The sequence below is a fragment of the Pseudomonas mercuritolerans genome, assembly GCF_025706525.1.
Taxonomy (GTDB): Bacteria; Pseudomonadota; Gammaproteobacteria; order Pseudomonadales; family Pseudomonadaceae; genus Aquipseudomonas; species Aquipseudomonas mercuritolerans.
Window position 1 is genome coordinate 458,083 of sequence record NZ_JAMSHA010000004.1, and the last position, 114,282, is coordinate 572,364.

Sequence of the window (114,282 nt, forward strand, 5' to 3'; positions counted from 1 at the left end):
TTTCGACATGTTCTACACCGCCGCGCGCGGTGATCGCGGCGGGCAGGGCACGGGGCTGGGGCTGGCGATCTGTCAGGGCATGGTCGGCGCACACGGCGGGCGTATTTCCGTGGCTGACGGCATCGACGGGCGCGGCACCTGCATTACCTTGCACTTGCCGTTGCAGGCGCAGCCGGGGATGGACGGTGAAGCTTGAAGTCGACTGCGCTACTCTCTTGCCACTCATTTCTGTTGATGTGAATTCATGAGCCAGACCGCGACCATTTTGATCATCGACGACGAACCGCAGATCCGCAAATTCCTGCGCATCAGCCTCGCTTCACAAGGCTACAAAGTGCTTGAAGCCGGCACCGGCGCTGAAGGCCTGGCACAAGCCGCGCTGAGCAAACCGGACCTGGTGGTGCTCGACCTCGGGTTGCCGGACATGGACGGTCAGCAGGTCCTGCGCGAGTTGCGCGAGTGGGCGAGCACGCCAGTGCTGGTGCTATCGGTGCGCGCCAGTGAAGGGCAGAAGGTTGAAGCGCTGGATGGCGGCGCCAATGACTACGTGACCAAACCGTTCGGCATTCAGGAATTTCTCGCCCGGGTCCGCGCGTTGTTGCGCCAGGCTCCGGCGGGGGAGGCGCAGCCGGCGGCGCTGAGTTTCGGCCCGTTGACTGTGGATCTGGCCTATCGGCGGGTGCTGCTTGACGGCGCCGAAGTCGCCCTGACCCGCAAGGAATACGCGGTGCTCGCGCAACTGGCGCGGCATCCGGGGCGGGTAATCACCCAGCAGCAATTGCTCAAGGATATCTGGGGGCCGACGCACACCGAGGACAGTCATTACCTGCGCATCGTGGTCGGACATCTGCGGCAGAAACTGGCGGATGACCCGACCCGGCCACGGTTTATCGTGACTGAGGCGGGGGTTGGGTATCGGTTGTTGAGTGAAGCTGGCTGAGCTGACGCTTTCGCGAGCAGGCTCGCTCCCACAGGGGAATGCATTTCAAATGTGGGAGCGAGCCTGCTCGCGAAGAGGCCATCAAATACTCCGAAAAATCCGGATCAGTTCAACCCTGCTCCTGCTCATACCGATCCAGCGTATCACTGGCAATCTGTCTGCCCAGCGCGATCAACTCCGGCGCTTTGTAGAACTCGAAAAACCGGCACACCCGCTTCGGCACGTTGATCAGGATGTCCGGCGGATACCCGGCGATCTTGTACTGCGCCAGTGAGGTCTGCATCACCTCGAAACTCTGGTTGATCAGATCGAGCAACGACGCTGGCCCGACGTTATCGATGATGAACGAACCGGTAGCGGATTTCGGTGCGCCTTCACGTTCCGGAGCGGCGGCCGGTTGCTGGCTTTCCGGTTCGACGCCTTCGAGCCACGGATTGATCTCCGCCGCCTCGGCGCGCAAGGCTTCCTGCTCCAGCTTCAACAATTGCTCGGCCTGTTTACGCCGGAATGGCAACTTCGAACCCATGGATTTGATCAGACTGTCGAAGCGCGAACGGAACGCCGCTGGCCGCTCGATCACCGGCAATTTGTACTGCCGCTGATTGGTGGCGTTGAGGTTGACCGCGATGATCAGGTCGCAGTGGCTCGACACCACCGGAACGATCGGCAACGGATTGAGAATGCCGCCGTCGACCAGCATGCGGTTGCCCTGCATCACTGGGGTAAACAGGCTGGGAATCGCCGCCGAGGCGCGCATGGCCTGGTGCAGGCAGCCCTCCTGAAACCAGATTTCCTGCTGATTGGTCAGGTCGGCGGCGACGGCGGTGTAGGGGATGCGCAGGTCTTCGATGTTGATCTCGCCGACGATCTTGCGGATCTGCCCGAAGACCTTTTCACCGCGAATCGCGCCGAGACGGAAACTCACATCGACCAGGCGCAGCACATCGAGGTAATCAAGGCTTTCGATCCAGCGCCGGTACTCATCCAGTTTGCCGGCGGCATAGATCCCGCCGACCACCGCGCCCATCGAACAACCGGCAATGCAGGCGATGTCGTAGCCGCGTTTTTCAATTTCTTCGATAACGCCGATATGGGCATAGCCCCGGGCGCCACCGGAGCCCAGCACCAGTGCGACACGCTTTTTCATCAAACTTCCTCCCGACAAGCCTGCACAATGCACGCATCGGCCAAGCGGCTCAATCGCCAAGGTCGTTGCGCGAAGCGGTGACGTCGTTTTTCGCTCGCGACGCACGCTTGCGCGCTATGCTCTGCGCCACGTGGTTTGACCTGTCTGCGAGGCACTTTTTCGCCGCTTGGCCGTCTTACCTGCACGACTGTTGACCTACCTTGAGGTGTGAGTGATGAAAGCCTGGATCTGTGTACCGTTGATGGCTCTGGTTCTGGCCGGTTGTGCCGGCAAAACCGCGTACCGCGATAGCTGCGGCAGCCAACTCGACGCGGCCTGGCACGAACTGGACCTGGCCAAGGCTGAAGGCTTCGCCGGCACCGTCAGCTATTCCAAAGCGCTGTCGCTGCTGACTGCCGCCAAGACCCAGCAACAATTCGAAGGCTTCGAAGGCTGCAGCAAGAAAGCCGAAAAAGCCCGCTTCTACATTCGCGAGTCCCGCGCAGGACGCTAACAGCAGCTGCGAGTTTCAAGCTGCAAGCGGCAAGCTCAAAGCGACCCCGTTCAGCTTGCAGCTTGCAACTTGAAGCTTGCAGCTGTCTACGGAGTAGACCCCCATGATCGATCGCTTGGTGGCTCATGTGTTGAGCCTGGATGTGCGGCTGCTGGCATGTCAGGCGCGCTTGACTGCGCGCACTGATCCCGAGGCGTTGCATGATTTGCGCACTACGGTGCGGCGCCTGCGCAGCCTGTTGCGGCCGTTGCGCGGCTTGCCGGGTGTCGAGCAATTGGAGGCGGCGGCCTCGGCAGTTGGCGATCTGACCACACCGTGGCGTGACCGCGAGGTGTTGGCGGCGTATCTGCTTGAGCATGACCAACCTGAGGCTGCGCAGCGGCGTCTGGCGCAAATGGCCGAGGCGTATCCGGCGCTGGCGGCGAGTGCGGAACTGGCTTCGTTGCTGATGATTCTCGACGCCTTTCCACGCTTTTTGCGCGCGTCCCAGCGCCAGGGTCTGCTCAAGGATCTGGATAAACGCATCGAAAAACGCCTAGGCAAACAGTGGCAAAAACTCGACGCGGCGCTGCACGATCCCGCCCATGACCGCCATCGTCTGCGCCTGCTGATCAAGCGCGTGCGCTATGGCATCGAAGCCTATCCCGAGCTGGATCGCTTGCCGAAACCGGCTTACAAACGCCTGAAATCGGCGCAAGGCGCACTGGGCGATTGGCACGATTGCTGGCAATGGCTGGCCCGCGCCGAGCAGGAAGCCGATCTGCAACCGTGCGTGGCGACTTGGCAGGCGGGGTTGATCAAGGCAGAGCTGAAGGCCGATCAAGTGCTGGAGAAGCTCAGCGCTACGTGTTTCAAATCCTGATATCGCCACGTCCTCCTGTAGGAGCTGTCGAGTGAAACGAGGCTGCGATCTTTTGATCTTGTTTTTTTAGATCAAGATCAAAGATCGCAGCCTCGTTTCACTCGACAGCTCCTACAAGGGTTTGTGGCGAAATTGAAACGCGCCAAGGCCTATCTGTCAGCGCATTTGACCGGAATAGACGCTGCGCCGCCGTCCTTGGCTGGTTAAGATCCCTGCATTCCTTTTTTCGCTTTCCGAGGTTGCCATGCGCTTTTGCGATCTGCTCGATGCTGTCCGCCAACGACCTGAAGTGATCATCCCCGCCGAATGGGGGCAGGGCCGGGCCAGTTTTGGCGGGCTGGTGGCCGCGCTGCAATTTGAAGCCATGCGCGCCAGGGTGCCGACGGAGCGCCCGGTGCGTTCGCTGGCGATTACCTTTGTCGGCCCGGTCGAGCCGCAAGTGCCGGTGAGTTTCGAAGTCGATGTGCTGCGTGAAGGCAAAGCGGTCAGCCAGGTGTTGGGCCGCGCCATGCAAAATGGCCAAGTGGTGACGATCATTCAGGGCAGCTTCGGTGCCTCGCGGCCTTCGGAAGTCGCCGTCGAAGCCTATCCGGCGCCCACCATTAAACACTGGGACGAGTGCCAGGAGCTGCCCTACATCAAAGGCGTAACCCCGGAATTCATGCGCCATCTGGCGATGCGCTGGAGCGTCGGCGGTATTCCGTTCTCCAACACGCCATCGCGCTTGATGGGCGGCTGGGTGCGGTTGCGTGGGGATGTCAAAGAGGAGCCGGTCAACGAGGCGCATCTGCTGGCGCTGGTGGATGCCTGGCCGCCGGCGCTGTTGCCGTATCTGAAAAAACCGGCACCGGGTAGCACGCTGACCTGGACCATCGAATTCGTGCAGCCGTTACACGACTTGAGCACGCTGGACTGGTGCCAATACCTCGCCGACATCGAATACGCAGCCGACGGCTACGGCCATGTCGCCGCGAAGCTGTGGAACGCGAAGGGAGAGTTGATTGCCATGAGTCGGCAGACCGTGACGATCTTCGCCTGACTCAATGCCGACGGTGGCGCTCACGCCAGGCGCGCCACCAGCCACCGCTGAGAAAGAACCGCGGAAAGGTCAGAAACTGCTCGACCAGCAAACGTGACACGGCATCTTTGCGATCACTGAACGGCTCGGAGGCTTGCGCCTCCAGGCGGTGGCCGTGGCGCTGCAGACCCAGCGCCGCGACGATACCGATCACGCCGATGGCGACGCTGGCCAGGCTCAGGCTGAACACCCCCGACACGATCAGCAGAAACGCCACGATGAACAGCGGCACGGCAATCAGGTGCAGGACCAGATTGGTCGGATGCTGATGATTGCCCGGGTAAGCGCGCCATTGCCACGCGGGAAGGTTGGGGTGACGTTTGCCCATGTTTGCTACTCCTCGATCCATGTTGAACACATGCTTGAAGAATAGGCCCGGGCGCGGAGGGCGGCGAATCAAGGTTGGCTATTGAAGTGATAGCCGTCATCGCAGGATTCGATGTAGATGCCTCTGACGTCTTCGCGAGCAGGCTCGCTCCCACATTGATTCTATGGCGCATGTGGGAGCAAGCCTGCTCGCGAAAGCGGACTCACAATTTCAACTGACCTATCGCCTTGTTCAACTCTCCGGCCAACGTCGCCAGCTCATTACTGGTCGTCGCCGAATCCACCGTCTGCTGCACGGTATTTTCAGTCACGTCACGAATACTCACCACCGCCCGGTTCATCTCCTCGGCAACCTGACTCTGCTGTTCCGCCGCGACGGCAATCTGCGTGTTGCTTTCGCGCATCTGCGCCACCGCTCCGGTGATTTCCGCCAGCGCCGCGCCAGCCTCCTGGGCCTGCTGCACGCAGTCGTCGGCTTTGTACGAACTCTCCTGCATGAAATCCACCGCATCGCGGGTGCCGGCCTGCAACGCGGCGATCATGCCGGTGATCTCGTCGGTGGACGCCTGCACGCGCTTGGCGAGGTTGCGCACTTCATCGGCAACCACGGCAAAGCCGCGACCCATCTCCCCGGCGCGGGCCGCTTCGATCGCCGCGTTGAGCGCGAGCAGATTGGTCTGTTCGGCAATGCTGTGAATCACGCTGACCACGCCGTTGATCTTCTGGCTGTCCTCGGCCAGGCGTTGAATCATTTCTGCCGTCTGCTGCACGCCGCTGGACAACCCGGCAATCGACTGCTGCACCCGCGCCACCACTTGCTGACCGCTGCCGGCGAGGCCATCGGCGGTTTTCGACAGGTCACGAGTAGCGCCGGCGTGTTGCGCGATGTGATAAACGGTGGCGGTCATTTCGTTGATCGCGGTGGCGGCCTGATCGGTTTCGCTTTGCTGGCCGAGCATGCCGTGGCGCACATCGTTCATGCTCGAGGCCAGCCGCGCAGCGCCGTCATCCAGTTGTCGCGCGGTGCTGGCAACGGTGGTCACGACGCGTTGATAACCGGCCTGCATGGCGTTGAAGGCATTGGCCATCTGGCCGACTTCGTCCTTGCCCACCAGCGGCACACGAGCAGAAAGATCGCCGGTTTTTTCAACGTGCAGCATCACGTCTTTCAACGTGTTCAGCTGGCTGAGCAAAAAGCGGATCAACAATTGCGAGGCACCGAGCATCGCCAGCATCAGGACGAAGACCGCCAGCGCATAGTTGGCGAAACGCTCGCTGAACACCTGACTCAGGCTCGGGGCATAGGCGATGACCGCTACTTGTTCGCCGTCGGCACGGCTGAACACTTCGGCGCCCATCAACGGGCTGTCGCCGAACAGCGGCATTTCATTGATGGCGTTCCAGCCGTTGCTGCCGCTGATTTCCAGCAGCGGTTGATCATTGAGACGCGGCGCTTCACCGCGCTTGAAGGTCAACACTTGCGCGGATTTGGGCAACGGTTGCCCGGGCGGCCAGGCCTTGAGCAACTGCGCCTGCGCCTGCGCGGAAGCCTGCGTGGCTTCGTTGCGGGCCTGTTGTTCAAGATGTACGGCGTACAGCACGAGCAGCAGGGTGGTGACAAAGGCGACCGCGTTGACCGCCCAGAATTTGTATTTCAGCGAGATATTGCTAAGCCAGGCACCCATGGAGGTCTTCTCTGATAGCGGAAACAGTTTTGGCAAGGTGCCATTATTGTGCCGCTATGCAGATTCGGGAGTTTTGATATGAATCAACGGATGCCGAGATCTATTGTGGGAGCGAGCCTGCTCGCGAAAGCGCTGCGTCATTCAGCCCATTTGTAGCTGATCCAACGCCTTCGCGAGCAGGCTCGCTCCCACAGGGGACGTGTGCAGTCAGGGGAGAATGGGGAGATTAAAAAACGCCCGGGCACATGCGGTGCTATGCGCGGCCAGCGCTTCCTCGGTCTCGCCGCGATGCAGCGCCACCTCGCGCAACACTTCGGTCAGATACGCCGGTTCGTTGCGCCCGTTTTTCGGCTTCGGCCGCAACGTGCGTGGCAGCAGATACGGCGCGTCGCTTTCCAGCATCAGCCGTCCCGCTTTGATCTCTTTGACCAGCGGATGCAGGTGCGTGCCCCGGCGTTCGTCGCAGATCCAGCCGGTGATGCCGATGTGCAGATCCAGATCGAGGTAGCTGAACAAGGCCTTTTGCTCGCCAGTGAAGCAGTGCACCACCGCCGCCGGCAGTTGATCGCGGAAGTCCTTGAGGATCTCCAGCAGGCGCTGGCTGGCATCGCGCTCGTGCAGGAACACCGGCAATTGCAACTCGACGGCCAGCGCCAGATGTTCTTCGAGAACCTTTTCCTGTTGCGGGCGCGGGGAGAAATCGCGGTTGAAATCCAGCCCGCATTCGCCCACCGCGACGACACTGGATTCGTTCAACAGACTGCGCAGGCGACGGGCGCTGTCAGCGTTCCAGTCGCTGGCCGAATGCGGGTGAATACCGGCGGTGGCGAACAGCCTTTGGCCGCTTTCATCCAGTTGCCGGCACAGTTCCAGCGCCTGCTCGCTGCCCTCGACGCTGGTGCCCGTCAGCACCAGTTGGCAGACGCCGGCGGCGTAGGCGCGGTCGAGCACGGCCTGATGTTTGTCGGCGAAACTGGGGTTGGTCAGGTTGACGCCGATATCGATGAGTTGCATGGTGCTACCTCGGGCCGAAGGCCGGAAAGCATATCAGAGCTGTAGATTTATAAGAAAAGCCAAGAACTACAAAGACTTATGGCTGTCTGTTGAGGCCGCGAAGGACTCCGGGGTGGCGACAAGGCCATCACTGTGCCAGTCTCTCGCACTTTATCAGCGCTCAAAGCGCTCTGTTTTCGTCGGTGATGTCGTCTCTTTTGCGACGCAATCGCCCCGTATTCTTTTCGGAGAGTGGATGCATCGTCCCTCGGTTCTGCTGCTGTTGTGTGCTGCGTTGCTGCTGCCGATGACGGCGGTCGCACGCCTGCCCGGGCCGCTGCAAACCGTGCCGGCGAGCAAGGTTCGCGACCTCTCGGACATTCGCAGCAGCCGCGTGCTGCGCGTGCTGGTCAATCAGAGCCGCAACAGCTCCGGCGAAGTCCAGGGCCAGGCCATTGGTGTCGAGTACCACCGACTGCGCGCCTTCGAGCAATACCTCAACGGCCATGCCCGTGATGGCCAGGACGTTACCCTCAAAATCATTCCCAAAGCCAAGGATCAATTGCTCGGCGCCTTGCAGCGTGGCGAAGGCGATATGGTCGCGCCCGGTGAATTGCTCGATCTGCCCTCGGGCTACGCGGTCGCCAGCAGCGAACCGATCGCCAGCAACGTGCCGCTGGTGCTCGTCGGCATCAAGGGCCAGCGCCGTTACACCAAGGTCGAGCAACTGTCCGGCAAGACCCTGGCCTTGCCCACCGGCAGTGCGGCGGGGGAGGTGGTCAGCCTGCTCAACCAGAAACTGGCGCTGCACAAACTGGCGCCGATCAATATCGAATGGGTAGATCCGACGCTGGCAGTCGAAGACGTGCTGGAGATGGTCCAGGGCGGGATTTTCCACCTGACCATCGTCGAGCAACCGATTGCCGAGCGTTGGGGCAAGATCCTGCCGAAGCTGCGCCTCGATCGGCAACTGAGCCTCGGCGAGCCGGGCGAGGAGCATTGGTTCGTGCGTCGCGATGCGTCGATGTTGCGCGCGAGCATTGATCGCTTCCTCACCGGTTACAAGAAACCGTCAGACGAAGACGCGGCGTTCCTGCGCATCTATCGACGCCTGTATCAAGTACACAATCCGCTGGCCAAGGCCGATCGCCAGCGTCTGGAAAAACTCCGTCCGACCCTGCAGAAGCATGCCGACGCGCAAAACATGGACTGGCTCAATCTGGCGGCGCTGGCGTTCAAGGAGTCGCGTCTGCAGCCCAACGCTCGCAGCGGCAGCGGCCCGACCGGGCTGATGCAGATCACCCCGTCCGCCGCGCAGCGGGTCGGCGTGAGCAATATCCAGAATCTCGATGCGAATGTGCAGGCCGGCGCCAAGTACCTGGCGATGATCCGCCGCAAGTTCTTCAGCAGCCCGAAACTCAACGAGCGTGAGCGCATGGCGTTCACCCTCGCCGCGTACAACATCGGCCCCGAGCGCGTGCAGGGCATGCGCGCCGAAGCCCGCCGCCGCGGCCTCAATCCCAACCAGTGGTTCTTCCAGGTCGAGCGCATTGCCATGGAGCAGGTGGGGATGGGCGCCGTCAGCTATGTTAATAGCGTGAACAAGTATTACCTGGCATTCGACCGGGAGCGTGAGTCGCTCGAGCCCCGGCAGCAGAAAGTGGTCACACGGAAATAATCTAACAATTCGATTGTTATGGCGAAATTTTTGCGCTTTAAACATGAAATAAACTGATTAATATAGCGACCAACCCAAACACACAAACACTTCTGCACAACAAGGAATGCACCATGAGCTCTCTGATCAACAAGGTTCTGTTCACCCGCGCCGGTTACGGCCTGACTGTCCTGCGCATTGCTGTCGGCGTGATCTTCGCCGCCCACGGTTCGCAGAAACTCTTTGGTCTGTTCGGTGGTTACGGCCTGGCCGGCACTGCGCAATGGATGGAAAGCATCGGCCTGACCCCGGGCTATCTGATGGCCTCGCTGGCCGGCGGTACCGAGTTCTTCGCCGGTCTGGCGCTGATCATCGGCCTGCTGGTACGCCCGGCGGCACTGGGTCTGGCGTTCCTCTCGCTGGTGGCGATCTTCTCGGTGCACATCGGCAACGGTCTGTTCATGGCCAACAACGGTTATGAGTTTGCTCTGGCTCTGCTGGCCGGCAGCATCGCGGTACTGATCGAAGGTGCCGGCAAGCTCTCGGCGGATCGCGCCATCGCCGGTTGAAGGCTCTGGCCCAAGGCAAAGGCCCGCATTGCGCGGGCCTTTTTTTGTTGTGGGGGATTCTTGACACTGGTTGGTCACGTTCTCTAGGATGTTGCCCATGCGCCGATTTAAACAGCTACTTGCGGGGCGCCAGGTGACTTCTACAGTTACCGTCAGAAGCCGGAACAGGGCTTCGAAATACCGCTAAAGCGCTGGTTCGGTGTTGCCTCTCACCTGCCATGCAGACTTTTGAGGCAGAGACACGACACGATGAACGCACTACGCCCTCCAGCACGTCCCGCGCCGATCACGGCACATGTCACCCAGCGCAACCCGAAAATCCTTCTTGGCGGCAAACACCAGCCGACGCTGTTGCGTTATCTCGATGGCTGGCCACGTCGCAGCGGCGGTCCTGCCGCGTTCCTGATCCAGTTTGTCGATGACGGCGAGTCGCTGGCGCGTTTCGCTACGGACAGCTTCGATCTGGCGGTGATTCAAGCGCCGAGCGCAGAAGATGCGGCGGAAATGATCAAGCAACTCACCCGCGTTGCGCGGCAGGGCCTGATCACTCGGCGCTGATTGGTCTTACGGATATTCAATCGCAACGATGTAAACGAACTGCTCGCCGGTCGGCGTCTGCACCCGCACTTCAGCGTCGAGTGCCTTGCCGATCAGCGCGCGGGCCAGCGGCGAGTCGATGCTGATCAAACCCTGTTTAAGGTCCAGTTCATCGGGGCCGACGATGCGGTAGCGCGATTGCTTGCCGTCTTCGTCTTCGATGGTCACCCAGGCGCCGAAATAGACCTTGTTCGGATCGCTGGGTTTTTCGCTGACCACCTTGAGCGCTTCCAGGCGTTTGGTGAGAAAGCGCACGCGGCTGTCGATTTCCCGCAGCATCTTTTTCCCGTAGGTGTACTCGGCGTTTTCCGAACGATCACCTTGCGCTGCCGCTTCACTCACCGCCTGGGTGACCTGCGGGCGACGAACATGCCACAACTCATGGAATTCGGCGCGCATCCGCGCTTCACCCTCGGGGGTGATCAGCGCGGTGCCGGCGGTGCGGGGAGGGCGATAACGGCTCATGGCGACTTCTTGTGATTAAGACGGCTTGAGTCTATCAACCCTCGCGCAACACTGTCAGTGGGCTGGCATTCAGAGCGCGACGCGTGCCGAACACACCGGCGCCACCAATCAGCGCGGCGCCAATCAACGGCAGCACCAGCAGCCATGGATGCGGATGCCATGGCAGATCGAAGGCGAAGCGGTACAGCACCAGACTGACAACCTCCGAACCGATCGCCGCGAGCAAGCCGCTTACCGCGCCCAACAAGCCGAATTCGATACGCCGCGCCTTGATCAGCAACTGCCGCTCGGCACCCAGCGCGCGTAACAGCGCCCCTTGGCGAATGCGTTCATCCAGCGTCGCTTGCAGGCCGGAGAACAGCACCGCCATCCCCGCAGCCAGAACAAACAACAATACGTATTCCACCGCCAGGGTGACCTGAGCGAGGATGCTGCGCAGCTGTTCGAGCAACGCTTCGACCTGCAGGATGGTCACCGCCGGGAAGGTCCGCGACAGCTCGACAATCTGCTGATCATGCCCAGGGGCCAAATAGAAACTGGTCAGGTAGGTCGCCGGCAGATCCTTCAAGGTGCCAGGCTGGAAGATCATGAAGAAGTTCGGCTGGAAGTTGTCCCAGTTGATCTCGCGCAAGCTGGTGACCTTTGCTTCCCGATTGACCCCGCCAACGCTGAACACCATGTGATCGCCGAGTTTGAGTTTCAGGCTTTCGGCCACCTTGCCTTCCACCGAAACCCCCGGCACATCATCAGACGGCTGGCCGCTCCACCACGAGCCGGCGGTGAGCTTGTTGCCGGCCGGCAGATCCGCCGCCCAGGTCAGGCTCAAGTCACGCTGGATGGCGCGATCACCGGCCGAGTCCTTGCTGACGATTTGCTGTACCGCCTCGCCATTGATGCTGATCAGTCGCCCTGGCACCACCGGATACAGCGGCGCCGCTTGCGCGGACACCTTGATCAGGTGATCGGCGAAAGCCTGTTTGTCCGCCGGGAGAATATTCAGCGCGAAATAGTTCGGCGCGTTTTTCGGTAGCTGGTTTTGCCAGGTGTCGAGCAGTTCGCCGCGCAGCAGTGCGATCAGCGCCATCGACAACAGGATCAGACCGAACGCCAGCGACTGCCCGGCTGCCGCCAATGGATGCCGCAACAACTGGCCAAGACCCAGGCGCCACGGCAACGAGGCGCGGGCGAGCATGCGGCGCAGGCTTTGCAGCAACAACAGCAGCAGGCCGCCCAGCACCAGCGCGGCGACCACGCCGCCGCCAAGCAGGGCGAAGGTCAGCAGCAGGTCGAGGCTCAGACGCCACATGATCAGGCCCAGCGCACCCAGCGCCGCGCCGTAGACCATCCATGTGCTCGAGGGGATCGGCAGCATGTCGCGGCGCAATACCCGCAGCGGCGGCACGCGACCCAGTGCCGCGAGTGGCGGCAAGGCAAAACCGGCCAGCGCCACCAGCCCGGTGCCAATCCCGGCAATCGCCGGAAACAGGCCACCCGGCGGCACATCGCTCGGCAGTAAATCATGCAACAGTGCGAACAGCCCCAGTTGCGCCAGCCAGCCGAGCAGCGCGCCACTGATGGCGGCAATCAGGCCGAGCACGGTCAGTTGCAGGCTGAACAGCACCATGGTTTCCCGGCGCGACAAGCCGAGGCAGCGCAGCAAGGCACTGGCATCGAAACGCCGACTGGCGAAACGGTTGGCCGACAACGCCACGGCCACCCCGGCCAGCAACACCGCGACCAGACTGGCCATGTTCAGATAGCGCTCGGCCTTGCCCAGCGCACCGCCAATCTGTCGGTTACCGTCACGGGCATCCTGGATTCGCTGGTTTGCAGCGAGGCCCGGTTTGATCAATTCACGATAGGTTTCCAGCGTCTGCGGTTCGCCGCGCCAGAGCTCGCGGTAACTCACCCGGCTGCCGGGTTGCACCACGCCGGTGGCGGTGAGGTCGTCAAGATTGATCAGCACCCGTGGCGTCAGGCTGTAGAAGTTGCCAGCGCGATCCGGCTCGTAGGTCAGCACGCGGGTCAGCTTCAAGGTCTTCATGCCGACGTCGATGCTGTCGCCGATCTTCAGATCCAGCGCGGTCAACAGGCGCGCCTCGACCCAGGCTTCACCGGGTTGCGGTTCGCCGCCGACTTCTTCCAGGGCAAAGGGTGCGGGCGCGCTCTTCAGCTCGCCGCGCAGTGGATAGGCGCGGTCGACGGCTTTGATGCTCGACAGCTGAATGCCGTTATCGGTGGCAATGACGCTGGAAAACTCCACCACTTGCGCATGATTCAGGCGCAGTTCGGTGCCGCTGCGGATTTGCTCCTCGCGGGCCGGCGAGCTGCCTTCCAGCACCAGATCGGCACCGAGAAACTCGGTCGCGCGCAGCATCATCGCGCCGTTGAGGCGGGCGCCGAAGTAGCCGATCGCGGTGCTCGCCGCGACGGCCACCACCAGCGCAAAGAACAACACGCGCAACTCACCGGCGCGGGCATCGCGCATGAGCTGGCGCAGGGCAAGACTGAACAGACGCAACAGCGGCAGACGTGCCATCAAGGCTCCAGAGGGGCGACCAGCAGCCCGGCTTCAAGACGGATCAGGCGCCGGCAGCGATGGGCCAGGCGTTCGTCGTGGGTCACCAGCACCAGGGTGGTGCCGCGTTCCTTGTTCAATTCGAACAGCAAGTCGCTGATGCGCTCGCCGGTGTGGCTGTCGAGGTTGCCGGTCGGCTCGTCGGCGAACAGCACGTCCGGTTCGGCAGCGAAGGCGCGGGCGATGGCCACGCGCTGCTGTTCACCACCGGAGAGCTGGCGCGGCGAGTGGGTCAGGCGCTGGCCGAGGCCGACGCGCTGGAGCAACTGTGTGGCGCGCTCGCGGGCATCTTTGCGGCCATCGAGTTCGAGCGGCAGCATGACGTTTTCCAGCGCATTGAGACTGTCGAGCAACTGAAATGACTGGAAGACAAACCCGACGTGCTCGGCGCGGATTCGTGCGCGCTGGTCTTCGTCGAGATTGCTCAGGCCCTGGCCGGCGAGGGTGACTTCGCCGCTGCTCGGCAGGTCGAGGCCGGCGAGCAGGCCGAGGAGGGTGGATTTGCCGGAACCGGACGCGCCGACGATGGCCAGGCTGTCGCCCTTGTTCAGTTCCAGGCTGAGTTCGTGCAGGATAGTCAGTTCACCTTCCGCGCTAGGGACCACTTTGCTGAGGTTCTTCGCGGTGAGAATGCTTGCGCCCATGGAGAATCCGATGCGTGTATGGTTTTTGAGTGCTGGCCTGGCCTTGATGTGCATGGCCCAGAACGCAGCGGCGGGTACTGTCCTGATCGTTGGCGATAGTATCAGCGCCGGTTTCGGCCTGGATACCCGTCTGGGGTGGGTCTCGCTGCTCGAGCAGCGGCTCAAACAGGAGGGTTTCGACGATAAAGTGGTCAACGCCTCGATCAGTGGCGACACCAGTGCCGGAGGCCAGGCGCGGCTGCCGGCGCTGCTTGCAGAGCATAAGCCGGAGTTGGTGATCCTCGAGCTGGGTGGCAATGACGGCCTGCGCGGGATGCCGCCAACACAATTGCAACAAAATCTTGCCTCGATGATCGACAGCTCGCGGCAGAGCGGCGCGAAAGTGCTGCTGCTCGGCATGCAGTTGCCACCCAATTATGGCAAGCGCTACACCGATTCGTTCGCCGAGGTTTACGGCAAGCTCGCCGAAGAGAAAAACATCCCGTTGGTGCCGTTTTTTCTCGAAGGTGTCGGTGGGCACTCGGACCTGATGCAAGCCGACGGTCTACACCCGGCCGCCGGGGCTCAGGGCAAGTTGCTGGAAAATGTCTGGCCGACGCTAAAACCGCTGTTATGAGGCTTTTCTAGTGGCAGGCTTTCGGCTAATGTGGCGCCCCCTAATTTGGAGCCCCCGATGCCGCGTCCTGCCTGGTCCCTGTTTGCCTACCAACTGATCGAGCCTGACGAGCAGCTGGATCTGTTCGCCTGCCAGGAAGTGCGGGTGCATCTGGTGACGCGGCAGCTGGAACTCGGTGGCTCGGCCGATCGCACGCTGTGCGGCACTCTGCTGCCGGCGCAACCGCGCTGGTCGAATGTTGATCGGCGGGTGTTCCAGGATCAGCGTCTGTGCTCGCTGTGCCGGGCGATTCTTGAATCGCAGAAACGCGGTACGTCGCCGATCTGGCCCGAGCTTCGATTCGAACTTTAAGATCAAAAGATTGCAGCCTCGTTGCACTCGTCAGCTCCTACAGGGGAATGCGTTGCAAATGCAGGAGCTGACGAGTGCAACGAGGCTGCGATCTTTCAGGGCGCGACACGGTCTATCGGCGTGTCTCCCGAATCCCCAGGCCGCGGTGTACAATCGCGCCCTTATACCCTTGATGATCATGCGAAGGATTTTCCGGATGTTGCCGCGCTTTCCTGCCGTCACCCGCTGCCTGTCACTTGCCGCCCTGTGTGTGGCCGGTCCCGTTGCTGCATTGGAGCTTCCCCTGCCACCACCCGGCGAGGACATCGTCGGCCAGGTGCAGGTGATCAAAGCCAAGTACGAAGACACCTTCGCCGACCTGGGCACCACCTACGATCTGGGCTATTCGGAAATGGTTGCGGCCAACCCGGGCATCGATGCCTGGCTGCCGGGCGCCGGTACCGAGATCGTCCTGCCGACGCGCTTCATCCTGCCGCCGGGCCCGCGTGAAGGCATCGTCATCAACCTTGCCGAATACCGTCTTTATTACTACCCGAAAGGCCGCGACGTGGTGTACACCTTCCCGCTGGGCATCGGCCGTGAAGGCTGGGGCTCGCCGATCGCGCACACTTCGATCATCGCCAAGACGCCGAACCCGACGTGGACGCCTCCTGCTTCGATCAAGGCCGAACACGCTGCTGACGGTGATCCGCTGCCGAATGTGGTGCCGGCCGGTCCTGATAACCCGCTGGGGCCGTTCAAGTTCACCCTCGGCACACCGGGCTACCTGATCCACGGTTCGAACAAGAAGTTCGGCATCGGCATGCGCACCAGCCACGGCTGCTTCCGCATGTTCAACAACAACGTGCTGGAAATGGCCGGCATGGTCCCGGTTGGTACCTCGGTGCGCATCATCAACGACCCGTACAAATTCGGTCGCAGTGGCGGCAAGGTCTATCTGGAAGCGCACACGCCGCTCGACGACAAGGGCAACCCGTCGGTGGTCGACAAGCACACAGCGGTGATCAACGCGATGCTCAAGCGTGAAGACATCACCAGCAACCTGCGCATGAACTGGGATGTGGTGCGTGATGTGGTTGCGGCCGAAGACGGCCTGCCGGTTGAGATCGCCGTGCCGAATACCTCGGCGCCAATGGTCAGCAGTGCACCGATCGATCTGCAGCAATAAGCATTGATCGGAAACCCGCCGAGGCGTGCAGCGTCGACGGGTTTTTTATTGCCCGGAGAAAAGCACCGGGCACAAAAAAGCCGACCCGGAAAACCGGATCGGCTCGATAACAATCCCGAGGGATTATTACTTGCGGCTAGCTTTTTCCAGCATGCGCAGAGCACGCTCGTTAGCTTCGTCAGCAGTCTGTTGTGCTTTTTGAGCAGCAGCCAGAGCTTCATCAGCTTTACGGTAAGCTTCGTCTGCACGAGCCTGGGAGCGAGCAGCTGCGTCTTCAGTAGCGGTCAGACGTGCTTCGGTTTCTTTCGATGCGCTGCTGCAACCGGTAGCCAGAACTGCGGCCAGAGCCAGAGCAGAGAATTTCAGAACGTTGTTCATCGTGTTCCCCTTCAAGGACTTTCAAATTAAGTGGCTGTCTCCTCACGATTGAGGAAATAGCCGGCGTACATACTACCCATTACTTGTAGTAAGTAAACTGACGTAGCGCAAGAAGCAAAAAAAATTGTAGGCGTTGATTCTTTTTCGAGCAACTTTTAACTGCGCTGTATAAAAAATATCCAGCTGCAAGCCCCGGCGTGAGCGACTCAAACGGAAAAAGTTCCCACCGTCGCATGCTGTTTTTGCGACTTCGGCTAAAGTCTTTCTAAATGAATTCGTCCACACTTTTGTTCAGGTTCTGCGAAGCGCTTCGCGTATCTTTGTTGATGTTCAGGTGACTTTAAAAAAGCTTGCACGTCTTAAGTCTCAACATCCCGGCAATGTTCAGGCAAGCGGCGCGCAAAGAGGGTCTGCGACCGAACCTGCGAGCATCGAAGCCTTTGCCCCCAAACCGTCCGATGACGAGCGTACCTTGAGCATTATTGCCAATGGTGCCTACTATTCAGCAGGTGTCAGGTTGCGCGAGATCGGTGTGGCTCTTCTCGGTGTCCATCAGGCACGGGGTGGCGTAGATGTTCCTTCGCCGGGAAAACATCGGTAAGGTAGGGGTCACAATTCAAGACCCGCGAGGAGTAGTGATGAGCGAGGCGTTGTCCATCCACCATGACCAGGCTGGTCATCAATTCGAGACCACTGTGGACGGTCATCGTGCTTACCTGACCTACATGGATCTGGGCAAGCAGACCCTGGATATCTATCGCACCTTCGTGCCCAATGCCCTGCGCGGCCGTGGCATTGCCGCAGCGCTGACCGAACGCGCGCTGCAATACGCCGAAGAAATGGGCTACACGGTGATCCCGTCTTGCTCCTACGTCGAGCGCTACATGGAACGCCATCAGCGTCGCGCCGCGAAGATCTGAACCCCACACACAAAAACGCCGGACAATGTCCGGCGTTTTTTTATGCCCGTAAAACGCAGCTTACATGCGCTGGCGCTTCGGCAATACGTCCTTGAGCTTGGCGTGCATGCTGCGCAAGGTGTTTTCGGTGGCAGACCAATCGATGCAGGCATCGGTGATCGACACGCCGTATTGCAGGTCGGCGAGGTCTTTCGGGATTGCCTGGCAACCCCAGTTCAAATGGCTCTCAACCATCAGGCCGATGATCGACTGGTTACCCTCGAGGATCTGGTTAGCGACGTTTTCCATCACCAGCGGTTGCAGGGCCGGGTCCTTGTTGGAGTTGGCGTGGCTGCAATCGACCATGATGTTCGGCTTGATCTTCGCCTTGTTCAGCGCCTGCTCGCATAGCGCAACGCTGACCGAATCATAGTTCGGCTTGCCATTGCCGCCGCGCAGCACCACGTGCCCGTAGGCGTTGCCTTTGGTAGTGACGATCGACACGCCACCTTCCTGGTTGATGCCCAGGAAACGGTGCGGGCTGGACACCGACTGCAAGGCGTTGATCGCCACGGTCAGGCCGCCGTCGGTGCCGTTCTTGAAGCCGACCGCCGAGGACAGGCCGGAAGCCATTTCGCGGTGAGTCTGCGATTCGGTGGTACGCGCGCCGATGGCCGACCAGCTGATCAGATCCTGCAGATACTGCGGGGAGATCGGGTCGAGGGCTTCGGTCGCGGTCGGCAGGCCTTTCTCGGCCAGGTCGAGCAGCAACTGACGACCGATGTGCAGACCGTCCTGGATCTTGAACGAGTCGTCCAGATACGGATCGTTGATCAGACCTTTCCAGCCGACGGTGGTGCGCGGCTTCTCGAAATACACACGCATGACCAGATACAGGGTGTCGGAGACTTCCTCGGCGAGCACCTTGAGGCGATCGGCGTATTCGTGGGCCGCCTTGATGTCGTGAATCGAGCACGGGCCGATCACGACGAACAGACGGTGGTCGGTGCCATCGAGAATGTTGCGAATGACTTCGCGGCCCTTGGTGACGGTGCGCAGGGCGGCGTCGCTCAGGGGGATATCACGCTTGAGCTGATCGGGAGTGATCAGGGTCTCGTTAGAGGCGACGTTTAGGTCGTTGATCGGTAAATCAGCCATCGTTTACTCGTCAGGTCACGGGTGCCGGCCGCCAGCGATCCCCGCGCGGCGGAGCACAGCAGATTTAGCGCGTCGGGGGAGCCGAACCTTAGCGCGTCAGAGGCGGCTCGACAATGGGCAAACCGTGCTTTAGTCCAGCGCTGGCTGCGCAAAAGCCTTGCGCAGGTTGTCGTGGGAGAACTCTTCGGCGTGCTCCTCGACCCACTGCAGGGCCAGCGCCTGACTATCCTGCAGATCGTCGTGGCTGTCCTGCATGCGTGAATAGCGTTCGATCTGACACACCTGCTCACCCATTCGCGCGCTGAACAGGGTCTGTTCGTCAGTGAAGGCAATGCCCACCAGATAGCCTTTTTTACGCCGCAGACACCAGGCCACATAGCCCGGATAACAGAAGTCGGCATTCAGCGTCGGCATGCGCACTTGCAGCGCAGTGCCGTGGCGCCAGGCGCGGTGGTAATTGCAAGCGATGCCGCCGAGGCTGATAGTGTGCAGCTGTTGTCTGGAAATGCATTCAGGCTTGAGTAACGTCAATTCAACCGGCACTTCGTCCGGATGAGGAATGAAACGTCCCATGAGCACAGACTCCCTGTGTCGGCCATCTGACATTGTTTCCCCCAGTATAGTGGTCGAATCCGAGCTGACCGACTTCGACGCCGACCAGCGGCTGCTGGCGATGCGCGGGGTTTCTCTGGTGATCTTCACCAGCGTCGGCTGCGCCAGTTGTCGTTATGCCCGCGAGGTGTTGCCGGAATTGCCGCTGATGATCGACCAGCTGTGCTGGATCGACGCCGGCGACAATGGCGGCCTGGTCGAGCGTTATCAGGTGTTTCATTTGCCGGCGCTGTTCGTGGTGCGCGACGGCGAGTTCTTTGGCGCAGTGCACAGCCGCCTGACGGTTGCCGAGCTCAACCAGGCGGTGGCGCAGGCGCTGGGTCGAATTGCAGAGGAGTTGCCATGAGCGAGACAGTCAGCAAACCGGTGGTGGGGATTATCGGCACCGGTGCGATCGGCGGGTTTTACGGGGTGATGCTGGCGCGTGCCGGTTTCGACGTGCATTTCTTGTTGCGCAGCGAATTCTCGGCAGTGGCTGAGCGCGGTTTGCAGATCAACAGTGCGGTGCACGGCCCGATGACGCTGCATCCGGCCAATGCCTATTCCGCTGCCGAAGACATGCCACCCTGTGACTGGCTGCTGGTCGGCACCAAGACCACCAGCAACGCCGGTCTGGCCCCGGCGATCATTCAGGCCGCCAAACCTGACGCAAAAGTGCTGTTGCTGCAGAACGGTCTGGATGTCGAAGACAGCCTGCGGCCACTGTTGCCGGATTCGCTGCATCTGCTCGGTGGTCTGTGCCTGATTTGCGTGCACCGCGAGGGTCCGGGGCAGATTACCCATCAGGCCCTTGGCGCGGTGAATGTCGGTTATCACAGCGGCTCGGCCATCGATGAAGTAGCGCGCATGGCGATCGTCGAGGAGGGCGCCGGGCTGTTCCGTGTCGCCGGCATCGACTCGCAGGCGATGGCCAATCTGCATCAGGCACGCTGGCAGAAACTGGTGTGGAATATCCCCTACAACGGCCTTTCGGTGTTGCTCGGCGCGGGAACGCAAGCGCTGATGGCCGATGCCGACAGCCGCCTGTCGATTCAGGCGTTGATGGCGGAAGTGGTGCTGGGCGCCAAGGCCTGTGGATACGAGATCCCACCCGGTTACGCCGAGTACCTGTTCACCATGACGGAAAAAATGCCCGATTACTGGCCGAGCATGTACCACGATTTTGCACACAAGCGTCCGCTGGAGCTGGAGGCGATCTACGCCCGGCCATTGGCGGCGGCGAAAGCGGCGGGCTGCGAGTTGCCGCCCATCGAGGCGTTGTATCGCCATTTGGGTTTTATCGACCGACGCAATACCTGAGTCGGTTGTTCTGGGGGAAGGCATGGCCAATAACATCGATGACAAACTGGTGCTGGCGATTTCCTCGCGCGCCTTGTTCGACCTGAGCGAAAGCCACAAGGTCTACCTGTCGAGCGGCGTCGAAGCCTATCGGCAATATCAGATCGAGCACGAAGACGAAATCCTCGCGCCGGGCGATGCGTTCCCGCTGGTGGAAAAACTCCTGAGCCTGAACAGTCGCCTCGGCCGCGCGCGGGTCGAGGTGATTCTGGTTTCCCGCAACAGCGCCGACACCGGTCTGCGCGTGTTCAATTCGATTCATCATTACGGTCTGGCGATTTCTCGTGCGGCGTTCGTTGGCGGGCGCAGTCCTTATCCGTATCTGAAAGCGTTTGGCTGCGACCTGTTTCTCTCGACCCACGCCGAAGACGTGCGTGCGGCGCTGGACGCCGGGTTCGCTGCGGCAACGATTCTCTCCGGCGGCGCCAGCCGCGCGGCCAGCGATGAATTGCGCATTGCCTTCGACGGTGACGCGGTGATTTTTTCCGACGAGTCCGAGCGCGTCTATCAGTCCGGCGGCCTTGAAGCGTTTCAGGCCAAGGAACGCGAATCAGCGCGCGAGCCTTTGCGCGGTGGGCCGTTCAAGGGCTTTCTGGCAGCGCTCAATCTGTTGCAGCGCGAGTTTCCAGATGACGATTGCCCGATCCGCACGGCGCTGGTTACCGCCCGTTCGGCGCCGGCCCATGAGCGGGTGATCCGCACCTTGCGGGAATGGGATATTCGTCTCGATGAGTCGCTGTTTCTCGGTGGCCTGACCAAATCGGCGTTCCTCGAAGCCTTCGCCGCCGACGTGTTCTTCGATGACCAGACCGGTCATTGCGAGCTGGCTCGCGAAGTGGTCGCCACCGGCCACGTGCCCCATGGCATCAGCAACGAACAGCCGATCTAGAGCCTTTTCATTCAGGACGTTGCGTCGCACGTCGTACTCGCCAAGGCACTGCTAAGCTGAATCAATCTCCGCCATCGTTGGCTCGCGAGGAGGTCCCATGATTCGCTCAATGCTGTATGCCACCGACCTCGGTCTGTACGCACCGTTCGTGATGCAGCATGCCCTGGCCTTGGCGCGCACCTTCAACGCCGATCTGTATGTAGTACATGCGGTGGAACCCATGGGCCTGTTTGCCGAGTCGGTGCTGCAAAGCTATCTAGACGAACAGGCATTGAACGAATTCCATAGTCAGGGTCTGAAAACAGTCATCGCCAATATCGAACAACGGGTGCTCGACAGCTTTCGTGAAGAACTGGGGGACGACGGTGAGCAGGATCTGCAGCGCATTCGCGCGGTGCGCGTGCTGCAGGGCGATCCGTCGCAGGTGATTCTCGACCAGGTGCACAAGCTCTCGGTCGATCTGCTGATCGTCGGCAGTCACAGCCATGGCGTCGGCGCCGAAACGCCGTTGGGGCGCACGGCGGCGCGGGTCCTGCAATTGGCCAAGGTCCCGGTCTATCTGGTGCCGTTGATGGAACGCCGGCGGCGTGAGGATCGCTGAAGCAGGAATAATGGCGTTTTGATAAAAAAGTTCTAGATTTATTCTTCGAACCATTAATATAGTTATATACCGTCGCTGATGCCCGTGGCGTCTACCTGCTTTGAGGGATTGATATGAAGCTTCAACAACTGCGCTACATCTGGGAAGTGGCGCACCACGACCTCAACGTTTCCGCTACCGCTCAAAGCCTGTACACCTCGCAACCGGGCATCAGTAAGCAGATCCGCCTGCTGGAAGACGAGCTGGGCGTCGAAGTCTTCGCCCGCAGCGGCAAGCACCTGACCCGCGTCACCCCGGCCGGCGAGCGCATCATCACCACCGCTGGCGAGATCCTGCGCAAAGTCGAAAGCATCAAGCAGATTGCCCAGGAATTCTCCAACGAGAAAAAGGGCACCCTGTCGATCGCCACCACCCACACCCAGGCGCGTTATGCGCTGCCGCCGGTGATCAGCAATTTCATCAAGCAATACCCGGACGTGGCCCTGCACATGCATCAGGGCTCGCCGATGCAGATCGCCGAAATGGCCGCTGACGGCACCGTCGATTTCGCCATTGCCACTGAAGCGCTGGAGCTGTTCGGCGATCTGGTGATGATGCCGTGCTACCGCTGGAACCGCTGCGTGGTCGTACCCCACGGCCACCCGTTGACCAAGTTGCCGAAGCTGACCCTCGAAGCGCTGGCCGAATATCCGATCGTCACTTACGTGTTCGGTTTCACCGGCCGTTCCAAGCTCGACGAAGCCTTCAGCCATCGTGGCCTGACGCCGAAAGTGGTGTTCACCGCTGCTGACGCCGACGTGATCAAAACCTACGTGCGTCTGGGGCTGGGCGTGGGCATCGTGGCTAAAATGGCGGTCGACACCAAACTCGATAACGACCTGGTGGTGCTGGATGCCAGCGAGCTGTTCGAGTCGAGCATCACCAAGATCGGTTTCCGTCGTGGCACTTTCCTGCGTGGCTTCATGTGCGACTTCATCGAGAAATTCGCCCCGCACCTGACCCGCGAAGTCATGGCCAAGGCCATTCAGTGCCACAACAAGCAAGAGCTCGAAGAGCTGTTCGACGGCGTCGAACTGCCCGTTCACTAAGCACCCGCTTCAGAGCACCTCGGTGACAGCAAATTGTTGCCGGGTGCCCGCCACCAGAATCTCCACCTCATCGCCCTCGAACTTGCCCAGCAGGCTTTTGCCCAGCGGCGAGCGCGGGGTGATGACGGTGATCGGTTGACCCACTACATCGACTTTGAGACCCGCCGCATCCGGCGCGAGAAACAGCCATTGCTCGCGACCCTTTTCGTCCTCCAGACCGAGCAGGGCGCCGACTTCGATGCCGCGTTTTTCGTCGTAGGCACGCAACGTCAGGTTCTGACACAGCGCCAGTGACTGACGGATTTCCTCAACCCGCTTCGCCTGACCCGCCGCCAGATACGACGCCTCCAGCCCCAGCGTGTCGTACTTGTTTTCGGCGATGTTTTCTTCGTGGGTCGCGGTTTCGTAAGCGGTTTGCGCGGCGCGTTCGGCAATGTCGAGGTCGATGCGCAGCTTGTCGAGAATCAACTGGTGGACGCTGTGTTTGTTCATGATCAATCGCAGAATTGCAAAACGTTGGCGCGGCTCTTTTCGGTCGGCGCGGTCTGGTCCTGCTGCAGCCAGAACTGGCATTTCGGGTTCGACGCATTACGCGAATTGGCGCGCGCCTGATCCAGTCGGGCCTGCTGTTCATTCTTGCGCAGGTTTTCTTCGTACTGTTGGAACAGCGGACTTTGCGGCGGAATGTCCGGCTGTACCTGTACGGGCGCCACAGCCGGCGGACTGACGCGCTGCTGCACCGCTTGCGCGACAGGGGCCAGTTGCTCGGGAAAGATAAAGCGCGAAAGCAGCCAGCAGGTCAGCGCAATCGCCAGGAACCCCAGCCACAGGCCCAGCGCAATGCTGCCGGTCAGATGCAGCGCGCTAAGCTGAACAGGCAACGGACGACGCGGATTGGGACGGTAGGGCATGGCGGCCTCCTGGCGGATGGTTGCGGGCAAGCGGCGATTGTCGCACGAAGATTAATCGCCGTCGGCTCTTCTGCGCGAGCGCATTTATGCGGACAATCGAGGTTTTTTGCCAACGGGAGAAAGGCATGCCTGAAGTGAAACCCCGCTGGGACATTTTCTGCACCGTGGTCGATAACTATGGCGACATCGGCGTGACCTGGCGCCTGGCCCGGCAGCTGGTGGCCGAGCATGCCTTGCCGGTGCGCCTGTGGGTGGATGATCTGCGCGCGTTCGAGCGCATCTGCCCGCAGATCGATATTGATCTTGCGCAGCAATGGCAGCAGGGCGTCGACGTGCGGCAGTGGTCGAGCGAATGGCTGCACGCCGACGCGGCGGACGTCATCATTGCCGCCTTCGCCTGCCAACTGCCCACTGATTACATGGACAGCATGGCCGCACGGGAAACGCCACCGCTGTGGCTCAACCTCGATTATCTCAGCGCCGAAGACTGGGTCACCGGCTGCCACGGCTTGCCGTCGGTAAAATACAAATCGGTGCAGAAGTTTTTCTTCTTTCCGGGCTTCAAACCGGGCACCGGTGGCCTGCTGCGCGAACGCGGACTGCTCGAACAGCGTCGGCAGTTTCAGCAGGATCGGCCGGCCCAGCGACATTTCCTGCAAGCCTTGGGTATCGATCCTGCTCCGGACGCGCAACTGATCTCGCTGTTTGCTTATGAAAACCCCGGGTTGGCCAGTTGGCTGGATGTGCTGGCGGCCGATGCACGGCCGACTCACCTGCTGGTTCCGGAAGGGCGGATTCTCGGCGATGTGGCGCGCTGGCTGGAGGTGGAAACCCTGACGGTCGGCGCGATTCACGTGCGCGATTCGCTCACCGTGCAGGTACTGCCGTTCGTCCGGCAGGACCAATATGACCATCTGCTGTGGTGCTGCGATTTCAACGCGGTACGCGGTGAAGATTCATTCGTTCGTGCGCAATGGGCGGGGCGGCCGATGCTCTGGCACATCTATCAGCAGGACGATGACATCCATCTGGACAAGCTCGACGCTTTCCTCGCGCTCTACACTCACGGCCTTTCACCCGCTGCGGCGCAGGCGATGAACGGTCTGTGGCGAGCATGGAGCGCCGGGCAACCGATCGGCGAGCACTGGCTGGCGGTGCGAAATCATTGGCCGGAACTCGAGGAGAACGCCGAAGCATGGTGTCTGGAACAGGCCTTGCAGGCGGATCTTGCCACGGCGCTGGTACAGTTTTATGTAAATTGGATATGATACGCGGCCTAGATTTTTGTAAATCCCATCCAAATTCGGATATTCGCAATGAAAACTGGTAAAGAACTCAAACCCGGTACCGTGATCCGTATCGACAACGATCCTTGGCTGGTTCAGAAAGCTGAATTCACCAAGTCGGGCCGTAACAGCGCGATCATGAAGACCAAGCTGAAGAACCTGCTGACCGGTTACAAGACCGAAACCGTTTACGGTGCGGACGACAAACTGGACGACGTGATCCTGGATCGTAAAGAAGCCACCCTGTCGTTCATCAGCGGTGACACCTACACGTTCATGGACACCACTGACTACACCATGTACGAGCTGAACGCCGAAGACATCGAAAGCGTTCTGCCTTTCGTTGAAGAAGGCATGACCGACGTTTGCGAAGCCGTGTTCTTCGAAGAGCGTCTGGTTTCCGTAGAACTGCCGACCACCATCGTGCGTCAGGTTGACTACACCGAAGGCTCCGCTCGCGGTGACACTTCCGGCAAGGTGATGAAGCCTGCCAAACTGAAGAACGGTACCGAGCTGTCGGTTGCCGACTTCATCGAAATCGGCGACATGATCGAGATCGATACCCGCGAAGGCGGTTCCTACAAAGGCCGTGCGAAATAAGCACTGCTTTTTGCGGAAAGAAAAAACCCGACCATTGAGTCGGGTTTTTTTGTGCCTGTAAGAAACACTCGGAACCCTGTGGGAGCGAGCCTGCTCGCGAACGCGGTGTGTCATTCAATGAAGCTATGTCTGACAGGACGCCTTCGCGAGCAGGCTCGCTCCCACAATGGGACGGTGGTTACTTCAAGTGTTGCTTCAGTTCTTCAGACGCCTGCAACATCGCCGAACGCACCGCCGGTACCTGGCTGACCACGTTGAGCAAACCGTAATCGTGAATCATGCCGTTGTAGCGCACCGACGTTACCGGAACCCCGGCCTCATCGAGTTTGCGCGCATAGGCTTCGCCTTCGTCACGCAACACGTCGGCGCTGGCAGTCTGCACCAGTGCAGGTGGCAGACCTTTGAGTTGCGCGGTAGTAGCGCGCAGCGGTGAAGCGTAGATCTCGTTGCGCTGCTTGGCGTCGGTGGTGTAGTTGTCCCAGAACCACTTCATCATGTTGCGGGTGAGGAAGTGCCCTTCGGCGTACTGGTTGTACGAACCGGTGTCGAAGTTGGCATCGGTCACCGGCCACAGCAGTACCTGGAATTTGATCGCCGGGGTGCCCTTGTCCTTGGCCATCAGCGCAACCACTGCGGCCATGTTGCCACCGACGCTGTTGCCGGCCACGGCCAGGCGCTTGCCGTCGACATTGATCTCTTTACCGTGTTCCGCCACCCATTTGGTCGCAGCGTAGGCCTGATTGATCGCCACCGGGTAATGCGCTTCCGGCGAAGGGGTGTAATTGACGAACACCGCCGCCGCCCCCGAACCGACCACGAGATCGCGCACCAGACGTTCGTGCGTCGGGAAGTCCCCCAGCACCCAGCCGCCGCCGTGGAAGAACATGAACACCGGCAGCTCACCCTTGACCCCGGCCGGCCGGACGATGGTCAGGCTCAACGGTTGACCATCGACCTGGATGGACTTCTCGCTGACATCGGCTTTGGGCAACGTCAACTTGACCCCGGACTGCGCGCCGACCAGCACGGCGCGGGCATCCTTGGGCGACAGCTGCTCGATCGGCTTGCCGCTGCCTGAATTCAGCGCATCGAGGAATGCCTGGGTGTTGTGTTCGACATCACCGGCGAAAGCGCTGTGTACCGACAGGGCGAGAAGGGTACCGGTCAAGACTTTGCTGAAGGTGTTCATGTTCATTTTTCCTTGTTCGGGCCGGGGGCTTGAGTGATTACACAGTCACGTGCAGACGGACATCGACGTTGCCACGGGTGGCGTTGGAGTACGGGCAGACCTGGTGAGCGGCGTCGACCAGCGACTGCGCATCGGCTTGCTCCAGGCCTGGCAGGCTGATGTGCAAATCGATGTCCAGACCGAAACCGCCAGGGATCTGGCCGATGCCGACATGGGCGGTGATCGACGCGTCGTCAGGAATCTTGCGCTTGGTCTGGCTGGCGACGAATTTCAGTGCGCCGATGAAGCAGGCCGAGTAACCGGCAGCGAACAGTTGCTCAGGGTTGGTCGCCGCACCGCCAGCACCGCCGAGTTCTTTCGGGGTGGCCAGTTTGACGTCGAGAACGTTGTCGCTGGAGATCGCACGACCGTCACGGCCGCCAGTGGAAGTTGCGATTGCGGTGTAGAGAGTTTGCATGGTGTGAGCCTCATTGGTTGTGGTTTTGTGCGCTAATTGTTTGCGCGCTAAGTAGGTGTGAAGAGAATGTATAGCGCTAATGTTTAGCACGCAAGATAAAATTTTGAAAAAAAGGGCGTTTTGCTCAAGGGCATAGCGTGGAAGGGGCGGGTAAGGCTTGATTTAGAGCGCTTGACGAGGGGATTCAGGCGGGAAAAATATTTTTGTTGGCGTTGAAAATCAGTGTGGGAGCGAGCCTGCTCGCGAAGGCGGTGGAACATTCAACGACTCGCTGTCTGATCGGACGCTTTCGCGAGCAGGCTCGCTCCCACAGGGGAATGTAGCGGGGCTTAATTCAGGCTGTCTTGCAGATGTCCGCGCAGCGCTTGCAGCTCGGCCTGCAACTTCTGCAGACGTTCAAGGGTGAAGCCACTGGCGCCAAGAATGCACTGCGGCACGGTCTGCGCCTTGTCGCGCAAGGCGCGGCCCGCTGCGGTCAGTTCGACAATCACCACCCGCTCATCTTCGCGACTGCGGGTGCGGCTGAGCAGGCCTTCGGCTTCCAGGCGTTTGAGCAATGGCGTCAGCGATCCCGGATCGGTCAGCAGGCGTGCGCTGATTTCTCCGACAGTCAAGCCGTCCTTCTCCCACAACACCATCATCGCCAGATATTGCGGATAGGTCAGGCCCAGCGCCTGCAACAGCGGCTTGTAGACCTTGGTCATCATCAGCGAGGTCGAGTGCAGGGCGAAGCACGCCTGATTGTCGAGCAGCAGGTCGTCGCAGTTGTCGCGTTCGCAAGTCATTGTCAAAGCCTTGATCGTTGATCGTTTTTTAATCTAGCGCTCGAATCTTTAAGGCGCCAGATAAATATGTCCGGCGTCAGTGCCGGGCGAATTGCCGTTGCAACGCCAGATCCCACGGCGGCACCGGGCTGAAGCGGGTTTTCAGGTATTCCAGCAACAACCGACTGCGCGAATGGACCTGCTGTTCCATGCGCAGCGCGTAAATACCGGTGGACTCCGGCGGCGGCAGGCCGTTTTCGCAGAACAGTGGCACCAGTTCGCCACGCAGCAAGTATTCGCTGGCCAGCCAGGTCGGCAAGTGTGCGACGCCCAGACCTGCCGCCGCGCCACACACCAGGGCCTCGGCATTGTTGGCACTCAGCCGCACCCGCGATGGCCGGTGCAATTGCATTTGCCCGTCCACTTCGAATTTCCAGGCAAACGGCGGCGCAAGGCCCTCCCAGTCGAGCCCGTCGTGTTCACTCAACTGCGCCGGGTGCTCGGGCACGCCACGCTGCTTGAGATAGTCAGGGCTGGCGCAGGCGACGCGGACCATGCTCGCCAATGGCGTGGCGACCAGGCGCGAGTCAGCCAATTGGCCGGTACGCAGGACCAGATCGACCTTGCCCAGGCTGCTGCCGGCCATGTCGCTGAAGCTGTCGATCAGGTGCATCTGCACATCCAGTCCCGGATACAGCAGGAGAAAATCGGCAATCACCGGCGCCAGATGCCGCCGCCCGAAGGCTGCTGGCGCATCGATGCGGATCAGGCCTTCCGGTGCACTGCTCAATGACACCGCTTCGGCACGCGCCAGTTGCAACTCGGCGATGATCCGTCGCGCCCGTTCGGCAAAGGCCAGGCCGGCCGAAGTCGGCAGCACGGCATGGGTGCTGCGCACGAACAGCTGACTGCCGACGGCACTTTCCAAGCTGTCGATGCGCCGGGCTACAGCGGAAGGCGTCAGCGGATGGCGGCGCGAAGCGGCAGAAAAGCTGCCACTCTCCAGCACATCGAGAAACAGGCCGAGCTGATCGGTCAATTGGTTGGGATTCATGGAAACCACGCTTGTGCAAAATCGGCATAGCCATTGTGCGTTGCTATGCGTTTCCCCGCTAGGCGCGAGTGCGTAGCATTGGCCGCCTGTCGTTAGAGGATTACCGTTGTGATGGATTTTCTGTTGTACCTGCTGTTCGGCGCCGCCCTAGGCACATTGGGCGGGATCTTTGGCATTGGCGGTGGCTTGATTGCGATTCCGTTGCTTGGCGTGTGGTTTGGGCTTGATCAGCAAATCGCCCAAGGCACGGCGCTGGTGATGGTGGTACCGAACGTGATGCTGGCGCTGTGGCGTTATCACCAGCGCAATCGCATCGAATTGCGCCATGCGCTGCCGCTGGCAGTGATGGGTTTCTGCTTTGCCTGGCTCGGCTCGATCTGGGCGGTGGGCATTGATGCGCAGACCATGCGTATCGGCTTTGTCGCCTTTCTGGTGGCGCTGTCGGCCTACAACTTGTTGAAGATGTTCGGTCCGCGACCAGCGCCGACTGCCGAGATGCGTCATTCCTGGCCGTGGCTGGGCGTGCTCGGCGCTGCTTCCGGGACCATGGGCGGTTTGTTCGGCGTCGGCGGAGCAGTGGTGGCCACACCGGTACTAACCAGCCTGTTCGGCACCAGCCAAGTGGTTGCTCAAGGATTGTCGCTGGCGCTGGCCCTGCCGAGCACTGGCGTAACCCTGGTGACCTATGCGGTGCACCACGAAGTCGACTGGATGATCGGCCTGCCTCTGGCCGTCGGTGGTCTGCTCAGCATCAGTTGGGGCGTGAAAGTTGCCCACGCCATGCCGGAAAAACTCCTGCGTGGGCTGTTCTGCGGCTTTCTGGTGCTGTGTGCGGTGATGCTCGCGTTTAAAGTTTGAAGCCCTCGACGATGTGCTCGGCCAGGCACTCGGTGATCGGCGACGGGTTGTTCAGGTTGCGGATCAGCATGATGCTCGCCTCGGGCAGCAGCGGCAGGTCTTCGGCGGCGCCGAGGATGCGCATGTCCGGGGTGATCAGGCTCTCCAGCTGCGCGGTGATCGCCAGCCCGGCGCTGACTACCGCCATCAGCGCCGACAGGCTGCTGCTGTTGTAGGCGATGCGGTAATCGCGGCCCATCGCGTCGAGCGCATTGCACGCCCACAGGCGGCAGAAACAATCACTGTTGAACATTGCCAGGGGCAGCGGCGTCTGTTCGTGGGCGCTGAAGTTCTGCGCCTCGGCCCAGACAAAGCGCTCCTTGCGCAGCAACTGGCCGATCTCGTTGCCCGGCTCACGGGTAACGATCGACAAGTCCAGATCGGTGCGTTGCAACAGTTGTTTGGTCGATTCGCAATGCACTTCGATCTGGATCAGCGGATAGAACTGCGCGAACCGCGAGAGGATTCCCGGCAGAAAACGCATCACATAATCATCCGGCGTACCGATGCGCACGGTGCCGACCATGTGCGGCTCGCGCAGGGTGTTGAACACCTCACTGTGCAGTTTGAGGATGCGCCGCGCATAACCGAGCAGCACCTGCCCTTCAGCCGTCAAGCGCACCTGACGGCCATCGCGCTCGAACAGCTGGCGCTGCAACACGTCTTCTTCCAGACGTTTCATCTGCATGCTCACCGCCGACTGGGTGCGGTTGACCATCTCGCCGGCACGGGTGAAACCGCCCTGATCGGCAATCGCGACAAAGGTGCGCAGGACATCGGTATCGATACTGGGGTAGGCGGACAATTGATGAATCTCCGTGATGCATGCCATCAGAAACATTCGTTGGATTGATCTTAGCGCTGGCGCGAGACTTGAGCCATCCACAAAAGGAGGCAAGACGATGAAAGGTCAAAGAGAGTATGCAAGCGAAGAACAGCTGTCCGGCCACGGCCATATCGTGTCCGATCTGCTGCACAAATTCAGCCGTTGGTATGAGCTGCATCGTGAGCGGGAAATGCTAGCCGGCCTGAGCGATGAGGCGTTGAAGGACATCGGCATCAGCCGCGCCGATGTCGAACACGAAACCGTGCGGCCGTTCTGGGACGACCCGATGCATAAATGATGAGGCGATCGCTACACAAACCCCTTTCAGGTGAGGTAGGTTGCGAGCAGACATGGAGGAATAAATGCCCGCGACAGTGTCCTTTTCCCTCAAACAGGCGCGACGTCTGGCGCTGGCTGCCCAAGGGTTCAACGGGCGCCAGCCGCCGAACGTCAATGCCAGTCATCTCAACCGGCTGATCGAACGGCTGGGCCTGCTGCAAATCGATTCCGTCAATGCCGTGGTGCGCTCGCACTACCTGCCGCTGTTTTCCCGTCTCGGTTCCTATCCATCTGACTTGCTCGACCAGGCTGCCTGGAGTGCCGGCCGGCGGCGCACGCTGTTCGAATACTGGGGCCATGAAGCGTCGCTGTTGCCGCTGTCGATGTACCCATTGCTGGGTTGGCGCATGCAACGGGCCAAGCGTGGCGAAGACATCTATCAGCAATTGGCGAGGTTTGGTCGCGAACAACAGGAAACCATTCGCCGCGTGCTGACTGCGGTTGAGGAGCGGGGCGCGCTCGGCGCCGGCAGTCTGTCGACCCGCGAAGACAAGGCCGGGCCATGGTGGGACTGGAGTGCCGAGAAACACGCGCTGGAATGGTTGTTCGCCGCCGGTGAGGTGACGGTGGCGGGGCGACGCGGTTTCGAGCGCTTGTACGATTTGCCCGAGCGGGTGATTCCTGCTGCGATCCTGCAACAGCCCGAGCCGGATGAGGCCGAGGCGCAACGCGGTTTGCTGTTGCATGCGGCGCAAGCATTGGGCGTTGGTACGGAAAAAGACCTGCGTGATTACTTTCGCCTGAGCCCTGCGGATGCGCGGCCGCGTCTGGCTGAACTGGTCGAGGCGGGACAGTTGCAGATGTGCGAAGTCGGCGATTGGCGGCAGATCGCCTATTGCCTGCCGGAGCCCAAAGTGCCCCGCAAAGTCATCGCCAGTGCGCTGCTGTCGCCGTTCGACTCGCTGATCTGGGAGCGCAGCCGCACCGAGCGCTTGTTCGATTTCCGCTATCGCCTGGAAATCTACACTCCGCAGCCCAAGCGCGTTTACGGCTATTACGTGCTGCCGTTTTTGCACAACGAGCGGATCGCCGCGCGGGTTGATCTGCGCGCCGAACGGGCGGCGGGGCAGTTGGCGGTGCATGCGGTGCACGAGGAAGAACCGGGGCTGGACGAGGAGGGGATGCTGGCGCTGGCGCTGAATTTGCGGCGGATGGCGGGTTGGCTGGGGCTTGAGCGGGTGCAGTTGAATTGTCAGCGCGAGAGTGCGGGGCGGTTGCGGGGGGCATTGGCGCGGATTGAGGTTGCCTGAGCCGGCCCTTTCGCGAGCAGGCTCGCTCCCACAGGGAAACGCATTGCAAATGTGGGAGCGAGCCTGCTCGCGAAGGGAGGCGACGCGGTCTAACGGCGGACTTGCTTCAGAGTTTCGGCAATCAGAAACGCCAATTCCAGCGACTGATCAGCGTTCATTCGCGGATCGCAGTGGGTGTGATAACGGTCGGACAAGCCATCCTCGGTAATCGGTCGCGCGCCGCCGATGCACTCGGTGACGTTCTGTCCGGTCATCTCGATGTGAATGCCGCCGGCATAGCTGCCTTCCGCTTCGTGCACCTGGAAGAACTGCTTCACCTCGCCAAGGATCTGCGCGAAGTCGCGGGTCTTGTAGCCGCTGCTGGCCTTGATGGTGTTGCCGTGCATCGGGTCGGAGCTCCACAGCACTTGCTTGCCTTCGCGCTGGACCGCGCGGATCAGTGCCGGCAGATGATCGCCGACCTTGTTCGCACCCATCCGAGCGATCAGGTTCAAGCGGCCCGGATCGTTGTCCGGGTTGAGCACGTCGATCAGGCGGATCAGGTCATCATGGTTCATGCTCGGGCCGACCTTGACGCCGATCGGGTTGTTCACCCCGCGCAGGAATTCAACGTGCGCGCCGTCGAGCTGACGTGTGCGGTCGCCGATCCACAGCATGTGCGCCGAGCAATCGTAGTAATCGTTGGTCAGGCTGTCGCGGCGGACGAAGGCTTCTTCGTAATTCAGCAGCAACGCTTCGTGGGCAGTGAAGAAACTGGTTTCGCGCAGTTGCGGCGAGCTGTCCATGCCGCAGGCGCGCATGAACGCGAGGGTTTCATCGATGCGGTCGGCGAGGTGGCTGTACTTCTCGGCCAGCGCCGAGTTGGCGATGAAATCCAGGTTCCACTTGTGCACCTGATGCAGGTCGGCAAAACCGCCCTGGGCGAAAGCGCGCAACAGGTTCAAGGTCGCTGTGGATTGATGATAGGACTGCAGCAATCGCTCCGGATCTGGCACGCGGCTCTTTTCGTCGAAGCCGATGCCATTGACGATGTCGCCACGGTAGGCCGGAAGGGTCACGCCGCCGATGGTTTCGTCGTTGGCCGAACGCGGTTTGGCGAACTGACCGGCCATGCGCCCGACCTTGACCACTGGGCAGCCGGCAGCGAAGGTCATGACGATCGCCATTTGCAGCAACACTTTAAAAGTGTCGCGGATCTTCGCGGCGGAGAATTCGGCGAAGCTTTCCGCGCAATCGCCGCCCTGCAACAGAAACGCGCGGCCCTGAGTGACTTCGGCAAACTGCCGGCGCAGCTCGCGCGCTTCGCCGGCGAACACCAGCGGCGGATAGCTGGCCAGGGTTTGCTCGACCTGGCGCAGATGCGCGGCGTCGGGGTAGTGCGGTTGTTGCTGGATCGGCAGGGCGCGCCAGCTGTCAGGGCTCCACGGTTGGCTCATCACGGTCTCGAAGTTCGTACGCAGGGAAGCGCCATGTTAGCAGCAATTAGTGCGTGACCTGTTCCTGCCCCATCGCCGACAATCGCCGCTTTGCCACGGCGCCACAGCGGTGCCATCGCGTCACCGCGCCCGGTGACCATCAGGAGACGAAATGACTGAGGAGCGCGTCGAGCATCTGCTCGCCGAGGTACAGGATGAGTTCGGCGTGATTCGCGTGCTGGAAGTGGCCGATTACCGCTTTCTCGAGTTCGGCGATGCGATCGAGCAGAGCTGCGTGTTCACCGCCGACCCGAGCTGGCTGGAGTACGACTACACCCGCGCCATGCTGATCGGCGCGCTGTGCCACGAGCAGCCGGAGAGTGCGCTGTTTCTCGGTTTGGGCGCGGGCACGCTGACCCAGGCTTGCCTGAAGTTTCTGCCGCTCGAAGACGTCGAAGCCATCGAACTGCGCCCGGACGTGCCGCGCCTGGCCATCGAATATCTCGGTCTGGATGATGATCCGCGTTTGTACATCCGCGTCGGCGATGCGCTGGAATTGCTGCCGACTGCCGAGCCGGCGGATCTGATTTTCGTCGACCTCTATACCGATGTCGGTCCCGGTGTCGGGCATCTGGCCTGGAGTTTTCTCGGTGATTGTCAGAAGCGCCTGAATCCGGGCGGCTGGCTGGTGATCAACCAGTGGGCCACCGACGATGGCAAGCCGCTCGGCGCGGCGTTGTTGCGCGGGCTCTATCACCGGCACTACTGGGAATTGCCGGTGAAGGAGGGCAATGTGATTCTGATCGTTCCGGCGGATCTCGATCAGGCGCTGGACATGCAGGCGCTGACCCAACGGGCCGAAGCGCTGGCGCCGCGGTTGGGGTATTCGTTGCAGTCGTTGATCAACGCGATTCGCCCGGCGACCTGAGCCGGCAGTACCGCCCCCTTCGCGAGCAGGCTCGCTCCCACATTTGAAATGCGTTCGACCTGTGGGAGCGAGCCTGCTCGCGAAGAGGCCCTGACAGGCAGCAGATTCTTCACACCCCTTTGAAGATCCCTGACCGCCGCTCCACCAACGATCGCACCCCCTCCCGGGCATCCTCAGTGGCGAGCAACTTCTTCACCAGCGCCGGTAACGCCTGCGCCGCCGCTGTCTCACCCTCATAACGCGCCTGTCTCGCTGACATCAAGGTCGCTTGCACGCCCAGTGGTGCCTGCCGGGCAATCCGTTCGGCCAGCTCGATCGCGCGGGGCAGCAAATCTTCGCTGGCCATCACTTCCTGGACCAAGCCCAGATGCAACGCATCGTGGGCATCGAATTCATCGCCAGTGAGCAGCCAGCGCATCGCGTTGCCCCAGCCAGCGATCTGCTGGAAACGCAAAGTCGCGCCGCCAAACGGAAAGATCCCACGCTGCACTTCCATCTGCGCGAAGCGGGTATTGCTCGCGCACAGGTTGATGTCCGCCGCCAGCATCAGCTCGATGCCGATGGTCAGGCAGTAACCCTGCGCGGCGACGATGACCGGTTTGCTCACCCGTGGGCCGACGAAAACGCCCCAGGGATCGCAGCCGCCGCTCGGAACCTGCCAGCCTTCGGCCAGGGCTGCGCTGGCATTGACCAGATCAAGCCCGGCGGTAAAGTGCTCGCCATGGCCGAACACCACGGCGACCCGCGCTTCGCGGTCGGCTTCGAACTCGCCGTAGGCCAGGCTAAGGTCGTTGAGCAGGTCGATATCGAAAGCGTTGCGCTTGGCCGCCCGATCGAGGCCGATCAAGTGCACATGACCACGACGTTCTCGGCTGACGCGGCCGGCGCAGGGCTGATTCATGGCTAAATCCTCAAGCGGGAAGGGCGGGTGCGCGGCGCTTTGCCGCAGGTCGGTGAACCGTTTAAGCGTCATCGCCCGCAGGGCCGGGCCTTTGCAAAATAGACCGTTGCGCGATTATCCGCAAAACCCCGTTACACGGCGGTGACACCCGGATAAGGGCCACAAAAAAAGCTCCCTTTTCGGGCGAAATCCGGTATAGTGCGCGCCGGCCTTTAACCGGGCCGCGTTTAGGTAGCGCATTTCCCGAAGTCAGCTTCGGCTGCATGTCCGCATTGCGGGCTCTTCCTTGACGATTCATCTTCATTCATTCGTTTTCGCAAATCCCCGCCGACAAAGCTGCCAGGGCGACTCTTGAGTCTCAACACGGCATGCGCAGCTTTGGAGCATGGGTCTTTGCGGATGCACTTAGAGGCAGACCCATGACCCAGGAAACCGGCGGATTCGCCGCTTTTAATCTCAACCCGAATATTCTTGCAGCCGTCGCAGCGACTGGCTACGAAGAGCCTTCGGCGATTCAGCAGCAATCGATCCCGATCATCATGGCCGGCCAGGACATGATTGGCCAGGCGCAAACCGGTACCGGTAAAACCGCCGCGTTCGCACTGCCTATTCTGCACCGCATCGATCCTGCCAAGCGCGAACCGCAAGCCCTGATCCTGGCGCCGACCCGAGAGTTGGCGCTGCAAGTAGCAACCGCTTTTGAAACCTACGCCAAGCAAATGCCAGGCGTCACCGTCGTGGCTGTCTACGGCGGCGCGCCGATGGGCCCGCAACTCAAGGCAATCCGTAATGGCGCACAGATTGTTGTCGCTACCCCGGGTCGTCTGTGCGATCACCTGCGTCGCGACGAGAAAGTCCTGTCGACTGTGAACCATCTGGTTCTCGACGAAGCTGACGAAATGTTGAAGCTGGGCTTCATGGATGACCTGGAGGTCATCTTCAAGGCTCTGCCATCGACCCGCCAGACCGTGCTGTTCTCGGCGACCCTGCCGCAGTCGATCCGCGCCATTGCCGAACGCCACCTGCGCGATCCGCAACACGTCAAGATCCAGACCAAGACCCAGACCGTTACCGCGATCGAACAGGCTCACCTGTTGGTTCACGCTGACCAGAAAACCTCTGCCGTGCTCAGCCTGCTGGAAGTCGAAGACTTCGACGCGCTGATCATGTTCGTGCGCACCAAGCAAGCGACCCTGGACCTGGCCAGCGCCCTCGACGCCAAAGGCTACAAAGCCGCCGCGTTGAACGGTGACATTGCCCAGAACCAGCGTGAGCGCGTGATCGACTCGCTCAAGGATGGCCGTCTGGACATCGTTGTCGCGACCGACGTTGCTGCCCGTGGTCTGGACGTTCCGCGCATCACTCACGTATTCAACGTTGACATGCCGTACGACCCGGAATCCTACGTGCACCGTATCGGCCGTACTGGCCGTGCCGGTCGCGAAGGTCGTGCACTGCTGCTGGTGACTCCACGTGAGCGCCGCATGCTGCAAGTGATCGAGCGAGTAACCGGGCAGAAAGTTGCCGAAGTACGCCTGCCAGACGCTCAAGCCGTTCTCGATGCACGCATCAAGAAACTGACCAACAGCCTGTCGCCGCTGGTTGCTGATGCCGAATCGACTCACGGCGAACTGCTTGATCGCCTGACCGCCGACATCGGTTGCACCCCGCGTGCACTGGCTGCTGCGCTGCTGCGCAAGGCCACCAATGGTCAAGCGCTGAACCTGGCCGCAATCGAGAAGGAACGTCCACTGGTGCCGAACAACGCACCGCGTGGCGACCGTCCTGAGCGTACCGGTGATCGTCCTGATCGTGGTGACCGCGAGCGTCGCGCGCCAATGCCTTTGGGCGAAGGCCGTGCTCGTTGCCGTACCGCGCTGGGCGCGCGTGACGGTATCGCTGCGAAAAACCTGCTGGGCGCCATCCTCAACGAAGGCGGTCTGGCCCGTGAAGCGATCGGTCGCATCCAGGTGCGTGACAGCTTCAGCCTCGTCGAGCTGCCGGAAGAAGGTCTGGAAAAACTCCTGACCAAGCTGAAGGACACTCGCGTTGCCGGTAAGCAGCTCAAGCTGCGTCGCTACCGCGAAGATTGATCCGCCCTTGGGCTGATTGATCGCACATAAAAAATCCCCGACTGGTTCGGGGATTTTTTTTGCCTGTTCATCGGGCGACACAACCCCTGTGGGAGCTGGCTTGCCAGCGATGACGTCAGCCGAAGCGATAAATATCCATACCCAGCGCCCCCATCGTGAAACCCTGATGCGCCACGCTGAAAACCCCGCCAGCACCGCGAGCAAAATACAACGGCAACAGATGCTCATCACTGGGGTGACTGCGCACGGCATTCGGCGCCTGCTGGCGATAATCATGCAGCGCCGTTTCATCGTCGGCCGCCAGCTTGTCGATCATCCAGTCACGAAAATCCCGCGCCCACGGTTCAATGCTTTCCGGGCCGGCATGCCAGTCCAGCTCGCGGAGGTTGTGGGTGATGCTGCCGGAGCCGATCAACAGAATGCCGTGTTCGCGCAGGCCCGCAAGCGCACGGCCAACCCGCGTCTGCAACGCCGGCCCACCACGACTCGGCAGCGAGACTTGCACCACCGGAATGTCGGCCTGCGGATACATCAAAGACAGTGGCACCCAGACACCATGATCAAACGGTCGTTGCGGATCGAGCCGCGCCGGCAAGTCATGGGCGTTCAGCAGTTCAGCCACTTCGGCGGCCAGCTGCGGATTACCCGGGGCCGGGTACTGCACTTCAAACAGCGCACGGGGGAAACCGCCGAAGTCGTGCCAGGTTTCCGGATGCGGGTGGCTGCTGACCAGCAGTTCCTGGCTTTCCCAGTGCGCCGAGACGATGACGATGGCTTTGGGGCGCGGCAGTTCAGCGGCCAGTCGCGCCAGTGCCGGGCCGCTGGCACCGGGCTCCAGCGCGAGCATCGGTGAACCGTGGGAGATAAACAGGCTGGGCAACATGGACGGGCTCCTGAGCGCTAAGATGAGCCATCTTCAGTCAGATCATCGATCTGAATCCAATATAAGTTTCTGCGGTTTTTCATCGGTTTTTCGGGAGTGATCCATGCAGCCTGAGTTTTGGTACAAGAAATGGGATTCGAACCAGATCGGCTTTCATCAGGCCGAGGCCAACCCGTATTTGCAGCGCTACTGGACGGAGCTGGCGATTGCACCGTCGGCGCGTGTGCTGGTGCCGCTGTGCGGGAAGAGTCTGGATCTGCTCTGGCTTGCCGGGCAGGGACACCAGGTGATTGGAGTGGAGCTAGCGGAAAAGGCTGTCGAGGAGTTTTTCAGCGAACATCAGTTGCAGCCGCAGATCAGCGAGAAGGGCGCATTCAAGGTTTATCGCAGTGATGCCATCGAACTGTGGTGCGGGGATTTTTTCGCGCTGACGGCGGGGGATGTTGTCGGTTGCACGGCGCTGTATGACCGCGCCGCGCTGATTGCCTTGCCGGACGTGATGCGTCAGCGCTATGCAGCGCATCTGCAGCACTTGCTGGCGCCGGAGGTGAAAGGGCTGGTGATTACTCTGGATTACGATCAGACGCAGATTCCGGGGCCGCCGTTTGCGGTGACTGATGATGAAGTGCAGCGGTTGCTGGGTGAGGGCTGGCAGGTGGACGAACTGGAGCAGCAGGATGTTCTGGCTGAGAGTCCGAAGTTTCTGCAGGCTGGGGCTGAGTGGTTGGTGGAGCGGGTTTATCGGGTTTCTTCCAGATAGTTTTCTGTCAGCAGCTCCGGCGTCTTCGCGAGCAGGCTCGCTCCCACAGTGGGATGCATTCCAAAGGTGGGAGCGAGCCTGCTCGCGAAAGGGACTTTGCTGACAATGCATGATCTGAAGAAACAAAAAAAGGCCCGCATCGCTGCGGGCCTTCTTTTTCACTTCGGTCAAATCAACCGCGACGACGCAGTGCGTCAATACGCTCTTCCAGCGGCGGGTGGCTCATGAACATGCGGGCGAAGCCCTGTTTGATGCCACCGTTGATGCCGAAGGCGTTCAGGGTGTCGGGCATGTGCACCGGCAGGCCCTGTTCGGCACGCAGACGTTGCAGAGCGCCAATCATCGCGCTGGTACCGGCCAGGCGGGCGCCGGCTTCGTCGGCACGGAATTCGCGCTTGCGCGAGAACCACATGACGATTGCGCTGGCGAGGATGCCCAGCACCAGTTCGGCGAAGATGGTCGCCACGTAGTAAGCGATGCCCTGGCCTTCTTCGTTCTTGAAGATGACCTTGTCGACGAAGTTGCCGATGATCCGCGCGAAGAACATCACGAAGGTGTTCACCACGCCCTGGATCAACGCCAGCGTGACCATGTCGCCGTTGGCGACGTGACCGATTTCGTGGGCCAGTACGGCTTTCACTTCATCGGGCGAGAATCGCTCGAGCAGGCCCTGGCTGACCGCGACCAGCGCGTCGTTCTTGTTCCAGCCGGTAGCGAAAGCATTCGCTTCGTAAGCCGGGAAAATCCCGACTTCAGGCATCTTGATCCCGGCTTCGCGGGACAATTGCTCGACCGTTTGCAGCAGCCATTGCTCATGACGAGTGCGTGGCTGGCTGATGATTTGCGTACCGGTGCTCATCTTCGCCATCCACTTGGAGATGAACAGCGAGAACAGCGAGCCGGCGAAACCAAAGACCGCACAGAAAACCAGCAGCTGACTGAGGTCGAGGTCGACCCCGTTGGCCGCCATGAACCCGTTGAAGCCGAACAGGCTCAGGGTGATGCTGGCTATCAGCACGACCGCCAGGTTAGTGGCCAAAAACAGCAGGATGCGCATCATGGTTGTAGAACTCTCCTCAAGCTAAAGATGTAGCGTACTGCGGGGTATATAAGGTGCGGCACCGGGCTATTCAACCGAGTGACTATTTCAAACTGTGTCCTACAGCGGTTTCCTGAGCAAAAAGAAAATTCCCACCCTCGATTCCGACACGGATGACACAGCCTTTCGCCCCGCCGCCATTAGGTCAGACACGTCTGTACAGCTCGCATCGCAAGTGTAGAAGGGCTGCAAAGGCGCGGATTAAAGATGTGTTGCTGAATCAGACAGTGCGCAACAGCCAATCCGTTGCGCACTGCTGGCCCATTACTGGCGGTAGGACTTGAGGAAGTTGCCGATGCGGCCGATGGCCATCTCCAGGTCATCGACGCGGGGCAGGGTGACCACGCGGAAGTGGTCCGGCCACGGCCAGTTGAATGCCGTGCCCTGCACCACCAGCAGCTTCTCGGAAAGCAGCAGATCAAGCACGAATTTCTCGTCGTTATGGATCGGGCAGACCTTCGGGTCGATTTTCGGGAATGCGTACAGCGCGCCCATCGGCTTCACGCAGCTGACGCCGGGAATGTCGTTGAGCAGTTCCCAGGTGCGGTTGCGCTGTTCCAGCAAGCGACCCTGCGGCAGCACCAGATCGTTGATGCTCTGATAGCCGCCCAGCGCGGTCTGGATTGCGTGCTGGCTCGGCACGTTGGCGCACAGGCGCATGTTGGCCAGCATGTCGATGCCTTCGATGTAACTCTGCGCGTTGTGTTTCGGCCCGGAAATGGCAATCCAGCCGGAGCGGAAACCGGCCACGCGGTAGGATTTCGACAGGCCGTTGAAGGTCAGGCAGAGCAGGTCCGGGGCCAGCGAAGCGGTGCAGATGTGCACGGCGTCGTCATAAAGAATCTTGTCGTAGATCTCATCGGAGAACACCACCAGATTATGCGCCCGGGCGATTTCCAGCATGCCCAGCAACACTTCCTTCGAGTACACCGCACCGGTCGGGTTGTTCGGGTTGATGATCACCATGGCCTTGGTGTTCGGGGTGATCTTGGCCTTGATGTCGGCCAGATCCGGGAACCAGTCGGCGCCTTCGTCGCACAGGTAGTGCACAGCGTTACCGCCGGCGAGGCTCACCGCAGCGGTCCACAGCGGATAGTCCGGAGCCGGCACCAGCACTTCGTCGCCGTTGTTGAGCAGCGCCTGCAGCGACATCACGATCAGCTCGGACACACCGTTGCCCAGGTAGATGTCTTCGATGCCGACACCTTCGACCTGCTTTTGCTGGTAGTACTGCATCACCGCCTTGCGCGCGCTGAACAGGCCTTTGGAATCGCTGTAGCCCTGCGCGGTCGGCAGGTTGCGGATCACGTCCTGGAGGATTTCGTCCGGCGCTTCGAAACCAAACGGCGCCGGGTTGCCGATGTTCAGCTTGAGGATGCGCTGGCCTTCCTCTTCCAGTCGTTTGGCGTGCTTGAGCACCGGGCCGCGAATGTCGTAGCAGACGTTGGCGAGCTTGTTCGATTTGCTGAACTGCATGGCGATGTGATCCCGAAAATGAACGATCCAGGCGGCAAATGGACAACCGTACTGGGATTGCTGCGTCTTCGCACAGGCGGAGGTCTGGCGCTTTTGCGCTCAGAATCCGTTTGAATGCGCCCGGTCTGGCTGCCAGACTGGCGCGTGACGAGGCGCAATCATACGTGCCGCCCGATCCGTGGAAAAGGTACAGATCGGGCTTTTTCAGCCGCTGAGGTGTGATGATGGAAAAGTTGCAGAAAACCCTGGAAGAGTGGAAGGCCATGCTCGACCCCGAGCAGTACAACGTCTGCCGTCTGAGTGCCACCGAGCGCCCGTTCTCGGGCAAATACAACGACACCAAAACCGACGGTGTCTACCACTGTGTCTGCTGCAACGAGCCGCTGTTCGACTCCAAGACCAAATTCGACTCCGGCTGCGGCTGGCCGAGTTTCTATCAGCCGATCGGCGAAAGCGCGATGACCGAAATCCGCGACACCAGCCACGGCATGATCCGCACTGAAGTGAAGTGCGCGCGCTGCGATGCGCATCTGGGGCACGTGTTCCCGGATGGCCCGCCACCGACCGGCCTGCGTTATTGCATCAACTCGGTGTGCCTGAACCTCGAGCCCCGCGAATAACCGAAACAGGCGACATTGCGTCGCCTTTTTTATCGAGCAATTAGATTGCGCACGATTCAATTGCTCGTTATGTTTGCGCCTTCCTCACCATTGCGGAGCCGACCGATGAGCGACAACCTGCTGAATATCCCGTGCACTACCATCAAGGGTGAGCAAAAGACCCTGGCCGATTTCGCCGGCAAAGCGGTGCTGGTGGTCAATACCGCGAGCAAGTGTGGCTTCACTCCGCAATACAAGGGCCTCGAAGAACTCTGGCAGACCTACAAGGATCAAGGGCTGGTGGTACTGGGTTTCCCTTGCAACCAGTTCGGCAAACAGGAGCCGGGCAATGAGGGCGCCATCAGCGAGTTCTGCGAACTGAATTTCGGCGTCAGCTTCCCGCTGTTCAAGAAGATCGACGTCAACGGCGCCGATGCTCACCCGCTGTTCGTGCAGTTGAAGAAGCGCGCCCCGGGCCTGCTCGGCTCGCAGGGCATCAAGTGGAATTTCACCAAGTTCCTGATCGGCAAGGATGGCCAGTTGGTCAAGCGTTTCGCCCCGACGACCAAACCGCAGGACCTGAGCGGCGAGATCGAAGCTTTGCTGAAATGAGTCAGCCGGGTGATTCGCTGAAGCTCGACAACCAGTTGTGCTTCAAGCTGTACGCGGCCTCGCGGGCGGTGATTCGTGCCTACAAACCGATGCTCGATCAGTTGCGCCTGACCTACCCGCAGTATCTGGCGATGCTGGTGCTGTGGGAATGGCAGGACGCGGCGCCGGAGCAACCGACGGTCAAGGCCTTGGGCGAACGTCTGGCGCTGGATTCGGGCACGTTGACGCCCTTGCTCAAGCGCTTGGAGCAGATCGATCTGGTCCAGCGTCGGCGCTCGGCGCGGGATGAACGCGAAGTGCATTTGAGCCTGACGCCAGCAGGGCAAGCATTGCGCGAGCAGGTTGGGCCACTGAAAGGGCGCCTGCTCTGCGACAGTGGCGTTGATCTTGACCGGCTCAACGACTTGCGCGCCGGCCTCGATCATTTGCTCGGGCAAATCAAAGCGCTGACGTAGTCGGCATCCACTGGTCGAGCAGCGCGGCGAGTTCTTCGCGGCGAAACGGTTTGGCCAGATAGTCGCTCATGCCGGCCGCGCGGCAACGTTCGCGTTCCTCGGACATGGCATTGGCGGTCAGCGCAACAATCGGCAGATTCGGCCAGCGCCCGCTCTGGCGAATTTGCCGACTGGCTTCATAGCCGTCCATCACCGGCATGTTGCAGTCCATCAGCACCAGATCGAAGTCGGCAAACTCCAGCTGATCCAATGCTTCGGCGCCATGGCCCGCCACCACCACATCGCAGCCAAGCTTGCCGAGCATGCCTTTGGCGACCAGTTGGTTGACCGGGTTGTCCTCGACCAGCAGCACCTTGCCCCGACGCGCGGACGGCGAGGCGTCCGCTTGCGCTTCGGTGAGGGCGGCGACCTCCGGTTGCAGAATCCGTCGCAGATGCTGGTACAGCGCGTTGCGCGCCAGCGGCCGGGCTTGCTGCTGCAAGGGGGCGAGGGCGGCGGCTTCTTCGCTGGGCAGAAAACTGCCGTAGGCAGTCACCAGCAGAATCGGCGCGGTGAGGCTCGGGCGCAAACCGAACAGACACTCGGGGCAATCAGTGATCAGGACGTCAGGATTCAGGCCCAGCAGGGAATCATCGATGGTGCGCTGCGTGTATTCCAGGCCCCACACCGGCAACAGGCTTTTCAGCAATTCCGCCAGGCCACTGCTGGCTGCAGTAATGGCGAGGACCTTGCCACGTAACGGCTGCGGAGGGAGGGCGCGAGTGTGGCAGGGCAGTGGCAGCTCTGCACAGAACTGGCTGCCGAAACCGCTTTCGGAGCTGATGGTCAGCCGACCCTGCATTGCCTCGCAGAGGTTATACGTCAGCGCCAGTCCCAGCCCGGTGCCGCCGTACTGACGGGTGATACCGGCGCCGGCCTGGGTGAACGGCTGGAAGATTTTCACCTGCGCTTCCTGGGCGATGCCGATGCCGGTGTCGCAGACTTCGATGCGCACACCATTCTTGTGCGCCGACAGACGCACATCGACGCGACCGAAGCGGGTGAATTTCAGCGCGTTGGACAGCAGGTTGCTGACGATCTGCCGCACCCGCGTCGGGTCGCCCAGCACCAGCGCCGGGAAGTGCGGCTCGATCAGACAGGTCAGCTCGACGCTCGGAGCGGCATTCTGCGAAAGCAGGTTGGCGGTGTCTTCGATCAGCGAGCCGAGGTCGAAGGGGATGTTTTCCAGCTCCAGTTGCCCGGCGTCGAATTTCGACAGGTCGAGAATATCGTTGAGCAGTTCCACCAGCACCTTGCCCGAGTCGTGGGCGATCGACAGTTGTTGCTGCTGTTCGGCGTTGAGCGGGCCGTCCAGCGACAGCGCGATCATCCCCAGCAGACCGTTGAGTGGCGTGCGGATTTCATGGCTCATGTTGGCCAGAAACGCCGAACGCGCTTCGGCCATGTCCAGCGCCGTGCGGCGTGCCACTTCAAGTTCTTCGTTGGACTGACTGAGGCGGGCATTGATCGCCTTGAGTTCGGCGGTGCGCGCCGAGACGATGTCTTCCAGTTGCGCGAGGTATTCGGTCAGGCGGTTTTCCGCAGTGCGCCGTTGCTGGATTTCGGTGGCGATGTTTTCGAACTGCTGATTGGCGACTTTGACCAGCACGCCGATTTCATCGTTGCCGTGGCCGGCGGGGCACTCGAGCGTGGTCGGCTCGGCACTGCGCGGGTCGCGGCCGCTGAGTTCACGGATGACCCGCACCAGTGGTTTGGTCAGCATCACGTAGAACAGCGCCAGGAGGATCCCGGTAAGCAGCAGGCTGCGGGCAAAACCGTTGAGCAGAGTGACTTCCGCGCGGCGCAGGAAGCGGCTGCCGAAGGCATAAGTGTCGACTTCAAGCTTGAGCACGCCGAGGGATTCGTTGGGCAAGTGGTCGAGGTACAGGCGATCTTCGAAATGACGCTTGGCGCCGAACAGGAAGTCGCTGATCAGCCGATAGCTGCTCTGCAGTTCCGGGCGTTTGACGTTGGCCAGCACGGTATCGTTGTTGTCGATCAGTTGCGCGGCGATGATCGCCGGCGAGCGCAGCAGGCCCAGGGTGAGTTCCTGCGCCAGTTCGGCGTCGATGTTATAGGCGATGCGCGAGGCCGGATTGTGGCTGATTTCCAGCAGCGCGAGGATTTCCCGGTTGATGGAAGCGTCTTCGCTGGCATAATCGATGCCGATCTGCAGCAGACTGAGCAGGGTGCCCAGAATGAACCCGACCAGCACGGTAAGCCTGGCTTGCTTGTAAGACAGCCGGTGGGTGAATTTGATATCCATGGGTTGTTGAACCACTTCCGTTTCCCTTCGCTGCTCAAGCATAGTCGATCATGCAGGGATACCGAGGTTCCCGAATCGCCTTGTAACAAGGCTTGCTGAGGCGATTTTATCTGTGTGTCGTCGCTGGATCGTCATCATCACTGTGAAAGTGCCCGAGGAGAAGACGTGGATTCCCGATTGAATGCTTTTCTTGAGCGCGCCGAGTCGGTTCTGGCGCGAATCGAACCACTGTTGCCGGCACCGCGCCCTGTCATTGACTGGACCACTTGCCTGGCGGCGCGCTGGCAGCGTGACGGGCGCAGCGGCTACCTGTTGCCGCTGGAAGTCAGCCTCGACATGCGTCTGTCCGACCTGATCGGCGTGGACCGGCAGTTGGAGCAGTTGGGGCGCAACACGCAACAATTTCTTGATGGCATGCCGGCCAACCACGCCTTGCTCTGGGGCTCGCGCGGCACCGGCAAGTCTTCGCTGGTGCGTGCGTTGCTGGCCGAGCATGCCGGTGCCGGCCTGCGTCTGATCGAAATCGAACGCGATCACCTGGCAGACCTGCCACGCGTGGTCGAGCAAATTGCCAAATTGCCGCAACGTTTCGTGCTGTTCTGCGATGACCTGTCGTTCGAATCCGGCGAAGGCGACTACCGCGTGCTGAAAAGCGTGCTCGACGGTTCGCTCGAGCAGGCCCCCGACAACGTCTTGCTGTACGCGACCTCCAATCGCCGCCACCTGGTGCCGGAAAAGGAAAGCGACAACGAAAACTGGAAGCGCGTCGACGGCGAACTGCACCCGAGCGAAGCGGTGGAAGACAAGATCGCCCTGTCGGACCGTTTCGGCCTTTGGCTGTCGTTCTACCCGTTTACCCAGGAACATTTTCTCAATGTCGTCGAGCACTGGATCGGCCAGTTGGCCGCCAAGGCCGGCCTGAGCTGGCAGCGCGACGAAGCACTGGACATCCTCGCCGTGCGCTGGGCCACCGGCCGCGGTAATCGCAACGGACGTTGCGCGTATCAATTCGCCCGCTACTGGGTGGGACTGAAATTGCTGGAGCACAAGGCATGATTGATTTGCAACAAAGCGGCCAGGGCCTCGAAGGCTACGGTATGTTGGCTGCGCAACTGGAATCGCTACTGGCGGACGAGCGCGATTTCATCGCCAATGCCGCGCAGTTTTCCGCGTTCCTGTTCAACCAGCTCGATGATCTGAACTGGGCCGGTTTCTACCTCAATCGCAACGAAGAGCTGGTGCTCGGCCCGTTCCAGGGTCAGATCGCTTGCGTGCGCATCCCGTTCGGGCGCGGTGTTTGCGGCGCGGCTGCTGCCAGCCTGCAAACCCAGCGCGTCGAGGATGTGCATGCTTTCCCGGGTCACATCGCTTGCGACAGCGCCTCGAACAGCGAACTGGTTGTGCCGTTGGTCAAGGACGGTCGACTGATCGGCGTGCTCGACCTCGACAGCCCGAAGCTGGCGCGTTTCGGCGCCGAAGATCAGGCCGGCATCGAGCAACTGGCGGCGATTTTCCTGCGCCTGACCGACTGCTGATCAACCGCTGAGGCCAGCCTTGTGCAACAGGCTGGCCGTATCCACGCTGTCGATTTGCGCGGGATCGAGAAACCGCGTCGCGTACTGCATGTACACCCCCTCGTTGATAAACAGGCCAAACAACGGAGCATCGATGTGCGCTTCACGGCACATGGTCGCCATGATTCCCAGCGCCTCGCTCAACGACTTGGCTTTCTTGTAAGGGCGGTCGGCGGCGGTCAGCGCTTCGAAAATATCGGCAATCGCCATCATCCTCGCCGGCAGGCTCATCTCCTCGCGTTTCAGCCGTTTCGGATACCCGGTGCCGTCCATTTTTTCATGATGACCGCCGGCGATCTCGGCAATGCTGTCCAGGTGGCCGGGGAAGGGCAGGTGGCTGAGCATCATGATGGTCTGCACCATGTGGTGATTGATGATGTAGCGCTCTTCGCGGGTCAGCGTGCCACGGGCGATCTTCAGGTTGTACAGCTCGCCGCGATTGTATTTGTACGTGGGCACATCGAGTTTGAAGCCCCAGGGATTGTCCTCCGGGATCAGTTCGTTCTTGTTGCGTTCGATCAGATGCTCGGGCTTGTCGGCCAGCAGTCTTTCGCTGACGGGCAGCCTAGGTGCAGGCGTTTTTGCCTGGCGGCGATTTTCTTCCCATGACACACCAAGGCGATCGTCGAGAGTGCGCAACCAGGTGCGTTGCGCCAGTTGGTCGAGGCGTTGCAGATCAGCCTCGGCCATGGCCTCGCCACCGAGATTGCAGCGGGCGACAAAGGCGAAGTCGTCGTCGAGCATCAGCAGTTCACTATCACGTGCGCGGGCCAGCGCAGCCTCATCAGCACCACTCGCCAACGTCTGCCAGTAGTTGATCCACACGTCACGCTTGAGCACTTCGAAGCGGGTGCGGATTTCATGGATGCGGTCGTTGATGGTTTCGAGTTTGGTGGCTTTGTCGACCACATATTCCGGCGTCGTCACCTTGCCGCAATCGTGCAGCCACGCGGCGATATGCAGGGCTTCCCATTCATCTTCACTGGGCTGATAGGCGCTGAACGCCGGCGCCTCGCTGGCGGCGGCAGCCTGGGCGAGCATCAGCGTCAGTTCCGGCACCCGCTGGCAATGCCCGCCGGTATACGGGCTCTTGGCGTCGATCGCGCTGGCGAGTAGTTGAATGAACGCGTCGAGCAGCTGTTTTTGCCGGGCCTGCAGGCGCTGGCTTTCGATGCTTACCGCCGCCGCACCGGACACCGCCTGCAAGAAGGCGATACGGTCGGGCCGCAGCTTTTCCAGATCGCTCGGCGCGCCGCTGTCATTGACCAGCAGAATCAGCAGGCCGATGGTTTCGTCGTGCTGGTTGTGCAGGCGGATACCGATCAGGTGAATGCGCGGTGAGTCCATCGCCAAGAGGATTTGTTGCAAGTCGCCGGCCTGATCGAAACCCAGATGGCTGACAGTATTGTTGGCGCTGGCCAGTTGCTCGAACCAGGCCGGGCCGGTGTTTTTATGCAGCTCACGGCCCTGAATGTCGAACGCCTCCAGCGCCTGCGGCACGCCATTGATCACCAGCCCGTAAGGTTCCATGCGCGCGCCGTCGGCTTCGCGCAGGTAGATCAGACCGGCCTGCGCCTGAGCGATCTGCACGGTTTCGAACAGCACGCGTTCGAGCAGCGGGGCAAAACGGGTTTCGGCGCAAAGGCTGTCGGTGATGCGGAAGAAACTGCCCAGGGTTTCTTTCATCCGCGCCATCGACAGGCTCAATTGATCGACTTCCAGTACGGGAGAGCGGCGCGCCAGCGGAGAACTGAAGTCGAAGCTGCGGATCGCGTCGGCTTCCTTGACCAGGGCATGCAGCGGCTTGACCAGAATCCGCGAAATCACCCAGCCCAATGGCAGGCACAGCAACAGGATGGCCAAGGTGATCAGCGCCCCTTGCCAGCGCATGCGCAAAGCATCTACCAGCAATTCGTCTTCCGGCACCAGCAGCGCCAGTTGCAGACCTTTCGGCCCGCCTTCCTCGATGCTGGTGCGCGCGACGATCCATTGCCGGTCGTTTACTAGCAGACGCTTGCCGATATTGTCGGAGCTGAGCAGCGCGTTCAGCTCAGGGCTGAGATCGGCCGCTCTGGCCAGACGCGCAGTGCGGTCATCGACGATCAGGCGATGGCTGTCGGGGTAGGCCACGGCGTTGCCGTCGGTGTCGTACAGCGCGATCTCTGTCGAGGGCGTGACCCGGTGCTTGCCCAGGGCGGTCGACAGCGAAGCGAGGGTCAGGTCGGCGCCGATCACGGCATTCTCGCCGCTGCGCCGGGCCAGCGTGGTGCCGACATTGTGGGTTGAGAAAAATACATACGGCTCGGTGGTGATCTGCCCCGCCTGTTGCAGGGCGTCGCTGAACCATGGCCGACTGCGCGGATCGTATGGCTCTTCGGAATGTTCGCGGCGGCTGAGCGGCGTCAGCGCCTGATCGAAGAACAATGATTGCGAGCGCACGGTGCCTTGCGGGTCGTGCTCGATGCTCCAGACCTGATAGGCCGCCGCTTCCGGCGCCTGAAGCTGTGCCTTCAGAGCCGGCGTGCGCAGCGCGCGCACCATGAAGAAATCACCATTGGCGTAACCCAGATACAGCGACGCCAGCGCCGGGTTATCGGTGAGCGACTGGCTGAAGGGTTTGAGTAACGGCAGGCGTTGTTGCAGATCGCTGGCCTGGGCCGCCGGGGTGTCCGCCAGCAGGCTCAGCAGGTTGCGGATCGGCTGATAGGTTGCCTGCAGATCGAGGCGTACATCCTGTTCGATGCGGTCAAACAGCTTTTCGCTGCTCGACAGGATGATCTGCGTGGTCTGGTGGTAATTGAACAGGCCCAGCACCACGCCCGTAAGCAACAGGAGAAAGGTGAACATGACGCTGATGTGCACGTGCAGCGGCAACCGGCGTTGCTCGGGGCGCAGTGGGCTGTGCATTGCAGGCTCTCCATGAATGTTTAACTCACTGCTCAGCGCCCAAGCATAGTTAAGACTCGCTCACTGTGCCTTGATCGGCCAAGGTCAATTGATCCTGCAAGGCTTGCTCCAGTTCGAGCATGGACTGGCTGGTTGCCGCCCAGCGACGGGCAATCTCCTTTGACGCGAGCGCTTGCTGACAAGCTTCCTCAAGGGCATCGCAACATTCGATCAATCGTGATGCCTGCGCGATGCGTGCGGCGCCCTTGATCTTGTGCGCGACCACTGCCAGCGCTTCGCGATCATCCTCGGGCGAGAGCCTGAGCAGTTCCTCGCGGTCGAGGCGGCTGCTTTTGAGCAATTCAACCAGCATGCGGCGGGTCTGCGCCGGGTGGTTGCCGGTCAGCAGGCTCAGACTTTGCAGGTCGAACACTAACGCGGATGAGGCCGGCGTGATGCCGTCGATCCACTGCCCGAGCAACGTCAGACTCAACGGTTTGAACAGGCAGTCGTTCATGCCGGCAAGCTTGCAGCGCTGGATTTCTTCGGGCTGGGCATTGGCGGTGAAACCCAGCACGGTGCACGGCCGGCGGCGATTTTGCAGTTCAAGCTGGCGGATGGCGCGGGTCATCTCGTAGCCGTTCATCAAGGGCATGTTGCAGTCGACGATCACCAGATCGAAATGATCGGCCTTCCATCGTTCCAGACCGCTGCAGCCGTCCTCGGCAATGCTGAACCGATGGCCGAGAAACTCCAGTTGCTGACACATGAGCAAACGGTTGGCCGGATGGTCGTCGACCACCAGTACATGCAGCGGCGTTGCCGATGGCTTGATCAACGGTTCGCTTTTCGGCGGATTGGCTTTCACCGGCACGCTGTCCAGCGGCAACGAGACGCAGACCTGAGTGCCGATACCGGGCTGGCTGCTCAACTGCAGTTGCCCGCCCATCATTTCGCACAGATTGCGACTGATGACCAGGCCCAGGCCGGCACCGTTTTTTGCCTGTTGACTGCCGTTACTCGCCTGCGAGAAGGGCTCGAACAAGCGCTGTTGATCTTCGGCGCTGATGCCTGAGCCACTGTCCTGCACGGTCAGTTGCATCAATGCTCGACCAGCAGCGTCTGACGAGATCAGGTCGAGGCTGATCCGCACGTGGCCAGACTCAGTGAACTTGATCGCGTTGCTGACCAGATTGGACAGCACCTGCTTGAAGCGCAGCGGATCCAGATACACATCCACGGCCGGGTGCGGCGGGTTGAAGACGACTTGCAAGGCGAGGTTTTTCTGTCGGGCCAGGCCGTCGAAAATGCGTGCAACGGACGTCACCGTATCGACCAGATTGATCCATTCCGGGCACAGGCTCAGGCGCCCGGACTCGATACGCGCAATGTCCAGAATATCGCCGATCAGCCCCAGCAGATCCTTGGCCGAATGGTAGGCGGTGTCGATCGAAGCGCGATCGGGGTGCTGCGGTTCAATGCGGCGCAGGGTCAGTTCGAGCATGCCGATCACGGCGTTCATCGGCGTCCGGATTTCGTGGCTCATGGTCGCCAGAAAGGTACTCTTGGCTCGGTTCGCCTCGTCCGCCTGCTCCTTGGCCGCGCGCAACTCTTCGAACAATTGGCGGCGCTCACTGATGTCTATCCAGCCGCCGATAATGCCTTGAACGTCGCCGCTGGAGTCGCGATAGGGAAGAATCCAGTGGTAAATCGTCAAACGGCGGTTGCCGATGTGCAGGGGGCGGTCGAGTATCAAGGGATTACCTTCGGCGATGACTCTCTGGTAATCGGCCTGGAACGCCTGCGCTTCGAAGGCATTGCCGAGTGTGCCTTGCATGACATCTTTGCCAATGATGTCCTCGCGTCTGGCGTTGAACGCCTCGAGATAGCTGTCGTTGCAACTTTGCAGCAGGCCCTGTCGATCCCGGACATAGATCGGGTGCGGCGTACCGTTGACCAGCGACCGCATGAACTCCAGCTGATCGTTCAGCGCACGCTCGGCGGCCTGGCGCTGTTTGATCTGGTGGCGCATGTAGGCGTTCCAGGTCAACAACAGCAGCAGGATCAGGCCGGCGGCGGCAATCACCTGATAGAACAGGCGCTGATAGTTCTGCCAGATGTTCTGGGACGCGGTGGAGTAACCGCGCCAGCGGCCGTTGATCACGCCGAGCTCCTCGGGAGCGATGCTCAGCAGCGCCTTGTTGATGATCGAGGCCAGCTCGGTGTTGTCACGGGCGGTTGCCAGGGAGAAGGCGGCCTGGCTGGTGCCGATCGTGGTGGTGATTTGCAGTGGCCGGTCAAAGATGCGCGAGGAGATGAAATAGTTGGCGATCACCAGCGAGTTGACGGCGCCGTCGACGTGGTTGTCGGCGAGCATCGACACGGCGCTGAAGGTGTCGGGGGTTTCGATCAGTTCGATGCCCGGAAAATTCTCGTGGAGGTAAGCGACCAGCGGATTGCCCTGAGCGATCGCCAGTCGCTTGCCTTTGAGTTGGGCCAGGTTGGTGGGGCTGTCGGCGCTTTTGCGGGTCAGCAGCACATAGGAGTTTTCCAGATACGGGCGACTGAAACTCAGGTTTTTTTCACGTTCTGCGCTGGGCAGCAGGGCGGCGATCAGATCAGCCTTGTGGTTGTCGATCTGCCTGATCATTTCCGCATCGTTGCGACTGCGCTGAACCTCGAAACGCAGGCCGGTACGCAAGCGGATCAGCTCGAGCAGGTCGGCGCTGATGCCGCGAAAATTGCCGGCGCTGTCGAAGAAGGTCAACGGTGCGTAAGCTTCATTGACCACCACGCTGACGATGGGGTGAAGCTTGAGCCAGGCCTGTTCGCGTTGGGTCAGTTGCAGTTTTTTGTCAGTCAGCAACATGTCGCTGCCAGCGCTCCAGCGCTTGGCGATGTCGTCGCGCTGGGCGCTTGGCACCGCGGTGAGCACGGCGTCGATGATGCCCAGCAGCTGGGGATTGCTGCGCCTTACGGCAAAGCTGAAGCCTTGCGCTTCCTGTTTGCCGAAATTGGCCATGCGGACGTTGTTGAGATAGCCCTTGTTGATCATGTAATGGGTGGAGAGGGTATCGCCGAGAAACACATCGGCCTGATCGAAGGCGACGGCGTTGATTGCGTTCTGATAAGAGGGGTAGCAAGTAATCAGCGCCTTGGGATACAGCGCCTTGATCTCGGGCAGCGGCAGGTAGTGATAGACCATGCTCAGGCGCAGGCCTGCCAGGCCTTCGGTTAACGAGCGGGCGTCATCCTCGCGCGTCACCAGCACCGGCTGATCGACCGCATAAGGTCTGGAGAGGGCGAGATTGGCATTGCCTGCTTCGTAGCCGTTGGCTGTGCCAAGAAGGTCGATCTGGCCATCGATCAAGGCGCGAATTGCAGCCTCGCGCGAGGGAAAGCGTTGCACGCGAATCGGCAAACCGGTGGCCTGACCAAGAATCCCTGCGTAATCGGCGGTCAGTCCCTCGTAGTCCTGGCCACTGACGGTCATGTCGAATGGCGGGTAATCAGGTGCGGAGGTACCCAGTTTCAGTTCGCTGCGAGTCTGCAGCCATTGCCGTTGTGACGGCAGCAAGACAGTTTGAACGGCCTCGCTGGCCGAGCGGCTGAGCAATGCGTAATCCGGTGAAGCGCTTGGCGTGGCGAAGGCATTGGCGCTCAGATAGAAAACAGCGCTCAAGGCGATCAGGTAGTCCTTTACACGGCTGGGCATGCGGAGTCTCACACGAGTGCGTTGCGTTTGGCCATCTCGATAAGTTCTACAAGGGATCTGGCTTTGAGTTTTTGCATCAGACGCTTTTTATAAGTGCTGACGGTCTTGTTGCTCAGAAACATGCCTTTGGCGATTTCCTTGTTGGTACGTCCTTGGGCAAATAACTGCAATACCATCAATTCGCGGTCATTGACGGATTTGAATAATTCAAGTTCAGCATATCGAGTGTCGTCGCTGCGCACCGGATTAAGCGCTTGGCTGGGGAAATAGTTGTAACCGGAAAGTACCGCTTTGATTGCGCTGACCAGTTCGCTCAAGTCTTCCTGCTTGCAGACATATCCTGATGCGCCGGATTGCATGCACCGGATACCGAACAGCGTAGGACACTGCGCCGTCAGTATGAGAATCTTGAAATTCGAACCCATGGTGTTGAAGCGGGCCAGTACTTCGAGGCCGTCCAGCTTGGGGATGCTGATATCGAGGATGACCAGGTCGGGCATGCATTCTCGGACCATCTGCATGGCGTCGACACCGTTATCGGTCTCACCGACGACCTTGTAGCCTTCATGTTCCAGAAGCATTCGCACGGCGAGGCGGATTACCGGATGATCGTCCACAATAAAAACGGAGTTCATAAAAAGAGTCCCATGCAAGCATGAATAAAGCGCGCACCTTAGCTCAGATGCATGAGCACTCGCATTGACTGGTAGTGTCGCGACTACGTTATCGGATTAATCCTACGCGTAATGAGGAAAGGGACTACGTTGAAATTAGGTTTGACGTAAGGAAGTACGAGTATGCAATTGGCCAAAGATGGAAATTATCCAAGAGCTATTATTGATCTCCGATTATTTGCTGGTGTTTAAGGTCGTGTTTAATTAGTGCAGTTTGTTTTATTGGTCGCCTGGGTCAGCGCAGCTGAATCTGACCAGAATCAAAAGCGCGTTATTGCGATGCGTGGCGAGGAAACTCGGCGGGAATTCAGCCGGCCAGATCAACGGTCGGCTGAATGCGGCATGCTCAATGACTGGAACGCCCGGTCATTTCCAGTGCCATGTCACTGGCGTAGCTGTCGGTCATGCCGGCGATGAAATCGATCATGCGCAGAAACGAAGTGTGCAACGAACCCTGCGGATCCGGCGCATTATTGCCGAGCAAATCGAGGATGCGCCGGCTCTTGAACGACGGCGTGCGGCCGTTGTGCTGCTCCAGCGCGGCGCCACAGAACGAATTGAGCAGGATCTCCAGCGTCGTGTACGCGCCGATTTCATGCAATGTCTTGCGCTTGTCCTGGAAGATCTTCTTGCGCGCGATGTCCTTGGCGTTCAACACGCAGCGCTTTGCCGGCCCGTGCATGTGTTCGACCAGATCGCCGTGCAGCGTGCCGGCGAGCAGAGCATCCTGCTGTTCGACAAACGCCCGCGCTGCCGCGTTGGTCAGGTGCTCGATGGCTTTGCCGCGCAGGATCGCCAGTTTACGCCGGCGGGAATCCTGCGGGCCGAGCTGGCGATAGGTCTCCGGCAAGTCGTCACCGACCAGGCCGAGCAGCAGTGACTCGACCTCGGCATATTCGAGCAGATCCATTTCCAGACCGTCTTCGAGATCGATCAGCGCATAGCAGATGTCATCGGCGGCTTCCATCAGGTAGACCAATGGATGGCGTGCCCAGCGCTGGTCTTCGATTTGCGGCAGACCGAGCTTGTGCGCGATCTGTTCGAGCAATGGCAGCTCGCTCTGATAGCAGCCGAACTTGTGTTTCTTGTAGCCGAGGGAGTCGGCATGGCGCGCGGTCCAGGGGTACTTCAGGTAAGTGCCCAGCGTCGCGTAGGTCAGGCGCGTGCCGCCGTCGAACTGGTGATATTCCAGCTGCGTCAGCACGCGAAAGCCCTGGGCGTTGCCTTCGAAATTGAGAAAGTCACCGCGCTCGGCGTCGCTCATGCCGTCCAGCCAGCCCCGCCCGGCAGCTTGTTGGAACCAGTGGCGAATCGCGTCTTCGCCGGAATGGCCGAACGGCGGGTTGCCGATGTCATGCGCCAGGCAAGCCGATTGCACGACCATGCCGAGGTCGGCCGGGTCGCACCATTCCGGCAGCGCACTGCGCAAGGTTTCGCCGACACGCATGCCCAGCGAGCGGCCGACGCAGCTGACTTCCAGCGAGTGGGTCAGGCGGGTGTGGATGTGATCGTTGCTGGTGACCGGGTGCACTTGAGTCTTGCGCCCGAGGCGGCGGAAGGCACCGGAGAAAATGATGCGGTCATGGTCTTTGTGAAAAGGGCTGCGGCCGAGTTCTTGAGGGCTGTGCAGCGGCTTGCCGAGGCGTTCGCGGTTGAGCAGGGTAGGCCAATCCAAGGCTGATTCTCTCCGTCAGGTGACTGATTGCACTAGCTTCCCGGTTCGGCCCTGCGCCTGCAAGCGGAACTATAGGCCTGCGGCATCGATATCGATCAACAACAACCGTTCACCGTTATCGAAAAACTGTCCGGCAGTCAGGCAATACTGGTTGCTGGTGGCATCGCGATACGTGCTCGACAGGGTCAGGCGGCGTTCTTCCCAGCCTTCGGCCAGCAGATGATAGAAGTATGGTCGCCACGACCAGTTGTGCCCCAGATAGCGATCATCGGCGAACCAGCCGTCATGACGCCATTCGAGGTTGGGAGTCAGTTGCGTGCCGTGGCGGTCGCACTGGTAAAAGCGCAGCAGCCAGGGAAACGCCTGCAATTGCGGCAAGGCACTGAGCGGGGCGCGGGCCTGCGCCCATTGCTGCAGAATCGCCATCAGCTCGCTGAGCTGCTGACGCATTTGCATTAACCGCCCGCGCTCGCTGAGTTTCTGCTTCACGTAGCGTTGCCTGAGTTGGGCGAAATGCGCGACGAATGCGTCTGTAGCGAAGAATTCTTCCTGCGCCCGGGCGAAGAGAAATCCCTGCACGTAGCGCGAGCCGCATTCCAGGGCGAAATTCAGCTGCGCTTCGGTTTCGACGCCTTCAGCGATGATCCAGCAGCCGGTTTTTTCGGCCATCTGCGCAAGTGCTTTGACCACGTCACTGCTCGGTCCGCCGAGAGCCGCAGCCTGAAACAGGCGCATGTCGAGCTTGAGAATGTCCGGTTGCAGGGCCAGCACCCGATCCAGCTGCGAATAGCCGGCGCCGAAATCATCAATGGCGATTCTTGCCCCTGCGTCACGGTAGCGCCCGACCACGTGGGCCAGGCGTTCGCTGTTACCACCCAGTTCGGTGATCTCGAAAACGATGCGCTGCGGATCAACCTGGTGTCGCGCCAATTGCTTGAGACTTGGCAGCGCTTGATCGGCGCGTAGCCGGCTGATCCAGCGTGGCGACATGTTCAGGCTGAGAAACCACTCCGCCGGTGCTTCATGCAGGCGGCTGAGGGCGTGGTCACGGATCTGCCGATCGAGACGGCGCAAGGCAGTGGCCGGAGTGCGCGGATCGGCGAACAATGGTCCGACCGAGGTCAGTTGACCATCGCTCTGACGCAGGCGACCCAATGCTTCGACGCCTGCGATGCGGCCGGTCGCGGTATCGATGAAAGGCTGAAAACAGGCGAGCGGTTGCCCGTCGATCACGGCAAGTCCTTAATCTTGTTTTTGGTTTGGCCGCGTCTGCCGGATAGGCGCGCGGGACTGAATTCCCCGATAGGGAGATTCATCCCGGCGCTATTGCAAGAATGTAGCCAGAGGGGCGCGTCAGCGTTTGCCCGAGCTGTGCATGACCAGTCTGATCAGCGGCCCAAGCGTCGTGCCCAGACGCAGCAGTCGGGTCAAACCGCCCCCGCCGCTGCGTTTCGAGCCTTTGCCCGTGAGGAAGCCCAGCAGCGTCACCGCCGCCACGCCCCACAACGGCGCGTGCTTGATGCCGAAACCGTCCTGCACGTTCTGCTTCATTCCACGCATGCGCTGCAACGGCTGCAGCACTTGCGCGGTTTCGTGGCGGATTTCCTGTCGGTGCATTTCCATGCGCAGGCGGATCAGTGCCTTGCGCATTTCCCGACGTGAGCTGTTGTGCGGAAGTTCAGGCAGGCTCATGGCAGCAGGCGCTCCCGGTCGTTGGCCAGCTCTTCGAGCGTGCCGTGGAAAGGCGAGGACTCATCGAAAATCGCCGCTTTGAGGCGCAGACCGCAGAAGATCGACGCCAGCGTGTAAAACACGCACAGGCCGATGATCGCTGCCAGGCGGTAGGTGTCCCAGAAGATGATCATCACCAGCGTCGACAGACCCACCAGCAACAGCAGGGCAAACACCAGCGCCAGGCCGGCGAACAGCAGCAGGCTGACGGTGCGTGATTTCTGCTCCTGCAATTCGATGCCGAACAACTCGACATGACTGTGCAGCAGGCCCAGAACGGCAGCGCCGAGGCGACGCGTGGAGGAGGCGGTGCCCGCAGTCGGGCCGGATTCACCGATCGACATGATCAGCGCCGAGTTGCCAGCAGGCCGATCAGAAAGCCGACGCCGGCAGCGATGCCCACCGACTGCCATGGGTTGGCGGATACGTAATCTTCAGTAGCGGTGACCGCCGCCTGACCGCGTTCGCGCAAGGTGTCTTCAGTCACTTTCAGGGTTTCCCGGGCACGCAGCAGGCTGTCGTGAATCTGGGCACGCAGCTCATCGGCCTGATCGCCAGCGAGGGTCTTGGTGTGCTCGAGCAGGCGTTCGGTGTCGGCAACCAGAGTCTGGAAGTCGTTCATCAGGATTTCTTGAGCAGTCTTTGCCTTGATGCTGGCCATTGGTGGATCTCCGTAGGTGGCTTTGAAGCGTTCGAGTATGAGCCTTGCGTGAAGGTTCAGTGCAAATGCCTGGTACAACTTTTGCTGTGTCGTGGTGCGTCGCTCGGTGCGCGTGCGCTGTTGCCGGGCGTCCGCGCAGAAAAAACTCTAATTCATTTGCTCGCGGTTCGTGATCGGACATCGATCTGTGCGCCAAATCAGCTCATCGACCCTGCGGTTGCATGAATGGTGAGTCTTGATTTGGTGCATGAAATGCCCGCATGAACCGCTTTGGTGCCTTTTAGCCTTGGGTCTGCCTCCTCATGGAAAATCTGCAAAGCGCTGTGGACACGCTGGTTCACAGCTCCAATACATTGTTCATCCTGATCGGTGCGGTGATGGTACTGGCGATGCACGCCGGTTTCGCCTTTCTGGAGGTCGGCACGGTCCGGCAGAAGAACCAGGTCAATGCACTGGCGAAAATCCTCAGCGACTTCGCCGTCTCGACACTGGCCTACTTCTTTATAGGCTATTGGATCTCCTATGGCGTCACCTTCATGCAACCGGCAGCGGTGCTCACGGCTGACCACGGCTATGGCCTGGTGAAGTTTTTCTTCCTGCTGACCTTTGCTGCCGCGATCCCGGCGATCATTTCCGGCGGCATTGCCGAGCGCGCGCGGTTTGTTCCGCAGTTGTGCGCGACGGCGCTGATCGTGGCGTTTATCTATCCATTCTTCGAGGGCCTGATCTGGAATGGCAACTTCGGCTTGCAAGGCTGGCTGGCGGCGCAGTTTGGCGCGGCATTTCATGATTTCGCCGGCTCGGTGGTGGTGCATGCCGTGGGCGGTTGGCTGGCGTTGGCCGCTGTTCTGCTGCTCGGCCCGCGCAATGGTCGCTACCGCGATGGGCGCCTGGTCGCGTTCGCGCCGTCGAGCATTCCGTTTCTGGCGCTGGGCTCGTGGATCCTGATTGTCGGCTGGTTCGGCTTCAACGTGATGAGCGCGCAAACCCTGCAAGGTGTCAGTGGCCTGGTCGCGGTCAACTCGCTGATGGCCATGGTCGGTGGCACCGTCGCGGCGTTGATCGTCGGGCGCAATGACCCGGGCTTTCTGCACAACGGCCCGTTGGCCGGATTGGTGGCGATTTGCGCCGGGTCCGACCTGATGCATCCGGTCGGTGCGCTGGTAACCGGCGCGATCGCCGGAGCCTTGTTTGTCTGGTGCTTTACCGCCGCTCAAGTCAAATGGCGCATCGACGACGTGCTGGGCGTCTGGCCTTTGCACGGTTTGTGTGGTGTTTGGGGCGGGATTGCCTGCGGCGTCTTCGGCCAGACTGCGCTGGGGGGGCTGGGTGGCGTCAGCCTGATCAGCCAATTGATCGGCACCGGGCTCGGCGTTGTGGTGGCGCTGGTTGGCGGCTTCGTCGTCTACGGCGCGATCAAGGCATTGCATGGGCTGCGCCTGAGTCAGGAACAAGAGTATTACGGCGCCGACCTGTCGCTGCACAAGATCGGCGCGGTGAGTCAGGACTAGATTTCCTCATCATTGGCTCCGGGATAGAAACCGTGGAGCAGGCGATAGCGATCGATGCGCACTTGATCGACCTTCTCCTGCACTTTGTGCGCGGGCAGGCCGAGCATGATCAGCGCATGTGAAGCGAGCATCAGGCTCGACTCCAAAAGCTCCGGCACCACCTCGGTGGCGCCGGCGGCTCTGAGCTCCGCCGATTGGCTGTCGTCACGGGTGCGTACCAGAATCGGCACCTGTCGGTTGAGTCGCCGGGCTTCGCGCAGAATGCGCAACGCCACGTCACTTTGATCCACGGCAATCACCAGCAGCCTGGCGCGCAACAGGCCAACCGCAGTAAGCAGATCGCCACGCGCCGAGTCGCCGTAGTGTACGTCGCTTTCCGCAGATGCGGCTTCCTGCACCCGCACCGGATCGTTGTCCAGCGCAACATAGGCTTGCCCGGCGTTGCCCATGAAGCGGCCGATGGATTGGCCGACGCGTCCGTAGCCGCAGATCACCACGTGCTGGTCGAGGTCGGCGTTGAGCGCGCTGATCTGTTCGATCTGCGCTTCCTGATTGGGCTTGCGGTGCAGCACGGCGGCGATGCGCGGCGCCGCGCGCAACAGCAGTGGCGTGAGCAGCATCGAACAGAAGGTCGCCGCGAGCAGCAGGGCGCCCGGTTCGGCCGGCAACAGGCTGTTCTGCTGCATCTGCGCCATCAAGGCAAAACAGAATTCGCCACCCTGGGCCAGGGCCAGGCCGCTGCGCCATGCGGTTTCGCTGTCACTGCCGCGCCCCTTCACCAGCAGCGCGACCACGATGCCCTTGATCAGCATCAGGCCCAGCGTCAGGCCGATGATCAACAGGCTGTGACTGACGAACAATTGCAGGTCGATCAGCATGCCGATGCTGACGAAGAACACGCCGAGCAGAATGTCGCGAAAAGGTCGGATGTCAGCTTCGATCTGGTGCCGGTAATGGCTTTCCCCGAGCAGCATACCGGCCAGAAACGCGCCGAGGGCTGGCGACAGCCCCAGCAAATGCGTCAGCCAAGCGGTGAGCAGCACGATCACCAGTGCCAGCAGGACGAAAAGCTCTGCCGAGCGTGAGGCCGCCACTTCATGAAACAGCCGTGGCAGCAACCAGCGACTGGCCAGCAGCAGGCCGAAGAACAGCACCACGGTTTTCCCCAGGGTCAACGGCAAGGCCCAATACCAGGCCTGCTCGCTGGTGCCGGCGAAGACCGGAACCAGTGTCAGCAGCAATACCGCGACAACGTCCTGAAACAGCAATACCCCGACCGCGTTCTGGCCGTGGCTGCTGAATACTTCACCAAGACTGCCCAGCTCCTTGGTCACGATCGCCGTGGATGACAGCGATAACCCTGCACCGAGCAACAGCGCTGGCATCAGCGGCATGCCCAGGCCCATCAACAGTGTGCCGAGCAGCGCTGTGCTGATCAGCACTTGCTGACTGCCAAGGCGAAACACCACCTGACGCAGCGCAATCATCTTCGACAGGGAGAACTCCAGACCGAGCGAGAACAGCAGGAACACCACGCCCAACTCGGCGACATCCGGCAGGTGTTCGCTCTCGTTGACCCAGTCGAACGCGTTCGGCCCGACCAGCAATCCCACGCACAGGTAACCCAGCACCGGCGGCAGTCGCAGGCGCCGGAACAGGGCAATCACCACCAGGGATGAGGCGAGGATGATCAACAGGTTTGCAAACACGGGACACTCCGCTGTCAGGGCGTTGGCCTCTGAAGCGTAGAGGCAAAAAGTCCGCGAGGATGACGCAATTGCACTTTGCGCTGAATGATTTGCGTCAGGATTTTGCGCCGGGAGCGTCGCGGCCTTTGGGCGGCGCTGGGTCGACGAGGGTTCGGCGGCGTCCTAGAATGGCCTCACCTGTTTTCCGGTAACGCCGTCATGCCTCCAGAATGTCAGCTGTTCGGCACCCTTGGGTGTCATCTGTGTGAAGTCGCCGAAGCCGAGCTGATGCCCTTCGTCGAGCATGGTCTGCTGGTTGAACTGGTGGACATCGCCGAAGACGAATCGTGGTTCGAAAAATACAGCTTGCGTATCCCGGTGCTGCGGCGGATCGACACTGGCGCCGAGCTGGATTGGCCTTTCAGCGCAGACCAGGTCGTGGCGTTTTTACGCTGACGCAGATTGATCTCCTTCATTCCGCTGGTCGCAGCAACCCATCCTTGCGTTGGCACTCGCCGGCTTCTTCGGTTACTGTATGTCCATACAGCAATCGAGTCAGAGGGATGAACCGTGGTCAATGTCGAACAGTTGAAGAGCAGCGTTAACCGGATGTCGGTCGACGTGGTGCGCGAGGCCGTCCTCGAATTGCGCCTGGACGGGCTGGTCACGGAAGGCAAGACGCCGTTCAACAAGCTGCATTTCAATACCTGCTTTGCCGAAATCGAAGCGTTGTTTCAGCGCGCCGGTTATCACAAGCAACTGGATGTGGTCGGTTATCAGGGGCTGTTGTACGCCTTGTACGATCCGGGACGCTGGGAAGCGGTCGATGTGTTGCGCTGGCTGAAGGAGTTCACCGAAGCGGCGGCGCTCAAGTCGATTCCGGCCTGATCAAACTGCGCTAGGTGGCTTTGCCTCGGTGTTGGATAATGCCGGCCCGCATTGAGGATTTCCGTTTCGTATGTCCAGCCCCGTATTTTCCGCTGCGCACAATCAGGCCAGCACCTTGTACTTGCCGCCCGGGCACTGGCTGACGGTATTCGATTGCCTCTGCGAGCACTTCAGTGCCATCGGCCGCGAACAATGGCTCGACCGCATTGCTCGGGGACGGGTGCTGGATGCGCAGGGCCAGCCAATTGCGCTGGACTTGCCGTACAAGGAAGGGCTGCGCATTCATTACTTTCGTGAGGTGAAGGACGAAAAGCCGATCCCGGTTCTCGAGTCGATTCTCTATGCCGATGAGCATCTGGTGGTGGCCGACAAACCTCACTTTCTGCCAGTCACCCCGGCCGGAGAATATGTCGAACAAACCCTGCTGCGCCGGCTGATCCGTCGGCTGGACAATCCGCATCTGGTGCCGCTGCACCGTATTGACCGGCACACCGCAGGGCTGGTGATCTTCTCGGCCAATCCGCAGACCCGCTCGGCCTATCAGTCATTGTTTCCGACCCGGCAGATCGACAAGCGCTACGAAGCGATTGCCCCGGCGTTGCCCGAGCTGAATTTCCCTCTGGTGCACAAGAGCCGCCTGGTGGATGGCGAGCCGTTTTTCCGCATGCAAGAAGGGCCTGGCACCAGCAATACCGAAACGGCGGTGGAGGTGCGTGAGAAAAATGGCGATCTGTGGCGCTATGGCCTCTATCCCGTGACGGGCAAGAAGCATCAGTTGCGGGTGCACATGACGTCGCTGGGAGCGAGTATTTGCAACGATCCGTTTTATCCGACTGTGTTGAAAGATGTCGAGGACGATTACGCCAACCCGTTGAAGCTGCTTGCGCAAGGCCTGCGCTTCATTGACCCGGTGACCGGGGAATTACGGGAGTTCGAGAGTCGAATCACCTTGCAGTGGTAATGCTGAAGCTGCTTTCCGAGCGCCCATGAAAAAGCCCGCATGACAATGCGGGCTTTTCTGTATCCGGTAACGACGCGGAGCCTTACAGCTCTTTAACGGTACGAACCTGATCCTTGTTGATGCGGGTCTCTTTGCCGTCCAGCTGCTGGAACTCGTAGAAGCCCGAATCATCATCGTATTTCGGGGTGTCGACGGCCTGGATTTCGCGACCGTCATTCAAGGTGATCACTGTCGGCGATGAGCAACCGGCGAGGGTTGCCAGGCCCAGTGCGAGCATGAAAGTGGCGAGGGTCCGTTGGGTCATGAGTGTGTCTCCGAATGGGAATCTTCTGGTTACTGAGCTTGAGACGTAAACAAGGCGTGAGAGTTCCTTGCATGGTGTCAGTCTGACACAGTGTTGTGCAGATGTAACAATTGCGGGGTGTTGAGGTTGGCCAGCCGCGGATCGTTTTCGGGGCACTGCAACGCGACGGCGCCGAGGCTGCGCATTACCCGCCCCGGGCTACGTTCGCCAGCATTCCATGCCGCTTCGAACTCTGGCAACAGCGCCACCGGAATCACGCACAGCAGCGGTTCCCAATGTTCGCCATGGCGCAGCATTAAAGGTTTTTCACGTTGCTGATCGGCAGTAACCAGCATGTCCTTCAGCAGCGCCTCGTCGATTCGCGGCACATCGCAGGGCAACACCAGCAAATGCGAATGCCGTGCAGCCTTCAGCCCTGCCCGAATCCCGGCCAACGGCCCGGGGAAATCGCCTTCATCATCCATCACCAACTGATCGGCAAATCCGGCATAACGCTCGCGATTGCGGTTGCACGAGATGATCAGATCGTCGGTCAACGAACGCACCTTGCGCTGCAAATGCCCGATCAAAGGCTCGCCCAGCCACTCGATAAGCCCCTTGTCCTGACCGCCCATGCGCTGGCCGCGTCCACCGGCCAGAAGCAGGACTGAGCAGGATGGCAATTGGCTGTTCCAGGGCATGACGACTCTCCAGAGGGGCGGCGGAAAAATGAGCCGCTGTGATATAACACCGGGCTGTTTCCCCTACAACTGGAAGAGCCTATGAAAGCCAAGGCTGATGTACCTTTCGTGCCGCTCAATATTGCGGTGCTGACTGTCAGCGACACCCGAACCCTGGAAACCGATACCTCCGGCCAGGTCTTCGTTGATCGCTTGATCGCGGCCGGCCACGCGCTGGCCGAGCGGGTTTTGCTTAAAGATGATCTCTACAAAATTCGCGCGCAAGTCGCCAACTGGATTGCCGACGATGTGGTTCAGGTTGTGTTGATCACCGGCGGCACCGGCTTCACCGGGCGTGACAGCACGCCGGAAGCGGTGGCATGCCTGCTCGACAAACAGGTCGACGGATTTGGCGAACTGTTCCGCCAGATCTCCTTGGCCGATATCGGCACTTCGACCGTGCAGTCCCGGGCCTTGGCGGGTCTGGCCAACGGCACGCTGGTGTGCTGCCTGCCGGGTTCGACCAATGCGGTTCGCACCGGCTGGGATGGCATCCTCGCTGAACAACTGGATGCCCGTCATCGTCCGTGCAACTTCGTCACCCATCTGAAGCAGGCGGCGCCTTGTGAATCCCGTGGGTAAGCCGGGCAAGACTGGCAGTTTGCTGCCCGTCGAAACGGCGCTCGAGCGTTTGCTGGCAATGGCCGATGCGTCGCGCATTGTCGAGCGCGAATATTTACCGCTGTCTCAACTCGAAGGGCGGGTGCTGGCGGAAGATCTGATCTCGACGCTGGATCTGCCGCCTTGGCCGAACAGCGCCATGGACGGCTACGCCTTGAACCTGGCGGATTGGCAGGGCGAGCCGCTGCCGGTCAGTCAAAAGGTCTTTGCCGGGCAATCTCCGCAGCCGTTGGAACCAGGCACATGCGCACGCATCTTTACCGGTGCACCGCTGCCGCCCGGCGCCGACTGTGTCGAGATGCAGGAAAACGCTGAAGTTCAGGCCGACGGCCGAGTGCGCTTCCTCGAGCCTTTGAAAGCCGGGCAGAACATTCGTCCGCAGGGCCAGGAAACTACGGTCGGTGAATTGGTGCTGCAAGCTGGAACCCGACTGGGGCCGATTGAGCAAGGGCTGGCTGCTTCGCTTGGCTGTGCCGGCCTCCATGTCGTGCGCAAACCTCGCGTCGCGGTTTTGTCCACCGGGGATGAGCTGGTTGAACCCGGTCAGGCATTGGGTCCGGGCCAGATCTATAACAGCAACCGCGTGCTTTTGTGCAGCTGGCTGCAGCGTCTGGGTTGTGAAGTGATTGATGGCGGAATTCTCCCGGACGATCTGGCCACCACGCGGGCGCGGTTGGGCGAGCTACAAAATGTCGATCTGATTCTGTCTACCGGCGGTGTCTCGGTCGGTGAGGCGGATTTCCTCGGCATTGCCCTGCGTGAAGAAGGCGAGTTGGCCCTGTGGAAGCTGGCCATCAAGCCCGGGAAGCCGTTGACCTTCGGTCATTTCCGCAACGTGCCGGTGATTGGCCTGCCCGGCAATCCCGCCTCTACGCTGGTGACGTTCGCCGTGCTGACGCGCCCTTATCTATTGCGACGCCTCGGGACGCAGGACGTCGAGCCGCTGAAGTTTGCAGTGCCCGCAGGCTTTGTCTGGCCGGTGGCCGGCAATCGTCGCGAATACCTGCGCGGGCGTCTGGAGCAGGGGCGCGCAATCATTTACCGCAACCAGAGCTCGGGTGTGCTGCGTAGCGCCGCGTGGGCCGACGGGTTGGTGGAAGTCCGAGAGGGCCGCACGCTGCACGAGGGTGATGAAGTGAGCTTCATTCCGCTCAGTGACCTGCTGGGCTGACCGTTCTTGCCCAAGCACGCGTCGGCTGATGTGCGCGGCGCGTGCGACAAGTGATTCGGTCAGTTGCTGATCAGGGTCACCAACTGGTCGAATCGGCTGTTGGCCACCCATCCCAGCAGTCCCAGGATGACAGCGGTCGCACCCGCCGAATACGCCAGACGGTGTTTGATCGTGCGGACGTCATTGAGCACTTCGTCCATGTCGCGGCGCATGTATTTGAAGTGGGTTTCCAGCTCGCTGACACGGGGTTCCATATCAAACTCTCCAGTGGGCTTGGTGCTGTTACAGAAGTCTGGTTTCTTGCTGGCACGGCTTTCGGCGAGAGCGGCGACCGGGCTCACCGGTGCCTTGGTTTCATGGTTGTGCATGGAAGTACTCGCTGATCGTAACGATTGCACGCCTGCTGGTTTTTCCGTTGCGCGATTCATGAAAATAAATCGGGGGGTATCCGTACATTACCGGCACATCCTTGTGTTATTGGGTTGAAGGTTAAAGGTTGATGCTGCCAGCACACGGTGACCCATGGGGTGGGCGGGGTCAATTGAGCCGATTCCTCTTGTTTCGTAAGAAAAAATACCGCCGTGTAGGACGCCAGCTGCTGGATGAGCAATTAATTGCCAGCTCCGTGGCTTTTTTAAGGCGCACAGTGGTCAAGATGTTTCAATCGATTCAATTCTTGGAGTGACGTTATGAGTGAACGCCGGGCACTGCTGATCTTGCATGGCAAACAGGCACTCAACGAGGATGTCCGCGCTGCCGTCGAAGCCAAGCGCGAGCAAGGCTGGGAGCTGGCCGTGCGAGTGACCTGGGAGGCCGGCGACGCCCAGCGTCTGGTAGAAGAAGCGCTGGCAGCGGGCTACACGAAAATCATCGCTGGCGGCGGCGATGGCACCTTGCGCGATATCGCCGAAGCGCTGGCTCAACACCCGAAGAAAGCCAGCCTCGTTTTGCTCCCGCTGGGGACCGCCAACGATTTTTCCCGCGCCGCCGGTATTTCCCTGGAGCCTGCTGAAGCCCTTGAGCTACTGGATGTTCACCCCTCGGATATCGATTTGGGCGAGGTGGGCGGGCAGATTTTCCTGAACATGGCGACCGGCGGATTCGGCAGTCAGGTTACCGCCAATACTTCAGAAGACCTGAAAAAGGTCTTGGGCGGCGCCGCGTATCTGTTCACCGGCCTGACCCGGTTCAGCGAGCTGCATGCCGCTTATGGCGAGTTGCAGGGGCCGGACTTTCATTGGCAGGGCGAGCTGCTGGCGCTGGGCATCGGTAATGGGCGGCAGGCGGGTGGCGGCCATGTGCTTTGCCCCGAGGCGCGAGTCGACGATGGTTTGCTGGATATCAGCATCCTCCCGGCACCGCAGGAGCTGGTCGGCACGCTGAAGAATCTGCTGAGCGAGGGCTTCGGCCTCGACAATATGTTTGTGCGGGCGCGATTGCCGTGGGTCGAGATCAAGGTCGCCGAAGGGCTGAGCATCAATCTCGATGGCGAGCCGCTGGAGGGCGACAGTCTGCGATTTGTTGCGAAACCTGCAGCGTTGCAGGTGCACCTGCCAAAGGACTCGCCATTACTGGGCCAACAACCGTCGATCAGTCATCCAGGCTGATGATCTGCTCGCGCACGGCGAACAGCACCAGACCCGCCACGTCGTAGATTTGCAGGCGCTTCATGATCTGCGCACGGTGGGTTTCGACGGTCTTGACGCTCAAGCCCAGACCGTTGGCGATTTCCCGGGTCGATTTGCCGCGCACGATCAGCCGCAGGATTTCCAGCTGGCGCGCGGTCAGATTGTGTGAATCGGCGATGTCGGGCTGGCTTTTCTGGTTTCGGGTCAGTGCCTGATTGATCACCGTATGAGCGATGGCCGGGCTGAGGTAGCGTTCGTTGTTGCGCAGTGCTTCCAGCGCGTGTTCAAGCTCGGTGGCGGTGGTGTCCTTGAGCAGATAGCCGTGGGCGCCGGACTCCAGCGCCTGCATGATCAGCGCCGGATCGGTATGCATCGACAGGATCAGCACTTTGCTCTGCGGGCGCACGCGCTTGAGGCGTTGCAGCGCTTCCAGGCCACCGGTTTCCCTCATCGAGATGTCCAGCAATACGATGTCCGGGCTCAATTGCTCGACCATTTCGAGCAATTGCGAACCATCACTGGCTTCGCCGATTACCGCGTAACCGGGAATATCCAGTACCAGAGCGCGCACGCCGGCTCTGATCAGCGAGTGGTCATCCACCAGAAGTAAGTTACAAGTCAACGCATAACCTTATTCGTACTGGCCCTTTCGAGCGCTCGCGGCGCCCAGGGGAAAAGTGCTTCGATTCTTGTGCCTTTGCCCGGCTCGCTGGTAACGCTCAATGTGCCGCCCAACTGTTCGACGCGCTCGGCCATCCCGGCCATGCCGCGCTGGCCTTCTCTGGCCGGATCGGTAGCAGGGGCAAAACCGAGACCGTCATCGCTGATCAACAAAGTCAGACCTTGCGGCAGACGCTGTACCCGAATCAACAGGTTTTTCGCCTGTGCGTGGCGTAAGATGTTGGTCACGGCTTCCTGAGCAATACGAAACGCCGCGACGGCCATTTCCTCGGGAATCCCGTTGAGCCGCTGCTGGCAATCGAGACTCCAGTTAACCGGCGTGTTGGCCAACGTCTTGAGCAAGTGCGCACGCAGGCTGGCTTCGAGGCCCAGGCTGGTCAATTGCCGTGGATTGAGAATCGCCGAGACATCACGCACCTTGGTCAGGGTTTCATCCAGGGTGTCGCAGAGCACCGCGCATTGCTCCTGGAGTTCTGCCGGCAGGCGGCGCTTGAGCCAGTCACTTTGCAGTTTGGCGGCGGTAAGCAACTGGCCGATATCGTCATGCAATTCCCGGCTGAGGCGATGGCGCTCGTTTTCCTGGACTTGCAACAGTCGATCAGCCAGCTCTTGTGGTTGAAACTTGATCGATTTGCGCGACAAGCGATATTGCACCCAGACGCACGCGGTGGCGGCGATGTCGAGTGCCAGCAACCCCAAGGGAATGCGCGCGGAAACAACATACGCCAGCAGACTGCCCAGGGTCGCCAGAACACACAGAACCAGTGTGAAGCGCCGGGCGTTTTCCCGCGAGGGTGGCCATGTGATGAGTGACTTGAGACTGGCGTACATAACGGATGGAGCCAATGGATGTTCGCTGCGGGCAGACCGGCCGGTGGATGGCGGATCTCTGTCTGGAAATACTGTCAATTATGTTATGGATTCAAACCGTATTCGTTAAGCAATCATTGACTGGCAATAACATCGCTAATGAAACGCTGGAGTCAGTGTGCCATTAAGTGGCAAGCAATTAACCGGCGGCATAATACCACTTAACATACCGTTGGTCGCGGTTGCTATATATGTCCATTCAGTCAGGAAATAGCGGATCGTGGACGCAAGTTCCATATTGGAAAAGTCTGAATTCTTGTTTTTTGAATGACTTCCATACGTTTGGAAGTATCGCTTGCGGCACACAGGAAAACCCTGAGGGCGGTGCCTGGAAATCAGCCGTTGGTCGGGTTGATTATTTGGCCCGGACTGTCGCTGACAGGTACGAACTATTCATTTACGACAATATTGCTGCAGACAGGCTCAAGCCTGGCGAGCGGTAACGGACGCAGAGAGCAAACGTTTGCTCATCATCTTCGGCTCAAACGAGGTCTGGCCCATTTGTGCCGCAAAGGCTTCGAGCAGATCAGCCTGCTCGCGTTCATCCAGGCTTAGCTGCCCGGTCTTATGGTCGACCAGCTCAAGCTGCCAAGCCATCAGGGTGAAGCAGTCACGTAGCGCATCAAGGGCCTGTTCGTGCAGATCTACCCGGTCCTGAGTCAGATTCAGCAGGCTATAGATGTGCAGGGAGAATTCGGAGATCGCTTCCAGCGCCAACGCTTCGGCACGGCCAGCCAATTTCAGCAGAGTGCCGAGCATGCAGTCGATGGCATCCTTGTCATTGCTGATCAGTTGCAGATGGCTCAGGCATTCTTCGGACTTGGCGAGAAGCATTTCGGCCTCGACCAGAAATTCGGGGAAGCGTTGCGCCCAGTCTTTACGGTCGATTGGCATGTTCATCTCCACCACGTCGTGTTGGTTGACGGATGGCCGTGTGTGGCGACGATCGTGAATCGTCGGCAGATCGCGCCCGGCGGTGCAGGTGCACGGACCGAGGGGTTCCAGAGGGTGGGTTGCCACTGAATTGCGATCGCACACAATAGCCTGACTCCGTTCATGCAATGAGAATGGCGTCACAGTAATGGCTATTGGAAATGGCGAATATCAGGTTGGGCCTGATTGATCCTAGGGGAATCCCTTAGGCGCGGGAACCTAACGTGCAAACCGAGGTCGCGCCGCAATGAATCTAGCAGATGAAATCACGACTGCCAGTAAAGCATGATGTCAGTGTGACATCAATGGCCGTTTATGGCATTTTTAGCGGCGCGCTTTACAGCAATCAAGATTAGCTGAATGCAGCCGATAAACCCCCATAGTGAATTCATCAGAACAAGCCCAGGAGTCATTGATGGCCGGCATTCTCGACACGGTAGACCAACGCACGCAACTGGTGGGTGAGAATCGCCTGGAAATCCTCATGTTTCGCCTGGCCGGACGTCAATTGTTCGCGATCAACGTGTTCAAGGTTCAGGAAGTTCTGCAACTGCCAAAGCTGACCCTGATGCCGCAGCGTCATCCTTTCGTCTGCGGCGTGGTCAACCTGCGCGGCCAGACATTGCCGGTGATCGACCTGTCCCAGGCAATCGGCATGCGCCCGTTGGTGCCGGGCCCGAACAGCACGATCATCGTCACCGAATACAACCGTTCGGTGCAGGCCTTCCTCGTCGGCGGTGTCGACCGCATCGTCAACATGAACTGGGAAGCCATTCTGCCGCCGCCGACCAGTGCCGGCCGCCAGCATTATCTGACCGCAATCAGCAAGGTCGACGAGCAACTGGTAGAGATCATCGACGTCGAAAAAGTCCTCGCCGAGATCGTCCCGTACAACGCCAAGGTCTCGCGCGAAAAACTCGACGACCCGGTACTGGAGCGCGCCCGTGGCCGCGAAGTCTTGCTGGTGGACGACTCCAACGTAGCGCTTTCGCAATTGCGCGATACCCTCGGCCAGCTCGGGGTGAAAATGCACATTGCCAGCGACGGTCTGAAAGCCTTGAACATGCTCAAGGCCTGGGCCGATACCGGCGTGCACATGACCGACAAACTGCTGATGATCTTCACCGATGCGGAAATGCCGGAAATGGACGGCTATCGCCTGACCACGGAGATCCGCAACGACCCTCGTCTGCGTGGCCTGTACGTCGTGCTGCACACCTCGCTGTCCGGCAGTTTCAACGACTCGATGGTGAAGAAGGTCGGCTGCGACAACTTCCTCTCCAAATTCCAGCCGGACAAACTGGTCGACGTGGTGCGCCAGCGTCTGATGCTCGACGTTGTGCCGGCCTGAAACACGCACATCTTGCTTCCTGTGGGAGCGAGCCTGCTCGCGAAAGCGCAGGGTCGGACACATTGATGGCGAATGTGCCGGCCTGTTCGCGAGCAGGCTCGCTCCCACGGGGATTGTGTTTAAACCCCAGACGGCTTTGATTCGGTATTGAAGCTCGTATAGGGTGGCGTTTTTCCTCCAAGGAAGCTGGTCATGCTGCGTCTGAGCGCGCTTTATCGTTACCCGTTGAAATCCGGCAAGGGCGAAATCCTGCAAAGCATCGAGCTGGACAAGCTCGGGCTGGCGGGTGACCGACGCTGGATGTTGGTGGACGAGGCCAGCGGGCGCTTTCTGACCCAGCGTGCCGAAGCGAAGATGAGTCAGTTGTCGGCGCTGTGGAATGCCAGTGGTGGCTTGACCTTGAGCACGCCCGAGCAGGGTTCGATTGAAGTCCCATTGCCTGCTGCCGACGCCGAGCTGCGCGGTGTGACGATCTGGCGTGACACCCTGCGGGTGCCGGACGCCGGTGATCAAGCCGCGCGTTTTGTCAGCGAATTCCTCGGCAAGCCGACACGTCTGGTGCAAATGCCACTCGAGCGGGCGCGCACCACGCAGTCGGGTTTCGGCAAGGATGACGATCAAGTGGCGTTCGCCGATGGTTATCCATTGCTGCTGATCGGCGAAGCCTCGCGGCTGGCGCTCTCGGAGACGGTAGGGCGAGAGCTGGAGATGCTGCGCTTCCGCCCGAATCTGGTGATCGAAGGCAGCGCGCCTTACGCCGAGGACCAATGGAAACGCATTCGCATCGGCGATATCGAATTCCGCGTGGTCAAGCCATGTGCGCGTTGCATCATGACCACCGTCGACCCGCAAACCGGTGAGCGCAGTGCTGATCGTGAGCCGTTCGCGACGTTACAGAAACACCGCAGCACCGCCGATGGCGCGATGTTCGGGCAGAATCTGGTCAACGACGGTAACGGTCGCCTGGAAGTCGGCATGCCGGTGGAAATTCTCGAATAGTTTTTCCCTGAAACGAAAAATGCCCGGGTCTTTTGGACTCGGGCATTTTTTTGCGCAGTGAAACCGGCGGGATCAGCCGCGGTATTCGCACAGGTAAGCGGTATCGACCGCGACCTTCAGCTGGAACTTGCTGTTGGCCGGAACGTTGAACTGGCTGCCAGCGGCGAAGGTTTCCCAGTCGCTGCTGTCTGGCAGTTTTACGCTCAGCGCGCCGGACACCACGTGCATGATCTCGCGCTGGCTGGTGCCGAATTCGTATTCGCCCGGGGCCATGACGCCAATGGTCGCCGGACCTTCAGCGGTGCCAAAGGCGATCGACTTGACGGTGCCGTCGAAGTACTCGTTGACTTTAAACATGGGCGGATTCCTCGAAAAGGGCTTAAAAGGGGGCGGCCAGTATGCACAAGGCTTTTCGCGCCGTCACGCGTCTAAAGCGGCAGGACCAGCGGCAATAACCGTGCGGTATTGCGGGCATCTTCCAGCGCGCGATGTTGTTGGCCGCTGAACTGCATGCCCGCCAGTTGCAGCGCGCCGTTGAGCCCGAGTGGTCGTTCCAGGCGGCGGGCCTTGGCGAAGCGCTGTTTGAGGTTCATGTGCGGGACTTTGCTCAGGCCGCTGTCGATGTGCAGACGCTGCCACTCCTGCAGCAATTGCTGGCGATCGTAACCGCCCCAACTGGCCCAGCCTTCCAGACGGGTTTGATGCTGCGCGAGCCAACGCTCAAAGGCCGGCCAGACCTCGCTCAGCGGTTGCGCCGAATCGATGTTGGCCTGGGTGATGTGTGTCAGCTCCCGACAGAACGGCGTCAGCAATGGCCGGCGGGTCGGTTTGACGAAGCGCTGGAAGTGATCCTGCTCGCGCCCGGCGCGGTCGACCAGGGTCGCACCGATCTCGATAATTTCCATTTCCGTGACCGGCCAGCCACCCTCGTCTGTGGTGGCTTCCAGATCTATGACCAGCCAATGGGGCATCGCAGGGTTCCTGATTTCCGCGTTCTGATTTATCAGAGCGTAGTCAAACCCCGCGCTTGTGCCCGGGCGACTACTCGACCTGCAACAGAACCTGACGATTTTTTACCTGATCGCCGACCTTCACTTGCACCCGTTTGAGCACGCCATCGATGCCGGCCTTCAACGGATGCTCCATTTTCATTGCCTCCAGTACCACCAGCAATTGACCCTTGCTGACCATACTGCCTTCGCTGACCAGCACATCGACAATGGCACCGTCCATCGGGGCTTTCAGGATGCCGGAGGCGACGCTGGTCTGACTGTCGATCGGCGCATGAGTTCGATCCTCCAGGCGCAGGCTGCCCGGATGGGTGAACAGCCACAGCTGTTGGTCGTGCAGACGATAGGCGTGACGTTGGCGCAAGCCGTCGACTTCGATGGTGATCGATTGCGCGGCGTGCTCGATGATTTTCATCGCCAGAGTGCTTTCGCCAGCCTGCACGACCAACTCGCCGGGTTTGCGCGCCAGCACCGACAGCGTCCAGTCCTGCTCGTCACTGCCGAGCCGATAGTGCAACGGCACACTGGCGTTGTTGCGCCAGCCGTTCAACGGCGGGCGATGGGGCAGGGCGCTGGCCTGATAGAACAACGCCACGGCAATCGCCAGTTGCGCCGTCGTCGGCACATAAGTGTTGAGGCAGGCATGGCTGGAAAAATGTTGCTGGATGAAAGCGGTGCTGAAATCGCCGCTGATGAACTGCGGATGTTGCAGCAGGCCTTCGAGCAAGCGCTGGTTGCTTTGCACGCCGAGCAGCACGGTGTCCTGCACCGCACGCAACAATTTGCGTCGCGCCTCTTCGCGGGTTGCGCCGTGGGCGATCAGTTTGCCCAGCATCGGGTCGTAGAACGGGCTGACCGACTGGCCTTCAAGCAGACCGTGATCGATGCGCGCACCGCGATCCGAAGCCGGTTGCCATGCCGCAATTCGGCCGGTTTGCGGGAGAAAATCCGCAGCGGGATCTTCAGCGTAGAGGCGCACTTCCATGGCGTGACCGTCGAGACGAATCTGTGCCTGCGTCAGCGGTAGCGGCTGGCCCTCGGCAACCAGCAACTGCCACGCGACCAGATCCAGCCCGGTGATCAATTCCGTTACCGGATGCTCGACCTGCAGACGGGTGTTCATCTCCAGAAAGTAGAACTGCCCGCGCGCGTCGAGGAGGAACTCCACGGTGCCGGCGCCGACGTAATCCACCGCGCGCCCGGCCTTGAGCGCCGCTTCGCCCATGGCCTGGCGCAGCTCGGCGGTCATCACCGGGCACGGCGCTTCTTCGATGACTTTCTGATGGCGGCGCTGGATCGAGCAATCGCGTTCGCCGAGGTAGACCAGGTTGCCGTGCTGGTCGCCGAACAGCTGCACTTCGACGTGGCGCGGCTCGATCAACGCCTGTTCGAGAATCAGTTCGTCACTGCCGAAACCGTTCAGCGCTTCGGAGCGCGCGGTGCGCAGTTGCGCCAGCAGATCGCTGGCCTCGTGCACCAGGCGCATGCCGCGCCCACCACCACCGGCGCTGGCCTTGATCATCAGCGGATAACCGATGCGCTCGGCTTCGGCCAGCAGCGTCGCGTCGTCCTGCGCTGCGCCTTGATAGCCGGCAATGCATGGCACGCCGGCGTCGAGCATGGCGATTTTCGACAGGCGTTTGCTGCCCATCAGCTCGATCGCTTCGACGCTGGGGCCGATGAAAACCAGCCCGGCTTCGGCGCAGGCGCGGGCGAAATCAGCGTTTTCCGAGAGGAAGCCGTAGCCCGGGTGAATCGCGTCGGCGCCGCTGCGGCGGGCGGCGTCGAGGATCGCCGCAATGTTGAGGTACGACTGCTGCACCGGCGCCGGGCCGATGTGCACGGCCTGATCGGCCATTTGCACGTGTAGCGCATCGGCGTCGGCGTCGCTGAACACGGCGACGGTGCGATAGCCCAGCGCCTGGGCCGTGCGCTGGATGCGGCAGGCGATTTCACCGCGGTTGGCGATCAGGATTTTGTGGAGGGTGGGCATGGGCTATTTCCTCAGAAGTTGCGTCGCAGGTGCTGGCCTCTTCGCGAGCAAGCTCGCTCCCACAGAGATTTGTAAGTGATCCAGATCCAATGTGGGAGCGAGCTTGCTCGCGAAGCTTTCAGATAGCCCACCGCGGTTTACGCTTTTGCATAAAGGCCAAGGTGCCTTCGATCCCTTCCTCTCCAGTCACTGCCGCGCTGAACCACTGCGCCGCCTCATCAAGCAACTCACTCGACGGCTGTCCGGCACTCGCCAGCAACAATGCTTTGGTCGCGGCATTCGCTTCGGGTGCGCAGCGCAGTACCTGTTGCAAGACCTCATCCAGTCGCTCGGCCAGCGCCTGGGCATCCTGTTCAACGAAATGCACCAGCCCCAATCGCTGCGCCTCGGCGCCATCGAAACGCGCCGCCGTCAGCGCGAGCCGGCGGGTTTCGGTCAAGCCAATCCGCTGTACCACAAACGGTGCGATTTGCGCCGGGATCAGGCCAAGGCCGGTTTCCGGCAAGCCGAACTGCGCCTTGTGATCACTAATCGCAACATCGCTGACGCAGGCCAGGCCGAAGCCACCGCCGAGCACGGCGCCTTGCAACACGCAGATCAGCACTTGCGGCGTGTGTTGGGCTTGTTCCAGTAACGCACCGAACACCCGGTTCAACTCGCGGTAAGCATCCGCCCCCTGAGCCCGTGCGTTGGCCATGTCCTTGATGTCGCCGCCGGCGCAAAAATGCCCGCCGGCACCGCTGAGCACCAAGGCCCGCACTGTGCGGTCATCGCGTATCGCCGCCAGCACCGCGCGCAGTTCGGCGACCATTTGCAGGCTCATCGCGTTGCGGCTGTCCGGGCGGTTGAGGGTGATGTGCAGCACGCCGCCATGCAGTTCCAGCAACAGCGTCTGGCAATCGGGCAGGGGGCTCATTTCTTTTTCCCCGGCAGGATGCCCATCAGTTTGCAGATGATCCCCAGCATGATCTCGTCGGCGCCGCCGCCAATCGATACCAGACGCACATCGCGATAGGCGCGGGCCACCGGGTTGTCCCACATGAAGCCCATGCCGCCCCAATATTGCAGGCAGCTGTCGCTGACTTCACGGCCGAGGCGTCCGGCCTTGAGCTTGGCCATCGACGCCAGGCGCGTGACGTCCTGACCTTTGATGTACTGCTCGGTGGCCTGATAGACCAGTGCGCGCAGGCATTCGATTTCGGTCTGCAATTCGGCGAGGCGGAAGTGGATCACCTGGTTGTCGATCAGCGCGTTGCCGAAGGTCTTGCGTTCCTTGCAGTACTCGATGGTGCTGTCGATGCAATATTCCAGGCCCTTGATCATGTTCGCCGCGCCGAACAGGCGTTCTTCCTGGAACTGCAGCATCTGCATCATGAACCCGGCGCCTTCATGGCCGATGCGGTTGCGCTGCGGCACGCGCACGTTGTCGAAGAACACCTGCGCGGTTTCCGAACTGCGCATGCCGAGCTTGTCCAGGTGCGAGCTGAGGCTGATCCCCGGGGTGTTCATCGGCACCATGATCAGCGACTTGTTGATGTGCGGCTTGTCGTCCGAAGTGTTGGCGAGCAGGCAGATGAAATCAGCGCTCGGCGAGTTGGTGATCCACATCTTGCTGCCGTTGATCACGTAGTCATCGCCGTCCTTGCGCGCGGTGGTTTTCAGCCCGGCGACATCGGAGCCGGCGCCGACTTCGGAAACGCCGATGCAACCGACCTGTTCGCCAGTGATGGCCGGACGCAGGAATTCTTCGCGCAGTTCGTCGGAGCCGAAGCGGGCGAGGGCGGGTGTGCACATGTCGGTCTGTACGCCGATCGACATCGGAATGCCGCCGCAATGGATGGTGCCGAACTCTTCGGCGGCGACGATCGAATAGCTGTAGTCGAGGCCCATGCCGCCGAATTTTTCCGGCTTGGAAATGCCCAGCAGACCCAGGCCGCCGGCCTTGCGGAAAATCTCATGGATCGGAAAGCGCCCGGCCTTTTCCCATTCTTCGACGTGCGGGTTGATCTCGTGCGTGACGAACTGGCGGACGGTGCGGCGCAGGGCTTCGTGTTCCGGGGTGAAGATCATTGTTGTTGTTCTCCGTAGGATCCGTGGCGGTCAGAAGCGGCTGACGCCGAAGCTGTTGGGTTGCAGCGTGCGCATGTCGGCTTCGTGGCAGATATCCAGCAAGTAACCGAGCAGGGTGCGGGTGTCGCGCGGGTCGACCAGGCCGTCGTCCCACAGGTTGGCGCTGCCGTACAGCGCGGTGGATTGGCTGTCGAGTTTCTGCGCGGTCATCTGTTCGAGCATGTCGAGCATTTTCGGATCCGGCTCGATGCCGTCCTTGAGCTGTTTGGCTTCGGTAACGATGCGCAAGACCTTGCCGGCCTGTGCGCCGCCCATTACTGCCGTGCGGCTGTTGGGCCAGGCGAAGATGAAGCGCGGATCGAGGCCGCGCCCGCACATGGCGTAGTTGCCGGCGCCGTAGGAACCGCCGACGACAATGGTCAGTTTAGGCACCCGTGCGTTGGCCACCGCTTGAATCAGTTTCGAGCCGTGCTTGATCACCCCTTGCTGTTCCGATTCGGTGCCGACCATGAAACCCGTGGTGTTGTGGAAAAACAGCAGCGGCGTCTGGCTCTGGTCGCACAACTGGATGAACTGCGCCGCCTTGCTCGCACCTTGCGGGGTGATCGGGCCGTTGTTGCCAATGAAGCCGCAGGCGCGGCCCTGGATTTTCAATTGGCCGCAAAGGGTTTGCTGATCGAACTCGCCTTTGAACTCGAGAAAGTCCGATTCATCGGCAATCCGCGCGATGATTTCGCGCACATCGTAGGGCTTTTTTGCATCGTCCGGGATCAGCCCGAGCAGTTCGTCGATGGGGTAGAGCGGTTCTTTGAATCGCGGCTGCGGCAGCCACGGCAGCTGCTCGTTCCAGGGCAACATGCGCATGATGTCGCGGACCTGGCGTATGCCGTCAGCGTCGTTTTCGGCGAGATATTCGGCAGTGCCGGCGACCTGCGCGTGCATCTCGGCGCCACCGAGTTCTTCATCGGTGGCCACTTCGCCGGTCGCCGCTTTGAGCAATGGCGGGCCGGCGAGGAACAGCTTGGCCTTGCCGCGCACCACCACCACGTAATCCGACAATCCCGGTTGATAGGCGCCGCCCGCCGTGGCCGAGCCGTGCACCACGGTGATCTGCGGCAAACCCATCGCTGACATGCGCGCCTGATTGGCGAAACTGCGCGCGCCTTCGACAAAGATCTCTGCCGCGTAGTTGAGATTGGCGCCGCCGCTTTCGGCGAGGGTGATCATCGGCAGTTTGTTTTCCCGCGCGATCTGTTGCAGGCGCAGGGATTTTTTCAGGCCGCTCGGCGAGATCGTGCCGCCCTTGATTGCGCTGTTGTTGGCGACCACCATCGCGCGGATGCCGCAGACGTAACCGATCCCGGCAATCAGCCCGCCACCGGCCGAACTGCCGTCCTTGTCGTCGTGCAATTTGTAGCCGGCGAGGCTGGCCAGTTCGAGGAACGGCGCGCCGGGGTCGAGCAACAGGTTCAGGCGCTCGCGGGGCAACAGTTGCCCGCGTTTGCTGAATTTGTCTTTGGCTTGGGCGGCCTTGTTCAGCAGGTTCTGTTCGAGCTGCTGCACCTGCTCGATGGCGGCGAGCATGGCGGCGCGGTTTCGTGCGAAGGCTTCGCTGTGCGGATCGAGTTGCGACTGAATCTGCGCCATGGCTTATTCCTTGTCCTTGAGCACGTCGGGACGCAACACTTCTGGTAAATACGCGCGGTGAAAACCGTTGAACGATTCGCTGTGGCTGGCCTTGTGCAGCGGCCAGGCGCGACTGCCGAGGCTGGCGGCGCCGTCGATTTTCACTGTGGTGCCGCTGATGAATGCCGCCGCCGGGCTGAGCAGAAACACGATTGCCGCGCTGACTTCCGATTCGGTGCCGATACGCTTGAGCGGCACATGCTCGCGCAGGGTCGGAATCACCGCTTTGAATGCGCCCTCGTAAGTGTCCATGCCGCTGGAGGCGATCCAGCCCGGCGCCACCGCGTTGACCCGGACCCCGGCGTAACCCCACTCGAACGCAGCAGTCTTGGTGAAGTTGTCCATGCCCGAACGCGCCGCGCCAGAGTGGCCCATGCCGGGCATGCCGCCCCACATGTCGGCGAGCATGTTGACGATGCTGCCGCCGTGTTTGCTCATCGACTGGTTGAACACTTCGCGGGCCATCAGAAAGCCGCCGACCAGGTTGGTGCGCAGCACGGTTTCGAAGCCCTTCTGATTGATCGAGGCCAAGGGCGATGGGTACTGGCCGCCGGCATTGTTGACCAGACCATGGATCGGCCCGTGTTCGGCGATCAGCTCTTTGACCAGTTGCTTGACCGCTTCTTCATCGCGGATATCGCAGGCCTTCCAGTGCGCGCGGCCGCCGTCCTCGGCGATTTCGGCGGCGACCTTTTCGAGTTTTTCCGGCTTGCGCCCGACCAGCAGCACATTGGCGCCGAGGGCCGCCAGTTCGTGGGCGGTGCAGCGACCGATGCCGCTGCCGCCGCCGGTGACAATCAGGTTCTGGCCGCTGAACAGATCGGCGCGAAAAATCGTCGCGTAAGCCATGCACACCATCCTCTAGTCGAGCTGTTCGGCGATGCTCTGCGGCACCGGGATCTGGATTTCCAATAGTTGCTGGGCGAAGGCTTTGCCTTGCGGATCGATGCGCAGGCTGGCGACACCGCCACCGCCAAGGGCGTTTTCCAAAAGAAAATTAAGGCTGTGGGTGCCGGGCAGATACCAGCGTTCGACGCGCCCGAGAAGCGGATCGAGGACGTGCCGCATCCAGTCGACTACCACCGAGGGGGTCAGCGCTTCGGCGATCCACGGCAGGTAATCGGGATGGCGCGGCATCACGCCGATATTGCTGTGGTTGCCCTTGTCGCCGGAGCGCGCCACCGCCAGTTTCACCAACGGCACACTGGCATCGGCGCGGCCCTGGGGTCTGGGCGGCTGATGGGCGATCGGCAAATCTGCGCTGTCGAGGGCCACTGGGTCGGGGAGGGTGCACGGATGGCGCTCACCGGCCATGTCGATTTGCAGCGTGCAGGCATTTTTATCTATGAGAAATGAGAACAGGCGGATGACCGGGTACACGGTCGGACGTCCGCCGACAATGCCGGTCAGACCGGGCGCCATACCGGTCGCGGCCTGGGCGATCTCTTTGGAAAACAGCACCAGCGCGCGTTTGTCGGGATGGCGCACAGCGATTTTGATCACCACTTCACGGCTGTCGCGGCGCTGGCCGTGGGGGCCGTAGGTGGCTTCGCTGCCGAGCAGTTCGACATGGGTTTCGCTGTACGGCGCCCAGCCGCGCAGGCTGAACATCTCGGCGGTCTTGTCGATGATCGCCTGACTGACCCGCCGCGCCTTGTCCACCGCGTCGATGCCGGCCATCAGGCAACTGGCGGTGCAGCGAAAACCGTCCGGGTACGTGGCGCTGACCTTGTATTTGTCGCTGGGCGGCAGGCCTTTGGCACCGTGCACCTGCACGACGTTTTTGCCTTGTTGCTGGAGTTTGACCTGAGTGAAATCGCAGATCACGTCGGGTAACAGATAGGCCTGCGGATCGCCGATTTCGTAGAGCATCTGCTCGCCGACGGTCAGCGGCGTAACCAGGCCGCCGGAGCCTTCGGGTTTGCTGACGAGGAACTGGCCATCGGCGCTGACCTCGACGATCGGAAAACCGATGTGCTCGTAATCCGTTACCTCGCGCCAGTCGGTGAAATTACCGCCGGTGCACTGCGCGCCGCATTCGATGATGTGCCCGGCCAGCGCGGCCTGGGCAAGTTTGTCGTAGTCATGCCACGACCAGTCGAATTCGTGGACCAGCGCCGCGCTGACCACGGCGCTGTCGACCACCCGGCCGGTAATGACGATGTCGGCACCCAGGCGCAACGCTTCGACAATCCCTGGCGCGCCGAGGTAGGCGTTGGTCGACACGCACATGCGCGGAAGCGGCGCGCCGCTGAACATTTCGCGGATGTCGGCGGGGTGTTTGAGCTGTCCTTGCAGGTCATCGCCGAGCAACACGGAAATCTTCAGCTGGACCCCGGCCTGATCGCAGGCCGCTTGCAGGGCCGCCGCGCAAGCCTGCGGATTGACCCCGCCGGCATTGCTGATCACGCGGATGTTCTGTTCGGCCAGTTGCGTCAGCAGCGGCGCCAGCACTTCAACGAAGTCGCCGGCGAACCCGGCCTGCGGGTCTTTCAGGCGCGCGCCGGCCATCAGCGACATGGTGATCTCGGCCAGATAATCGAACACCAGATAATCCAGGTTTCCGCCGGAGACAAGCTGGGCGGCAGCAGTGGAAGTGTCGCCCCAAAAAGCACTGGCGCAGCCGATTCGCACGGTGGTTGGCATTTTTATCTCCGACTCAGGGACCTGCGACAGAAGTGTCTGGAGGCTACCAAGCAAGCGCTTGGTTTGTAAACAGGCGAAACATTCTTCTGCCCAAGCGCTTGCTTGGTGCCCGCGCGCGGCTTAAATTGCGCGCAACCCTGCGGTTACAGGGGGCAACACACTGATCGACTGTAGGAGAGAACGGGTGGACGAGCAAAAAGCCCTGCGGGTCATGCGCGAACTGGTCGACCAGGGCCAGTTGACCGACCCGGACAGCGCCCGCGGCAAATTGCTGCAAGTGGCGGCTCACCTGTTTCGCAACAAAGGCTACGAGCGCACCACGGTGCGTGATCTGGCCAGCGCTGTGGGCATTCAGTCGGGCAGTATTTTTCATCACTTCAAAAGCAAGGATGAAATTCTTCGCGCGGTGATGGAGGAAACCATCCGCTACAACACCGCGCTGATGCGCGCAGCCCTGGCCGAAGCCGGCGAAGTGCGCGAGAAAGTGCTGGCGCTGATTCGCTGCGAATTGCAGTCGATCATGGGCGGCAGTGGCGAGGCGATGGCGGTGCTGGTGTACGAATGGCGCTCATTGTCCGAAGACGGCCAGGCTAAAGTCCTTGCTTTGCGTGACGTTTATGAAGACATCTGGCTGCAGGTTCTGGGCGAGGCCAAGGACGCCGGCTATATTCGCGGCGACGTTTTTATTACCCGACGTTTCCTTACCGGCGCACTGTCCTGGACCACCACCTGGTTCCGTGCCGGCGGCAGTTTGAGCCTCGATCAGCTCGCCGATGAAGCGCTGATTCTGGTCCTCGAAGCGCGTTGAACGGTTGTCGGACCGGCCGACAAACTGGCTAAGTCGGCGAAACCGCCTAGCTTGAATGCATTGATCGCTATTTTTTTCGGGGAGTGGGGTGTTTTGAAGTCTTCGCCAATTCGGACAGCCGCCGGGCTGATGCTCGCTGCGCTGGCTGCGTTATGGGTATTGCCCGCTCAGTCAGCGCAATTGGTCCGGGTCGGCGCCGCGCATTTCCCGCCTTATACGATTCGCCCGGAAAACGGCGCCGACACCGGCCTGTTGCCGCAATTGATCGAGGCGCTGAACCGCTCGCAAAGCGACTATCAGTTCGTCCTGGTGCCAACCTCGATCCCGCGCCGTTTCGGTGATTTCAAGCAGGGCCGCATCGATATGGCGATCTTCGAGAACCCCGAGTGGGGCTGGAAGGACATTCCCCACGACGATGTCGACATGGGCCTGGAAGACGCCGAAATCTTCGTTGCACAACGCGAAGACGGCCGCCAGCAGAACTACTTCTCGAGCCTGTCGGGCAAACGTCTGGCGCTGTTCAGCGGTTATCACTACGAATTCGCCGACTTCAACGCCGACCCGAAATACCTCGCGCACAACTACAACGCCACGCTGACCTATTCCCACGACAGCAACCTGTTGATGGTCCTGCGCGGACGCGCCGACATTGCCTTGGTCACCCGTTCCTATCTGTTCGATTACCTGCTGCGCAACGAGAAGGTCCGCGATGAGCTGTTGGCGTCGCAGCGTACCGATCAGATCTATCACCATTACGCGATTCTGCGGCCAAGCGCTCCGATCACCGGCGACGCCTTCGGCAATCTGTTGCAGCGTCTGCGTGACAATGGCGAATTGCTGAAGATTTTCAAGCCTTACAGGATTGCCGTGGTGCCCGTGCCGCATCACTGAAGTGCTGTTTGCATCTCGCGCTTAAATTTCCCCTCCCGGCTCACGTCACTTCGTTGAACTGTCGACGATTACGTGAGCCCGACCCATGTCCAATCTGAATGACCTGACTGCCCTGGCGTTGCCCTCGGGCAGTCAATTGATCGCTGATGCCACCGAGAGCCGGCTGAGCCTGAGCCTGGACGGGCAACCGTTGATTCGGCTGCGCCTGGACCGCGAGGCCAATGGCCCGATTCAGCTTGATGAACGTTTTGCCCTGCCGCCCGGGCAAGCCTTGTGGGCCGCCTGTTATTGGCTGTTCGCCCGTGATCCGGCGTGCCAGCAATTGACCTGGCAACTCGATCAGCAGCCGACCGAAGCCTTACTCAGTGGTCTGCTGATCAATACCGAAGTCGCCGGTGAGTATCGCTGCGAGCGCACGCTGTTCTGGCAATTGCCGCAGCCGTGGCTGGGCACTTCACTGACCGCCAGCTATCCGCAGCAAATGGTCATCAGCCAGGGCAAGCGCCATCCGCTGCGACCGGTGAAGCCGCGCGGTGAAGTCTATCGGCGTTTCGATGCGCGGCTCGGCGCGTGGATTTCCTTGCGAACGCTGGAAATCGAGGAAGATCTGTCGCGCTTCAATCGCTGGCAGAACAGCCCGCGCGTGGCGAGTTTCTGGCAGGAGGAGGGCAGCCTTGAGCAGCATCGCGAATATCTCAGCAAGCTCGATGGCGATCCGCACACATTGACGCTGATTGGCTGTTTCGATGATCAGCCGTTCGCTTATTTCGAAGCCTACTGGGCCAAGGAAGATCGCATCGCGCCGTTCTACGATGCCGACGATTACGACCGTGGCATTCACATGCTGGTCGGCGAAGAAAGTCATCGCGGCCCGCACAAAGTGGCGAGCTGGTTATCGGCGCTGGTGCATTACCTGTTTCTCGATGATCCACGGACCCAGCGCGTGGTCGCCGAGCCACGTGCCGACAACGCGAAGATGATCGGACATATGCACAACCAGTGCTTTCACTGCGAGAAGGAATTCGATTTTCCGCACAAGCGCGCGGCATTGATGATTCTGGGGCGGGAGCGGTTTTTTGATCGGTGCCGGTTGGCCTGATGCGTTCGGCCTCGGTATTGCGTTGAGTCTGAGGCCGCTTTCGCGAGCAGGCTCGCTCCCACACTGGATTTGTGTCGTTCATCAAACCCTGTGGGAGCGAGCCTGCTCGCGAATGGCTTGACGCAGAATCCGGATCCTAACGACGACCCGCAATCACCGCATCCCGCCGACTGCCCGAGACCTTGCGGCAGTGCACCAGCGCATCACGAATCATGAAGTTAACCAGAGTGGGCGATACGCCCAGTTCCTTGGCGATATCCTTTTGCGGCACGCCGTGCAGACGGTACATCTCGAAGGCATAGCGGGTGCGGCTGGGCAGTTCGGTCAGCGCATCGGCGATGTGTTCGAGGGTCGAGAAGTTGATGTGCGAAGTTTCCGGCGAAGCGCCCTGAATCACCACGTTCAAGCCTTCCTCTTCCGGGCCTGAGTATTTTTGTTCGAGCGCCTGCTTGCGGTAGTGATCGATGGCGAGGTTGCGCACGATCTGGAACAGGTAGCTCAGCTGAGCCTTGATCGACGACGTGATCGGCGGCGCCGATTGCAGTCGGAAAAACGCATCCTGAACCACGTCTTCGGCACGAGACCTGCAACCGGTAATGCGGGCTGCAATCTTGACCAGAATCAGTCGATTGTCGACGAATGCCTGAAGTAGCGGTGAATCGCACCTGCTTGTGGATACTTGTTCCGTCATGGAAATCACCTTGCTGCCAATAGGTTAGTGGGAGGGCCTCGGGGGACGGCGCCGTCCTACACATCGAGCGACAAATTATGTTGAATGATAATGATTGTCAAATGAGAAAGAGAGGTATTGCTGTAAGGCGATGTGTTTTGCCAACTGCGACACGCCGCCGCACCCCAGCCCCGCTGGACGTCGCGCCTGCCGACTAATTATTTCCCCACTCCATCCGTTCTCATTGGTGAATGGCCCGGGTGCAGATCCCCGGCCTCAGCGCATTCCGATGCCTTGCGCGGTCGGCACAGACCGCGCCCCGCACGCCTCTCGACAGGTGTGACGCAGCCACCCGATTCCACTTGCAAGCCGAATTCAGGCAGGAAACCTCATGACCGACGCGTTCGAACTTCCCAGCACCCTGGTCCATGCCCTCAAGCGTCGCGCGGCCCTGACGCCGGACCGACTGGCCTTGCGTTTTCTCGCCGAAAACCCGGAGCAGGCTGTGGTGCTCAGCTATCGCGAACTCGATCAACGCGCGCGCACCATCGCCGCTGCGTTGCAGGCTCAGGCTGGATTCGGTGAGCGTGCGGTGCTGCTGTTTCCCAGTGGCGCGGATTACGTCGCGGCGTTTTTCGGTTGCCTGTATGCCGGTGTGATTGCGGTGCCGGCCTATCCGCCGGAATCCGCGCGTCGTCATCATCAGGAGCGTTTGCTGTCGATCATCGCCGACGCCGAGCCCACGCTGTTGCTGACCAGCGCCGACCTGCGCGATGCCTTGCAACAAATCGACGGCGCGCCGCCGCTGTTGTGTGTCGACACCCTCGACAGCGCACTGGCCGAACAGTGGGTTGAACCGAGCCTGCCGGCCGAGCACATCGCCTTTCTGCAATACACCTCTGGCTCCACCGCGCTGCCCAAGGGTGTGCAGGTCAGCCATGGCAATCTGGTCGCCAACGAACTGCTGATCCGTCGCGGTTTCGGGATCGACGTCAATCCGGACGACGTCATCGTCAGTTGGTTGCCGCTGTACCACGACATGGGTTTGATCGGTGGTCTGCTGCAACCGATTTTCAGCGGCGTGCCGTGCATTCTGATGTCGCCGGCGTACTTCCTCGGCCGGCCGTTGCGCTGGCTGGAAGCGATTGCCGAGTACGGCGGCACCATCAGCGGCGGGCCGGATTTTGCCTATCGCTTGTGCAGTGAGCGGGTCAGCGAATCGGCCCTTGAGCGCCTCGATCTGAGTCGATGGCGCGTGGCCTATTCCGGCTCCGAGCCGATCCGCCTCGACACCCTCGAGCGCTTCGCGGAAAAATTCGCCGCCTGCGGTTTCAGCGAAAACAGTTTCATGGCCTCGTACGGTCTGGCCGAGGCCACCCTGTTTGTCGCCGGCACGCCGCGCGGCAGCGGCATACCGGCGCTGCGCGTGGACGATCAGGCGCTGGCGCAAAACCGCGCCGAGCCGGGCGACGGCAGCGCGATCATGAGCTGCGGCATCAGCCAGCCTGAGCACGCGGTGCTGATTGTCGAACCGAATACCCTCGAAGAACTCGCCGACAACGCTGTCGGTGAAGTCTGGGCTGCCGGCCCGAGCATCGCCCACGGTTACTGGCGCAATCCCGAAGCCAGCGCCAAGACTTTTGTTCAGCACGCCGGCCGCACCTGGTTGCGCACCGGCGACCTGGGTTTTATCCGTGCGGGCGAGTTGTTCGTCACCGGGCGCCTGAAAGACATGCTCATCGTCCGGGGCCATAACCTCTACCCGCAGGACATCGAGCAGACCGTCGAGCGCGAAGTCGAAGTGGTGCGCAAGGGCCGCGTGGCGGCGTTCGCGGTCACTCACAACGGCGAAGAGGGCATCGGCATCGCTGCGGAAATCAGCCGCAGCGTGCAGAAAATCCTTGCGCCAGATGCGCTGATCAAAGCCATTCGCCAAGCCGTGGCCGAGGCGTATCAGGAGGCGCCAAGCGTGGTGGTGCTGCTCAATCCGGGCGCGTTGCCGAAAACCTCCAGCGGCAAACTGCAGCGCTCGGCGTGCCGCAATCGTCTGGCTGATGGCAGCCTCGACAGTTACGCGCTGTTCCCTTCGATCACAGCCGCAACGGAAACCGCGACCAGCAGCACTTCGGACCTTGAAGCGTTGATCGGGCAAATCTGGGCCGAGCAACTCAACGTCAAGCAGGTCAGTGGCGATGACCATTTCTTTCTGCTCGGCGGCAACTCGATCGCTGCCACGCAAGTGGTGGCGCGGGTTCGCGAAGCACTCGGTGTCGAGCTGAGCCTGCGCCTGCTGTTCGAAGCGCCAACCCTCTCCGCTTTCGCCGCCGCTGTGGCGCAGCTAAAACAGGACGGCGGCAGCGCTCAAGGTCCGATCAGCACCTTGTCGCGCAGCGAGCCGATGCCGCAGTCGCTGGCACAAAACCGTCTGTGGATCACTTGGCAACTCGACCCGCACAGTAGCGCCTACAACATTCCCGGCGGCCTGCGCCTGCGGGGCGAGCTGGACGTAAACGCCGTGCGCGACAGCTTCCAGCAACTGATCGAACGCCATGAATCACTGCGCACACGTTTCTTCGAACGTGACGGCGTGGCATTGCAGCAAGTGCTCGCTGATGCCGAATTCAACCTGCAACTGATCGACATCAGCGACCTGCCAATGGCCGAGCGTGAAGCCCGTGCCGAGCAGATTCGCGAAGACGAGGCGCGCACTCGGTTCGATCTGGAAAAAGGCCCGCTGCTGTCGGTGACACTGGTGCGTTTCGATGACGAAGAACATCAACTGCTGGTGACCCTGCACCACATCATCGCTGACGGCTGGTCGCTGAATATCCTCCTCGATGAATTCTCGCGTCTCTACGCGGCGGCTACCCAAGGTGCGCCGGCGACACTGGCAGCGCTGCCCACGCATTACGCCGATTACGGCAACTGGCAGCGGCAATGGTTGGCGCAAGGCGAGGGCGAGCGGCAACTGGCGTACTGGAAAGCGCAGTTGGGCGAAGAACATCCGCCATTGGAACTGGCCACCGATCACCCGCGCTCGGCCAGACACAACCACAGCGCCGCACGCTACAACGTGCGCTTGAGTAGCAAACTCAGCGAGGCGATCCGCCAGACCGCGCAGGCTCACGAAGCCACGCCGTTCATGCTTCTGCTCGCTGCGTTGCAAAGTTTGCTGCACCGCTACAGTGGTCAGCGCGACATTCGCATCGGCGTGCCCAACGCCAACCGTCCGCGCCTGGAAACCCAAAGCCTGATCGGCTTCTTCATCAATACCCAGGTGTTGCGTGCGCAAATCGATTCGCGCCTGACATTTGCCGAGTTGCTGAACCAGACCCGCCAAGCCGCACTCGGCGCCCAGGCCAATCAGGATCTACCGTTCGAACAACTGCTCGAAGCTTTCCCGCAGGCCCGCGAACAGGGACTGTTCCAGGTCATGTTCAACCATCAGCAGCGCGACCTCAGTGCGCTCAAGCGCCTGCCGGGTCTGCTCGCCGAAGAACTGCCGTGGCACAGCCGCGAGGCCAAGTTCGATCTGCAATTGCACAGCGAAGAGGATCGCAACGGTCGCCTGAGCTTGTCCTTCGACTACGCCAGCGAACTGTTCGACGCCACGACCATCGAGCGCCTGGCCGAGCATTTCCATAATCTGCTCAGCGAGGTCTGCGAACAGCCAAAGCAGGCCATCGGCGATCTGCGCTTGCTGACGGCCAGCGAGCAGAATCAGCAGAAGGACTGGAGCGTCGCTCCGTGCACCCCGGCGCAACAATGGCTGCCGGAACTGCTCGAGCAACAATTGCGCAACACCCCGCAACGCACCGCGCTGGTGTGGGACGGCGGTAGTCTGGATTTTGCCGAGCTGCACGCGCAAGCCAACCGGCTCGCCCATTACCTGCGCGACAAAGGCGTTGGCCCGGACGTGTGCGTGGCCATCGCCGCCGAGCGTTCGCCGCAACTGCTGATCGGTCTGCTGGCGATCATCAAGGCCGGCGGCGCCTATGTGCCGCTTGATCCGGATTATCCGGCCGAACGTCTCGCGTACATGCTCCGCGACAGTGGCGTCGAATTGCTCCTGACCCAGACGCAATTGCTCGAGCGTCTGCCGGCCAGCGATGGCGTCAGCGTGATCGCCATGGATGCGCTGCACCTGGATAAATGGCCGAGCCAGGCACCGGGACTGCGACTGCACGGCGACAACCTCGCCTACGTGATTTACACCTCGGGTTCCACCGGGCAACCGAAAGGCGTCGGCAACACCCACGCCGCGCTGGCCGAGCGCCTGCAATGGATGCAGGACACTTACCGTCTCGACGAAACCGACGTGCTGATGCAAAAAGCGCCGATCAGTTTCGATGTCTCGGTGTGGGAATGCTTCTGGCCGCTGATCAGCGGCGCGCGGCTGCTGCTTGCCGCCCCCGGCGAGCACCGCGACCCGCATCGCATCGCGCAACGGGTCCAGCAATACGGCGTGACCACGCTGCACTTCGTCCCGCCGCTGCTGGCGCTGTTCATCGACGAGCCGCTGAGTGCCGAATGCACCAGCCTGCGCCGGCTGTTTTCCGGCGGTGAAGCCTTGCCCGCCGAGTTGCGCAACCGTGTGCTGACGCAACTGCCGGCGGTGCAATTGCACAACCGCTACGGCCCGACTGAAACCGCGATCAACGTCACTCATTGGCACTGCACAACTGCCGATGGCGAGCGCTCGCCGATTGGCCGGCCGCTGGGCAATGTGATCTGCCGCATCCTGGATGCCGGTCTCAATCCAGTGCCGGCGGGTGTGGCGGGTGAGCTGTGCATCAGCGGTATTGGTCTGGCTCGCGGTTACCTGGGTCGTCCGGCGTTGACCGCCGAGCGTTTTGTTGTCGATCCACTGGGCGAGCAGGGTGCCCGTTTGTACCGCACCGGCGACCGTGCGCGCTGGACCGCTGATGGCGTGATCGAATACCTCGGCCGTCTCGATCAGCAGGTCAAACTGCGCGGCTTTCGCGTCGAACCGGAAGAAATCCAGGCGCGACTGCTGGCGCAAAATGGCGTCGCCCAAGCCGTGGTGCTGGTGCGCGAAACCGCTGCCGGTGGGCAACTGATCGGCTACTTCACGGCGAGCGATCCGCATGAAAATGCCGAGCAACAAATCGCTCGACTGAACAACGCTTTGGTCGCTGAGCTGCCGGAATACATGGTCCCGGCGCAACTGCTGCGCCTCGACGCGATGCCGCTGAGCCCCAGCGGCAAACTCGACCGCCGCGCCTTGCCCGAACCGCAATGGCAGGTGCGTGAACACGTCGAACCGGTCAGCGAACTGGAGCAACAAATCGCCGCGATCTGGCGCGAAGTGCTGGGTCTGAAGCAGATCGGCCTGCGCGACGATTTCTTTGCTCTCGGCGGTCACTCGCTGCTGGCCACGCAAATCATTTCGCGCACACGTCAGGCCTGTGACGTCGAACTGCCGCTGCGCACCTTGTTCGAGCACAGCGAACTGGGCGATTACGCCGAACAGATCCGCCTGATCCAGGCCAGCGGCCGCACCAACCAACAGCTGCCGATCGGCACAGTCGACCGCAGCCAAGCGGTGCCTCTGTCCTATTCGCAGCAGCGCATGTGGTTCCTCTGGCAGATGGAACCGGACAGCCCGGCCTACAACGTCGGCGGCATGGCGCGCTTGCGCGGCGCGCTGCATGTCGAGCATTTCGAGGCGGCGTTGCAGGCACTGATCCTGCGCCACGAAACCCTGCGCACTACGTTCCCCAGCGTTGACGGCGTCGCCCGCCAACAGGTGCATGCCGAGACCGGCGTGCGCATGGGCTGGAAGGATTTCTCCAGCCTGCCGGCAGAAGTCCGGGAGCGACAAGTCCAGCAACTGGCCGATGCAGAAGCGCACCAGGCGTTCAATCTGGAAACCGGACCGCTGCTGCGCGCCTGCCTGGTCAAGACTGCCGAGCACGAGCATTACTTCGTCCTGACCTTGCACCACATCGTCACCGAAGGCTGGGCGATGGACATCTTTGCCCGTGAACTCAGTGCGCTATACGAAGCTTTCGTCGATGAACGCGAATCACCGCTCGCGCCGCTGCCGGTGCAATACCTCGACTACAGCGTCTGGCAGCGTCAGTGGCTGGAGTCCGGCGAGCGCCAGCGCCAGCTCGACTACTGGACCGCGCAACTCGGTCGCGAACACCCGCTGTTGGAACTGCCCGGCGACCGTCCGCGTCCACCGGTGCAGAGCCATCAGGGCGAGCTGTTCCGTTTCGATCTGAGCGACGATCTCGCTGCGCGGGTGCGGGCGTTCAATGCGCAAAACGCTCTGACCCTGTTCATGACCATGACCGCCGCGCTCGCCACATTGCTCTACCGCTACAGCGGCCAGACCGACCTGCGCATCGGCGCACCGGTGGCCAACCGCATCCGCCCGGAGAGTGAAGGGCTGATCGGGGCGTTTCTCAACACCCAGGTGCTGCGTTGCCAGCTCGACGGGCAGATGTCGGTCGGCGAACTGTTCGAGCAGGTGCGCCACACCGTGATCGAAGGCCAGTCCCATCAGGATCTGCCGTTCGATCATTTGGTCGAAGCCTTGCAGCCGCCACGCAGCGCGGCCTACAACCCGCTGTTCCAGGTGATGTGCAACGTGCAGCGCTGGGAATTCCAGCAGAGCCGCACCCTCGCTGGGATGACTGTCGAGTATCTGGCCAACGATGCGCGGGCGACCAAGTTCGACCTCAATCTGGAAGTCACCGACCTCGACCATCGCCTCGGCTGCTGCCTGACTTACAGCACCGATCTGTTCGACGAACCGACCATCGAACGCATGGCCAGGCATTGGCGCAACCTGCTTGAAGCGTTGATCGCTGATCCGCAGCAACGCCTCAGCGAACTGCCGTTGCTCGACAACACCGAGCAACAGCACCTGCTCGACAGCCTTGGCGTCGAGCGGGGCGAACATCGTCTCGACCAGTGCATCCATCATCTGTTTGCCGAACAGGCGCTGGCGCGCAAAGACGCGCCAGCGCTGACCTTCGCCGGGCAGAAACTGAGCTACGCCGAACTCGATGCCCGTGCCAATCGCTTGGCCTGGGCGCTGCGTGAACGTGGGGTTGGCCCGCAAGTGCGGGTGGGGTTGGCGCTGGAGCGTTCGCTGGAAATGGTCATCGGCCTGCTGGCGATTCTCAAGGCTGGCGGCGCCTATGTGCCGCTGGATCCGGAGTACCCGCTGGATCGTCTGCATTACATGATCGAAGACAGCCGCATCGGTTTGCTGCTCAGCGATCGGGCGATGTTCCAGGCCCTGGGTGACTTGCCGTCAGACGTGGCGCGCTGGTGCCTGGAAGATGACAGCCCTGGATTGGTTGACTATCCGGCCAGCGAGTTGCCGTTTATCAGCCTGCCGCAACATCAGGCCTACCTGATTTACACCTCGGGCTCGACCGGCAAACCGAAAGGCGTGGTGGTCTCCCACGGCGAAATTGCCATGCACTGTCAGGCCGTGATCGAACGCTTCGGCATGCGCCCGGACGATTGTGAACTGCATTTCTATTCGATCAACTTCGACGCCGCCACCGAACGTCTGCTGGTGCCGCTGCTCAGCGGTGCGCAGGTGGTGCTGCGGGCGCAAGGGCAGTGGGACGCGGAAGAAATCTGCGGCTTGATTCGTGCGCATCGGATCAACGTCCTCGGCTTCACGCCGAGCTACGGCAGCCAGTTGGCGCAGTTCCTTGCCACGCAGAATAAAGTCCTGCCGGTGCGGATGATCATCACCGGCGGTGAAGCGCTGACCGGCGAGCATCTGCAGCGCATCCGCGCGGCGTTCCAGCCAGCGCAGTTCTTCAACGCCTACGGCCCGACCGAAACCGTGGTCATGCCGCTGGCCAGTCTGGCGCCGCAGGTGCTGGAAGAGGGCGCCGGCAGTGTGCCGATCGGCAGCGTGATCGGTGCGCGAGTCGCCTACATTCTCGATGCCGATCTGGCCTTGGTGCCGCAAGGCGCGACCGGTGAATTGTTTGTCGGCGGCGCCGGTCTGGCTCAGGCCTATCACGACCGTCCGGGCATCAGCGCCGAGCGTTTTGTCGCTGACCCGTTTGCCGCTGATGGCGGGCGCATGTACCGCACCGGCGACCTCGTGCGCCAGCGTGCCGATGGTCTGGTCGAGTATCTGGGCCGGATCGACCATCAAGTGAAAATCCGTGGCTTCCGCATCGAACTGGGCGAAATCGAAACGCGCCTGCTCGATCATTCTTCGATCCGCGAAGCGGTGGTGCTGGCGCTGGATGCGCCGAGTGGCAAGCAGTTGGTGGGTTACCTCGTTACCGATGTCGCCGGACACGGCGAAGCGCAACAGGCTGAACTGCGCGAAGCGCTCAAGTCGCACCTCAAGGCGCAACTGCCGGACTACATGGTGCCGACCCACCTGATGCTGCTGACAAGCATGCCGCTGACCGCCAACGGCAAACTCGACCGCCGCGCCTTGCTGGCGCCAGACCCTGAACTTAATCGTCAGGACTATGTGCCACCGGGCAACGAGCTGGAACAGACCCTGGCGCAGATTTGGTGCGATGTGCTTAACGTCAGGCAGGTCGGCCTCAACGATAACTTCTTCGAACTCGGCGGCGACTCGATTCTGTCGATTCAGGTGGTCAGCCGCGCGCGTCAGCAGGGCATTCACTTCAGCCCGCGCGACCTGTTCCAGCATCAGACCGTACAGACGCTCGCCGCCGTTGCCAGTCGCACCCAGCAAGTGACTGCCGAGCAAGGTTTGGTGGTCGGCGAGTCGCGTCTGACGCCGATTCAGCACTGGTTCTTCGATACGGACATTCCCCAGCGCCAGCACTGGAATCAGGCGCTGCTGCTGGAACCGACTGCGCGCCTCGAGCCGCAACGATTGCAGCAAGCCTTGCTGGCAGTGATCGAGCAGCACGATGCGCTGCGTCTGCGTTTCACTGAAACCGATGATGCATGGCAAGCAACGCATCAAGCGCTGACGAATGAGGATGTGCTCAGGCAAGTCAGCGTCGAGTCGCTGGACCGGTGCGAAGCCCTGTTCGCCGACGCGCAACGCAGTCTGCATCTGCACAACGGCCCGTTACTGCGCGCGGTGCTGGTCGATGTTGCGGATGTTCAGCAACGCCTGTTTATCGCCATCCACCACTTGGTGGTCGACGGTGTTTCCTGGCGCGTGCTGCTCGACGATCTGCAAACCGCCTATCGCCAGCTCGACGCTGCGCAGCCGCTGAAACTGCCGGCGAAAACCAGCGCCTTCAAGGACTGGGCCGCGCGTTTGCAGGCCTACGCCGGCAGCGAATCCCTGCGCGAAGAACTCGGTTGGTGGCAAGCACAACTGGCCGGGCCGAGCGCTGATCTGCCTTGCGAAAATCCGCAGGGCGGCAGGCACAATCGTCATGCGCAAACCGTCAGCGTACGCCTCGATACCGAGCGCACCCGGCAGTTGCTGCAACAGGCACCGAGCGCTTATCGCACTCAGGTCAACGACCTGCTGTTGACCGCGCTGGCTCGTGTGCTGTGCCGCTGGAGTGGCCAGCCCTCGGCACTGATTCAACTGGAAGGCCACGGTCGCGAAACCCTGTTCGACGAGATCGATCTGACCCGCACCGTCGGTTGGTTCACCAGCGCTTATCCGCTGCGCCTGACTCCGCACAATGTCGAAGAGGCCGCCGGGCAGGGTGCTTCGATCAAGGCGATCAAAGAACAATTGCGCGCCGTTCCGCATAAAGGTCTCGGTTATGGCGTGTTGCGTTATCTGGCCGATGACGGCTGCCGCCAGCGCATGGCGGCGCTGCCACAGGCGCCGGTCACCTTCAATTACCTCGGCCAGTTCGACCAGAGCTTCGGCAGCGATGCGCTGTTCCGTCCTCTCGATGAAGCAGTCGGGGCCGCTCATGATCCGCAGGCGCCGTTGCCCAACGAGCTGAGTGTCGACGGTCAGGTTTACGGTGGTGAACTGCTGCTGCGCTGGACTTTCAGTGCCGAGCGTTACGGGGCGCAAACCATTAACGATCTGGCCGACGCCTACCTCGGTGAGTTGCAAAGCCTGATCGCCCATTGTCTGCAAGACGAAGCCGGCGGCCTGACGCCATCGGACTTCCCGCTGGCCAGACTGACTCAGGCGCAACTCGATGCGCTGCCGGTGCCGGCCGCGCACATCGAAGATGTCTACCCGCTGACGCCGATGCAGGAAGGTATGTTGCTGCACACCTTGCTCGAGCCGGGCACCGGTCTGTACTACATGCAGGATCGTTATCGCATCAACAGCGAACTCGACCCCGAGCGTTTCGCCCAGGCCTGGCAAGCGGTGGTCGCTCGTCATGAAGCATTGCGCGCTTCGTTCTGCTGGAACGTTGGCGAAGACATGCTGCAAGTGATTCACACGCCGGGGCGCACGCCGATCGAGTATCTGGACTGGAGCGCCGTCGCCGAAACCGAGCAGGAACCACAGCTGCAAGCGCTGCTGAAAAGCGAGCGCGAAGCCGGGTTCGATCTGCTCAATCAGGCGCCATTCCACCTGCGTCTGATCAAGGTCGGCGCAGCGCGTTACTGGTTCATGATGAGCAACCACCACATCCTCATCGACGCCTGGTGCCGTTCGTTGTTGATGAACGACTTCTTCGAAATCTACACCGCGCTCGGTGAAGGACGCGAAGCGCAGTTGAGTGTGCCGCCGCGTTATCGCGACTACATTGCCTGGCTGCAACGCCAGAGCCTGGCCGAGGCGCGGCAGTGGTGGCGGCAGAATCTGCAAGGTTTCGAGCGCACCACGCCGATCCCGAGCGACCGCCCGTTCCTGCGCGAACATGCCGGTGAAAGCGGCGGCATGATCGTCGGCGACCGTTACACCCGCCTCAATGTCGAGGACGGCGCACGGCTGCGGGAACTGGCGCAGGCACATCAACTGACCGTCAACACTTTCGCCCAGGCTGCGTGGGCTCTGGTTTTACGGCGCCTGAGCGGCGATCGCGACGTGCTCTTCGGCGTCACCGTCGCCGGGCGGCCGGTGGACATGCCGGAAATGCAACGCACCGTCGGCCTGTTCATCAACAGCATCGCCCTGCGCGTGAAGATGCCTGAGGACGATCAGCGCAGCAGTGTGCGTCAGTGGCTCAGCGCTTTGCTCGACAGCAACATGCAACTGCGCGAGTACGAATATCTGCCGCTGGTGAACATTCAGGAACAGAGCGAATTGCCGAAAGGCCAGCCACTGTTCGACAGCCTCTTCGTCTTCGAAAACGCTCCGGTGGAAGTCTCGGTGCTCGACCGTGCGCAGAGCCTGAATGCGACTTCGGATTCCGGTCGGACTCACACCAACTTCCCGCTGACTGCAGTGTGCTACCCGGGCGATGACCTTGGCTTGCACCTGTCCTATGACCAGCGTTACTTTGACGAGGCGACGGTCGAGCGCATGCTCGCTGAGTTCAAGCGCTTGCTGCTGGCGCTGGTCGACGGCTTCCATGGCGACATGGCCGATTTGCCGCTGCTGGGCGACGAAGAACGCGACTTCCTGCTGCACGGTTGCAACCAGAGCGGCCACGACTATCCGCTGGAGCAAAGCTACGTGGCGTTGTTTGAAGCGCAGGTCGCGGCGCATCCGCAGCGCATCGCCGCCAGTTGCCTCGATCAGCAATTGAGCTATGCCGAGCTGAACTGCAACGCCAACCGCCTCGGCCATGCCCTGGTCGCCGCAGGGGTGCGAATGGACCAACCGGTGGCGCTGCTGGCCGAGCGTAATCTCGACCTGCTCGGCATGATCATCGGCAGCTTCAAGGCCGGTGCCGGTTACCTGCCGCTCGACCCGGGCCTGCCGAGCCAGCGTCTGAGTCGCATCATTGAGCTCAGCCGCACGCCGTTGCTGGTGTGCAGCGCAGCCTGCCTTGAGCAGGCGCAGACCTTGCTCGAAGAGTTTGGCTGTTCGAATCGTCCGCGCCTGCTGGTGTGGGAAGAAATACAAGCCTCGGTGTTGGCGACTGAGAATCTCGGTATTCACAGCGGCCCGGACAATCTCGCCTATGTGATCTACACCTCGGGTTCGACCGGCCTGCCAAAAGGCGTGATGGTCGAGCAGCGCGGCATGCTCAACAACCAGTTGAGCAAACGCCCGTACCTCGACTTGAGCGCGGCCGATGTGATCGCGCAGACCGCCTCGCAAAGCTTCGACATTTCCGTCTGGCAGTTCCTTGCCGCGCCGTTGTTTGGTGCACGGGTCGACATCGTACCGAATACGATTGCCCACGATCCGCAAGGTCTGCTGGCGCATGTACAGGCGCAGGGCATCACCGTGCTGGAAAGTGTGCCATCGCTGATTCAGGGCATGCTCGGCTCCGAGCGTCTGAGCCTCGACGGCTTGCGCTGGATGTTGCCGACCGGTGAAGCGATGCCGCCGGAACTGGCCCATCAATGGCTGCTGCGTTACCCGGATATTGGTCTGGTCAATGCTTACGGCCCGGCGGAATGCTCGGATGACGTGGCGTTCTTCCGTGTCGACATGGCGTCGACGCGCGGCAGCTATTTGCCGATCGGCACGCCGACCGATAACAACTTGCTGTACCTGGTCGATGGCGCGCTGGATCTGGTGCCGTTGGGCGCGGTGGGTGAGTTATGTGTTGCCGGGACCGGCGTCGGTCGCGGTTACGTCAGCGATCCGCTGCGCACCGCGCCGGTGTTTGTGCCGAATCCGTTCGGCGCGCCGGGCGAACGCCTGTACCGCACCGGTGACCTGGCACGGCGCCGCACCGACGGCGTGCTGGAATACGTCGGCCGCGTCGATCATCAAGTGAAGATTCGCGGTTACCGTATCGAGCTCGGTGAAATCGAAGCGCGCCTGCATGAACAACCGGAAGTGCGCGACGCGGCGGTGGGTGTGCAGGAAGGCGTCAACGGCAAGCATCTGGTGGGCTACCTGGTCGCGGCCGATGCAGCGCTCAATCCGGGAGAGCGTCTGGAACGGATCAAGCAACGCCTGCGCACCGAACTGCCGGAATACATGGTGCCGCTGCACTGGCTATGGCTGGAGCAGATGCCCCTGAATGCCAACGGCAAACTCGACCGCAAAGCCTTGCCAACGCTGGAGATCGGTCAGTTGCAGAGTGCGGATTATGTAGCGCCGCGCAACGAGCTGGAACAGACCCTGGCTGATATCTGGGCTGAGGTGCTGAAAGTGGAAAAGGTCGGCGTGCGCGACAATTTCTTCGAACTGGGCGGGCATTCGCTGCTGGCTACGCAAATTGCATCGCGGGTACAAAAAGCCCTGCAACGCAACGTGCCGCTGCGCGCGATGTTCGAGTGCAGCACGGTGGAGGAACTGGCCGAATACATCGATGGGCTGGCGGCCAGTGATATGACTGAGGAGAAGGTCGATCGGTTGAACGACCTGATGGCGGAGCTGGAAGGGCTGTAGTTCTTCGGCGCCTGGGCTGGCCTCTTCGCGAGCAGGCTCGCTCCCACACGGGATCTGTGGTGAACACAAATCCCCTGTGGGAGCGAGCCTGCTCGCGAATGGCGTCTGTACATTTCCATCCTTGACGATCAACAACCGGCAGCTCAGTCTGCCGGTTCTGTTTTTTCTCGCGGAGGTGGTCGATGCCCTTTTTCACGGTTGACGGACAAGCACTGCACTATATTGATCAAGGCGCCGGCCCCGCCGTGTTGCTGGCCGGCAGTTACCTTTGGGACCAGGCGATGTGGGCGCCGCAGATCGCCGCGCTGACCCCGCACTATCGCGTCATTGCCGTGGATCTTTGGGGGCATGGCGAGTCCGGCAAGTTACCCGAAGGCACCACATCGCTGGACGACATCGCCCGACAGTCGCAGGCCTTGCTTGATCATCTGGACATCGACCGCGTCACCCTCGTCGGACTATCCGTCGGCGGCATGTGGGGCGCGCGTTTGGCACTGTCCGCGCCGCAACGTCTCAACGGTCTGGTGCTGATGGACACCTACGTCGGCGTCGAGCCGGAACCGACCCGGCAGTATTACTTCTCGTTGTTCAAGCAGATCGAAGACAGCGGCACCATCTCCGAACAATTGCTCGACATCGTCGTACCGATCTTCTTCCGCCCGGGCATCGACCCGCAGTCCGCGCTGTATCAGGACTTCCGCGCGAAATTGAAGAGCTATTCGCCCGAGCGTCTGCGCGAAAGCATCGTGCCGATGGGGCGCATCACGTTTGGTCGCGACGACCTGTTGCCACGCCTGGGCGAGCTGAACCAGGCGACGACGCTGGTATTGTGCGGCGATCAGGACAAACCACGGCCACCCTCGGAAGCCGGGGAAATGGCTGAATTGATCGGTTGCCCGTGCGTGCTGGTACCGGAGGCGGGGCATATCTCCAATCTGGAGAATCCCGAGTTTGTCACTGAGGCACTGCTGGCGTTTCTGGCCGAGCGCAACCGCGAGACCGAGTGAGCTTCATTCGCGAGCAGGCTCGCTCCCACAGTTAACCGCATTCCTTCAGCATGAATGCAATTCCTGTGGGAGCGAGCCTGCTCGCGAAGGGGCCTCTCAGGTCACCATGCAATCACGAGTGTGAAACTCATCTATAAAAGCATTTGATAAGGGAATGACGTGCAACAGTTCTGGTGGCGTGACCTCAGGGATCTTGAGGACAAGTGGGTTGGGTTGAGTATTGAGGTCAACCGACCGAAATCAAGCAAACCGCTGCTTCATCTGCAAAGTGGCAACAACGGGCGGATGAAGTTTATGCTCAATGGAAGCCCACTCTTCTGGGCGACCATTGCCACCTCATATTACGGTGCTTGGCTGGTTCGCAATCCGAGGCCCGTTCAACTGGAATCGTCACCCGTGCCACCCATCGATTCGGCCGACGTACAGGAGCACTTTGAATTACCCGTCGAAGAGCGCTTCCCGCGCTGGTGTCGCTATTTCATCAACCAGTTGATGAACAATCAGGCGGACTTTCTCTATCCCGGCCACTGGGTGGCGCGCCCCTTATTGCCAGCAGTTAGCCGATACAAACCCGTTGCCGGTCCGGATGGCTGGTATTTTTCCACCCCGGCCGAGGCGTCCAGCCATCTGCCCAACTGGTACGCGCGCGGCGAGGGCATTCTCGACAACGTGCAACCGCACACCGTGCATTGGCTTGATTGGGGTTTGGGGCACTTGATCGGGCTGCACACGGTGGACCCTTTCGCAGGTCGCCTCAAATGGTGGCGCAAAAAAGCCAGGGAGGGCAGCTTGCCGCCGATCCTGCTCTGGTATGTGGGCGGACTGTGTTCTTACGTGGTCATCGATGGACATTACCGATTGCAGGCCGCGCTCGATGAAGGTGTCAAACCTGATTTCATTGTCCTGAGCTCGACCAAAGCCCAGCAAATCAAACCATGCGAAGCAACGCAACAACGCGTGTTCAGTTCGTTGATGTTGCAAAACGCGAGAAACTCCAAGTTCAACGTTCACACATTCAATCAGGCGCTGATCAATACGTTTGACGACCGTCCCTGGCATTGGGCGGGGACGCACGCTTGGGCCGGTATTCCTTCAGACCAAGCGTGGTGCGCTGAGGTGACAAGCTTTCTCACGGAACAGGGAAATACCGAGCACTTGCAGGACATTATCGAGCGGTGTGAGTACTGACAGACCCGCATCGGTCAGTGCTTGTGAAGGCTACTTAGGCCCGAGAATCTTCACCAGCTTGTCCGGCGATGGCGCGCCTTGCTGTTGTTGCAGTTCGCCTTTGTCATCCATATAGAAAATCGCCGGGGTGGCCTGGAGTTCGAGGTCTTCCATCAACTGCATGTTGGCCGCGAGTTTGCTTTGCACGGCGACCGGAATGTCTTTCAAGGCCTTGAGCGCGCTGCCCTTGCCGGCCTTTTCGTGATCTTCCAGGGCCTTGGCCGGGTCTTTCGCCGCCAGCAGCGCGGCTGATTTGCCCGGGCTGTCTTCGCGGATGATGCCGACCATGATGTGGCGCAACTGCACCTTGCCGGCCTTGACCCATGGCCGTGCCTGTTCCCAGAACATGTTGCAGTACGGGCAGTTCGGATCGCTGAACAGGTACACCGTGCGCGGTGCATCCTTGTTGCCGTCCTGAATCCAGTTGCTCGCCTCGAACTTGGCCCAGACTTCCTTGGACATCGGTGCGTAGACCAGTTTCTGCAACGGTTCGCTGCTCAGGTCCTTGCCGTCGGCGTCGTACAGGTTACCCACCACGACGTGTTTGCCGTCCGGGGTCAGGTACAGCGCCATGCCGCGGTTCTGGTATTGCGCCGCGTACCCGCGCAGGCCATCGGGGGCGTCGAACTGGCCGACGATTTTCGCGCCCTTGGCTTCGATCTTTTTGATTGCGGCGGGCAGTTCTTCAGCAGCCTGCACCGACGGCAAGTGCAGCAGGGCAGTGCCCAGGGTCAGCGTCAGCAGGTGGCGGAGGCGGGGCATGGCAGTTTCCTTGCAGAGTTGGCCGGGGCAACGGCCTGATTCGGGCTTGAAGGCGAAGTGTCGAAGGTTTCCAGGGCGCGGGCGAGGCTGGCGTTCGACAGTTCACCGAGGTGACTGGTCAGCAAGCGACCGTCCGGGCTATAGAACAGCGTAGTCGGTAACGCCATGGAACCCACGGCCTGACCGAGACGGCCGCGGCGGTCGAACAGCACGTTGTTCAGGCTCAGGCCCTGGGTTTCCAGGAACGTCGCCACGCTTTGCATGCTCTCGGCCTGATTGACGAACAAGAACGTCAGATCCGGGCGTTGTTGCTGGGCGTTTTCCAGCACCGGCATTTCCCGCCGACAAGGTGGGCACCAGGTTGCCCAAAGGTTGATCACCAGCGGGCCGCCCTGATAGTCGCTGAGCTTGATCTTTTCCCCGGCGGCGTTACGCAGGGAGATATCCGGCAAGCGTGTGCCTTGTTCATAGAGATTCAGCGACAGGGTGGCAAGCAGCCAGAACGCCACGCCGCTGACCACACCGAAACCCAACGGTCGACGCAAAGCGGGCCGGCGCCAGCCGCGATACAACGCCGCCAGCAGCAGCACGATCACTCCGGGCCAGGCGAGGAAACCACCGTCGCGCAGATCGATGATCTGCCACGGGTCATTGCGATAGTGCGGCCAGTAAAGCGCGACAAACGCAATGCGCGCCGCGAGCATGCCCAGCAAGAACAGGCTGAACAGCGCCGACTCGGGGTTATCCCCGCCGCGCTTGACCACCCGCCAGCCGACAAATGTCGCCAGCGCCAGAGCACTGATCAGCAGCAGGTGGTTGAGCGCGATGGCGAAAGTGCCGAGGGTGAACGTCAGCATCAGTTGGCGTCTCGGGTGGCGGACCAGCGTTGCAGGAAGGTGTCGGCATCGACCTCGCCGGTGATGCGCTGGCTGCGGCGTTCTTCACCGTCAGCGCCGATCCAGATGAACGTCGGTGGCCCCGGCACTTTGTAGCGACTGAGCAGCTCGCGACTGGCAGGGTTGTCGGCGGTCACATCCAGGCGCAGCAGGCGCACATCGCTCAGGGCCTGCATGACCTTGGCTTCACCGAAGACCTTCTTTTCCATGACTTTGCACGACACGCACCAGTCGGCGTAGTAATCGAGCAGCACCCACTGACCCTGGGCCTTGGCCGCGTCGAGTTCACGTTGCAGGGCGGCCGGTTCCTTGATTGTGCTGAAGGCATCGTGACCCGTCGGCGCCGCGCTGGCGACAGGGCCGGCGCTGTAGACCTGCAAAGGCTGATACGGATCCTCGCTGCCACCCGCCGCACCGATCACCAACAAGCTGCCCCACAAACCGAGCAACAGGGACAGGGCGCCAAACATCTGCGCGACGCGGCCAAACCCTGCGGATTGTTTCCAGGCGCTGTAAGCGGCGATCAACAGCAAGGCGCCACACAGCCCCAGCCACAACGACGGATCCAGTACCGGGCGCAGCATCAACAATGCAGTGGCAAGAAAGAGGAAGCCGAATATGCCCTTGAGCAGATTCATCCACGCGCCGGGTTTCGGCAGGAAGCGGTTGCCCACTGTGACCAGCAGCAACAGCGGCACACCGATGCCGATGCCCAGTGCAAACAGAATCAGACCGCCGTGCAACGCGTTACCGCTCTGGGCGATGTACAGCAGCGCGCCGGCCAGCGGCGCGGTCATGCACGGCCCGACCAACAGACCGGACAACGCGCCCAGCACCCCGGCGCCGATCAGGCTGCCGCCGCTGCGGCTGCGCGACGCATGTTCAAGACGATCACGCAGGGCCACCGGCAGTTGCAGCTCGAAGAAGCCGAACATCGGCAATGCCAGCACCACGAAAATGGCGGCAAATGCGCCGAGCAACCAAGGATTTTGCAACCACGCCTGCAGGTTCGCACCGAGCAGCGCAGCAATCACACCCATCGCCGCATAGACCAGCGCCATGCAGATCACGTAGCTGCTGGCCAAGGCAAAGCCGCGCCGCGGTGTGGCGCCACTGCCGACAATCATCCCGGCCAGAATCGGCAGCATCGGCAGTGAGCACGGGGTAAACGCCAACAGCAGGCCAAGTCCGAAGAACACCAGCAGGCTCCAGCCCAGCGCTCGTTGTTGCAGGCTGCTGGCCAACGCCTGATCCGGCGCTTCACCGCCCGTTGTTGCTGCGGCTTTGCCACCCAGGTCGATCACCCGGGTCTGCGGTGGATAGCACAGGCCGGCATCGGCACAGCCCTGATAACTGACCTTGATCTGCCCGCTGACCGCCGCCGGGATTTTCACTTCCAGGCCTTGGCGATACACCGGCTGCTCGCCGAAGAACTCATCGCTGTGGGATTCGCCTTCAGGCAGCACCGGCTGCTGCTCGGCGGCCAATCCATCGAATTTCAAGCGTTTCTGATACAGGTAGTAGCCGTCGGTGATCTGCCAGAACAGCTGGGTTTCGCCCGAGTCCAGACGCTCGGAGGTGAGTACGAATGCCTTGTCGACGGGTAAAAAGTCCGGCTTGGACTCGAACGGATTGTTTCCGGCCTGAGCCAGACCGGAAATCAGTAAAGCCAACAGAAGAAAAAAATGACGCATGGAGGAGCCTTGTCCCTGTGCAAGTGAGGTGCAGGATGGGCGGCGGCGATTAACCGATAATTAACCCTATCCTACTAGGCTCGCCGGGATTGACCAATCAGCCGCGCAGCAGGCCGGGCCAGTTATCGTCATTGATGGTTCGGGGGCCGGACACCAGTCGGTCGGACTGAATGTTGTAGGTCAAATACTCATTGTTGGTAAGGAAGATGTACCAGTAACTGTCTGCGAGTGTTCGGTCATTCTGTGCAGCGGTAATAATTCGGTCTTTATAGGGTTTCAGCGCGCCCAGTTGATATTCGCCGAAACGGTTGCGTGTCACGGTCTTGGCCTTGAAGTTGAACGATAGATAGTGCCCGTCATTGAGAATGAATCGGAACAGAAAGGGGTGGCCGGTAAGTTGAAACCAGGTGCCAGCGATGATCTTGTCAAAGTATGGAAGAATCGGCTTCCACGCTGAGTCGGCTACTTTGTAGAAGGCGGCAACTTTATCCTTGTCCTGATCATACTTGCACACCATCGGGGTTGTTCCCTGATAGAAGAACAACCATGCAATATCCTCGTCACTTCCGGCATTCCAGCCGAACGAAGTGGTGGTCAAACCGAAGCGCAGATCCTTTGTATAGGGATCGAAAGTATCCCAGCTGCCTGCAGTGGAGGCTGGGTAATTTGCCGATACGCTATTGCTTCCCAGATCAAAGCGCGAATAAGTGTCGGTGTCCTTGAAGAAAAAATAAATTCGATCAGGACCCGAGCGCCAATCTATCGCGACGAAGTGATTCAAGTTGCTCATGTTTCAAGTTCCTTTTGAATGTGGTTTTGAAGTTGCAGTGCGAAACTAAATGAACTCATGTTTTCGATAAAGTCTGGATGTGTTTCTGGATCGGTAGCCCGAATTGGTAATAGTTTGACTGTATGCTTGGCATCCGCTGCTGAACACGACAATTCGCGATGTTCTCGTGCAGCTTCCCGAACTCGACATGTACCGCCATAATTGCGCCTTAATCCTCGCCTGCTTCACTCGCGTTTTTATTCATGGAGCCTCCATGCACGTACTGGTATGCGAAGACGATGAGCTGATCGCCAGCGGCATCGTTGCCGGGCTTACGGCTCAGGGCCTGACCGTCGAGCACGTCAACACCGCGTCGAAAGCGCGGGCGATGCTCAAGGTTGCTGAATTCGACGTGATGGTGCTCGATCTCGGCCTGCCCGACGAAGACGGCCTCAAGTTGCTGCAACAGCTGCGGCAGAGCGGCCTGGAGATCCCCGTGCTGATCCTCACCGCCCGTGATTCGGTGACTGATCGAGTCGACGGCTTGCAGGCCGGCGCCGACGACTACCTGCTCAAGCCTTTCGACCTGCGCGAACTGTTCGCTCGCCTGCAAACCCTGTTGCGCCGGGTGGCCGGGCGCAGCGTCAATCTGATCGAACACGGCGCGCTCACCTACGACCCGAGCAGCCGCGAAACCCGACTCGCCGGGCAGCCGGTGGACCTGTCGCGCCGCGAGCAGTCTCTGTTGCAGGCATTGCTGCACAATCGCGGCCGGGTGCTGTCAACCGAGCAACTGAAGGACAGCGTCTACGGCTTCAACGACGAACTGGAAAGCAACGCACTGAACGTGCATATCCATCATCTACGCAGCAAGCTTGGCAAAGGCATTGTCGAAACCGTGCGTGGTCTGGGCTATCGCCTCGGGCCTGCCGATGGCGGAGAGCAAGGCAAGTGATGAGTCTGCGCCTGCGCCTGAGCCTGACGCTCGGCGCCGCCTTCGCGTTGATCTGGGCGCTGGCGGCGGCATGGATGCTCAGCGATCTGCGCAATCAGATGATGTTTTCTCTCGACCAGCGTCTGGTTGCCTCCGCGCGTATGGTCGCCGGCTTGCTCGAGCAATTGCCGACCCTGCCGAGCAAGGGCGAGGGTACCCACTTCAGCGCCGAACAGCTGAACATTCCCGGTGGCATGGCCTGTCAGGTCAGCTCATTGCGCGGCGAAATCCTTGCCCGTAGCCACAACAATCCCGAGCAAGCGCTGGAAGCGGAAAAAATGGGCTTCCACGATCAGATGATCGACGGCGCGCCGTGGCGCAGTTTCACCCTGGCCCGGGGCGATGTGCGCATCACTACGGCGGATCGGCAGATCGAACGCGAAGCCTTGAACATGTCGATTCTGCTCGCCGCTTCGGTGCCGGTCGGTGTGGCCTTGCTGGGTTGCCTGTGCCTGCTGTGGCTGGGCATCGGCCAGGGTCTTGCACCACTCAATCGCCTGCGTGAGGCGCTGATGCGGCGCAATGCCGATTCCCTTGAGCCATTGCAGTTGCAGGCCTTTCCCAGCGAATTGAAGCCGTTGCTGGAAACCCAGAATCAATTGTTCCAGCGCATCGGCAAGACCATCGAGCGTGAACGTCGCCTGACCGGTGACGCCGCGCATGAACTGCGCAGCCCGCTGACGGCGATCAAGACCCACCTGCAAGTGGCGCGCATGACCGACGGCAGTGCCCGCGATCAATCGCTGGCCCGCGCCGAGGAGGGCGCCGATCGCCTGCACCGCACCCTTGAACAGTTGCTGCTGCTGGCGCGGGTCGAAGGCAGCCTGTCGTTCGATGACGGCTCGCAATGCAGCGCCGAGCAAGTGGCCAGGCTGGCGATTCAGGACGCCACCGGCGGTGAACGGCTGCGGATCAGACTGCACGTGCCGGACGACCTCTCCGCCGCGCCGCTGCAAATGCCTGCCGTGCTGGCGATTGCTGCATTGCGCAACCTGCTCGACAACGCCCTGCGCCATACGCCTGAAGATTGTGCGGTCGAGGTCAATCTCGAAAGCATCGGCAACCGCGTGCGTTTTGTCGTGCGTGACCATGGCCCGGGGATTGCGCCGGATGACTTGCAGCATCTGACCCAGCGCTTCTGGCGCAACGGCCAGAGCACCGGTTGCGGCTTGGGGCTGGCGATTGTCCAGGCGATCGTCCAGCGCTGTGACTGCGCCCTGCATTTCGACAGCCGCGCGGATGGCTTGCGGGTCGAGCTGACCATGCCGTTGCAACCCCTCTGATCGCACCTCAGATCCCCTGTGGAAGCGAGCCTGCTCGCGAATGCGGTAAGTCATTCAACATCGACGTTGACTGGCCTGACGCTTTCGCGAGCAGGCTCGCTCCCACAAAAGAACATGTTCTGGCACATCAAATGTAACTTCTCGGCGTTGGCTATCCGTGAGGGTTGGGGCTAAGGTCAACGCAGCTTTGACTCAATGGATTGAGGGAACTGCGCCATGGAAGCACCCGTCTGCATACGTTCGGCCACCTTGGCCGACTCCGGCATCATCAATCGTATCGTCGAGCGTTCGATCCGCGTCGGATGCGCACTCGATCACCGCAATGATCCGCTGCTCGTCAGTCACTGGCTCGGTCGCTCCTGCGTCGACCTCATCAGTAGCCATCTCGCCGACCCGCACTTCTATCTTTGTACCGCTTCGTTCGAAGACAAACCGGTTGGTGTGGGCATGGCCCGGGCCAATGGCGAAATCCTGCTGTGTTACGTCCAGCCTGAATCCTTCCGCCGAGGCGTAGGTCGGGCGCTGATGCACAATCTCGAGGGTTGGTTGCGGGTTCGCGGTGCGCGCAATGTTCATCTCAACAGCACCCGCACCGCCGAGGCATTCTATCGGCATCTGGGTTACCGACAAACCGCGCCACCCGGCCTCTCCAACGGCTTGCAGACCGTGCCGCTGCACAAACCTTTGTCCTTATCGGCCTGACAACTCGATCAGGGGTGTAAATCCGCACCGCGCTGAAGCGTTTCCAGAACAGGAAACCTGCAAGTGCGCCCCGCGACCGGAACGCGCATCTGTCGGTGTGCTGTTTTGGTCAATATTCATAGCGAATTGAGGGGTCGAGAGATGTCAGTCGCCACCAGTCTTATCGAAGCGTCATCGGCCCGGGTCGCCTCGGCGCCGGCAGAAACCTTGTACGAATTCAACGAATCCCCGTTGCTGGCGCGGCAGAGCCGGCAGGAGTCCAATGCGCGCAGCTATCCTCGGCGTATTCCGCTGGCGCTCAAGCGTGCCAAGGGCCTGTATGTCGAGGATGTTGAAGGACGTACATTCATCGACTGCCTGGCCGGAGCCGGCACGCTGGCGCTGGGGCATAACCACCCGGTGGTGATCGAGGCGATCCAGCAGGTGCTGGCCGATGAGTTGCCGCTGCACACCCTCGACCTGACTACACCGGTCAAGGATCAATTCGTCCAGGACCTGTTCGGGCTGCTGCCGACGGAGTTGGCGGCGCAAGCGAAAATTCAGTTCTGCGGCCCGACCGGCACCGACGCCGTGGAAGCAGCGCTGAAACTGGTGCGCACCGCAACCGGGCGCAGCACCGTGCTGTCATTTTCCGGCGGTTATCACGGCATGAGTCAGGGGGCGTTGAGCCTGATGGGCAGCCTGGGGCCGAAAAAACCACTGGGTGCGTTGCTCAGCAGCGGCGTGCAATTCATGCCCTTTCCCTACGATTACCGCTGCCCGTTTGGCCTCGGTGGCGTGGCGGGCGTCAATGCCAATCTGAGTTATCTGGAAAACCTGCTCAACGATCCCGAGGCTGGTGTGCAATTGCCGGCGGCGGTGATTGTCGAGGCGGTGCAGGGCGAGGGCGGCGTGATACCGGCGGACATCGAGTGGTTGCGCGGCTTGCGCCGGATCACCGAGAAGGCCGGTGTGGCGTTGATCGTTGATGAGATCCAGAGCGGTTTCGCCCGTACCGGCAAGATGTTTGCCTTTGAACACGCGGGCATCGTTCCGGATGTGGTTGTACTGTCCAAAGCCATCGGTGGCAGCCTGCCGTTGGCGGTGGTGGTTTACCGCGACTGGCTCGACACCTGGCAACCCGGCGCCCATGCCGGCACGTTCCGTGGCAATCAGATGGCCATGGCCGCCGGTTCAGCGGTGATGCGCTATCTGGTGGAGCACAAGGTTTGCGAGCACGCCGCTGCCATGGGTGATCGACTCAGCGAACATCTGCACATCCTGCAACGCGACTTCCCGCAGCTGGGCGATATTCGTGGTCGTGGCCTGATGCTCGGCGTCGAACTGGTCGACCCGAACGGCGCGCCCGACGCGCTCGGTCATCCGCCAGCGTTTGCGCGTCTGGCGCCGCTGGTGCAGCGAGAATGCCTCAAGCGTGGCCTGATTCTGGAGCTGGGCGGTCGCCATGGCGCGGTCGTGCGCTTCCTGCCGCCGCTGGTGATCACTGCCGCGGAAATCGATCGGGTGGCCGAGATCTTCGGTCGCGCATTGGCCGCTGCCACCGCCGCACTGTAAATTTTTCCGCTCGGCGAACGTTCTTTCTACATACCCGGCTGCGTTATTCGTGCAGCCGACCTTACAACGATGGAGAATTAGCATGACGTCAGTATTCGACCGCGAGGACATCCTCTTTCAGGTCGTGGTCAACCACGAAGAGCAATACTCGATCTGGCCCGATTACAAAGCCGTGCCGCAAGGCTGGCGCACCGTGGGCAAGAGCGGCCTGAAAAAGGAATGCCTGGCCTATATCGAAGAAGTCTGGACCGACATGCGCCCATTGAGCCTGCGCCAGAAGATGGATGCGCAAGTCGCGGCGCAATAAGCGCCCGGGCATAAAAACCCGCTGGACCAGTGATGGTCAGCGGGTTTTTTCATGTCTGGAGAGTGACGTTGTGGGTGCGGGCCTCTTCGCGAGCAGGCTCGCTCCCACAGGGGATCGCATTTCAACTGTGGGAGCGAGCCTGCTCGCGAAGAACGATAACGCGGATTTACTGAAACTACGCTCCGCTCAACCCCTTGAGCAACAAATCCACATTCCCCTCCAGCTCCGCCAGCGGATCTGCCGCATCGGTACTCAACACCACCAGGCGGCTGCCGGATTCGGCAATCGCCGCTTTCACTGGTTCTGCTGGCTGGCGATGGTGCAGCACCACCGCCACGTCATTGTCCTTGAGCGTTGCCGTCAGCTTCTTCAGTTCTTCAGGCGTCCAATCGGCATCGGGACGCGCGTCCTGTCCGGCCAGTTCAAGGTTGAGGCTGCCAATCAGATAGCCGAAGTGATCGCTCAGGCTCATCACACTCAGGTTGTCCGCCTCGGCCAGACGCGCTTCGGTGTCCGCGCTGAGTTTCAGCAAACGCTGTTTCAACGCCGCCAGGTTGGCTTCGATTGCAGACTTGGCGCTCGGCGCCAGGCGCACCAGGTCTGCGGCCATCACATCGGCCATGCGTCCCATGTTGTTGCTCGCCAGCCATGGCTGACTGTTCAGGCCATCAACCTGCAGGCCCGGCTGCACGGCGATGCCGGGCAGGGCGCCGTCGACCGGGCGCGCAGCGTCGACTTCGACGATACGGATGTTGCTGCGCCGCGCGATCGGGTACAGCGGATCATCGGCCCACAGCGAACGCAGACCGATTACCGCGTCCGCATCGGTGGCCAGTTTGCTCAGCGCCGGAGCACCACGGCCGGTGAAATACGCAGTCTGACGGCTACCCGGAAGGTTGGCCGGCGCCGCGCGTTCGAGGTTGACGTTCGTGCCCTTGAGCAATACTTCGCCCAATCCATAGGTGATCGGTAACGAGGCCAGAACGCGCAAGGGTTTCGCGCTTTCAGCCGCCATCAACGGAGTGCAGACCACGCCACACAGGGCCATGGCCAGAGTCAGGTTACGCAATGAAAAAGCCATTTATCCAAGGTTCCCTTTCAGGCTGGGGACGACGCCGCGCGCAATGGCGGCGAGGGCGAAAGCGATGCCGGCGACCAGAATGATCGCGGCGCCGGACGGGATCGGCAGATCGAATACGATCGGCGCAAGAATCCCGCACAGGGTGCTGACGGTAGCGATCAGCACCGAGCACCAGAAAAACCCTTTCAGCGACTGACTGAGCAAGCGCGCCGCCGCCGCCGGAATCACCAGCAAGGCACCGACCAGAATCGCGCCGATCACTTTCACTGCCGCGACGGTGATCAAGGTCACCAGAATCACGAACAGGTAATCCAGGGTCTTCACCGCTACGCCACGCACCGCCGCCAGTTGCGGATTGAAACTGGCGAGCATGATGCGGTTGTACAGCGGCAGGGCGAGGGCCATGACCAGCGAACCGACGATGGCCAGCACCGCCAGATCATTGCCGTTGACGGTCAACACCGAACCGAACAGCACGTTTTCCAGAATGTGCACGTTGATCTTGCCGGCGAGAATCAGCAGCAGGCTCGCGCCCAGTGCCAGTGACACCGAGAGAAACACGCCGATCAGCGTATCCGGTGCCAGTCCGGTGCGGTTGCGCAAGTAATTGAGCAGGATGCCGAACAGCAGGCAGTAGCCGAACAGGCTGCCGTACGGGCCGGTGTAGGGTTCGCCGAGCAGAATGCCGATGGCGACACCGGTCAACGCGGCATGGCCGACTGCTTCGGAAAAGAACGCGAAGCGCTTGACCACCACCAGCGTGCCGAGCCCGCCCAGCACCGGGCCGATCAGCAGGCCGGCAAGCAGCGCATTGACCACAAAACCGTAGGCCAGCGCTTCCGGCAGATAACCGGAAGACGCCCAACCCTGGACCATCAAACGAAAGGCTTCGTAGCTCATCAGACCGCGCTCCGTGGATGGGTGGAAAACAGCGTCAGCAGACGTTCCGGAGTCAGCGCCTGTTGCGGTGTGGCATCGAACAGCACGCGGCGGTTGAGACCGGTAACCCGATCGGCCAGCCGACCCACCGCTTCCAGGTCATGTTCGATCCACAACACCGTGATACCCGCCGCGCGCCAGTCAGTCAGCAGACGTTCGAACACCTGGATCCCGGCCTCATCGAGGGCCGACATCGGCTCGTCGAGCACCAGCAGTTGCGGCGCCGGAATCAAGCCCTGCGCGAGCAGTACCCGCTGCCGCTCACCACCGGACAGCGCGCCCATGCGCCGCTTGCGCTTGTCCTGCATGCCGACCCGCTCCAGCGCTTCGCCGATGGCGCCGGCGTAGTGTTTGCTCAAACCGAGAAAGGCCGGACGGCGCTGACACATCGCCGCCATGAAATCGTCGACGGTCATCGGTAAGCCGCGATCGAACTCCAGCGCCTGCGGGACGTAACCAATGGTGCCGGGCTCGCCGGGCCAGTGCAGGCTGAGCTGGCCCTGATGCGGCATCTGCCCGAGCAGGGTCTTGATCAGCGAACTCTTGCCACCACCATTGGGGCCGACCAGCGCATGCACGCTGCCGGGCTGCACCTGGAAGCTGACCTTGTCGAGAATCGTCGTGCGCCCCAGCGTCAGGCTCACTTCCGTAAACTCCAGCGATGGTCCGGTTGTCCCCTGTGGGAGCGAGCCTGCTCGCGAATGCGGTGTGTCATTCAGCGAAGATGTTGCCTGATCCGGCGCCTTCGCGAGCAGGCTCGCTCCCACCGGGTTATTGGTGTTGTCAGGGATCAGGGTTTCTTTCGAAGTCATGCCCCCGACTCCTGAATCGCACGAACCACGGTGTTGAGGTTGCCGGTCATTTCCTTTTCGTACTTGTCGGCGGTGTATTCGCCGTAGGAAATGTGTGACAGCGGGTACAGCTTCACCCCGGATTCACGCTGGATGGTGTCGACGTAGCTGGACGGGAAATCCATCTCCGAGAAGATCACTTTGACGTCGAGTTCACGCAACTGGTCGATGGTCTTTTTCAGCTGACTCGGGCTTGGCTCGATGCCGTGGGCCGGCTCGACCACGGCCGTCACTTCCAGACCGAATTCACGCAACAGATAGTCGTAAGCTGCGTGCACTGTGGCTACGCGCAGTTCGGCGTTGGGTGCCTGGGTCAGTTTGGCCAACGCGTCGGCGCGCATCTGCCGCAGGCGTTTACCGTAAGCGCGGGCGTTTTGCGTGTAGGTCTTGGCGTTTTCCGGGTCGATCTTGCCCAGCTCGCGGGCGATATTGTTGACCTGGGCGATGGAGGCGCTGATCGACAGGAACGTGTGCGGATTG

105 protein-coding genes (2 of these 105 cut by a window edge) are annotated in these 114,282 nt (G+C 60.9%); 50 read left to right on the forward strand and 55 right to left on the reverse strand.

What is annotated here, in order from left to right:
• Window positions 1-196 carry the 3' end of a sensor histidine kinase KdpD gene (locus ND528_RS14210; protein ID WP_263470551.1) on the forward strand. 2,456 nt of this gene lie to the left of the window's left edge, so only the last 196 of its 2,652 coding nucleotides appear in the window; its start codon lies off the left edge, out of view; it ends in the stop codon at window positions 194-196.
• A gap of 48 nt (window positions 197-244) precedes the next feature.
• The gene (locus ND528_RS14215) at window positions 245-940 is read left to right on the forward strand and encodes a response regulator (RefSeq protein ID WP_263470552.1); all 696 of its coding nucleotides are present in this window, start codon (window positions 245-247) and stop codon (window positions 938-940) included.
• 109 nt (window positions 941-1,049) lie between these two features.
• On the opposite strand, the gene ND528_RS14220 is transcribed toward ND528_RS14215, so the two are convergent.
• Window positions 1,050-2,087: a patatin-like phospholipase family protein gene (locus ND528_RS14220; RefSeq protein WP_071173138.1), complete on the reverse strand. Its 1,038-nt coding sequence runs from the start codon at window positions 2,085-2,087 to the stop codon at window positions 1,050-1,052.
• 214 nt (window positions 2,088-2,301) lie between these two features.
• On the opposite strand from ND528_RS14220, the gene ND528_RS14225 reads away from it, so the two are divergent.
• The 3 genes from ND528_RS14225 to ND528_RS14235 all read left to right on the forward strand — a co-directional run bounded on the left by ND528_RS14225 (window position 2,302) and on the right by ND528_RS14235 (window position 4,481).
• Window positions 2,302-2,580, forward strand: a complete 279-nt coding sequence (locus tag ND528_RS14225) for a hypothetical protein (protein WP_016770894.1) — start codon at window positions 2,302-2,304, stop codon at window positions 2,578-2,580.
• Between the two features lie 103 nt (window positions 2,581-2,683).
• Window positions 2,684-3,442: a CHAD domain-containing protein gene (locus tag ND528_RS14230; RefSeq protein ID WP_122700144.1), complete on the forward strand. Its 759-nt coding sequence runs from the start codon at window positions 2,684-2,686 to the stop codon at window positions 3,440-3,442.
• A gap of 244 nt (window positions 3,443-3,686) precedes the next feature.
• Entirely contained in the window at window positions 3,687-4,481 is a 795-nt protein-coding gene (locus ND528_RS14235) for an acyl-CoA thioesterase (RefSeq protein WP_263470553.1), read from the forward strand.
• Window position 4,482: 1 nt separating this feature from the next.
• On the opposite strand, the gene ND528_RS14240 is transcribed toward ND528_RS14235, so the two are convergent.
• The 3 genes from ND528_RS14240 to ND528_RS14250 all read right to left on the reverse strand — a co-directional run bounded on the left by ND528_RS14240 (window position 4,483) and on the right by ND528_RS14250 (window position 7,546).
• Window positions 4,483-4,848: a DUF962 domain-containing protein gene (locus ND528_RS14240; RefSeq protein WP_064391411.1), complete on the reverse strand. Its 366-nt coding sequence runs from the start codon at window positions 4,846-4,848 to the stop codon at window positions 4,483-4,485.
• Window positions 4,849-5,050: 202 nt separating this feature from the next.
• Window positions 5,051-6,532: a methyl-accepting chemotaxis protein gene (locus ND528_RS14245; RefSeq protein WP_263470554.1), complete on the reverse strand. Its 1,482-nt coding sequence runs from the start codon at window positions 6,530-6,532 to the stop codon at window positions 5,051-5,053.
• A 207-nt stretch (window positions 6,533-6,739) separates the two neighbouring features.
• Window positions 6,740-7,546, reverse strand: coding sequence for a TatD family hydrolase (locus ND528_RS14250; RefSeq protein WP_263470555.1), 807 nt, complete (start codon window positions 7,544-7,546; stop codon window positions 6,740-6,742).
• Window positions 7,547-7,781: 235 nt separating this feature from the next.
• Between ND528_RS14250 and ND528_RS14255 the strand changes: the two genes are divergently transcribed.
• The 3 genes from ND528_RS14255 (at window position 7,782) to ND528_RS14265 (ending at window position 10,309) form a co-directional block, all read left to right on the forward strand.
• Window positions 7,782-9,203, forward strand: coding sequence for an MltF family protein (locus tag ND528_RS14255; protein ID WP_212616837.1), 1,422 nt, complete (start codon window positions 7,782-7,784; stop codon window positions 9,201-9,203).
• A gap of 113 nt (window positions 9,204-9,316) precedes the next feature.
• On the forward strand, window positions 9,317-9,751 hold the full coding sequence (locus ND528_RS14260) for a DoxX family protein (RefSeq protein WP_039759946.1): 435 nt from the start codon (window positions 9,317-9,319) through the stop codon (window positions 9,749-9,751).
• Between the two features lie 249 nt (window positions 9,752-10,000).
• Window positions 10,001-10,309, forward strand: a complete 309-nt coding sequence (locus ND528_RS14265; RefSeq protein ID WP_137213820.1) for a class I SAM-dependent methyltransferase — start codon at window positions 10,001-10,003, stop codon at window positions 10,307-10,309.
• Window positions 10,310-10,315: 6 nt separating this feature from the next.
• Here ND528_RS14265 and greB read toward each other — a convergent pair whose 3' ends face one another.
• Genes greB through ND528_RS14280 form a run of 3 tightly spaced genes read right to left on the reverse strand, consistent with a single transcriptional unit; the run spans window position 10,316 to window position 14,035 of the window.
• Window positions 10,316-10,813 (reverse strand): transcription elongation factor GreB, encoded by a 498-nt coding sequence (gene greB / locus ND528_RS14270; RefSeq protein ID WP_071173132.1) that lies wholly within the window; start codon window positions 10,811-10,813, stop codon window positions 10,316-10,318.
• Window positions 10,814-10,847: 34 nt separating this feature from the next.
• Complete coding sequence (locus ND528_RS14275; RefSeq protein WP_263470556.1) at window positions 10,848-13,352, reverse strand: ABC transporter permease; 2,505 nt, start codon at window positions 13,350-13,352, stop codon at window positions 10,848-10,850.
• On the reverse strand, window positions 13,352-14,035 hold the full coding sequence (locus tag ND528_RS14280) for an ABC transporter ATP-binding protein (RefSeq protein WP_016770883.1): 684 nt from the start codon (window positions 14,033-14,035) through the stop codon (window positions 13,352-13,354). The genes ND528_RS14275 and ND528_RS14280 overlap by 1 nt, the downstream gene beginning before the upstream one ends.
• 10 nt (window positions 14,036-14,045) lie before the next feature.
• Here ND528_RS14280 and ND528_RS14285 point away from each other — a divergent pair, with 10 nt between their 5' ends.
• From ND528_RS14285 to ND528_RS14295, 3 genes are all read left to right on the forward strand, one after another.
• Window positions 14,046-14,651, forward strand: coding sequence for an arylesterase (locus ND528_RS14285; RefSeq protein WP_263470557.1), 606 nt, complete (start codon window positions 14,046-14,048; stop codon window positions 14,649-14,651).
• A gap of 57 nt (window positions 14,652-14,708) precedes the next feature.
• Entirely contained in the window at window positions 14,709-15,002 is a 294-nt protein-coding gene (locus ND528_RS14290; protein ID WP_016770881.1) for a hypothetical protein, read from the forward strand.
• Between the two features lie 196 nt (window positions 15,003-15,198).
• Entirely contained in the window at window positions 15,199-16,170 is a 972-nt protein-coding gene (locus ND528_RS14295; protein ID WP_024013783.1) for a L,D-transpeptidase family protein, read from the forward strand.
• Between the two features lie 126 nt (window positions 16,171-16,296).
• Here ND528_RS14295 and oprI read toward each other — a convergent pair whose 3' ends face one another.
• Window positions 16,297-16,548 (reverse strand): outer membrane lipoprotei OprI, encoded by a 252-nt coding sequence (oprI, locus tag ND528_RS14300; RefSeq protein WP_003183784.1) that lies wholly within the window; start codon window positions 16,546-16,548, stop codon window positions 16,297-16,299.
• Between the two features lie 638 nt (window positions 16,549-17,186).
• Between oprI and ND528_RS14305 the strand changes: the two genes are divergently transcribed.
• The gene (locus tag ND528_RS14305) at window positions 17,187-17,468 is read left to right on the forward strand and encodes a GNAT family N-acetyltransferase (protein ID WP_016770879.1); all 282 of its coding nucleotides are present in this window, start codon (window positions 17,187-17,189) and stop codon (window positions 17,466-17,468) included.
• A gap of 60 nt (window positions 17,469-17,528) precedes the next feature.
• Here ND528_RS14305 and ND528_RS14310 read toward each other — a convergent pair whose 3' ends face one another.
• The gene (locus tag ND528_RS14310; protein ID WP_263470558.1) at window positions 17,529-18,605 is read right to left on the reverse strand and encodes a 3-deoxy-7-phosphoheptulonate synthase; all 1,077 of its coding nucleotides are present in this window, start codon (window positions 18,603-18,605) and stop codon (window positions 17,529-17,531) included.
• A gap of 129 nt (window positions 18,606-18,734) precedes the next feature.
• On the reverse strand, window positions 18,735-19,178 hold the full coding sequence (locus ND528_RS14315; RefSeq protein WP_024013780.1) for a PilZ domain-containing protein: 444 nt from the start codon (window positions 19,176-19,178) through the stop codon (window positions 18,735-18,737).
• Here ND528_RS14315 and ND528_RS14320 point away from each other — a divergent pair.
• The 5 genes from ND528_RS14320 (at window position 19,177) to cysB (ending at window position 23,133) form a co-directional block, all read left to right on the forward strand.
• Complete coding sequence (locus tag ND528_RS14320) at window positions 19,177-19,563, forward strand: thioredoxin family protein (protein ID WP_263470559.1); 387 nt, start codon at window positions 19,177-19,179, stop codon at window positions 19,561-19,563. The genes ND528_RS14315 and ND528_RS14320 overlap by 2 nt on opposite strands.
• Window positions 19,560-20,516: a putative 2-dehydropantoate 2-reductase gene (locus ND528_RS14325; protein ID WP_263470560.1), complete on the forward strand. Its 957-nt coding sequence runs from the start codon at window positions 19,560-19,562 to the stop codon at window positions 20,514-20,516. The genes ND528_RS14320 and ND528_RS14325 overlap by 4 nt, the downstream gene beginning before the upstream one ends.
• Before the next feature lie 22 nt (window positions 20,517-20,538).
• A complete protein-coding gene (locus ND528_RS14330) occupies window positions 20,539-21,444 on the forward strand; it encodes a 5'-nucleotidase (protein ID WP_122611508.1) in 906 nt (301 codons plus the stop codon).
• Between the two features lie 97 nt (window positions 21,445-21,541).
• Window positions 21,542-22,045: a universal stress protein gene (locus ND528_RS14335; protein WP_016770874.1), complete on the forward strand. Its 504-nt coding sequence runs from the start codon at window positions 21,542-21,544 to the stop codon at window positions 22,043-22,045.
• Between the two features lie 113 nt (window positions 22,046-22,158).
• On the forward strand, window positions 22,159-23,133 hold the full coding sequence (gene cysB / locus ND528_RS14340; protein WP_016770873.1) for an HTH-type transcriptional regulator CysB: 975 nt from the start codon (window positions 22,159-22,161) through the stop codon (window positions 23,131-23,133).
• A gap of 9 nt (window positions 23,134-23,142) precedes the next feature.
• On the opposite strand, the gene ND528_RS14345 is transcribed toward cysB, so the two are convergent.
• Both ND528_RS14345 and ND528_RS14350 read right to left on the reverse strand, forming a co-directional pair.
• Window positions 23,143-23,625, reverse strand: coding sequence for a GreA/GreB family elongation factor (locus ND528_RS14345; protein ID WP_130911591.1), 483 nt, complete (start codon window positions 23,623-23,625; stop codon window positions 23,143-23,145).
• 2 nt (window positions 23,626-23,627) lie between these two features.
• On the reverse strand, window positions 23,628-24,044 hold the full coding sequence (locus ND528_RS14350) for a hypothetical protein (protein WP_016770871.1): 417 nt from the start codon (window positions 24,042-24,044) through the stop codon (window positions 23,628-23,630).
• Window positions 24,045-24,169: 125 nt separating this feature from the next.
• Between ND528_RS14350 and earP the strand changes: the two genes are divergently transcribed.
• Together earP and ND528_RS14360 are read left to right on the forward strand one after the other, a co-directional pair.
• Window positions 24,170-25,312, forward strand: coding sequence for an elongation factor P maturation arginine rhamnosyltransferase EarP (gene earP / locus ND528_RS14355; RefSeq protein ID WP_263470561.1), 1,143 nt, complete (start codon window positions 24,170-24,172; stop codon window positions 25,310-25,312).
• Window positions 25,313-25,360: 48 nt separating this feature from the next.
• On the forward strand, window positions 25,361-25,930 hold the full coding sequence (locus ND528_RS14360; RefSeq protein WP_003226785.1) for an elongation factor P: 570 nt from the start codon (window positions 25,361-25,363) through the stop codon (window positions 25,928-25,930).
• Window positions 25,931-26,108: 178 nt separating this feature from the next.
• On the opposite strand, the gene ND528_RS14365 is transcribed toward ND528_RS14360, so the two are convergent.
• From ND528_RS14365 to ND528_RS14380, 4 genes are all read right to left on the reverse strand, one after another.
• A complete protein-coding gene (locus ND528_RS14365) occupies window positions 26,109-27,119 on the reverse strand; it encodes an alpha/beta hydrolase (protein WP_263470562.1) in 1,011 nt (336 codons plus the stop codon).
• A 37-nt stretch (window positions 27,120-27,156) separates the two neighbouring features.
• On the reverse strand, window positions 27,157-27,576 hold the full coding sequence (locus ND528_RS14370; protein ID WP_007940002.1) for an organic hydroperoxide resistance protein: 420 nt from the start codon (window positions 27,574-27,576) through the stop codon (window positions 27,157-27,159).
• Window positions 27,577-27,905: 329 nt separating this feature from the next.
• Window positions 27,906-28,361 carry a MarR family winged helix-turn-helix transcriptional regulator gene (locus tag ND528_RS14375; protein WP_073472431.1) on the reverse strand — a complete coding sequence of 152 codons (456 nt, stop codon included), beginning with the start codon at window positions 28,359-28,361 and terminating at the stop codon, window positions 27,906-27,908.
• Between the two features lie 76 nt (window positions 28,362-28,437).
• On the reverse strand, window positions 28,438-29,394 hold the full coding sequence (locus ND528_RS14380) for a LysR family transcriptional regulator (RefSeq protein ID WP_122746655.1): 957 nt from the start codon (window positions 29,392-29,394) through the stop codon (window positions 28,438-28,440).
• A 111-nt stretch (window positions 29,395-29,505) separates the two neighbouring features.
• Here ND528_RS14380 and ND528_RS14385 point away from each other — a divergent pair, with 111 nt between their 5' ends.
• Window positions 29,506-30,252 (forward strand): sulfite exporter TauE/SafE family protein, encoded by a 747-nt coding sequence (locus tag ND528_RS14385; RefSeq protein ID WP_189691427.1) that lies wholly within the window; start codon window positions 29,506-29,508, stop codon window positions 30,250-30,252.
• On the opposite strand, the gene ND528_RS14390 is transcribed toward ND528_RS14385, so the two are convergent.
• Window positions 30,242-31,096 (reverse strand): LysR substrate-binding domain-containing protein, encoded by an 855-nt coding sequence (locus ND528_RS14390; RefSeq protein WP_174823892.1) that lies wholly within the window; start codon window positions 31,094-31,096, stop codon window positions 30,242-30,244. The genes ND528_RS14385 and ND528_RS14390 overlap by 11 nt on opposite strands.
• Before the next feature lie 97 nt (window positions 31,097-31,193).
• On the opposite strand from ND528_RS14390, the gene ND528_RS14395 reads away from it, so the two are divergent.
• A complete protein-coding gene (locus tag ND528_RS14395; protein WP_024013770.1) occupies window positions 31,194-31,415 on the forward strand; it encodes a DUF1127 domain-containing protein in 222 nt (73 codons plus the stop codon).
• Between the two features lie 64 nt (window positions 31,416-31,479).
• Window positions 31,480-32,706: a winged helix-turn-helix domain-containing protein gene (locus ND528_RS14400; RefSeq protein WP_263470563.1), complete on the forward strand. Its 1,227-nt coding sequence runs from the start codon at window positions 31,480-31,482 to the stop codon at window positions 32,704-32,706.
• An 89-nt stretch (window positions 32,707-32,795) separates the two neighbouring features.
• On the opposite strand, the gene ND528_RS14405 is transcribed toward ND528_RS14400, so the two are convergent.
• Window positions 32,796-34,142, reverse strand: coding sequence for a class II 3-deoxy-7-phosphoheptulonate synthase (locus tag ND528_RS14405; RefSeq protein ID WP_263470564.1), 1,347 nt, complete (start codon window positions 34,140-34,142; stop codon window positions 32,796-32,798).
• Window positions 34,143-34,293: 151 nt separating this feature from the next.
• Here ND528_RS14405 and ND528_RS14410 point away from each other — a divergent pair, with 151 nt between their 5' ends.
• Window positions 34,294-35,049 (forward strand): spermidine synthase, encoded by a 756-nt coding sequence (locus tag ND528_RS14410; protein WP_130911595.1) that lies wholly within the window; start codon window positions 34,294-34,296, stop codon window positions 35,047-35,049.
• A 109-nt stretch (window positions 35,050-35,158) separates the two neighbouring features.
• Here the strand turns inward: ND528_RS14410 and ND528_RS14415 are convergent, their stop codons facing one another.
• Complete coding sequence (locus ND528_RS14415) at window positions 35,159-35,950, reverse strand: crotonase/enoyl-CoA hydratase family protein (protein WP_041478426.1); 792 nt, start codon at window positions 35,948-35,950, stop codon at window positions 35,159-35,161.
• A 419-nt stretch (window positions 35,951-36,369) separates the two neighbouring features.
• On the opposite strand from ND528_RS14415, the gene ND528_RS14420 reads away from it, so the two are divergent.
• Complete coding sequence (locus ND528_RS14420) at window positions 36,370-38,043, forward strand: DEAD/DEAH box helicase (RefSeq protein ID WP_263470565.1); 1,674 nt, start codon at window positions 36,370-36,372, stop codon at window positions 38,041-38,043.
• 115 nt (window positions 38,044-38,158) lie between these two features.
• Here ND528_RS14420 and ND528_RS14425 read toward each other — a convergent pair whose 3' ends face one another.
• Entirely contained in the window at window positions 38,159-38,926 is a 768-nt protein-coding gene (locus ND528_RS14425) for a DODA-type extradiol aromatic ring-opening family dioxygenase (protein WP_263470566.1), read from the reverse strand.
• Between the two features lie 103 nt (window positions 38,927-39,029).
• On the opposite strand from ND528_RS14425, the gene ND528_RS14430 reads away from it, so the two are divergent.
• Window positions 39,030-39,686: a thiopurine S-methyltransferase gene (locus ND528_RS14430; RefSeq protein WP_263470567.1), complete on the forward strand. Its 657-nt coding sequence runs from the start codon at window positions 39,030-39,032 to the stop codon at window positions 39,684-39,686.
• Window positions 39,687-39,858: 172 nt separating this feature from the next.
• Here ND528_RS14430 and htpX read toward each other — a convergent pair whose 3' ends face one another.
• Both htpX and ND528_RS14440 read right to left on the reverse strand, forming a co-directional pair.
• The gene (htpX, locus tag ND528_RS14435) at window positions 39,859-40,746 is read right to left on the reverse strand and encodes a protease HtpX (protein WP_007908619.1); all 888 of its coding nucleotides are present in this window, start codon (window positions 40,744-40,746) and stop codon (window positions 39,859-39,861) included.
• A gap of 303 nt (window positions 40,747-41,049) precedes the next feature.
• Window positions 41,050-42,261 (reverse strand): pyridoxal phosphate-dependent aminotransferase, encoded by a 1,212-nt coding sequence (locus tag ND528_RS14440; protein WP_016770856.1) that lies wholly within the window; start codon window positions 42,259-42,261, stop codon window positions 41,050-41,052.
• Between the two features lie 224 nt (window positions 42,262-42,485).
• Between ND528_RS14440 and msrB the strand changes: the two genes are divergently transcribed.
• The 3 genes from msrB to ND528_RS14455 all read left to right on the forward strand — a co-directional run bounded on the left by msrB (window position 42,486) and on the right by ND528_RS14455 (window position 43,927).
• Window positions 42,486-42,881: a peptide-methionine (R)-S-oxide reductase MsrB gene (msrB, locus tag ND528_RS14445; RefSeq protein WP_130911598.1), complete on the forward strand. Its 396-nt coding sequence runs from the start codon at window positions 42,486-42,488 to the stop codon at window positions 42,879-42,881.
• Between the two features lie 105 nt (window positions 42,882-42,986).
• Window positions 42,987-43,472 (forward strand): glutathione peroxidase, encoded by a 486-nt coding sequence (locus tag ND528_RS14450; RefSeq protein ID WP_016770854.1) that lies wholly within the window; start codon window positions 42,987-42,989, stop codon window positions 43,470-43,472.
• On the forward strand, window positions 43,469-43,927 hold the full coding sequence (locus ND528_RS14455; RefSeq protein ID WP_130911599.1) for a MarR family winged helix-turn-helix transcriptional regulator: 459 nt from the start codon (window positions 43,469-43,471) through the stop codon (window positions 43,925-43,927). Before ND528_RS14450 ends, ND528_RS14455 begins: the two co-directional genes overlap by 4 nt.
• Here the strand turns inward: ND528_RS14455 and ND528_RS14460 are convergent.
• Complete coding sequence (locus tag ND528_RS14460; protein ID WP_263470568.1) at window positions 43,911-46,232, reverse strand: hybrid sensor histidine kinase/response regulator; 2,322 nt, start codon at window positions 46,230-46,232, stop codon at window positions 43,911-43,913. The two genes, ND528_RS14455 and ND528_RS14460, sit on opposite strands and share 17 nt — an antisense overlap.
• 165 nt (window positions 46,233-46,397) lie before the next feature.
• Here ND528_RS14460 and ND528_RS14465 point away from each other — a divergent pair, with 165 nt between their 5' ends.
• Together ND528_RS14465 and ND528_RS14470 are read left to right on the forward strand one after the other, a co-directional pair.
• Window positions 46,398-47,288, forward strand: a complete 891-nt coding sequence (locus ND528_RS14465; protein WP_130911601.1) for an ATP-binding protein — start codon at window positions 46,398-46,400, stop codon at window positions 47,286-47,288.
• Window positions 47,285-47,767 (forward strand): GAF domain-containing protein, encoded by a 483-nt coding sequence (locus tag ND528_RS14470; RefSeq protein WP_016770850.1) that lies wholly within the window; start codon window positions 47,285-47,287, stop codon window positions 47,765-47,767. Before ND528_RS14465 ends, ND528_RS14470 begins: the two co-directional genes overlap by 4 nt.
• Here ND528_RS14470 and ND528_RS14475 read toward each other — a convergent pair whose 3' ends face one another.
• The 8 genes from ND528_RS14475 to ND528_RS14510 all read right to left on the reverse strand — a co-directional run bounded on the left by ND528_RS14475 (window position 47,768) and on the right by ND528_RS14510 (window position 59,148).
• Entirely contained in the window at window positions 47,768-50,713 is a 2,946-nt protein-coding gene (locus ND528_RS14475; RefSeq protein ID WP_263470569.1) for an HD domain-containing phosphohydrolase, read from the reverse strand.
• Between the two features lie 49 nt (window positions 50,714-50,762).
• Entirely contained in the window at window positions 50,763-54,407 is a 3,645-nt protein-coding gene (locus ND528_RS14480; RefSeq protein WP_263470570.1) for a transporter substrate-binding domain-containing protein, read from the reverse strand.
• 8 nt (window positions 54,408-54,415) lie between these two features.
• Entirely contained in the window at window positions 54,416-55,042 is a 627-nt protein-coding gene (locus ND528_RS14485; protein WP_041478434.1) for a response regulator transcription factor, read from the reverse strand.
• 385 nt (window positions 55,043-55,427) lie between these two features.
• Complete coding sequence (locus ND528_RS14490) at window positions 55,428-56,756, reverse strand: deoxyguanosinetriphosphate triphosphohydrolase (RefSeq protein ID WP_263470571.1); 1,329 nt, start codon at window positions 56,754-56,756, stop codon at window positions 55,428-55,430.
• Between the two features lie 69 nt (window positions 56,757-56,825).
• Window positions 56,826-57,989 carry an EAL domain-containing protein gene (locus ND528_RS14495; RefSeq protein ID WP_137216146.1) on the reverse strand — a complete coding sequence of 388 codons (1,164 nt, stop codon included), beginning with the start codon at window positions 57,987-57,989 and terminating at the stop codon, window positions 56,826-56,828.
• 120 nt (window positions 57,990-58,109) lie between these two features.
• Window positions 58,110-58,448, reverse strand: a complete 339-nt coding sequence (locus ND528_RS14500; RefSeq protein ID WP_041478436.1) for a hypothetical protein — start codon at window positions 58,446-58,448, stop codon at window positions 58,110-58,112.
• On the reverse strand, window positions 58,445-58,831 hold the full coding sequence (locus ND528_RS14505) for a phage holin family protein (RefSeq protein ID WP_008079909.1): 387 nt from the start codon (window positions 58,829-58,831) through the stop codon (window positions 58,445-58,447). The genes ND528_RS14500 and ND528_RS14505 overlap by 4 nt, the downstream gene beginning before the upstream one ends.
• Before the next feature lie 2 nt (window positions 58,832-58,833).
• Window positions 58,834-59,148 (reverse strand): DUF883 family protein, encoded by a 315-nt coding sequence (locus ND528_RS14510; RefSeq protein ID WP_016770842.1) that lies wholly within the window; start codon window positions 59,146-59,148, stop codon window positions 58,834-58,836.
• Window positions 59,149-59,450: 302 nt separating this feature from the next.
• On the opposite strand from ND528_RS14510, the gene ND528_RS14515 reads away from it, so the two are divergent.
• Window positions 59,451-60,659 (forward strand): ammonium transporter, encoded by a 1,209-nt coding sequence (locus ND528_RS14515; protein ID WP_212616824.1) that lies wholly within the window; start codon window positions 59,451-59,453, stop codon window positions 60,657-60,659.
• Here ND528_RS14515 and ND528_RS14520 read toward each other — a convergent pair.
• Complete coding sequence (locus tag ND528_RS14520) at window positions 60,656-62,368, reverse strand: cation:proton antiporter (protein ID WP_263470572.1); 1,713 nt, start codon at window positions 62,366-62,368, stop codon at window positions 60,656-60,658. The genes ND528_RS14515 and ND528_RS14520 overlap by 4 nt on opposite strands.
• 198 nt (window positions 62,369-62,566) lie before the next feature.
• On the opposite strand from ND528_RS14520, the gene ND528_RS14525 reads away from it, so the two are divergent.
• From ND528_RS14525 to ND528_RS14535, 3 genes are all read left to right on the forward strand, one after another.
• On the forward strand, window positions 62,567-62,803 hold the full coding sequence (locus tag ND528_RS14525; protein ID WP_137216149.1) for a glutaredoxin family protein: 237 nt from the start codon (window positions 62,567-62,569) through the stop codon (window positions 62,801-62,803).
• A gap of 114 nt (window positions 62,804-62,917) precedes the next feature.
• Window positions 62,918-63,235: a hypothetical protein gene (locus tag ND528_RS14530; RefSeq protein ID WP_016770837.1), complete on the forward strand. Its 318-nt coding sequence runs from the start codon at window positions 62,918-62,920 to the stop codon at window positions 63,233-63,235.
• Between the two features lie 70 nt (window positions 63,236-63,305).
• Entirely contained in the window at window positions 63,306-64,196 is an 891-nt protein-coding gene (locus ND528_RS14535) for a pseudouridine synthase (RefSeq protein WP_263470573.1), read from the forward strand.
• 82 nt (window positions 64,197-64,278) lie between these two features.
• On the opposite strand, the gene ND528_RS14540 is transcribed toward ND528_RS14535, so the two are convergent.
• Entirely contained in the window at window positions 64,279-64,500 is a 222-nt protein-coding gene (locus tag ND528_RS14540) for a YgdI/YgdR family lipoprotein (RefSeq protein WP_016770600.1), read from the reverse strand.
• 77 nt (window positions 64,501-64,577) lie between these two features.
• Window positions 64,578-65,180 (reverse strand): molybdenum cofactor guanylyltransferase MobA, encoded by a 603-nt coding sequence (gene mobA / locus ND528_RS14545; RefSeq protein ID WP_263470574.1) that lies wholly within the window; start codon window positions 65,178-65,180, stop codon window positions 64,578-64,580.
• A gap of 81 nt (window positions 65,181-65,261) precedes the next feature.
• Between mobA and moaB the strand changes: the two genes are divergently transcribed.
• Window positions 65,262-65,801 carry a molybdenum cofactor biosynthesis protein B gene (gene moaB, locus ND528_RS14550; protein ID WP_263470575.1) on the forward strand — a complete coding sequence of 180 codons (540 nt, stop codon included), beginning with the start codon at window positions 65,262-65,264 and terminating at the stop codon, window positions 65,799-65,801.
• Window positions 65,785-67,011, forward strand: coding sequence for a molybdopterin molybdotransferase MoeA (locus ND528_RS14555; protein ID WP_263470576.1), 1,227 nt, complete (start codon window positions 65,785-65,787; stop codon window positions 67,009-67,011). Before moaB ends, ND528_RS14555 begins: the two co-directional genes overlap by 17 nt.
• 59 nt (window positions 67,012-67,070) lie before the next feature.
• Here ND528_RS14555 and ND528_RS14560 read toward each other — a convergent pair whose 3' ends face one another.
• A complete protein-coding gene (locus ND528_RS14560) occupies window positions 67,071-67,379 on the reverse strand; it encodes a hypothetical protein (RefSeq protein WP_178083628.1) in 309 nt (102 codons plus the stop codon).
• A gap of 321 nt (window positions 67,380-67,700) precedes the next feature.
• On the opposite strand from ND528_RS14560, the gene yegS reads away from it, so the two are divergent.
• A complete protein-coding gene (yegS, locus tag ND528_RS14565) occupies window positions 67,701-68,618 on the forward strand; it encodes a lipid kinase YegS (protein WP_137216153.1) in 918 nt (305 codons plus the stop codon).
• Here yegS and ND528_RS14570 read toward each other — a convergent pair.
• From ND528_RS14570 to ND528_RS14580, 3 genes are all read right to left on the reverse strand, one after another.
• Complete coding sequence (locus ND528_RS14570) at window positions 68,602-69,261, reverse strand: response regulator (protein WP_041478445.1); 660 nt, start codon at window positions 69,259-69,261, stop codon at window positions 68,602-68,604. The genes yegS and ND528_RS14570 overlap by 17 nt on opposite strands.
• Complete coding sequence (locus ND528_RS14575) at window positions 69,258-70,151, reverse strand: sensor histidine kinase (RefSeq protein ID WP_263470606.1); 894 nt, start codon at window positions 70,149-70,151, stop codon at window positions 69,258-69,260. Before ND528_RS14575 ends, ND528_RS14570 begins: the two co-directional genes overlap by 4 nt.
• Before the next feature lie 462 nt (window positions 70,152-70,613).
• Complete coding sequence (locus ND528_RS14580) at window positions 70,614-71,084, reverse strand: hypothetical protein (RefSeq protein ID WP_263470577.1); 471 nt, start codon at window positions 71,082-71,084, stop codon at window positions 70,614-70,616.
• Window positions 71,085-71,538: 454 nt separating this feature from the next.
• Between ND528_RS14580 and ND528_RS14585 the strand changes: the two genes are divergently transcribed.
• Window positions 71,539-72,474: a chemotaxis protein CheV gene (locus tag ND528_RS14585; protein ID WP_130909850.1), complete on the forward strand. Its 936-nt coding sequence runs from the start codon at window positions 71,539-71,541 to the stop codon at window positions 72,472-72,474.
• Window positions 72,475-72,666: 192 nt separating this feature from the next.
• Window positions 72,667-73,473 carry an MOSC domain-containing protein gene (locus ND528_RS14590; RefSeq protein ID WP_263470578.1) on the forward strand — a complete coding sequence of 269 codons (807 nt, stop codon included), beginning with the start codon at window positions 72,667-72,669 and terminating at the stop codon, window positions 73,471-73,473.
• Window positions 73,474-73,545: 72 nt separating this feature from the next.
• Here the strand turns inward: ND528_RS14590 and ppnP are convergent, their stop codons facing one another.
• The 8 genes from ppnP to ND528_RS14630 form a co-directional block, all read right to left on the reverse strand.
• Window positions 73,546-73,830 (reverse strand): pyrimidine/purine nucleoside phosphorylase, encoded by a 285-nt coding sequence (ppnP, locus tag ND528_RS14595; RefSeq protein WP_039759849.1) that lies wholly within the window; start codon window positions 73,828-73,830, stop codon window positions 73,546-73,548.
• Between the two features lie 71 nt (window positions 73,831-73,901).
• Window positions 73,902-74,444, reverse strand: a complete 543-nt coding sequence (locus tag ND528_RS14600) for an exonuclease domain-containing protein (RefSeq protein WP_212616817.1) — start codon at window positions 74,442-74,444, stop codon at window positions 73,902-73,904.
• Window positions 74,445-74,514: 70 nt separating this feature from the next.
• Entirely contained in the window at window positions 74,515-76,476 is a 1,962-nt protein-coding gene (locus ND528_RS14605; protein ID WP_263470579.1) for an acetyl/propionyl/methylcrotonyl-CoA carboxylase subunit alpha, read from the reverse strand.
• 118 nt (window positions 76,477-76,594) lie between these two features.
• On the reverse strand, window positions 76,595-77,392 hold the full coding sequence (locus ND528_RS14610; RefSeq protein WP_263470580.1) for an enoyl-CoA hydratase/isomerase family protein: 798 nt from the start codon (window positions 77,390-77,392) through the stop codon (window positions 76,595-76,597).
• Window positions 77,389-78,546, reverse strand: a complete 1,158-nt coding sequence (atuD, locus tag ND528_RS14615) for a citronellyl-CoA dehydrogenase (protein WP_130912577.1) — start codon at window positions 78,544-78,546, stop codon at window positions 77,389-77,391. Before atuD ends, ND528_RS14610 begins: the two co-directional genes overlap by 4 nt.
• 30 nt (window positions 78,547-78,576) lie before the next feature.
• Window positions 78,577-80,193 (reverse strand): geranyl-CoA carboxylase subunit beta, encoded by a 1,617-nt coding sequence (gene atuC / locus ND528_RS14620; protein ID WP_263470581.1) that lies wholly within the window; start codon window positions 80,191-80,193, stop codon window positions 78,577-78,579.
• A 3-nt stretch (window positions 80,194-80,196) separates the two neighbouring features.
• Window positions 80,197-81,081 carry an SDR family oxidoreductase gene (locus ND528_RS14625; RefSeq protein ID WP_263470582.1) on the reverse strand — a complete coding sequence of 295 codons (885 nt, stop codon included), beginning with the start codon at window positions 81,079-81,081 and terminating at the stop codon, window positions 80,197-80,199.
• Between the two features lie 12 nt (window positions 81,082-81,093).
• Window positions 81,094-82,878, reverse strand: a complete 1,785-nt coding sequence (locus tag ND528_RS14630; RefSeq protein WP_263470583.1) for an acyclic terpene utilization AtuA family protein — start codon at window positions 82,876-82,878, stop codon at window positions 81,094-81,096.
• Between the two features lie 184 nt (window positions 82,879-83,062).
• Between ND528_RS14630 and ND528_RS14635 the strand changes: the two genes are divergently transcribed.
• The 3 genes from ND528_RS14635 (at window position 83,063) to ND528_RS14645 (ending at window position 85,676) form a co-directional block, all read left to right on the forward strand.
• Window positions 83,063-83,686, forward strand: a complete 624-nt coding sequence (locus tag ND528_RS14635; RefSeq protein WP_137216164.1) for a TetR/AcrR family transcriptional regulator — start codon at window positions 83,063-83,065, stop codon at window positions 83,684-83,686.
• Between the two features lie 93 nt (window positions 83,687-83,779).
• Complete coding sequence (locus ND528_RS14640) at window positions 83,780-84,577, forward strand: substrate-binding periplasmic protein (RefSeq protein WP_263470584.1); 798 nt, start codon at window positions 83,780-83,782, stop codon at window positions 84,575-84,577.
• An 85-nt stretch (window positions 84,578-84,662) separates the two neighbouring features.
• Window positions 84,663-85,676, forward strand: a complete 1,014-nt coding sequence (locus ND528_RS14645; protein WP_263470585.1) for a GNAT family N-acetyltransferase — start codon at window positions 84,663-84,665, stop codon at window positions 85,674-85,676.
• A gap of 136 nt (window positions 85,677-85,812) precedes the next feature.
• Here the strand turns inward: ND528_RS14645 and ND528_RS14650 are convergent, their stop codons facing one another.
• Window positions 85,813-86,367 carry an RNA polymerase factor sigma-70 gene (locus ND528_RS14650; protein ID WP_008088195.1) on the reverse strand — a complete coding sequence of 185 codons (555 nt, stop codon included), beginning with the start codon at window positions 86,365-86,367 and terminating at the stop codon, window positions 85,813-85,815.
• 370 nt (window positions 86,368-86,737) lie between these two features.
• Between ND528_RS14650 and ND528_RS14655 the strand changes: the two genes are divergently transcribed.
• The 3 genes from ND528_RS14655 (at window position 86,738) to ND528_RS14665 (ending at window position 101,931) form a co-directional block, all read left to right on the forward strand.
• Window positions 86,738-99,736 (forward strand): non-ribosomal peptide synthetase, encoded by a 12,999-nt coding sequence (locus tag ND528_RS14655; RefSeq protein ID WP_263470586.1) that lies wholly within the window; start codon window positions 86,738-86,740, stop codon window positions 99,734-99,736.
• A gap of 182 nt (window positions 99,737-99,918) precedes the next feature.
• On the forward strand, window positions 99,919-100,743 hold the full coding sequence (locus ND528_RS14660) for an alpha/beta fold hydrolase (RefSeq protein WP_263470587.1): 825 nt from the start codon (window positions 99,919-99,921) through the stop codon (window positions 100,741-100,743).
• 159 nt (window positions 100,744-100,902) lie between these two features.
• Window positions 100,903-101,931: a ParB/Srx family N-terminal domain-containing protein gene (locus ND528_RS14665; RefSeq protein WP_263470588.1), complete on the forward strand. Its 1,029-nt coding sequence runs from the start codon at window positions 100,903-100,905 to the stop codon at window positions 101,929-101,931.
• A 30-nt stretch (window positions 101,932-101,961) separates the two neighbouring features.
• Here the strand turns inward: ND528_RS14665 and dsbG are convergent, their stop codons facing one another.
• The 4 genes from dsbG to ND528_RS14685 form a co-directional block, all read right to left on the reverse strand.
• Complete coding sequence (gene dsbG, locus ND528_RS14670) at window positions 101,962-102,732, reverse strand: thiol:disulfide interchange protein DsbG (RefSeq protein WP_252868026.1); 771 nt, start codon at window positions 102,730-102,732, stop codon at window positions 101,962-101,964.
• Window positions 102,708-103,589, reverse strand: coding sequence for a prolipoprotein diacylglyceryl transferase family protein (locus ND528_RS14675; protein WP_263470589.1), 882 nt, complete (start codon window positions 103,587-103,589; stop codon window positions 102,708-102,710). Before ND528_RS14675 ends, dsbG begins: the two co-directional genes overlap by 25 nt.
• On the reverse strand, window positions 103,589-105,322 hold the full coding sequence (dsbD, locus tag ND528_RS14680) for a protein-disulfide reductase DsbD (protein ID WP_263470590.1): 1,734 nt from the start codon (window positions 105,320-105,322) through the stop codon (window positions 103,589-103,591). Before dsbD ends, ND528_RS14675 begins: the two co-directional genes overlap by 1 nt.
• A 97-nt stretch (window positions 105,323-105,419) precedes the next feature.
• The gene (locus ND528_RS14685; protein WP_130912587.1) at window positions 105,420-106,112 is read right to left on the reverse strand and encodes a hypothetical protein; all 693 of its coding nucleotides are present in this window, start codon (window positions 106,110-106,112) and stop codon (window positions 105,420-105,422) included.
• Between the two features lie 253 nt (window positions 106,113-106,365).
• Here ND528_RS14685 and ND528_RS14690 point away from each other — a divergent pair, with 253 nt between their 5' ends.
• The 5 genes from ND528_RS14690 (at window position 106,366) to ND528_RS14715 (ending at window position 110,931) form a co-directional block, all read left to right on the forward strand.
• Window positions 106,366-107,046, forward strand: coding sequence for a response regulator (locus tag ND528_RS14690; protein ID WP_042607836.1), 681 nt, complete (start codon window positions 106,366-106,368; stop codon window positions 107,044-107,046).
• Window positions 107,046-108,368 (forward strand): ATP-binding protein, encoded by a 1,323-nt coding sequence (locus tag ND528_RS14695; RefSeq protein WP_130912588.1) that lies wholly within the window; start codon window positions 107,046-107,048, stop codon window positions 108,366-108,368. The genes ND528_RS14690 and ND528_RS14695 overlap by 1 nt, the downstream gene beginning before the upstream one ends.
• A 216-nt stretch (window positions 108,369-108,584) precedes the next feature.
• Window positions 108,585-109,070 carry a GNAT family N-acetyltransferase gene (locus tag ND528_RS14705; protein ID WP_263470591.1) on the forward strand — a complete coding sequence of 162 codons (486 nt, stop codon included), beginning with the start codon at window positions 108,585-108,587 and terminating at the stop codon, window positions 109,068-109,070.
• Between the two features lie 141 nt (window positions 109,071-109,211).
• Window positions 109,212-110,624, forward strand: coding sequence for an aspartate aminotransferase family protein (locus tag ND528_RS14710; protein WP_263470592.1), 1,413 nt, complete (start codon window positions 109,212-109,214; stop codon window positions 110,622-110,624).
• Window positions 110,625-110,706: 82 nt separating this feature from the next.
• Window positions 110,707-110,931 carry an MbtH family protein gene (locus tag ND528_RS14715; RefSeq protein ID WP_016770808.1) on the forward strand — a complete coding sequence of 75 codons (225 nt, stop codon included), beginning with the start codon at window positions 110,707-110,709 and terminating at the stop codon, window positions 110,929-110,931.
• A gap of 175 nt (window positions 110,932-111,106) precedes the next feature.
• Here ND528_RS14715 and ND528_RS14720 read toward each other — a convergent pair whose 3' ends face one another.
• The 4 genes in view from ND528_RS14720 to ND528_RS14735 are tightly spaced (each overlapping or abutting the next) and all read right to left on the reverse strand, a layout consistent with a single transcriptional unit that may run on beyond the window.
• The gene (locus ND528_RS14720) at window positions 111,107-112,012 is read right to left on the reverse strand and encodes a metal ABC transporter substrate-binding protein (protein WP_263470593.1); all 906 of its coding nucleotides are present in this window, start codon (window positions 112,010-112,012) and stop codon (window positions 111,107-111,109) included.
• A complete protein-coding gene (locus ND528_RS14725; protein WP_007917717.1) occupies window positions 112,013-112,912 on the reverse strand; it encodes a metal ABC transporter permease in 900 nt (299 codons plus the stop codon).
• Window positions 112,912-113,763, reverse strand: a complete 852-nt coding sequence (locus ND528_RS14730) for a metal ABC transporter ATP-binding protein (RefSeq protein ID WP_263470594.1) — start codon at window positions 113,761-113,763, stop codon at window positions 112,912-112,914. The genes ND528_RS14725 and ND528_RS14730 overlap by 1 nt, the downstream gene beginning before the upstream one ends.
• Window positions 113,760-114,282: the 3' portion of a metal ABC transporter substrate-binding protein gene (locus tag ND528_RS14735; protein WP_130912594.1), read on the reverse strand. The gene runs 407 nt beyond the window's last position; 523 of the gene's 930 nt are visible here — the last part of the coding sequence; its start codon lies beyond the right edge, outside the window — the gene reads right to left on this strand; the stop codon is at window positions 113,760-113,762. Before ND528_RS14735 ends, ND528_RS14730 begins: the two co-directional genes overlap by 4 nt.

Coding starts and splice junctions, on each gene's coding strand:
- ND528_RS14605 (WP_263470579.1), bottom strand. CDS start 76,476: ATGCCCACCCTCCACAAAATCCTGATCGCCAACCGCGGTGAAATCGCC.
- dsbD (WP_263470590.1), bottom strand. CDS start 105,322: ATGCGTCATTTTTTTCTTCTGTTGGCTTTACTGATTTCCGGTCTGGCT.
- ND528_RS14425 (WP_263470566.1), bottom strand. CDS start 38,926: ATGTTGCCCAGCCTGTTTATCTCCCACGGTTCACCGATGCTCGCGCTG.
- ND528_RS14645 (WP_263470585.1), top strand. CDS start 84,663: ATGTCCAATCTGAATGACCTGACTGCCCTGGCGTTGCCCTCGGGCAGT.
- ND528_RS14310 (WP_263470558.1), bottom strand. CDS start 18,605: ATGGCTGATTTACCGATCAACGACCTAAACGTCGCCTCTAACGAGACC.
- ND528_RS14675 (WP_263470589.1), bottom strand. CDS start 103,589: ATGCTGACGTTCACCCTCGGCACTTTCGCCATCGCGCTCAACCACCTG.
- ND528_RS14455 (WP_130911599.1), top strand. CDS start 43,469: ATGAGTCAGCCGGGTGATTCGCTGAAGCTCGACAACCAGTTGTGCTTC.
- ND528_RS14350 (WP_016770871.1), bottom strand. CDS start 24,044: ATGCCCTACCGTCCCAATCCGCGTCGTCCGTTGCCTGTTCAGCTTAGC.
- ND528_RS14450 (WP_016770854.1), top strand. CDS start 42,987: ATGAGCGACAACCTGCTGAATATCCCGTGCACTACCATCAAGGGTGAG.
- ND528_RS14305 (WP_016770879.1), top strand. CDS start 17,187: ATGAGCGAGGCGTTGTCCATCCACCATGACCAGGCTGGTCATCAATTC.
- ND528_RS14715 (WP_016770808.1), top strand. CDS start 110,707: ATGACGTCAGTATTCGACCGCGAGGACATCCTCTTTCAGGTCGTGGTC.
- ND528_RS14525 (WP_137216149.1), top strand. CDS start 62,567: ATGCCTCCAGAATGTCAGCTGTTCGGCACCCTTGGGTGTCATCTGTGT.
- ND528_RS14505 (WP_008079909.1), bottom strand. CDS start 58,831: ATGTCGATCGGTGAATCCGGCCCGACTGCGGGCACCGCCTCCTCCACG.
- ND528_RS14275 (WP_263470556.1), bottom strand. CDS start 13,352: ATGGCACGTCTGCCGCTGTTGCGTCTGTTCAGTCTTGCCCTGCGCCAG.
- ND528_RS14245 (WP_263470554.1), bottom strand. CDS start 6,532: ATGGGTGCCTGGCTTAGCAATATCTCGCTGAAATACAAATTCTGGGCG.
- ND528_RS14655 (WP_263470586.1), top strand. CDS start 86,738: ATGACCGACGCGTTCGAACTTCCCAGCACCCTGGTCCATGCCCTCAAG.
- ND528_RS14610 (WP_263470580.1), bottom strand. CDS start 77,392: ATGAGCCCCCTGCCCGATTGCCAGACGCTGTTGCTGGAACTGCATGGC.
- ND528_RS14630 (WP_263470583.1), bottom strand. CDS start 82,878: ATGCCAACCACCGTGCGAATCGGCTGCGCCAGTGCTTTTTGGGGCGAC.
- ND528_RS14590 (WP_263470578.1), top strand. CDS start 72,667: ATGCTGCGTCTGAGCGCGCTTTATCGTTACCCGTTGAAATCCGGCAAG.
- ND528_RS14325 (WP_263470560.1), top strand. CDS start 19,560: ATGAGCGAGACAGTCAGCAAACCGGTGGTGGGGATTATCGGCACCGGT.
- dsbG (WP_252868026.1), bottom strand. CDS start 102,732: ATGCCCCGCCTCCGCCACCTGCTGACGCTGACCCTGGGCACTGCCCTG.
- ND528_RS14720 (WP_263470593.1), bottom strand. CDS start 112,012: ATGGCTTTTTCATTGCGTAACCTGACTCTGGCCATGGCCCTGTGTGGC.
- ND528_RS14705 (WP_263470591.1), top strand. CDS start 108,585: ATGGAAGCACCCGTCTGCATACGTTCGGCCACCTTGGCCGACTCCGGC.
- ND528_RS14280 (WP_016770883.1), bottom strand. CDS start 14,035: ATGGGCGCAAGCATTCTCACCGCGAAGAACCTCAGCAAAGTGGTCCCT.
- ND528_RS14415 (WP_041478426.1), bottom strand. CDS start 35,950: ATGAATCAGCCCTGCGCCGGCCGCGTCAGCCGAGAACGTCGTGGTCAT.
- ND528_RS14575 (WP_263470606.1), bottom strand. CDS start 70,151: ATGTACGCCAGTCTCAAGTCACTCATCACATGGCCACCCTCGCGGGAA.
- ND528_RS14500 (WP_041478436.1), bottom strand. CDS start 58,448: ATGAGCCTGCCTGAACTTCCGCACAACAGCTCACGTCGGGAAATGCGC.
- ND528_RS14485 (WP_041478434.1), bottom strand. CDS start 55,042: ATGAACTCCGTTTTTATTGTGGACGATCATCCGGTAATCCGCCTCGCC.
- ND528_RS14335 (WP_016770874.1), top strand. CDS start 21,542: ATGATTCGCTCAATGCTGTATGCCACCGACCTCGGTCTGTACGCACCG.
- ND528_RS14235 (WP_263470553.1), top strand. CDS start 3,687: ATGCGCTTTTGCGATCTGCTCGATGCTGTCCGCCAACGACCTGAAGTG.
- ND528_RS14470 (WP_016770850.1), top strand. CDS start 47,285: ATGATTGATTTGCAACAAAGCGGCCAGGGCCTCGAAGGCTACGGTATG.
- ND528_RS14315 (WP_024013780.1), bottom strand. CDS start 19,178: ATGGGACGTTTCATTCCTCATCCGGACGAAGTGCCGGTTGAATTGACG.
- ND528_RS14260 (WP_039759946.1), top strand. CDS start 9,317: ATGAGCTCTCTGATCAACAAGGTTCTGTTCACCCGCGCCGGTTACGGC.
- yegS (WP_137216153.1), top strand. CDS start 67,701: ATGAGTGAACGCCGGGCACTGCTGATCTTGCATGGCAAACAGGCACTC.
- ND528_RS14685 (WP_130912587.1), bottom strand. CDS start 106,112: ATGAGCAACTTGAATCACTTCGTCGCGATAGATTGGCGCTCGGGTCCT.
- ND528_RS14535 (WP_263470573.1), top strand. CDS start 63,306: ATGTCCAGCCCCGTATTTTCCGCTGCGCACAATCAGGCCAGCACCTTG.
- ND528_RS14375 (WP_073472431.1), bottom strand. CDS start 28,361: ATGACTTGCGAACGCGACAACTGCGACGACCTGCTGCTCGACAATCAG.
- ND528_RS14320 (WP_263470559.1), top strand. CDS start 19,177: ATGAGCACAGACTCCCTGTGTCGGCCATCTGACATTGTTTCCCCCAGT.
- mobA (WP_263470574.1), bottom strand. CDS start 65,180: ATGCCCTGGAACAGCCAATTGCCATCCTGCTCAGTCCTGCTTCTGGCC.
- ND528_RS14460 (WP_263470568.1), bottom strand. CDS start 46,232: ATGGATATCAAATTCACCCACCGGCTGTCTTACAAGCAAGCCAGGCTT.
- ND528_RS14400 (WP_263470563.1), top strand. CDS start 31,480: ATGCCCGCGACAGTGTCCTTTTCCCTCAAACAGGCGCGACGTCTGGCG.
- ND528_RS14690 (WP_042607836.1), top strand. CDS start 106,366: ATGCACGTACTGGTATGCGAAGACGATGAGCTGATCGCCAGCGGCATC.
- msrB (WP_130911598.1), top strand. CDS start 42,486: ATGGAAAAGTTGCAGAAAACCCTGGAAGAGTGGAAGGCCATGCTCGAC.
- ND528_RS14475 (WP_263470569.1), bottom strand. CDS start 50,713: ATGCACAGCCCACTGCGCCCCGAGCAACGCCGGTTGCCGCTGCACGTG.
- ND528_RS14480 (WP_263470570.1), bottom strand. CDS start 54,407: ATGCCCAGCCGTGTAAAGGACTACCTGATCGCCTTGAGCGCTGTTTTC.
- atuC (WP_263470581.1), bottom strand. CDS start 80,193: ATGGCGCAGATTCAGTCGCAACTCGATCCGCACAGCGAAGCCTTCGCA.
- ND528_RS14285 (WP_263470557.1), top strand. CDS start 14,046: ATGCGTGTATGGTTTTTGAGTGCTGGCCTGGCCTTGATGTGCATGGCC.
- ND528_RS14330 (WP_122611508.1), top strand. CDS start 20,539: ATGGCCAATAACATCGATGACAAACTGGTGCTGGCGATTTCCTCGCGC.
- ND528_RS14395 (WP_024013770.1), top strand. CDS start 31,194: ATGAAAGGTCAAAGAGAGTATGCAAGCGAAGAACAGCTGTCCGGCCAC.
- ND528_RS14295 (WP_024013783.1), top strand. CDS start 15,199: ATGTTGCCGCGCTTTCCTGCCGTCACCCGCTGCCTGTCACTTGCCGCC.
- ND528_RS14265 (WP_137213820.1), top strand. CDS start 10,001: ATGAACGCACTACGCCCTCCAGCACGTCCCGCGCCGATCACGGCACAT.
- ND528_RS14220 (WP_071173138.1), bottom strand. CDS start 2,087: ATGAAAAAGCGTGTCGCACTGGTGCTGGGCTCCGGTGGCGCCCGGGGC.
- moaB (WP_263470575.1), top strand. CDS start 65,262: ATGAAAGCCAAGGCTGATGTACCTTTCGTGCCGCTCAATATTGCGGTG.
- ND528_RS14660 (WP_263470587.1), top strand. CDS start 99,919: ATGCCCTTTTTCACGGTTGACGGACAAGCACTGCACTATATTGATCAA.
- htpX (WP_007908619.1), bottom strand. CDS start 40,746: ATGATGCGCATCCTGCTGTTTTTGGCCACTAACCTGGCGGTCGTGCTG.
- ND528_RS14710 (WP_263470592.1), top strand. CDS start 109,212: ATGTCAGTCGCCACCAGTCTTATCGAAGCGTCATCGGCCCGGGTCGCC.
- ND528_RS14420 (WP_263470565.1), top strand. CDS start 36,370: ATGACCCAGGAAACCGGCGGATTCGCCGCTTTTAATCTCAACCCGAAT.
- ND528_RS14585 (WP_130909850.1), top strand. CDS start 71,539: ATGGCCGGCATTCTCGACACGGTAGACCAACGCACGCAACTGGTGGGT.
- ND528_RS14515 (WP_212616824.1), top strand. CDS start 59,451: ATGGAAAATCTGCAAAGCGCTGTGGACACGCTGGTTCACAGCTCCAAT.
- ND528_RS14250 (WP_263470555.1), bottom strand. CDS start 7,546: ATGCAACTCATCGATATCGGCGTCAACCTGACCAACCCCAGTTTCGCC.
- earP (WP_263470561.1), top strand. CDS start 24,170: ATGCCTGAAGTGAAACCCCGCTGGGACATTTTCTGCACCGTGGTCGAT.
- ppnP (WP_039759849.1), bottom strand. CDS start 73,830: ATGTTTAAAGTCAACGAGTACTTCGACGGCACCGTCAAGTCGATCGCC.
- ND528_RS14600 (WP_212616817.1), bottom strand. CDS start 74,444: ATGCCCCATTGGCTGGTCATAGATCTGGAAGCCACCACAGACGAGGGT.
- ND528_RS14405 (WP_263470564.1), bottom strand. CDS start 34,142: ATGAGCCAACCGTGGAGCCCTGACAGCTGGCGCGCCCTGCCGATCCAG.
- ND528_RS14440 (WP_016770856.1), bottom strand. CDS start 42,261: ATGCAGTTCAGCAAATCGAACAAGCTCGCCAACGTCTGCTACGACATT.
- ND528_RS14240 (WP_064391411.1), bottom strand. CDS start 4,848: ATGGGCAAACGTCACCCCAACCTTCCCGCGTGGCAATGGCGCGCTTAC.
- ND528_RS14225 (WP_016770894.1), top strand. CDS start 2,302: ATGAAAGCCTGGATCTGTGTACCGTTGATGGCTCTGGTTCTGGCCGGT.
- ND528_RS14370 (WP_007940002.1), bottom strand. CDS start 27,576: ATGCAAACTCTCTACACCGCAATCGCAACTTCCACTGGCGGCCGTGAC.
- ND528_RS14580 (WP_263470577.1), bottom strand. CDS start 71,084: ATGCCAATCGACCGTAAAGACTGGGCGCAACGCTTCCCCGAATTTCTG.
- ND528_RS14410 (WP_130911595.1), top strand. CDS start 34,294: ATGACTGAGGAGCGCGTCGAGCATCTGCTCGCCGAGGTACAGGATGAG.
- cysB (WP_016770873.1), top strand. CDS start 22,159: ATGAAGCTTCAACAACTGCGCTACATCTGGGAAGTGGCGCACCACGAC.
- ND528_RS14540 (WP_016770600.1), bottom strand. CDS start 64,500: ATGACCCAACGGACCCTCGCCACTTTCATGCTCGCACTGGGCCTGGCA.
- ND528_RS14290 (WP_016770881.1), top strand. CDS start 14,709: ATGCCGCGTCCTGCCTGGTCCCTGTTTGCCTACCAACTGATCGAGCCT.
- ND528_RS14215 (WP_263470552.1), top strand. CDS start 245: ATGAGCCAGACCGCGACCATTTTGATCATCGACGACGAACCGCAGATC.
- oprI (WP_003183784.1), bottom strand. CDS start 16,548: ATGAACAACGTTCTGAAATTCTCTGCTCTGGCTCTGGCCGCAGTTCTG.
- ND528_RS14255 (WP_212616837.1), top strand. CDS start 7,782: ATGCATCGTCCCTCGGTTCTGCTGCTGTTGTGTGCTGCGTTGCTGCTG.
- ND528_RS14365 (WP_263470562.1), bottom strand. CDS start 27,119: ATGAACACCTTCAGCAAAGTCTTGACCGGTACCCTTCTCGCCCTGTCG.
- ND528_RS14650 (WP_008088195.1), bottom strand. CDS start 86,367: ATGACGGAACAAGTATCCACAAGCAGGTGCGATTCACCGCTACTTCAG.
- ND528_RS14730 (WP_263470594.1), bottom strand. CDS start 113,763: ATGACTTCGAAAGAAACCCTGATCCCTGACAACACCAATAACCCGGTG.
- ND528_RS14695 (WP_130912588.1), top strand. CDS start 107,046: ATGAGTCTGCGCCTGCGCCTGAGCCTGACGCTCGGCGCCGCCTTCGCG.
- ND528_RS14430 (WP_263470567.1), top strand. CDS start 39,030: ATGCAGCCTGAGTTTTGGTACAAGAAATGGGATTCGAACCAGATCGGC.
- greB (WP_071173132.1), bottom strand. CDS start 10,813: ATGAGCCGTTATCGCCCTCCCCGCACCGCCGGCACCGCGCTGATCACC.
- ND528_RS14385 (WP_189691427.1), top strand. CDS start 29,506: ATGGATTTTCTGTTGTACCTGCTGTTCGGCGCCGCCCTAGGCACATTG.
- ND528_RS14560 (WP_178083628.1), bottom strand. CDS start 67,379: ATGCACAACCATGAAACCAAGGCACCGGTGAGCCCGGTCGCCGCTCTC.
- ND528_RS14360 (WP_003226785.1), top strand. CDS start 25,361: ATGAAAACTGGTAAAGAACTCAAACCCGGTACCGTGATCCGTATCGAC.
- ND528_RS14510 (WP_016770842.1), bottom strand. CDS start 59,148: ATGGCCAGCATCAAGGCAAAGACTGCTCAAGAAATCCTGATGAACGAC.
- atuD (WP_130912577.1), bottom strand. CDS start 78,546: ATGATCTTCACCCCGGAACACGAAGCCCTGCGCCGCACCGTCCGCCAG.
- ND528_RS14380 (WP_122746655.1), bottom strand. CDS start 29,394: ATGAATCCCAACCAATTGACCGATCAGCTCGGCCTGTTTCTCGATGTG.
- ND528_RS14625 (WP_263470582.1), bottom strand. CDS start 81,081: ATGGCTTACGCGACGATTTTTCGCGCCGATCTGTTCAGCGGCCAGAAC.
- ND528_RS14230 (WP_122700144.1), top strand. CDS start 2,684: ATGATCGATCGCTTGGTGGCTCATGTGTTGAGCCTGGATGTGCGGCTG.
- ND528_RS14345 (WP_130911591.1), bottom strand. CDS start 23,625: ATGAACAAACACAGCGTCCACCAGTTGATTCTCGACAAGCTGCGCATC.
- ND528_RS14725 (WP_007917717.1), bottom strand. CDS start 112,912: ATGAGCTACGAAGCCTTTCGTTTGATGGTCCAGGGTTGGGCGTCTTCC.